Origin of the sequence: Nocardia vinacea (genome assembly GCF_035920345.1) — a bacterium.
GTDB classification, from domain to species: domain Bacteria; phylum Actinomycetota; class Actinomycetes; order Mycobacteriales; family Mycobacteriaceae; genus Nocardia; species Nocardia vinacea_A.
In genome coordinates, this window is record NZ_CP109149.1 from 1,715,117 (window position 1) to 1,830,089 (window position 114,973).

Genomic DNA, 114,973 nt, shown 5'->3' on the forward strand with positions numbered 1-114,973 from the left:
GCGCGAAGGCGACGAACAGATCCGCCACCGGAGCGTTGGTGATGAATCGCTTCTCGCCGTTGATGATCCAGTCCGCCCCGGCGCGGACTGCCGTACTCCGCAACGATGCCGGATTGGAGCCCGCCCCGGATTCGGTGAGTGCGAACGAGGCCACCACTTCTCCGGAGGCGATGCGCTCGAGCCACCCCGACTTCTGTTCCTCGGTGCCGAATCCGACCAGTACCTGGCCCGCGATCCCGTTATTGGTGCCGAACATCGACCGCAACGCGAGCGTGGTGTAGCCGAACTCCATCGCCAACTCGACGTCCTGCGCGAGATCGAGGCCGAGCCCACCCCATTGCTGGGGTATGGCGTAGCCGAAAAGCCCCATCGCCTTGGCCTGTTCGACGATCTCGTCGGGCATCCGGTTCTCTTCGGCGATCTCGCGCTCCCGCTGGACGACGACGGTCCGGACGAACTTCCTGGTCTGGGCCAGGATTTCGCGGAAATCCTCCGGTGCGACCGCATCGACGCCGGTGGAAGAACTCGTCATGACATGGCCTCCTGGTTGATCGCTCGGCTGGTGTATATACCATTACTGTAATACCAGCGGTATGTAATACGGTATTGTCTGGGATCCGGTCGCGCGGGCCGGGTGCCAGACCTTCGTTCTCGATGTGTGGGTGCTGCGATGAATGCTTATGACGTCGGTCTCTTACTACTGCGAGCCTGCCTCGGTTTGACCATGGCCGCACACGGATACGGCAAGATCTTCTCGGGCGGACGGCTCACCGGAACTGCTGCGTGGTTCGACAGCATCGGGATGAAACCGGGCACGCTGCACGCGCGGCTGGCGGCGGGCTGCGAGGTCGGCTTCGGTATCGCACTCGCGGTGGGCCTGCTCACCCCCGTCGCCGCGGCCGGATTCGTCGCGCTCATGGTGGTCGCGGCGTGGACCGTCCATCGGTCCAACGGATTCTTCATCGTGGGCAACGGCTGGGAGTACAACATGGTGCTCGCGGTGGCGGCGATATCCGTAGCGACACTCGGCGCCGGGCGGATCAGCATCGATCGGCTGCTCTTCGGCACCGATCAACCCGATGGCTGGATAGGTCTGGCGATCGCGGCCGGTCTCGGAGCGGTGTCCGGTATCGGGCAACTGGCGATCTTCTACCGGCCGCAGGCCACGACGGTCTCCTGATGTCGAATCGGATGACACCATCGGCTCGCGACGAAAATGGCGACGGCACTGCGGAATTCGCGAACCAATTAGCAGCCCGCCTAGCCGACTACGGCGATCGGCCGTGTATCGAGTTCGAGCAGCGGTGGTACACGGGCGAGGAGATCGTCGACAACATCCGTGCGATCGAACTGACACTTGTAACCGCCGATGTCTCGATATCCGAGCGGATCGCAATCGTTGTTCGCAACCGCGTACCCCATGCCGCGGCGGTGCTCGGATGCATCGCCCGGTCTCGCCCGATCGCGATGGTCAACTCCTATCAGTCCGCCGAGTCCATAGCCCGTGACATCGGGGAAGTACGGCCCAGCGCGGTCATCGCGGATCGTCAGGATTGGACCGCGCCGGTGCTCGCGGCATGTGAGCGAGTCGGCAGTGCCGGGGTGTCGCTTTCACTGGATCCGCCGCGGGTGGACACGGTGCTGCCACGCACTTGCGTCGCGGGCCGCAGCTCGGATCCAGTGGTAGAGGTACCCGGGTTGCACATCTTGACCAGCGGAACGACCGGACCGCCGAAACGAGTGCCGATCCCGATGGCCGCGCTCGAACATACGGTGCGGAGCATGACCGGCGGCGAAACCGCCGGATCCGACGATCCGCCGGAGTTGGTGTACTGGCCATTCGGCAGTGTGGGCATCTGCCAGTTGCTCGCCGGTCCGTTTCTCGGCAAGCGGATAGTGCTGCTGGAGAAGTTCAGCGTCGAAGAGTGGGTTCGCGCGGTCAAGACCTACCGGATCAAGCGGGCGGGGGTGCAGCCGACGATTCTGCGAATGATTCTGCAGGCCGATGTCCCACGCGAAGATCTGGCATCGCTGGAGTATCTGCCCGGTGGTTCCGGGCCACTGGAAGCCGAACTGCGTGCGGAATTCGAGCAGCGCTACGGTATTCCGCTGCTGTGGGCGTACGGGGCGACCGAGTTCGCGGGTTCGGTCTGTGCGTGGACACCTGAGCTGCACCGGCAATTCGGTGCCACCAAGGAGGGCAGTGTCGGCAGACCGCTGCCGGGTGTACAGGTCCGGGTCGTCGACGCGGCGACCGGATCCGAGGCGGATGTCGGCGCGCAGGGCTTGCTGGAAGCCAAAGTGGCTGTGCTCGGCCCGAATTGGGTGCGCACGACCGATCTCGCCTCGGTGGACGCCGACGGTTTCGTCACCGTGCACGGCCGGGGCGACGGCGCGATCAATCGCGGTGGATTCAAGATCCTGCCCGAGACCGTGCGCAAGGTACTGCTCGGACATCCGGCGGTCCGCGATGCCTGCGTGGTCGGTGTGCCCGATGCGCGGCTGGGGCAGGTGCCCTTCGCCGCGGTGGAGGTGCGGCGCGGTGTACCTACCCCGGCGGAGTCGGAACTGAAAGAACTCCTCCGGCAAGCACTTCCGAGCCACCACGTGCCGGTCGCGATCACGGTGGTCGAACGACTGCCGCGGAATGCGGCGTTGAAGGCGAAGCTGGACGAGGTGGCGGCGATGTACGGCCGCGGCTGACGGCACGGTCGATCGGCGCTGCCGCGGCACCGGCTCGACTGGGGGGCGCCGTAGTATCGGCCGAATTTCGGGCGGATATGGCGTAGTGGGCTGGTAGAGAGCAGTTTTCGCGTTTGTGGTGCGGGGTCGGGTGGTTGGTGCTCGGCTTGGCTGCCGATCAGGTTGATCGGTGTGCTGGAGGTTGGGGTTCGTGGCGACGAGGGTGTTCGCGGTTGGGCATCGCGATCGCGTTGTGCACGCTGCCGTGGCTGGGCTTCGGAATGGTATGTGCGGGAAGAGACCCTGCGCGCGGCGAATCTGGCGATCATCGACTACCACCAGCGGCTGCCGCTGACCACAGTGTTCGGTGCGGGCACGCTGTCCTCGAGCGACGGACAGCGGTTCCCGGTGCGCGGCAAGTCGACTTCGGCCCGGGAGATGGTCATCCATGGCGGCCGGGTGCTGTCGACCTACACGCACGTGACCGATCAGCACGCCACCTACGGCACGAAGATCATCGTCGCCACGAAGCGGGAAGCGCACTACGTGCTGGATGAAATCCTCGGCAACGCAACGGATCTGCCGAGCACCGAACACGCGACCGATACCCACGGCGTGACCCTGGTCAACTTCGGGCTGTTCGACCTGCTCGGCATGCAGCTCTCACCCCGGATCCGGGACCTGGGGAAGATCACCCTGTACCGGCCTGGTCCCCGCCGTGAGACCGAGGCCCGGTTCCCACATGCCGGACCGCTGATGACACGGCGGGCCAACCTCGAGCTGATCGCCGAGCACTGGGACGATCTGTTGCGGCTGGCGGGGTCGCTGAAGTTCGGGCACGCCACCGCCTCGCTGCTGGTCGGCAAGCTGTCCGCGTCCGGACGGCAGAACACCCTCGCCACCGCGCTCGAGGAGTACGGGGCCCTGCGGCGCATCGTCTACGCCGTCCGCTATTTGTCGGATCCGGACTACCGGCGCAAGATCTCCCGCCAACTCAACAAGGGCGAGTCCCTGCACGCGCTACGGCGGGACCTGTTGTATGCGCACGAGGGCACGATCCGTGCCCGCCAGCTCGAAGACCAAACCGAGCAGGCCTGGTGCCTGACCCTCGCGACGAACGCCGTGATCGCTTGGACCACAGAGTATTACGGTCTCGCGGTCGAGCAGATGCGCCGGGCAGGGCGACGCATCGAGGACGAGGTCTTGGCGCACATCAGCCCGGCGCACAGCGAGAACATCAATTTCTTCGGTGCCATCGAGGTAGACATCGACGCCGAACTCGCCCAGCTCGGACCGACCGGCTACCGGCCGCTACGGGTCCGCGACACCTTGTTTCGACTTTCGGCCACGCTGCTGCGAATCGCCCAACGAGCAGTGGCAGAAGCGGCTCACCGATGCCGACCGGCGGGCCAAATCTCCGCTGTTCTGGACCCATGTGAACCCCTACGGCCGGTTCGAGCTGGACATGAATTCCCACCTCGATCTCGCCGGTGCAGCGGCCATGCTGCCAGGCCCCCGCACCGCGCCCGACACGCAGGCTCCCGAACCGGCGGCGGAGGCTTCCACCCCGCCCGAAGCTCCCTGACGCTCGACTTTTGGGGGATGAGGAGGTCACGCCGGAGCTTCTTTACTGGGGGATGTCGACCAGTACACGGCCGCGACCGCCGGCGTCGATGCGGTCGTGAGCCTTGGCGATGTCGGCGAGCGGGAAGCGGTCGCCGACATCGACGGTGAGGGCGCCGACGGCGGCCGCGGCGGTGAGGTCGCGGGTGGCCTGGCGCCTGGCTTCGGCGGGGAAGTCGTCGCTGCCGAGCAAGCGCAGGGTGACGTTGTTGAACAGCAGGGTCCAGAACGGGATCTCGGTGCGGTCGTGGCGGGTGGCGTACGCGGCGATGACCGCGCCGTTCGCAGCGACGGCGTCGTCCAGGTCGGCGTTGTCGGACAGGGCGACCTCGATGATCCGGTCCACGCCGTCGGTTGCGTGGGCGCGGATTGCGGCGGCGGGGTCGCCTGAGTCGAGGGCGACGGCGTGGGAGACGACCTCGGGATCGATCCTGTCCAGTTCGGTGCTGCGTCGGACGGTGCCGATGACCGTGGCCCCGCCCCAGCGGGCGAGCTGGGCGGCCAGTGAGCCGACCCCGCCGAGCAGGCCGTTGACCAGCACCAGTTTGCCGTCGACGGGGCCGTCGGCGAAGACGGTGCGGTGCGCGGTGATGCCGGGGATGCCCAGGCTCGCGCCGAGGTCGTCGGACAGGTGGTCGGGCAGTGGGACGGCGAGGTCGCCGGGGACGACGGTGTACTGGGCGGCGGTGCCGAAGGGGCGGTAGGACTGGGCGCCGTACACCCACACGCGCGTCCCGACGTGGCGCGCGTCGACGCCGTCGCCAACGGCGTCGATGATGCCGGCGGCGTCGCTGTGCGGGATCACCCGCGGATAGGGCATGGCCGAGCCGGTCCAGCCGCGACGCTTCTTGGTGTCGCCGGGGTTGGCGCCGGAGACGGTGACGCGGACACGGACCTCACCGGGGCCAGGGGTGGGGTCGGGCAGCTCACCGAGCTGGAGCACTTCGGCGGCCGGGCCCTGCTGGTCGTACCAGGACGCAAGCATGTTCAGTCCTTCCGATCACGGGTGTGGGTCTGAGGGTGGGGCTGCTCGTCCGCTGCTCGGATGCCGTCGCCGTCCATGACCTCGTGGAGCCAGGCGCGTTCTGCGCGGCTGGTGGCGCGGGCGGTGAGCAGCATGCCGCGCCGGTAAGGGTCGGTGACCTGCTCGGCGCGCAGCGGGGTGTCACCGTCGTAGAAGAAGCTGGCGGGGGCCTCCAGGAAGTCCAGGCGGCGTCGCAGCACGGCGTGCTGCTCGGCGCTGTTGGGCAGCAGTGAGAGGAACGCCAGGATCACGAACCAGCGGGAGAAGTCGGTGATCTCGTGCTCGGCCGGTTCCCGCAGCCGCCGCAGCATGTCCGCGCGTCCTGCCGCGGTCAGGTTCAGCACGTACCGGCCGCCGCCCGCCTCGGGTGCGCGGCGCCGTTCGATCAGCTCGGCCTTCGTCAGCCGGTTGATCGCCGGGTAGAGGGTGCCGTCGCTGACCGGACGGCTGTAGCCGGTCAGGTGCGTGATGCGGCGGCGCAGCTCGTGCCCCGGCAGTGGGCCCTCGGTCAGGAAGCCGAGTATCGCGAGTTCAAGCATGACCCCAGGATCCTACATCGAAACGATGTGCACATCGTTTCGATGTTACGGTGACCAGCTCGAGGGCCACAGTGCCGATGGACTACCCGGCCCCAGCCGGGCCCTGAGCTCGGTCTCCGACACCGAGATCGGCGCAGCCCTGGAAACTCTGTGGGGCGCAGCGGCGGTCAACACCTGGAACGCGCGTCGCGCCACGGTAGCGAAATGGCTGTCCTGGTGCCGCGAGCAAGACCGGGACGCCCCGGCAGTCCCGGCGTCGGCCGGGCGGTCGACCCCGCCGGATTCGGAGACACCGGTGCGCTCGCGGACCGCGTCGATGAACTCGACTGCGCTCGGCTACGACTCTGTCGCGCCGGTGTTGAATTCGACCGTGGCGAAGTTGACGGTCGCGAGTGCGGCCAGCTCGTCACCCGGCATGCTCCGCACTTCGACCTGGACGACGATGGACCGCTTACCCGCATGCACGATCTTGGTCACGGCGCGCGCCGCGCCGTCGGTGATGGCGCGGAAATAGCGCACACTCAGATCCGAGGTGACGACGCCGCCGCCGTTCGGTCGTGTCGCCAACGCTGCTGTGCCCGCCGCGATATCGGCCAGTGTCGCGATGAGCCCGCCCTGTAGTCCGCCCGAGGTGTTGACCACGTGTGGAGCGACCGGAAGCTCCCAAACGGGCGAATCGTCCGCGCCGCCGTTTCGGCGGAATCCGATGTGGTCGAGGAGCCCACTGATCGCTTGCATCGCTGTCATTGTTTCCGCTCACCTTGTCGCGCATACACGGTATTCATTTACTGCCCTGGCGCGACAGCAGGTCGCGCAATGCCCTGATATCGACCTTGCCGGTTGATCCGCGTTGGATGCTCTCGTCGGACTTCAGCAGCAACCAGATCGTCGGCACCTTGAACGCGCTGAGCCGTTGCCGCGCGGCGGTGTGGAGCCGATCGATCGAGATATCACCCACCACGGCCGCGGCCACCTGATCGCCTTGCCCCTGAACGACATTGGTGACGAAGGCGTTCTCCACACCGTCGATACCGCGGAGGGCCTGCTCCACCTCACTGGGATAGACGGTGGCGCCGCTGACCTTGAACATGTCGTCGGAGCGGCCGTGATAGAACAGGTACCCGCCTTCGTCGAGATGGCCGAGATCCCCGGTGGGATAGAAGCCGTCGACGGTCAGCAGGTCTTCGCGACTGCGGCGGCAGATACCGCGCAGCATATGCGGTCCGCGGAGTTGGATCTCACCCACCGTGCCCACGCGTGCCGGGCTGCCGTCCGTCGGATCGACGATGCGCACCTCCATCCCGGCAAACGGTCGCCCGCAGCTGCCCGCCGCGGTCTCGGGCATATCGGTGTCGGCGCGGTAACCGCAGTAGGGGCCGAAGGATTCCGTCATGCCGAACAGGTTGGCGCGCACACCGGGTCGCGAGCGCTGCTCGGGCGGTAGCAATGCCTCGAGGCTACCCGGTCGCAGTGCCGAGAGGTCGGCGCCGACCGTATCCGCCTGGCGCGCAAGCGCTTCGGCCTGATCGGGCCAGCCGCGAAAGAGGGTGACCCGCTCGCGTTCCAACAGTCGCAATGTCGTCTCCGGTCGCGGTATCGCCTCGGTGACCAGGGTGGCGCCGGCCAGCAGCGCGGACAGGACACCACCGCCGAAGCCGCCCACCCAGAAAAAGGGCATCGGCAAGTACAGCCTGGTGTCGCCATCGATGCATCGGCTGGCGAGTCCGGAGCGCACGGCGCCGAATGCGTTGCCGTGCGAGTGGATCACGCCCTTCGGGAGACTTCGGCTTCCGGAAGTGAACATGATCGTCAGCGGATCGGCGGCGGCGACGGTGCGCGCCAACGCGGCGGCGACCTCGGTGGCTGTTGCGGAAACCGGCAGCCTATCCACTTGATCGACCGTCCACACCCGCCGTAGCGCGGGCAGCGCGGGGCGGTGGATCGGCGCGTCGTCGAGATCGGTTAGGGCCAAGTCGGATCGAAGGCCCTCGACGTAGCGGTGCCCGCGGAACTCCTCGATCGTGATCACGAATTCCACTGCGGCGACGCGCAATTGCGCGATCAGTTCCAGGGTCTTCAGCAAGGTGCTGAGCGGTACCAGCACGGCACCGATACGCGTGAGCGCGACCGCGAACTGCACCCAGCGGACGCTATTGGGCATGATCAACCCCACCCGGGTGCCCTTGCCGACACCGGCCTCGACGAATGCCGCGGCCAGCCGGTGTGTCGTCGCGTCGAGTTCGGCGTAGGTCAGGCGCGCGGTCGGATCGATGACCGCCGAGTCGGCTCCGTTGCGGTCGGCGCGCAGTCGTATCAATGCGTCGACGGTGCATACGGTCGACGCGACATCCTCAGGCATCGAACATCTTTCGGAGGCGTTGGACATCGACCTCCCCGGGGGAGACGTTCGCGCCTGCGGTTCTGATCGTCGAACCGTGCCTGCCGATGAAGTAGACGAAGCCGTCGCCGTCGAGGCGCACCAGATCACCGGTGTGGAACCAGCCGTCGGCATCGAAACTCTCCTCCCGGCTGCGCTTGTAGTAGCCCTGCATGACATAGGGCCCGCGAATGCACAGCTCGCCGGTCTCGACCTCGGCACCGGTGTCCGGGTCGACGATCCTGATGTCGAATCCGGGGGCGGGCTTGCCGAATGATCCGCGGCGCTGCTCCGGCTGATCGGATTCGTCGCCGCTGAGCAGCACGACACCGCCCGCCTCGGTCATACCGAGCATATTGTGGCGCAGCTCGGGATCGCGGGGGCGCACCTCCTCGGCCATGATCGAGTACAGGTTGCCTCGGCGCATACTGGACAGATCGCGATCGGCGAAGCTGGGATGCCGGGCCAGGTGGGCGATGGCCGCCACGAAACCATTTGTCATCGTCGGCTTCTCGGCCTCCAGCAGATCCAGCGTCGCACCGGCGTCGGTGGTGTTCGAGCACACCAGCGTCGATCCGGCGACCAGGGTCGCCAGCAGCCCGAAGGCGAATCCGCCGATCCAGAAGAACGGCGAGCTGCAGAACAAGGTGTCTGTCTCGGTGAGTCCGCGGATCTCGTTCAAGTTCTTCTGGTGGTCGAGTAGTGCGCGGTGCGTGTGCACGACTCCTTTGGGTGCGCCGGTGGAACCGGAGGTGTAGATGACGGCCAGCGGGTCCGAGCCGTCGACATCGTGCTCCATCGCGGTGAGCAGTGCGTCGTCGACAGACTCGGCGAAGTGGTCGAGGCCCTCGATACTGCGGACGCGGCGCGGGTCCGTGTCGTAGCTGATCGCGACATGGCGCAGCTGAGGGACCGTACTGCAGAACAACCTGCCCCCGGAGCCGAACTTCGAGCTGGTCAGCACCTCGGTCAGTCGCTGGACGTAATCGTGGGAGCGAAAGCCAGCGGCGGCCAGCAGAATTCGGATATCACCGTCGACCAACTGCCCGCGTATCTCCCCGGCGGTGGCGAACGTCGAGAACGGGACGGTCACCGCACCGATCCGAGCGGCCGCCAGTGCGCCGACGACGAAGTCGGCGCTGTTGGGATACAGCAACCCGATATGGGTGCCCTTACCGGCCCCGAGTGCGATCAGTCCGCGGGCGAGCCGGGCCGAGCGGCGCTGCGCTTCGCCATAGCCGAGACGCTCCTCGTCGCAGATCAACAGCGGATGATCAGGCCTGGTTCGCGCGTGCCGGTGCAGGAGCCGCGCCACAGTGGGGGAGTTAGTACCCATTGTCGCCTCGCACGGCAGCCGCGGGTTCGCTGAAATGACGCCGCACCGCGCTCAGATCCGCCTTACCGGACGGTGTTCGCGGAATGGCCTCGACAATGGCGATCTCGGTGGGAATCTCATAGGCCGCCAAGCGCGTTCGGAGGAACTGCACCAACTCGTCGGCGCCGGCGGTCGCGCCATCGCGCAGTTCCACCAATGCCACCGGCGTCTCCCCGAGGCGCTGGTCGGGCCGGGCCACCACCGCCGCCCCCAGCACGGCGGGATGGCCTTCCAGGGCGCTGCGCACATCGTCGGGCATGATCTTGAAGCCACCCCGGATGATCGCCTGATCGGCTCGCCCGAGGATCCACAGAAATCCGTCCGCATCGATGCGAGCGATATCGGTGGTGCGGATCCAGTCCGCCGACGGTCCCAGCTGTCCGGGGATGACCTCGAGCAGACCGGGCTGGTCGGCACCGAGGACCATACCTTCCTCGTCGACGACTCGCAGCCTGGCGCCGCCGCTCACGCGACCGACGCTGCCGCGCTTGACATTCCAGTATTGCTGGTGGTCGGCCATCGTCCAGCCCGTGACGCCGCCGCCGAATTCGGTTGCGGCATAGGACGTCAGGACGGGGATACCGAACTTCTCGTAGAAGGCGTCGGCGTCGGCGGCCGACAGCGGTGCTGTGCCGGAAGTGACGACACGGATACCCGCCAGATCGTCCTTGCCCAGATCCGAATGCAGCACCGTGCGCAACGCGGCGGGCACCAGCGATACCGCGGCCGGACGATGCGCGCGCACCGCCTTGGCCCAGCTGCTGAGTTCGAACCGTGGCAACAGCACGAACGGCCGGGCCTCGATGACGCACTGCAGTATTCGGAATATGCCGCCGATGTGGACCAGTGGCGCATTGACGATCGCGATACCGCGTCGCGGTTCGCTGAGGGGCGTCGCACGATTCGGGTCGGTTCCGAGCACGCTGCGCGCAAGCATGTCGTAGGTGATATCGACCCGCTTCGGGGGACCGGTCGTGCCGCTGGTCAGCATGCGCACCGCCACCCCTGGCTCGGCTGCACCGGAATCGTTCGAATGTCCGGCGGCGGCGGTCGAGTGCGGCCCTACGTCCAATTCCGAGATCGACACCGTCGCAGTGCCCGATTCGGGCGTGACCAGCGCCGCGAGATCGCTCGCACGGCCGATGACCAGCGGTAGCCGCAGCGCGGCGATATCGGCTCGGATCCGGTCGTCACCACGTGCCGGATTGATCACCACGACGCTGCCGCCACCCAGCAGGACGCCGAGAAATGCGGCCACATGCTCGGGCCGATTGCGCAGCAGAATGCCGACCTTTTGTGGCCTCGTGCCGGGCGCGGTGGTGTAGGAGCGGATGCGACGCGCCATATCGCCGAGCAGTCGCCACGAGAACCACCGATCGTCGTACTCGATCGCGGGCGCGTCCGGCCGTAGGTTGAGCACATCGGCGATGCGTCGAATCAGGGGATGGTTGTCGCTCGGATAATCGTTCATCACCGGATCCTCGGTTCGATCGGAACGCGGTGTGGCGTAGTGCCGTTGCGCTCGTCGGCCAGTTGGGCGGTACCGATCGGATTGCCGAGGCGCGTGTAGATGAGTCCATGGTCCAGCGCCGCACGATAGGGCTTATCGAGTGATTCCCAGATCGCTTTGACCGTGCCCTGTGTGGCCGCCGGTGGTTTGGCGGCGACGGTGGCGGCGATCTCGTGCGCGCGCGCCCAGAGTCGGTCGCGCTCGACCACTTCGGTGACCAGTCCGATACGCAACGCGGTCTCCGCGCCGACCCGTTCGTCATTGCCCATCAGCGCCATGCGCAAGGCGTCGCCGAGGCCGACTCGTCGCATCAGCCCGACGGGTTCCAATGCGGAGACCAGCCCCGCGGAGACATGCGAGTCGAAAAAGGTGGCCTCGGTCGAACAGATCACGATGTCGGCCTCGTTGACGAAATAGAATGCGCCCGCGGTGCACATGCCGTGCACGGCGCAGATCACCGGCTTCCACATCTTCTGCCACTTCGGACTGAGTGCTTCGCCGGGATCCTCGTGATGCCACACACTGGTGGGCTGCCCATAGGGTTTCTTGATATCCAAACCGGCGCTGAACGCCCGATCGCCCGCCGCACGCACCACGACGGCATTGACCGCATCGTCCAATTTGACGGTATGCCAGGCACGTTCGACTTCCTCGCACATGGTGCGATCGAAGGCGTTGAGGCGATCCGGCCGGTTCAGGGTGATGGTAGCGACCCGGTCGACCGGGTCCACCTCCAGAAGAATGGTCTCGAATTCGGTCATCGGCACTGCCAATCCGGGGTCCGCTTCTCGACGAAGGCCTTGGGCCCCTCGAGCGCGTCCTCGGTGCGGGTGACGCGCTCCCGGAACGATTCGGCGAGCATCTCCGCTTCGTGCAGCGGCACGTCCAGGCCCTTGACGATGGCCAGGCGAGTGCCCCGAACCGCAAGCGGCGCATTCGAATTGACGATGTCGGCAATCTCGTGTGCGCGTTCCAAGAGCCGGTCGTGCTCGACGACCTCGGTGATCATGCCCAACTCATAGGCGCGCTGGGCGCTCATCCGTTCGTGTTTACCCATCAGCGCCATACGCAGCGCGACCGTACGCGGCAGCACCCTGGCCAGGCGCACCACCTCGCGGCCCGCGACCAAACCGATGCTGACGTGCGGGTCGAAGAAGCTCGCGCGCTCCGAGGCGATGACGATATCTCCGGTGGTGACCCAGTCGAGTCCGGCGCCGCAACACAATCCGTTGATGGCGGCGAGGATCGGTTTGGTCATGGTGCGAAACGGCGGCGTGCCCTCCTGGGGTGCTTCCCACTGCTCATAGGTGGACAGATACGGCCGTTCGTTGATCACCTTGCCGTCGCCGGGAATTGCCTTCACATCCGCGCCGGTGCAGAAAGCCCGCCCGGTACCGGTGACGATGATCGACCAGACCTTGTCATCGCTCTCCGCCTCGTCGTATGCGGCCCGCAACTCGGTGATCATGTGCGGGCTGAGTGCGTTGAGGGCCTCCGGCCGGTTCAGTGTGACGGTGGCCGTATGCCCGTCGACGTCGTATCCGATGGTGTCGAACGGCATGGATTTCCTTCCTGGGCACGGCTGCGAGCGCGTACTACTGTTATAGATACAGTAGACAGTACCGTTAGGCTTCTGCAAAGGTAGCGGATACGCATCGACGACGAAAAGAGGTTCGATGGCCGAGCACGGGCAAATCCCTGAGATCGATGCGGCGACCGCCGCGGGATCGGCGATTCGTTTCGGGGAGCAGCCGCTGCCACAGACCATGGCCGCGGCCGCGGCGATCCGCAGGCTCAGCGGGTTACTGCTGTCGTTGGAACACCCCCATCCGACCGTCGATACCATGCTCGGGCAACTCGCCGAATGGGAGCGCGAACTGCGCCTGGCGATCCCGCCGGATCCGGCGCCGCGGGTCGGCGCCACCCAAAGTGCTTCGCAGCGGATCTATCTGGACCACGCATCGGATATCGGCGCATACAATCCCTGTTTCCCGGAATACCGATTCGACCACCTGAACGCGGCCGCGGCCGCGGGCCGGGTCACCTTTCCGCTGGTGCACGAGGGGCCGCCCGGGCTCGTGCACGGCGGCTTCCTCGCGGTCTTCTTCGACGCCGTCGTGCAGCACCAGAGCTGCGTGGTCGGCCTCACCGGCAAGACCCGCTCGCTGAATGTCACCTATCGCCGTCCGACGCCGATCCTCCTCGAGCTGCGATTCGAAATCCTTCGGTCGGTGGGGGAGACCGGCATCGAATCGACAGCGCGGCTGATTCTGGAAGACGAGGTGCTGTGCACGGCAGTCGTCCAGACGGTCGCCTTGCCGCCCGAGCGGCTCGCCGGGGCGCGATACGGAAAGCGATCCCCGAAAGAGAAGGAAGAGACACGCCGATGACCAGTTCGAGCGACGCCGAGGGCCGCGTGCTCTGCCATGTGGACCCCGCCAAGAGGATCGCCACGGTCACGCTGAACAATCCGAGTCGGCGCAACTCCTACGACGCGGCCATGCGCGACGGTCTGGCCCGATACCTGGACCAGATCGCCGAGGACGACGACATCACCGTCGTCCTGCTGCGCGGAGCGGGCGGTGTGTTCAGCACCGGCGCCGATATGAACAATGCCTACGGCTGGTACGGCGAGGGTGCCGGAAACGGCAAGCGGCCCACCAAGAGTCGGCCCAGCCAACGACGGCGGCTGACGGTGGACCGCAAATCGTTCGACTTCTACCACAATTTCCTCGGCTTTCCGAAGGTCACCGTCGGCGAGATCAGTGGTTACGCACTCGGCGGCGGATTCGAAATGGCGCTGATGACCGATATTTCGGTGATCGCGCGGGATACGAAAATCGGTATGCCCGCGACCCGTTTCCTCGGACCCGCGCTCGGCAGCCTGCATATGTTCTTCCACCGGCTCGGTCCGGTGCTCGCGCGCCGGCTGCTGTTGACCGGCGACATCATCGAGGCGGGCGGCATCGAACATCTCGGTGTCTTCACCGAAACATGCGATCCCGCAGCGGTGACCGCTCGGGCGCGGTACTGGGCCGAGAAGGCCGCGAAGATGCCTGCCGACGGTGTCGTCATCGCCAAGGAGGCGTTCCGGCTCGTCGAACAGAGCCAGGCCTATCAAGGCGAGGAAGTGGCAAGCTACCTCTTCCACGCATTCGGGACCAATCTGCAATTCGCCCCCGGTGAATTCAACTTCGTCAAGACACGCGCGGAGCACGGGACCAAGGAGGCATTCCGGCTGCGGGACGAACACTTCCATGTCCCGGAACCCGAGGTGTCGTAGCGAGTCAGCTCACGAAGGCCCCGGCGCGATTGTTCCTCGCCGGGCCTCGATCAGCCGACTCGCGTCATCGAGAATGCATTTCAGACCGTATTCGAAGTTCCGTTCATCGGGTGCGCCCGATTTCCGGCCCTTGGCCATCGCCTCGGCGAGCAGCGGAGTCGTCTCGTCTCGCGCATCATGTGCGCGTGCTTATTCAGCGTCTCGCGCCAATCGCTGGCCTCGAGAACGGCGTCGCGAAGACATACCGACTCAGCGCGCGGTCGGTCATCGCGTTCAGCAGGTCGTCCTTCTTGCGGAAATACCAGTAGATACTGGTGACTCCGACGTCGAGATGCTTACCGAGCAGCGGCATGCTCAGGCCGTCGATCGACACCTGTTCGGCGAGTTCGAACGCACCCTCGATGATGTCGGCCGCATTCAGCGAGCCGCGCTCACGCCTCGGCCGCTTCGCTGCGGCGCTCCTTTTCGTCATTCCAGCTTCCATCTCCGTATGAGAAATCGAAGCTAGCACAGCAAACCATACCGCTGTTATTACTGTTGTCACATTTGGGAGGAGGTTGCCGTCCGCGGTATCTTGCTATCGACCCTGGAAATCCGGCGGGCGACGCTGTTGGAAGGCGGCCAGGCCCTCCTTGAAATCTTTGGTGCGGCAGGCGAGTTCGAGGGCGAAGAGTTCGTGATTCAGTGCTTCGGGCAGGGTGGTGTGCTGATTGTGATGGATGGCCTGTTTGGTGAGTCCGAACGCGATGGTCGCCGCCGCGCTCAGGCGGGTGAGCAGTGCCTCGGTGTGCTGTTCGAGTTCGGCCGGTTCGGTGACCTGATGGATCAGACCCCAGTCGGCCGCGTCGGTGGCCTCGACCTTCTCGCCGAGCAGCAGTAATCGTTTGGCTCGGGTGAGGCCGACGAGGCGCGGCAAGAGCCAGGTGGATCCGGTGTCCGGACTGAATCCGCGAGCCAGGAAGGGCTCCCAGAACACGGCATCGGCGGCGGCGATGGTGAAGTCGGCCGCGAGCGCGAGGTTGCATCCCATACCCGCCGCCCAGCCGCGCACGGTGCAGACCACGGGCAGCTGAATGGTGTGCATGAGTTCGATGACGCGGTGCGCGGTATGCGGTATGCGCCGGACTAGGTCGCCGGTCCTTGCGCGGTTGTCGCCGCTGTTGGTAGCGACCCAGTCCACCCCGGAGCAGAAATCGTTGCCCGCGCCCTGGATGTGGATGACGCGCAGGGTGTCGTCGGTGGCGGCGGCGGTGAGCGCGCCGACCAGATCATCGATCATCGTGGGGCTGAGTGCATTACGCCGGGCGCGACGGTCCAGGGCCAGGCGCAGCAGGGGGCCGTCGCGATGGCTGTGCACCGTCCCGTCGGTGGTGTTGTCATCGCTCATTGTTGTATCCGTGTCTTCTCCGGCCGCTTACGGTTCGCATCATACTGTTAGATATACAGTATCTAATACTGTGCGAGCGAGGTGGCGATCGGTCAGCGATTTCGGATCGTGCGCTCGGCTGCCACGTGCGGTGCGCGATTAGCGGATGACCTGGCCTATGCCGAGTAGATTGCCCTCGCTGTCACGGAACCACGCGCCCCGCTCGGCACGACCCTTGCTCGGATAGTTGCCTTCGATGTCCATGATCCCGTTCACGGTGCCGTCGTATTCCTCGAACACCACGCCACGGGCACGCAGGCCCGCGACGGTTGCCTCGATGTCATCGACGTAGAAACCCATTTGGGTGAACGAGCCGTCGGACGCACCGGCGGAGGCGAACAGGCAGAAGACACCCGTCGCACCTTCATAGCGCAGGCCGCCCTCGCGTTCCTCGACCGGTTCGAGGCCGAGTTTCTCGGCGTACCATCGGCGGGCTCGCGCCAGATCCTTGGTGGGTATGCGGGCTTCGATGTGTGCGTTGCTCAGCATCCTCGTCATGGTAGCCAGCCGCACGCACGGTATCGGCCAGATCGCCGTCGGCTCGGATTTCCCTGCCGGCGAGCGTGCGTGCTGGAAGACTCGTGGATCGAAACGGTCACCGTGACTGAGGGAGTTTGCGACGTGGAGGTCGTGTACAACATCGTCGTCGTCGCCCATCTGCTGGGCATGTCGGCGGTTATCGGCGGGTATGTCGCCGGACAGCCGGGCGTATCCGAGCTGATGGTGTGGGGTGCGCGGGCACAGCTCGTCACCGGTCTGATCCTGGTCGGTATGGCCGATTCGATCGATTCGCTCGGCAAGGATCCGAATATGGCGAAGATCGGCACCAAGTTGGTCATCTCCGTGCTGGTTGCCGCGTTCGCGGAGATCGGTCGTGCGGATGCCAAGAAGGGGAAGCCGGCGCCGTGGATGACGCACGCGTCCGGCGGTTTGGCGATCGTCAATGTATTCGTCGCGGTGCTGTGGACCTGATCTGCCAGTGCGCACGGCCTTCGACATCGCGCCACCCGCGCCGTACCTTCGTTACAGGACGGAAGTAACGGAGGGCATCGGATGCGGGTCGATATCGAATTCACCAGCGGCGCAGTGACATTGCGGGGCTGGCTCTACAGGCCGGACGTGGTACCGGGCCCGGTCCCGCTGGTGGTGATGACACACGGCTTCGCGGGCGTCAAGGAATGGGTTGCCCCGTTCGCCGAGGTGTTCAGCAAAGCGGGCCTGGCTTGTCTGGTGTACGACCACCCTGGATTCGGAACCTCCGATGGCGAACCGCGTTATGAGGTCGATCCCGTCGCCCAGATCGAGGGCTACCGCGATGCGATCACCTTCGCGCAGACCCTGGAGGGCATCGATCCGGAACGCATCGGTGTCTGGGGAACCAGTTTCGCGGGTGGCCACGTGTTGGTCGTCGCGGCGACCGATCGACGCGTGCGCGCGGTGGTGTCGCAGGTGCCACTCACCAATGGCTGGGCCAACTTCCGCAGTCTGGTCCCCTCCATCATGCTGCCCGCGGTCCATGCGGCCATCGCCGCCGACCGGCAAGCCCGTGCCTCGGGCAAACCGCATCAGATGATCAAGGCGGCCTCCGACGATCCCACCGAACTCGTCGCCATGCCCGGTATCGAGGTCTACAACTGGTTGATGGCCAACGGCCCGCAGATCCCCACTTGGCGCAACGAGGTCACCCTCTCCAGCGTCGACAAATTCCAGTCCTACGCCCCGGAAGCCTTCCTGCGGCGCGTCTCTCCGACGCCACTGCTGATGGTGATCGCCGATCAAGACACTCTGACGCCCAGCGATATCGCCCTGCAAAGCTACGCCGAGGCCCTGGAACCCAAACAACTGGCGCTGGTCCCAGGTCCGCACTTCGCCGTCTACGAGGAGCAGTTCGAACTCGCGTCCAGCGTCGCCCGCGACTTTCTGCTTGCCGAGCTGAACGGATGACGCCTTCAGAGGAATACAGGTAGCAGTTCGGCCCGCTGGGGAGCGATACTCGTGCCCGACGAGCGGCCTCGAAGGCGGCGGCCGACCCAGGGGAGCATGTGATTTGTCATCCAATGCAATTCTGCGGTGAGTGCCTGGGCGAAGGCGCGCTCGAGTGGTGGCAGTGGGTCGCGCCAGCTGTCGTCGGACCCGGAAACGGCGACGACGCGGGCGACCAGCGTGTGGCCGAGGGGCTGAGGTGAAGTCGGTCCTCGGCCCATACGCGCGGATGTGTGGTGGCGGCGATGCGTTCGAAGCCGATCAGGGTAACGCCGTATCCAGTGGACAGTCGGCGCATTTCAGCATCGAGTGCACGAACGGGCAGGCCGGAATCGGAGCCGTGATCTCAGAGCGGCCGGAACCCGGCACCGACCCCACCCGACCGATCCACCTCACGCAGGATTAGGCCGATGTCGATCGCCACGGCCGGATCGTGCACCGGCGCCGCGCCGCAGGCGATGTCGAAGACGATCACGCCGAGCACCATGATCCCGATGTGCCCGATATTCATCCCGACCAGTCGGTCGCCGAGGGTGACCGGCCCGCCCGAATCGCCCGGCCTGGAGCAGAGCTGGCTCCGGAACCACCAATCGTGCGTATCCCACACCACACCACAGTCGAAGCCGGAGGTCCGGCCGTTCTTGCAGACGATATCGCCTGGTCGCGGCGGTGCACCGATGCCACCGATGAAGGTCTGCGCCACCTGGCGAACCGGCGTGACCTTGGTGCGGTCGAATTCGATAACGGCGAAGTCGTTGCTGCTGTGGTCGACCGCGGCGACGGTGCCGATGACGCCCGCCTGCTGTGTCTCGGCCTGGACGGAGTTACCGATCTCGGCGCAGTGTCCGGCGGTGAGCCCGACCATCCGGTCGGCGCTGTCGTAGCCGACCGTGGTGAGCGTGCATACCGCTCGGCCCTCGATCAGGATGCCCGATCCGCCGCCCAGTGTCGCCGTCTGTGCGGCCGTCACGTCACCGGGGAGCCCCGAGGGGGCGATGACCGCGATGACCGCGGCCACGAGCACGCGTATCCCGATCCTGCCCATGGCAACCATGTAGCTAACTGTCCGCCGTGGTCGCAGCTTCTCGTGTTCGCTTTCGTTGCAGGTGGGAAACAGTTTGATGTCGCCGGCTCCGCCGTCCTGCTCGAGCGCGACCTGCGGTGCACACGGAATCTCCACAATTGACGCGGGTTCTCTCCACAGCGGGTGGCTAGGGTTTCGGTTCATGGAACAGCACGCGGCGGGCAATGGGCAGGCGGCGCGACGGATTCTGGTGGTCGACGACGAGGTGACCATCGCGGAATCGGTGGCGGTACGCCTGCGAGCCGAGGGATTCACCGTCGATCTGGCGCATGACGGTCCGGGAGCGGTCGCGACGGTCGAGGCAGTGGTGCCCGATCTGGTCGTGCTGGATGTGATGCTGCCCGGCTTCGACGGTCTCGAGGTATGTCGCCGCATTCAGTCCGCGCGCCCGATTCCGGTTCTCATGCTCACCGCGCGTACCGATGAAACCGATCAGCTCATCGGCCTCGGTGTCGGGGCGGACGACTACTTGACCAAGCCGTTCTCGCTTCGTGTCCTCACCGCTCGCGTGCACGCCCTGCTGCGCCGGGTGGATCGCGTCGCCGAGCGTGACGGCGCCACGATCATCGTCGGTGACCTACGCATCGATGTGGACCAGCGTCGCGTGTGGCGCGCCGATATCGAAGCGCAACTCACCCCGCTCGAATTCGACCTGCTAGCTCGGCTGGCACGACGTCCCCGCGTAGTGCTGGCCCGGGAACGATTGCTCGAAGAGGTGTGGGACTGGGCCGACGCCGCGGGCACCCGGGCGGTCGACAGCCATATCAAGGCATTGCGCCGCAAGCTCGGCGCGGACGTGATTCGCACGGTGCACGGCGTCGGCTATGCGTTGGATGCGCGATGAGCGATCACGCCACCGACGATGTCGTGCACGCGGGGAGGCGGTGGCGCGCAACTGCTTCGCGGAAACTGCGCGGCATATCGGACGCGGTAGCGGAAGTGGTACCGCGACCGTTGGATCCGGTGAAATCGATCAAGCTGAAGTTCGCGATTCTGATGCTCGGGTCGGCCGGGGTGGCGTTCGGGTTCTTCCGATTGCGGATCGGCTGGCTGCCGCCGAAGACGACGATCGCGGCGACGGTGATCGCACTGATCACCTCGCAGATCCTCGCGCACGGCACCACTCGACCGCTGCGCGAGATGACCGCGGCGGCCAAGCGGATGGCGCAGGGCGACTACACCCGCCGGGTACGGGCCAGCTCCCGCGACGAGGTCGGGCAGCTGGCGGTGGCGTTCAATCAGATGGCCGCCGACCTGGCCGCCGCCGACCAACAGCGCCGCGACCTGATCGCCAATGTCTCCCACGAACTGCGCACCCCGATCACCGCGCTGAATGCGGTGCTGGAGAACATGGTCGACGGTGTCTCCGAACCCGACGACAAAACCCTGCGCACCGCACTCGCGCAAACCGAACGGCTCGGCCGACTCGTCTCCGAACTGCTCGACCTGTCCACCATCGAATCCGGCGCCCGCGCCCTCGACCGCGAAGAACTCAGCGTCACACCGCTGTTGGCCTCGGTCATCGCCGAGGCCGACGTGGCCGCGGCAGCGCTCGGGCGCGGCGTGCGCTTCCGCACCGATGTGCAACCAAGCAGCGCAAGCGTTTTCGCAGACCGTGCACGTTTGCATCAGGTGCTGCTCAACCTGCTCGACAACGCCGCCCGCCACGGACCCGCCGGCGGGGAAGTCCGCATCGAGGCCCGCGTCGACCGCGGCGCTCTCGTCATCGACGTCCAAGACCAGGGCCCCGGCATCCCGATCGCCGAGCGCGCCACCATCTTCGACCGCTTCACCCGCGGCGAGCGCACCGATGGCGGCGGTACCGGCCTGGGCTTAGCCATCTCCCGCTGGATAGTCGATCTACACGGCGGCACCATAGCCGTCGCCGATCCGGGCTCCCGGATCCGTGTGGTACTTCCGGCCCCTTAACGCATCCCAATGTTCCGCAGCCCGGACCTCGCAGGTTCCGGGACGATCTCGCACACCCGTAGGAGGGATACCTATGCCAGACCAATCCGATCCATCGCAACCCGAATCACCCACCCAACCCGCAGCGATATCGGAGCCGAAGGCACGAGCCGAAGCGGCAGCCGACGCACCGAACGCCGCCGACTCTTCGGCCGAAACGAGGACACCGTCCGAGTCCGAGACCCTGTCCACGTCCGAATACGTGGGTGATGCGCCCACCTCAGCCGAGTCCAGGGGTGATTCGGTTCCGGGGGCTGTCGAGGCGTCGGCTGCGTCGTCCGCTGAACAGGCGTCGGACACATCGGATTCGACGAGCGAGGGTGTGGTGCAGCCGGAATCGGGCGAACCCACTGGCACGTCGACGGCGGATCGGGGAGTGCCGTCGAGTGGTACGGCGGACACGTCATCAGGAATGGCGTCGAATGCCCCGGCGAGCTCGCCGAGCGTGTGGTCGAGCCCGCCGAGTATGTGGTCGAATCCGTCGAGCGTGCCGATGAGCCCGGCATCGAGTGCACCGCCGCCCATGATGCCGCCGGTTCCGCCGCCGAGCTCCGCATTGCCCGCGCCGCGACCCTGGCCTGTACAAGTACCGAGATGGCGGCGCATCGCCTGCCCATCAGGCGTATTGCCCGCAGCGGGCATCGCAGGCCTCGCGGGCGCGGTGTTCATCCCATTGGACCGCCCCGGAATCGGCTGGGTACTCGCTGGTTCGGTGGCGGCGGCCGCGGTTTTCACGGTGGACCGTCGCGCACGACACATGGCAGAAGCAACCCACGGTGCCGTGCCGGCAATGCGTTCGGCCGCCTCCACAGCGACGGAGCCCGGCCCAGGCCGCTCGACTCCTGAAGTACCTGGTGGTCGGACGTCGGTCAAAGGTGCCGGCGCGCAGTTCGATCGGTCTGATATGAGTAGCGGCGGTTCGGTGCGCGACGATGCAACGCCCACGTCGAACACAGGTGAGCGTGAGCCGGGGCAGGCGGTTCCCGTGGCTGACGGTGCTCGGACGCTCCTGAAAGGTGCTGGCGTGGAGCCGGATCGGGCTGATTCGGACAGTCGCGACAGGGCGGGCGAGAAGATGTCGTCGAGACCGGATTCGTGCGAATCGGTTCATTCGCCAGCATCGGGGGCGGCGGAGCATGCTGAGGGAAGCTCGGATCCGGTCGGTACCGGCGGTCGGACGAGGCTGGAAGACCGTAGTGCGGAAGCTGATCCGGCCGGATCGGGATTCGGTGTTCGCGCTGTGAATTGGGGGCGGGTGTGGTGGACGACCCTGGCGTTGGCGCTGCTGGCGGTTGGGGCGGTGCGGGCTGCGGGGTGGCTGTTCGCACTGTGTGTTGTGGGGGCTGGGGTGGCCGGGTCGTTGGCTGTTGTCGGGCGGCGGTCGGTGTATGGCGCGTGGTACGACGTGATCGCGGTGCCGATCGAGTCGATTGCGGGTATTCCGTGGGTGTATTCGGCGTTCGGGCAGATCGGTGACGGTCCGGCGCGCCGGTCGTGGCGAGCCGGGATGTCGGTTGCGGTGACGCTGGCATTGTTGGCGGTTTTCGTGCCGTTGCTGGGTGGCGCCGATGCGACATTCGCGAAATTGCTCGACGCGGTGACACCGGAGATCGACGTGCCATCGGTTGTGCAGTGGATCGTGCTGTTCGCGGTACTCGGTCTGGGCAGCGTCGGCGCCATGTATCTGCTTGCGGGTCCGCGAGCCGCGGCGACGGGTGCACCGACCGGCCGAGGCCTGCGACGGTTGGAGTGGGCACTGCCGGTGGGTGCGCTGACCATCCTGTTCGCGGTCTTCGTCGCCGCCCAGTTCGTCGCGCTGTTCGGCGGTGACGACTATGTGCAGCGCACAGCGAATCTCACCTACGCCGAATACGCGCGCAGCGGATTCTGGCAGCTTTCGATCGTCACCATCCTCACCCTCGCCGTAATCGCCGTCGTATTGCGTTGGGCTGCAAGGGAATCTGCTGCCGACCGAGCCTGGCTGCGGATACTGCTGTGCGCGATCGGCGTGCTGACGCTGATCATCGTGGCCTCCGCTCTCGGCCGCATGTGGACCTACCAGCAGGCATACGGCTTCACCGTCATGCGCCTGCTGGTCGAGGTATGCGAACTCTGGCTGGGGCTGGTGTACCTGTTGATGATCGCCGCTGTCCTTCGCTTGGACGGCACCTGGCTCCCGCGCGCCGCCATCGGCACCGCGATGTCGACGCTGTTCGCGCTGGCCGTGCTCAACCCGGAAGGTCTTGTCGCGGACCGGAATATCGACCGCTGGGAGCACGGCAAGAACCTCGACACGCTCTACCTCGGCAGGCTCTCACCCGATATCGCCCCCGCCGTCGAGCGGCTTCCCGAACCGCAGCGCAGCGCAGTGCTCTCCGCGATCCGCCGCGATCTCGACGAAGACACGTGGCAGGGGTGGAACCTGTCGCGCGCGAACGCTCGTTAGGTCGGGTGCAGGGCGGTGTTGGCGCGATGGCCGCCGGTGCGGATACCGGTTCAACTGATTGATATCTGTCGGGTGCCGGGGGATCCGGGGCAACTATGCCTACTCGATGCCGAAGTCCTTGATCCTGCGGTAGATGGTCGCCCGCGATATCCCTAGTGCCGCGGCGGCTTCGGCCTTGTTGCCGCTGTTCTCCTGCAGGCTGCGCACGATCGCGTCGCGTTCCAGTGCCTCGATCCGGCTCAGTCTGCGCCGGGTCAGCGAACGGCATTGTGGTGGCAGGCTGTCGATGTGGATCAGACCGGATCGTTGCTGAGAAATGGTCTCGGCTAGCACCCGGCGTAGTTGGGCGACGTTGCCTGGCCACGATAGCTTGCTGAGCTGGCGCATGGCGTCCGGGGCAAGCCGGACTTCGGCGCCGTTGGTCAGCTCGCGCAGCAGGAAGGGGACCAGCTCTTCGAGGTCTTCGATGCGGTGCCGGAGTGCGGGCACGCCGACGGTCTGGCTGAACAGTGGCAGCAGCGAATCGAGAGCCGTAGCGGGCGTCGCTGAATGCATTGTTGCCGCGATCCATCCGCGACCGGCGCAGGTCTGGAGTATGTCCGCGATCGGCTCGATCGCCTCGGTCGGCAGGCGGTCGATATCTTTGATGACAACGTTGAAATTGCTGTTGCCGGTTTCGGTGCGCAGCGCGGTCAGCAGTCCCTCGGTGTCGGCGAAGTCGGCCGTCCGCAGCACCCGGGCGATCTTGCCGGGGCTGACGTGCGCGACGACAGATTTCGCGAGTTTTGTTCGTCCGGAACCCTTTTCGCCATCGATGACCACCCATTCGCGATCCCGGCAGCAGCGTTCGATCTGCTGGCAGCTGCGCCGCCACGAGCTGCTCCTTCCGGCGATGCCGGGCAATGCGAGCGTGCCGTGTGCGATCGGGTGGTCCGCGGCGCGGTCGATGAGCAGCTGAACGTGCAGGACCATGTTGAAGCTGTTGCCACGTATCGAAATACGTTCGACTGCTGTCACTTTCGCGGTCTGACCGCTCGGCAGCGGGGCCAGGAGGGTGCCGACGGCCCCGGGACCAACCAGGTCGGTCGAATATTGCAGCAACGCTCCTTGGTCGTGTGGGTCAAGAGCCTGGCGCAGGTAGTGGTTCATCAGCACCACGTCGCCACCGATCGCGAGCACGCCGAGCGGATACTGGCGGCATTGGCGCAGATACGTCTCCAGCAGCGCGGTCTCGGTTTCGCTGGCGAGATCGCGGAGCCGGTCCTGGATCTGGCTGCTCGCGCTGTTGGCGAGGGCGAGCAGCAGCGGATCTGATCTGCTGGCCCAGCAGGTGAGATCGATGACGCCCAGCATCGAGCGCGTCAGCGGGTGGCGAATGGGCGAGCCTGCACACGCGAGCCCGCCGAGGGTGCCGAGATAGTGTTCGCCGCCGCGAATGAACGTCGGGGTGGCTGTTTCCAGGGTGGTACCGATTCCGTTGGTGCCGACGAAGTCCTCGGCATAGCTGTAGCCGGGAGCGAGTTGCACACCGTCGAGTGTGCGCATGATTGTGGCATCGGCGGCGTAGCGCTCGAGCAAGAGTCCATCCGACGAGGTCAGGATGACGCTGACAGCCTGGTCGGCCAGGTCGCTCGCGAGCCGACGCAGCACCGGCGCAGCGGCGCTCACCAGCGGGGAGTCGAGATTCGGGTCCCGCACATAAGGCAGCTCCACACGGTCGGGATGGATCTGCAGCGCGCGCGATCGGCACCACGAATCGAGCACAGTGTCGCGCACCGGCGGGAAATCGAGCGAACCCACGGTGAGGAATTGTTCGCGCGCCTTCTCTGGGCTCACGGCGACGTCGGCTCGAGGATCCGGCATCTGCTCATACCTCGGTGCTTGTTGCTCAACCCATGGTGGCGGCCGTCTCAATGGATGACGCGTCTCAGATTGAGACCGTCAGTCTATCGCTTCCGCTGTGTTATGGGCACAAGGAGATGTGCTTCGCCCAGCAAAACCAGGAGGAAGACGTTTGAGCCCCCAGAGCCTCAGCAAGGCCCATCGAAAGATCACCGACCTATCGGGGGAGCCGGCCTTCGCAGAGATCCGATCCCGCGCCGAGCTGCCGGATGAGTTCTTCGCACTGTTCCTCGACCCGACCCTGACCCATAGTTGTGCGTTCTGGCCCCGCCCGGACGACACCTTGGAACGAGCCCAGTTGGCGAAGATCGACCTCGCTCTGGCCCAGTGCGATCTGCGGCCGGGGATGACCTTGTTGGATGTCGGTTGTGGCTGGGGCTCGACCATGTTGCGCGCTATGGACACCTACGGGGTGAATGTGATCGGGCTGACTCCCAGCCGTAACCAGTACCGGTATGTGCGGAATCTGCTGGTCGACCGGGTGATCCGAGGGCGCCCCTATGGTGGGGTGCGGCTGCAAGGCTGGGAGGAATTCGACCGCCGCGCTGACCGGATCGTGTGTATCGGCGCGTTCGAACACTTCGAACGAGACCGCTACGGCGAGTTCTTCGAATTCGCCTACCGCACAATGCCCGCCGATGGAGTGCTGCTGTTGCAGGCAATCGTCGGCGACAACCGCGACGAACTGCGTGGACACGGAATTCAGCACACCAGCATCGATGACGCGTTCATGCGGTTCCTCACCGAAGCCATCCTCGGCGGCGGCCCGCTGCTGCCCCCGAGCGGACGCGATCCCAAGGGTGTCACCGCATACGCCGAAGACGCCGGATTCACTGTTAGCGGCATGCAGTCGATGGGACCGCACTACGCGACCGCCCTCGACCATTGGGTCGATGCATTGCACGAGCACCGCGACCGGGCCGTCGAGTTCGCCGGACCCGATACCTACAACGCCTACATCCGGTACCTGACTGGATGCGCCGACTACGCTCGCTGTGGCCGCATCGACGTCATGCAATTCACCTGCACCAAACCCGGTACACCGCAGTGAACCAGGCACATGACCAGCGACGACAGATCGTCACATCGGTGGTTCTTGCTGCCGCAGACCCAATACCAGTGCGGCGCAGATCAAAGGAACGTGCCGAATCTCCCCATGCGATGCAGTGGGTGCCAGCGTTGAGAGAGGAGTTCGGCGTTGGTGAGGCCGCTGTCATCGCAGAGTGCGTATCCGCGGCCGATCGCCGCATAACGGCCGCAGGGCTTTCAGCGCTGAGGCGAGGAAGAGTTTCTCGAGTTCTGCTTCGGTCATGGGTTCGGAACCGTCGGCGGCGTCGCCGGTGAGGCATTCGCGCAGCCCGGTGGCGACGATTTTGAATCCGGCGCGGTCCATGGCGCGGGAGACTGCTGCGAGCGCAGACAGCCGGCCGAAATCGCCGCCTCAGGCCCGGAAGGCGGCCCACGCCAGACCTTCCGGCGAACGGTCCAATGTTGCCGGGGTGCCGAGTGACGTGGGTGCGCTGAAGGTTTCGGGGCTAGGTCAGAGCGCGGTGGACAGCGTCGGCGGGGTCGATGGCGAGTTGTGCTGCGGGGATGGGATTTCCGGTGGTGTCCTGGACTTGCCAACCGCCGAGCGAGATGACGGGGATGGTGCCGCGGTGGCAGGCGAAAGCGAGTTCGGAGAGGGTGCCCCAGGAACCACCGATCACGATGACGGCGTCAGCGGAATGAATGAGGATGGCGTTTCGGGCCTCGCCCATACCGGTGTACAAGACGGCGGACAGACCGCGACAGGCAGCAGACCGGTCGGTATCGGGGCGCACGCCGATGACGAGACCGCCCACGCCGGAGGCTCCCTCGGCGACCGCCGCCATAACGCCGCTACCGCCGCCGCACAGAACAGTGGCACCGGCAGCCGCGAGCAGTCGTCCCACCTCCGCAGCCCATTCGGCCTCGGTGGTTGTGCAATCACGCGGTCCGCACACCGCGACCTGTAGGGGTATGTCGCGAGCCATGGAGTCGACGATAGTTGGAGGAATCTCGCTCAGCCGCATGCTCTCGGCAGGTCGCGGCGCATCCCACCGCACGGCCCAACCCTGTACGCCCCGCAGCCCGGCTCAGTCCCAGCGCGCTTTCCTTCTCTGCTCGACTGCTCGACTGCTCGACTGGTCGGCCGAGTGCTTGGCGGATTTATGGCCCAGCACCAACGGCGTTGTCGGGTGAGCGTCGATGGCAATGACAGCCCACCATGATGTGGCCGCGCGTCGGTGATCGGTGACCAGGCTTCGGCCGCGCGGCGTGCATCTGACGGATCGCGAGACACCCCGGTTCGGGTCATCCGGCCTCGGCGACCGAGCGTCAACGAGATCTGCTTATGCGCGCTTGGCGAGCAACGTGTCGAGCTGAGTGGCGAAATCCTCAGTGGCGCTTAGGTATCCGATGTGGTCGCCCGCGAATTCCACGATGTCGAGTCCGAGGCGATCGCCGAGTACCGAATTGGGCAGCGCCGGGAAGGTTTCCTTCGAATCGTGTCCGATGACGAGCACGAGCTTCTCGGCGACGCGTTGCAGGGCGTCGAATTCCGGTGTGTAGCGGACGTACTGTCGCATCTCGTGCTCCATCCAGAACAGCATGTTCTGCTGGATGCGCGCGCTGATTGCGGCGGCTTCGGGCGTGGGCTCTTCGGTGTCGGGCTGTTGCCGGCGCAGCCCGACACCCTCGGCGAATTGGGATATGGCGGCGACGAAGCCCTCGGACTCGCTGGTCCGGTAGACGTCGTCCAAAAAGGTGAGCCACTTGTCGGCATCGGGCAGTACGGTCGCCAGCGGCGGTTCGTGCGCGATGAGCGTGTGCACGAGTTCCGGTCGCGTCGTGAGCAATTCGAGCGCGACGATGGCGCCGGAACTGCTGCCGAGCACGGCGGCGGGCTGGTCGCCGAGGTGAGTGAGCAGCGCGGCGGCATCGGCGCCGTCGAGTTGGACGTTGTGGTCCTGCCCTGGGCTGCGGGAGAAGCCGCGCCGATCGTAGGAAACCACCGTATAGCGATCCGCCAGTCGCTCCGCGATCTGGTCGAAGCTGCCCGCGTCGCCATTGCCGCCAGGGATGAGCAGCAGCAGCGGACCGGTGCCGCGGATCTCGTAGTACAGCGTCGCTCCGGGCACGGCGAGGGTGTGGTTGGTGGGGACGTCCATGGGAAAGGCTCCTGGTAGATAGGACAGTTGCCGCAACGCTTCCCGGATGACGGGCAGTGCCGCGATGGGCGGGTTCGCATCGACCCAGCGGTCGATGGCGACCTGCAGTGCCGTCGCGATCGCGCCTGCCATGATCCGCGGGAACATATCGGTGTGCAGGTCGCGGCCAGTGCGTTCGGCGATGGCCGTCGCGATGGCCTCCTGGATGACGGCCTGCGCCTTGAGATATTCACCCTGCAGCGCGGGCTCGGTGGTGATCAGCCGGATGCCGCGGGTCCATGCCGGATCGGGCAGTTCGTCATCGCGGAATTCGGCGAGTACCGCGTGGATTACCGCGGGCCACAGCGCTTCGGCCGTCGGACGATCGTGCAGTCCGTTCGCGATCCGCCGGGCCCGGTCGACCGCCACCGAGCACACGGCCTCGTACTTACTGGCGAAGTAGTTGTTGAACGTACGTGGCGAAACACCCACCGCCGCAGCGATGTCCTCGACCAGCACTGTGTGGAGCCCACGCTCGACCGCCAGCCGCAGCGCCGCGAATCCGAGCGCCTCCCGAGTCGCGAGCTTCTTGCGTTCCCGCAACCCGAGTACGAATGCCACGCCCTTCACGATACGCAAACTTGCGTGCCCCGCAAGATTGCGCGATCAGAAAGTTTTTGCGCCACAACGAGATCGAAACATCGCAACCGCAGTTGTTCGAGATCAGCAGGGCAGCGCCCTATCTCGGGGAATTGCTCGCGAAAACACTCACCGGGGGCTGCGGCGTGCACCGTTGTGTCAGCACTCGCGCTGGGCGGACTTGGCCGATCGCCACGGTTCCCGCGTGGTGGTCCGGAGACTACGCGGACTTGCGCAGCATGGAGACACGTCCCACACTCCACGCGACCACGACCGCGGCCAGGAATGACAGCAGTGACGCGCTCATCCACGCCTGCTTGGTGAAGTGCAGCTTCTCCTGCGCGTCCACCCAGAAGTCGGTCCACACTCCAGCGGCGCCCGGGTTGATCAGCTGGTAGACCGAAAGTCCCACCAGCCAGGCGAAAACCATGCCCCAACGCGACGGCGCGTCCGCCGAGGTATCCCACTGGTCGCGCGCCCGCAGGAAGAAGTCCGCGACGAGCACGCCGAGCAGCGGCACGAAGACCGACCCGATCAGGCCGAGGAAGCCGAAGTAGTTCGCCATGTTCAGCCGCAGCGCGAGCAGTGTGATCAGTAGGCCGAGACCGATCGAGAGCACGCGGCGGTCGACTCGCGGCGCGAGATTCTGGATCGAGACGGCCGTCGAGTACACATTCGCGAACGACTGGTCGGCTTCACGGAATACGAAGATGAAGAAGAACACCGCTCCGAGGGTGACGGTCAGGAACGGTGAGTACACCCCGCCGTCGCCGGATGCGAGCGCCAGCGCGAACAGTCCGAGCACATACGCGATGATCTGGGTGAACGCATACGCCCCACTGGCCGCGCCGAATGCCGCGCCGGTGCCGCGGGAGTGCCGGGTGTAGTCGGCCGCCACCGGCACCCACGAGATCGAAACCGCAAGTGCCGCATCGGTAGCGACCCAGAAGAGATTCCAATCCACGCCGAACGGCCCGCCGCCCTCGGTGCCCGGGTTGGTGGTGAGATCCGGCAGGCCCGCGCGGACGAACTGGATGTAGAACCAGATCAACGCGATCACCACGCCGACGGTCACGAACCGCCGCAGCATTCGCACCGAACCCAGGGGCCAGATCGTCAGCACCGTCGTCAGCACACCCGCGGCGACCACGTAAACCCAGTGCGGCCCACCGTCGAACAACTCTTCGGCCGCATCGCCGATGACGATCAATTCGAAGGTGCCCCAACCGATCAGTTGGGCGATATTGAGCACCGTCGGCAGGTAGCTGAGCTTCGCACCGAACAGTCCGCGCAGCAACATCATCGCGGGCTTACCGGTCTTGGCTCCGGGCACCGCGGCCAGGCCGAGCATGAGCCCGCCGACCACCGTGCCGATGATCATCGCGAGAATGCCCGCGGCGATGGAGATCTGCGCGCCGCCATCGGAATTCGGCGCGAGCACCGTGTACGCGCCGGAGAATGCGAACAGGCTGACCCCGAGGTTCGCCCAGAACGCGCTCTGGTCCCAGAACGAAAGGACCTTCGGTGCAGGCTGGTCCAGGGTCAGCGGTGCTTCGCGCCGCTCGGATCGATCAATGGTGGGTGCAGACATCCCGGTACCGCTCTCCCTACGCCGGCATTACCCGGACAGGTTCATGCGGTCGGCGAAACGTGGGGTCCGCCCTCTCAGCCCGGCCGTGCCCGAGCTCCCGCGCTGGGTTATTCGGGCGAAATGCTACACCCGTGCACCGGCGCGCCGGGCCGCGCCTTCGGACATTCCAGACAGGTTCCGCCGAGACGGCCCGAAAATCACGGCCGCCGTCCATACTGTCCGGTACCGACCTGGTTATTGCTCGGTTATCTGCCGCTCATCGCCCGCCTCGACCTGGAATGAGTACGCGCCCATGATGCTGATTACCTTGCACGAGACCGTCCTCGCCCAACTCGGGGATCCGACGCCCGAGGCGCCGCCCAATGCGGAGAAGATCCTGCAGATGGTCCGTTACCTGACTTGGTTTGTCCTGCTGTCGGGTGTCTGCGGAATCACCTACGCGGGTGGCAGATTCGCCTGGGAGAAGTGGAGTGGTGGCACCCTGGACTCGCCGAAGATGCTCGCCGGTGCGATGGCCGGTGGTGTCATCGCGACCAGTGCGGGCACCATAATGAACGCTATCGTCGGCTGAAATCCGTTGCGGGTGTTCGACTGACGGTGGCCCCGGCCGTGGCGGCGGCGCGCGCGAAGACGACCGCGTCGCGGACCGCCGCACCGCCGGGATCATTGTTGAAGTAGACGTACACCTGCTCGCGATCCGACCACGTGTCGGCCAGCCGTCGCGCCCAACTGGTGAGTGCCGTGCGTCCGTAGCGCGGTGCGGGTGTCGCACGTCCGGAATGCAGTCGCAGATAGCCCCAGTCCGTTGTGCGCCACAGCGGCGCGACCGGCCGGGACTGGACATCGGCCCAACACAGCGTTGCGCCGCATTCCGTCAGCACGGCACGGACTTCGGGAATCCACCAGGAATCGTGCCTGGGTTCGACCGCGATCTGGACGTCGGGCGGAAAGCGGCGTAGGCAGGCGTCGAGCAGTGCCGGATCGACCCGCAGCGTGGGCGGAAGCTGCAACAGCACCGGCCCCAGCTTGTCGCCCAGCGCGCGGGCGTGCTCCATCAAACGTCCGACCGGTTCTTCGGGTTCGCGCAGCCGCTTGATGTGGGTGAGGAAGCGGCTGGCCTTGACCGCGAAACAGAAGTCCGGCGGTGTCCGGTCCCGCCATGCCGCAAAGGTCTCGCTGCTGGGCAGTCGATAGAAGGCATTGTTGCTCTCGACCGTCGCGAAGCCCGCGGCGTAGGTTTCGAGCCACACACGCTGCGGAACGTTCGCCGGATACAGCACGTCGCGCCAGTCCCGGTACTGCCAACCCGATGTGCCGACGAGTAGGGGCATTCCTCCATCGAAGCACTTTCCGATGACCGCCATCTCAACTACGCTGTGTAGTAGATACGGTCAGGGAGGGCGTGATGAGCGAACAATCGGTGGTCGAGCGGCGAATCGACTGGACGCGGTGGAGTTTTCTGCAGTGGGCCGTCCTCGTGATCGGTGTGGTCCATATTGTGTGGGCGATCGCGGGGTGGATCGCCGAGCCCAGTTTCGAACTCGGCGAACACGCACCCGCGACACCGGTACTCGGCATGGACTACAACGGCTGGCATGCGGTGGCCGGGCTACTGCTGTTCGGCCCCGCGCTGATCGTCGCGACCCGCAAGTCGTGGTCGGCCTGGTACTGCGTGCTCGCCGGAGTGGGCGGGGGATTCGCGGTCGGGGTGTGGGCGCTGTTCTCACACCATGTGCTGATCTTCAGCTTCCCGAGTCACATCACCGACGCGATCGAGCACATGGTGACCGGTGCGACGCTGCTGGCGATCGTCGCCGTACAGGTCGTCCGGGACGGCGGCGTGCGTCCGGTATTCGGCCTGTCCGGTCAGTAGCACCCTTCGAGGGTGGCGCCGGCGACCACATCGATGACGTCGCTGACATCGTCGTGCGCGCGCATTGCGGTGCGTTGTCGCCGGGCGCCGTTACCACGCACAAGAACCGCTTTGACGGTATCGGCGACGAACTGCTGGTCACCCGACCGCTCGAGCGCGGGGGTGAGGTAGTCCACGAGCCCGGCGAGCAGGGTGTGGGCGGGAAGGGCGCGACCGCTGATCGTGTCGAGCCCGTCTCCGTCCAGGCCGGATCGGGCGGCCTTCCAATACGCGGCCCGCAAAACCTCCGCGGGCACCGGGGGCGGTGGCAGCCCGTCGTGTATCGCCGTCTGCGCCATGACGACGGCGGCGCGAATCAGCGTGGCCAACAACGCCGTTTCCTCCACCGTCGCCGGCACATCACTGACGCGCACCTCGACGGTCGGGTACGAGACCGAGGGCCGCACATCCCAATACACCATCGCCGTATCGAGAATGCTGCCGCTGGCCAACATCATCCGCACCATATCGTCGTAATCCGCGACCGAATCGAAGAACGGTGGGGGACCGGCACTCGGCCACCGCCGCCACATAATACTGCGCCAGCTGGCGTATCCGGTATCGGTGGCGCGGTAGACCGCGGAATTGGCCGTCAACGACAACAACACCGGTAACCAGGGCCGCAAATAATTCCCGACCCGCACCGCGATATCACGTGAAGGCACCCCGACATGGACATGGCAGCCGCACAAACCCTGCTCATGGGCGAGCAACCCGAAATGGTGTTCGATGAGTCGATAGCGTGGGGTATCGGTTACCGGATACGCATCCGGCACCGTGGGCGGCACCGCCACCGCCAGCAACCGGGCACCGTTTTTCTCCGCGCAACTCGCCACGCTGCGGCGCAGTCGGCGCAGGTCATCCAGTAATTCGGGGGTCCGGGTATGCACCGCGGTATTGATCTCGACCTGACAGCGCGTCAACTCCAGCTGCAGATCGATGCCGACGTCGGCAGCCGCCGCCGCGACTTCGACATTCCGCGGACTCGGCGCACCCGTGATCGGATCCGCCAGAAGGAATTCCTCTTCCACGCCGACAGTGGGCAGGGCCGCGGCCATTACTGGAGTTTACTGCGCAAATCGCCGATCCGGACGGGTGCCGGAATCGTTTGAGCGCCCCCCGCCGGGGTAGGCCGACCGTAGTGAAGGATCGGCGAGAAAGGGGCCCGGTATGTCCGAGGAATTGCGCGGTGTGCGCGCATTGGTCATCACCGCGAATACCGGCGTCGAACACGACGAGCTGATGATGCCGCTGGACTGGTTGCGCGAACACGGCGCCGTCGCCGTGCACGCGACCCCCGAACGCGGCGAGGTACAGACTTTTCGACACGATGTCGACAAGGATGAGGTCGTGCAGCCGGATGCGGCGCTCAACGATCTCGAGGTCGACGATTTCGACCTGCTCGTCGTGCCGGGCGGAACTGTGAACGTGGACAAATTGCGCGTCTGTGATCGCGCCGTGGAAGTCGCACAACAGTTCGTGCGTGCGGGCAAGCCCGTCGCGGCGATCTGCCACGGCCCATGGCTGCTCGTGGAGGCCGACGTCGTCGCGGGCAAGACCTTGACGTCCTATCACTCGCTGCGCACCGATGTCGTCAATGCCGAGGGGCGCTGGATCGATCGCGCTGTGGTGCGTTCCGACGAGAACGGCTGGCCGCTGATCACCTCCCGCAGTCCCGGCGACCTCACCGAATTCACCGACGCGATCGGCGCCGAGCTCACCGCGGCCCAGTCCGCCCAGGCCTTCGCCGGCGATGAAATCTTCTGACACCGGTGAGTTCCCCGGACACGGAGCGTCCTACTGATATGGACACAATCAACCTCGCCGACCGCTACGAGCTGCCGCCGATCGACTGGGACAGCATTCGCAAACGACTCGACGCGGGCATCGAACAAGCCCCCGGCACCGGCGGACTCGACCGGCACACCTGCTGGCTGACCACGATCAATCCCGACGGCAGCCCGCACGTCACCGCCGTCGGCGCGCTCTGGGTGGACGGCGCCTTCTGGTTCACCACCGGCGCCCGAAGCCGCAAGGGCCGCAACCTGGCTCGCGATCCGCGCTGCTCGATGAGCGTGGCCACCCACGAATTCGATCTGGTCGTGGATGGCACCGCGACCAGGATCGCCGATCCCGCCGCCGTCGCCGATATGGCCCGGCGCTGGGCCGACGGCGGCTGGCCCTGTCGCATCGACGACACCGGCGAGGCGCTCACCGCTGAATACAGCGCCCCCTCCGCGGGCCCGCCGCCTTGGCACGTGTACCGCCTGACCGCGCTCACCGCCACGGCGCTGTCCACTGTGGAACCCGGCGGCGCGACCCGCTGGCGGTTCTGAGTCGCCGCACGTCCATTACCCGTCAGGTAATCGTGCCGGAGCCGCAGGCTTCGTAGGATCGGCAGGGTGAGTACGCAGACAGCCGGTGACCTGTTGCGCCACTGGCGGCTCGAGCGCAGGCTCAGCCAGCTGGAATTGGCCGGGCGCGCCGAAACCTCCGCGCGGCATCTGAGCTTCATCGAAACGGGTCGCGCGAATCCCAGCCGCACCATGCTCGTGCACCTGTGCGAGCAGTTGGAGATCCCATTGCGGGAACGCAATCGGCTGCTCCTCGCGGCCGGATTCGCACCCGCCTACGCCGAACCATCCCTCGATACGCCCGCGATGGATGCGGTGCGCGGTGCGATACGCCAAATCCTCGCGGGCCACGACCCCTATCCCGCGCTGGCCATCGACCAGAGCTGGAATATGATCGACGCCAATTCCGGTGTGGCACTGCTGTTGACGGGCATCGACCCGAAACTGCTCACCGCGCCGGTCAATGCCCTGCACCTGAGCCTGCACCCCGACGGTATGGCCGACCGCATCATCAATCTCGCCGAATGGCGCGGCCATATCTTCGAACGCCTGTCCCGGCAGATCGAAGTCACCGGTTCGCCCGAGCTGATCGAGCTCCGCGAGGAACTGCGCGAATATCCCGGCGGCACAGTCGATCTCACCCTCCCCGAACCGGACCAGGCCGTGGTGCCGCTCCGCCTGCGCCACGAAGACCACGAACTGTCGTTCATCAGCGTCACCACAGTCTTCGGCACACCGATGAACGTGACTGTCGCCGAACTCGCCATCGAATCGTTCTTCCCGGCCGATGACGAGACGAAGAAGCGCCTCAACGCCGCATCGTGACGAGCAGGCGTCGCGCCGTGTGCGTGATCGATGCCGGTGACAGGCTGATTGCTCCGGCATCCGGCATGGCCGAGCCGAGTGCGCCTGCGCTGGACCGAGCGCACGGCTGCGATGCGCGCTGTTGCCTCCGGAGACTTCCCGGCATGATCGAAGCGGAACCGACGAATCGACGCTGCACGTCAGCGCGAGCAGGCCGGACCAATTGCTGCGAACAACACACGGGCGCAGCGCATTCGGGTCGCGGCAGCCTGCGGGAGCTCGGCTCGGTGATCTCGGACGCGGGCAACTCGGCGTGGACCGACGGACTCTCTTCGCTGAAGTGGGCGCCGGGCGGGGTAGGTTCGGGAGCGTGGGCAGGGGATCGAAGTGACGGGCGCGGCGAATCTCGCGGCACTGGTCGGCGTGAGGGTGGATTCGATCACCGATCTGGGATCACATCATTCGTGGACGTTGCATCGGGCAGTACTCGGCGACGGTCGCGAGGTCTTCGTGAAGGCCGCGCACGACCAGGCGCCGGTATTCGCGGCGGAGGCGGCGGGGCTGCGGTGGCTCGCCGCGCTCGCGCCGGAGTTGGTGCCCGAGGTGCTGGCTGTCGATGACGGGATGCTGGTGCTGCCCTGGGTTTCGGCGGCCGCGCCGACCGCATCGGCCGCGGAGCGTTTCGGGCGCGAACTTGCTGCGCTGCACGCGGTTTCGGCGGGATCCTTCGGTGCGCCGTGGTCGGGTTGGATTGCCGATCTGCCGCTGGACAACACCCAGATCGACGGTTCATGGGCGCGCTGGTACGCCGACTATCGCCTCGCGCCCTACCTACCGCGTGCAGCCGCCGATCTCGGTCGCGACGGAATTCGGTTGCTGGAAAGCGTGATCGAAAACATCGAAACCCTCGCGGGCCCACCCGAACCACCCAGCCGCATCCACGGCGATCTGTGGTCCGGCAATGTCCTGTGGACCGCCGACCGCGCGCTCGTCATCGACCCCGCCGCCCACGGCGGTCATCGTGAAACCGACCTCGCCATGCTCGCCCTCTTCGGCGCCCCACACCTGGACCGAATCCGCGCCGCCTACCACGAAACCCACCCGCTTGCCGATGGCTGGCGCAACCGCATCCCGCTGCACCAGCTGCACCCACTCCTCGTGCACGTCGTCCTCTTCGGCGGCTCCTACCGATCCCAAACCCTCGCTGCCGCCTCGGCCGCCCTCGCCGCATCGCACCCGTAAAACGAAAATCGAGGACGATCTCCGAGACCAAGTATCTGCGCCGTGGCCACCAGATGTCGTCCTCGGGCCGCATCGCGCGCACGACCTCGTGCCGAGCGCGCCGACCGTGATGCACGCATGCGGCTCAGTGGTGGCGTTGTGCGCTGAATGATCACAAGATGCGGATGGCCGCACCCTTTGGGACTCAGCGGCGCAAGGCGCTCTCCTGTTGCATATGCGAGAGCTTTTCGGGGTTGCGAACGGAGTAGATGCCGGTGATGAGGCCGTCGTCGATGCGCACCGCCATGACCGTATCGAGCTCGTCGTCGAGCCGTATAACCAGTGCCGGGTAGCCATTGACCTCGGCCGGTCGCAGCGACAAGGCAGCAGTGATTCTGCCTGGGAAGGCGGCCAGCAGGCGTGCCACTTTCTCGGCTCCCGTGACGGGCCGCGGCAGGGCTTGTTTGATTCCGCCACCATCACCCAGGAGCACGACATCGGGCGCGAGCATATCGAGCAGACCCTGTATGTCGCCGTTTTCGACCGCCCGCTGGAACGCCGCGAGCACGTCTCGGGTTTGGGCCGCCGAAACCGGCCCGCGAGGTCGGCGCGCGGCCACATGTGCTCGGGCACGGTGGCCGATCTGACGGACCGCGGCCGGGGTTTTATCGACGGCTTCGGCGATCTCGTCGTAGGGCAGATCGAACACCTCGCGCAGTACGAATACCGCGCGCTCGGTCGGGGCGAGTGTCTCGAGTACCAGCAGCATCGCCATGGAGACGTTCTCGGCGAGTTCGACATCATCGGCGACGTCGGGTGTGGTCAGCAGTGGTTCGGGCAGCCAGGGGCCGATGTAGGACTCTTTGCGGCGTCCGAGTGTGCGCAGCCGGTCGAGCGACTGGCGTGTCGTGATCCGGACCAGGTAGGCCCGGTGGTCCTGCACGGTGTCGAGGTCGACGCCAGCCCAGCGTAGCCAGGTTTCCTGCAGGACGTCTTCGGCGTCGGCGGCCGAGCCGAGCATTTCGTAGGCGACGGTGAAGAGCAGGTTGCGGTGGGTGACGAAGACTTCGGTGGCAGGATCCACGCTCACGACTGTGCCCCCGGCATCCGGAAGTGTGTGGCCATGGGTGGCTCCTGTCTCTTGGATCTCGACTGCGTCATTCTGTGACACCAGGCTCTTGTGACGGGCCTCACCCCGGTTCAGCTCGTCTTCGCGATGACCTTCTCCGCGAACCGGGACAGGTGCGCGATCTTGGTGTCCAGCGATTCGGTATCGGGTTCGGTGGTGTAGGGGTAGCGGAAGCCGACGATCACGTCGGTGACGCCCTTGTCCTCCAACCGCTTCACACCATCGACGGTGAACCCGTCCAGTGAGATGACATGGATCTCGAAATCCTTGCGGGTGCCGTATTCGGCACGCAGTACGTCGAGTTTCGCGAGCAGCCGGTCGAGTTCGGCCGGATCGCCGCCGGCATGCATCCAGCCATCACCGCGCTGAGCTGCGCGCCGCAATGCCGGGCCGCTGTGTCCGCCGATGAGGATGGGAATCGGCTCGGTAGGCACCGGGCTGATCTTGATGGGCGGCAGATCGTAGAACTCCCCGTGGTATTCGAAATAGCCACCCGCGGTGAGCCCGCGCACGATATCGATGCACTCGTCCATGCGCGCGCCGCGGCGTTCGAACGGCACACCCATGATTTCGAAATCATCCGGCCATGGACTGATGCCGACGCCGAACCCGAACCGGTTCCCGCTCAGTGCCGCGATCGAGGCGGCCTGCTTGGCCACCAGCACCGGTGGGCGGATGGGCAGCTTCACCACGAAGGGCGTCAGCCGCAGCCTCGTCGTGGCCGCCGCGATGGCCGCCGACAGTACGAAGGCCTCGATGAACGGTTTGTCCTCCAGGAACTCGCGATTGCCGTCGGGGGTGTACGGATAGGTGGCGTCGGATTCCTTCGGATAGGCCACACTGTCGGCGATCGTCATCGACGTGTACCCGGCTGCCTCCGCAGCCTGTGCCAGCGGAACATAGAAGGTCGGGTCCGTCATCGTCTCGGCATAGGTGAATCGCATCTCAATCGCCTTCCATACTTTCGGCGCCGTGCGCCCTGTTCGATGCGGCGGATAGGCCCGCCGCGTGTGCACCCGCGCGTCGCCCGAAGTAGGAGGCCTCGCCCGCCTCCGCGGTCACATCCCACTCGACCGGTTCGGTAATGAGCTGGGGGAGTTCGGTTTCTACGTCCATGGGTTCGAAAACCCTTCCGGAATCAGATAATCGAACATCTTCTGCATATCCGCCGACAGCCGCATGAGCTCGACGGCGGAACCGAGTGTGCCGCCGTCGAGATAGGCGAACTCCATCCCGACGCCCTCGAACGCACCGCGCGCCAGGATCTCGGCTCCGCTCGCCTTCGCCTCGGCCAGCGCCGTGTCATAGTCCTCGGGCACCCACCCGACGTGGTGCAGTCCGGGCCCGACTCTGTCCAGATGTTCGGAATACAAACTGGTCCCGGTCTTGGGCTCGATCAACTCCAACTGCTGCCCGCCCGCATACCCCAATGCCACCGTGATCGTGTAGTCGGCGGGTGCGCCACGCAATTCGCACAACCGCGGCCCGAAGTGCACGTCCGGGATGGTGAACCACTTCGCGACGCCGTACCGCTCGGTGAACTCGCGCTGGGCCGCCTCGATATCGCGCACCACCCAGCACAGCTGGAAGATCGGGCCCCGCGCAATGGTCATCGGATCACCTCGGCTCTGCTGCACAAAGGCCGCCGCGCCTTCGCTTCGTACCGCCCAATTAAGCACTTACGCTTAATGTAGTCAACACTCGGGTTTAGTACAGTGCTGAAATGGCCACCGAGGATCCGCGTGCCGCACTGCTCGACGCGGGTGAACGACTCATCGCCGAACGCGGCGTGGACGTTCCGCTCCGCGATATCGCCGCGGCCGCGGGCCAGCGCAACAACTCCGCGGTGCACTACTACTTCGACTCCCGTAGCGGTCTACTCGAGGCCATCGTCGACCGCCGCATGAACTGGCTCGAAGACCGCCGAATGGGACTGCTCGCCCAATACGAGGACGAGGGCACCGCACATGAGATCCGCACGCTGGTCGCGATGCTCGCCGCCCCCATCCTCGAACTCATCTACACGGCACAGGTCACCCACTACGGCCGCTTCCTCGAAGTGGTGCGCGCCCATCCCGTGATCGCCGACGCCCGACGCCTCGCCGGCGCCGACCGCGCCGCCGTCCGGATCATCGCCACCCGCCTGGACGCGGACCTCCCGCAACTCCCACCCCGTCGACGCCGACAGCGCCTGGAAACCATGGCGACCGTCCTGTTCGCCCTGATCGCCGACTACGAACGCGCACTGGAGGCGGGCGTGCGCACTCCGGACCCCGACAACGACACCGCCGAGATCATCGACATGATCGTCGCCATGCTCACCGTTCCGGTGCGCAAAGCGACATCGGGTGGTGCGTAAGGCGATCCGGGCGAGCTCGGCCACCCACGCGTTTTACGCTGCGGGGCAGTGAATCTGCGTTCATCGGCACGTAATGTGTACTGGGCCGAAAGAGCGAGCGCCGGTGGCCCACACTGTTCCGGTAGGTGCATGACGCCACGGTCGACCAACCTCGGAGGTCCCATGAGGGAGCCAGCCCGCTTGTTACCGGCATTGCACAACCAGGACGAAAGGCGTTGTGGTGGTAGCTGATTCATGACCGTACTGGCATTGGATATCGGCCCTGCGGAATTTGCCGCGAGCCCGGTGGGCGTCGGCGCACTGGATATCCAGCGAATCCCGATACCGGCGAATGCGGCGTGGGACGGCTGCCGGGATCTGCTGCTCGATGTCGCCGGAGACGACGAGATCATCGCGGTCGGTATTGCCTGCCCGGGGCCGATCGACAAGTCGGCCGGGATGATCGCCCCAGCGGGAATCCCGCAGTGGCACAGTGGATTCGATATCGTGACAGCGGTGCGGGGGTTATTCCCGGTCGCGGCCGTCGAGGTGGCGACCGACGGCCTGTGCGTGACCCTGACCGAACGAAACCTCGGTGGAGCTCACCACTCGGAGGCAATACTGGCCGGCGCCGGGATTCTCGCCCTGCTCGCAGCGGAACGGGTGGCCCGCAACACACCACCCGGCTTCGGTGCCGAACAAGTCACCGGGCACTTCCACGGCCGAGCAGCCTATCGCCCGGCCGGCCGGACGATTTGTGGTCGCCACCGGCCGCAGTGAGCAAATTCCCGATCCCGCAAGTGCATCGATGCACCTTTACCTTTCAGCGGCGTGATGCACACCGCCGTTGACCTCAGCGAAACCGATGGTCTGATAATGAAATTCCCTTTCGACGAGCTGACTCCCAACCAGCTGTCGTTCGCCGAACGCGACGAGCGATATCGGGAGCTGCACGACTGGCCCGAACCCACCTATCGACACAACTCCGGCTTGCGGATGGTCTGGCGCTACGACGACGTGCGGGAGTTGATGGAAGCGGCTCGCCCCGGCATCTCGAACGCGAAATCGCTGGAGCCGCTCGTCGGTTTCGGGCGCATCGCGGCCAACCCCCGCGCCGTCGGCCATCTCTGCCGGCATCTGGTCCCGCTGCCGGCGAAGGCGACCGCGGATCTCACCGACGATGTCCTGCACAAACGGGTGTGGGACACCTTGGCCGGCCCGGCGGGACATTTCACCGTTCCGCGGGCACAACGCCCGCAACGGATCGAGGACCTGACCGAGCATTTCCACCACGCGCTGCGCACCGAACGTGACACCAGCGATCAGACCCTCGATGTGACGTCCCTGTCGATCGATTACGCGGCCCGGATCGTCGGCGCAGCGGTCGGCTTGCCGCCTGCGGACTGGCCGCATGTGGCGACATGGAGCGGTGCCCAGTCCGGGCTGCTGGGTCGGCGCATGCGCGGGCGCGAATTGGCCGAGGCGGTCGGCGGCCTCGGTCGGCTGTTCACGGTGAGCGCCGCCGCCATCGCATCCGGCGGACGGGATCGGACGGATGGATTGCCCGACCGTCTGCGCGCTGCCCGCATTCCCCGCCGAGTCGCCGTCTCCGCTGTGGCCAACTCGCTGGCCGCGGGCGTGCATACCGTCAGTGGCAGTATTCAGCAGGGCCTGCAGCGCCTACTGAGCGATCCGGACCGGCAGTGGTGGCACCTGCTCGCCGACCAGACATCGGCCACACACGTAGCGGCCAAGGTACTTCAGCTCGACCCGGGTCTGGTGGCGTGGAAGCGGCACGTCGTGAGCGCGCTGACGCTGCGCAGCGGCACCGTGCTCTCGACCGGGCCGGTCCTGGTGATCTGCGCCGCCGCCAACCGGGATCCGCGGGCCTTCCCGAACCCCTGGGATCTGCACGGCGCCGGCAAAGTTCCGCTGACCTTCGGATTCGGTAAACACATCTGCCCCGGTAAGCAATTGGCACAGCTCGCAGTCGAGGTGTTCCTGCGGGAATTGCGCGCTCTCGCACCGGCCGCACGTCTGGTACCGGCGCGGCAGCCGTCTCGAGCACGCCCGTCCGACTTGCTGTTCAGCGGAGCCGACATCGTCATTGTTACTGGCTGAACCGTTCGGGGTGTCGCAATGGAGTACTACGAGCTGGACATCGCGGATGTCGACGAATGGACCGAAACCTCCAACAGTTTCGTCCCGATGGATCATCGCTACCGCGAACCCGAGCGCTGGCAGGTGGCCATGACCGTGCAGCAGACGACCACGTACCGCCTGCTGCGCTGGGATCAGCCCGGCGACCGGCTGGCTTTCCGCACCCCGTCGAACATCCGTCGTGTTTCGGCCGAGGACTTCTACTGGGTAGTCGTCCCACAGCGGGGAGAATTCGCCGCGGCCGATGAGCGCGGAGTCACTCGAATCTCACCGGGGCAGGCGGCGGTGCTGGCGCTGGATCGGCAGTGCCGGCTGCATATCCCCGGCTCGGTGGCCTACGGCTTCCAGGTACCACGCGCAGAGTTCGCGCGACCCGGCCTACGACAGCCGGTGCTCGACCTCGGCTCGGGTCTCGGCCGGATCGCCGCGGGCATGATCCGTGATCTGCATGCCGAACGATCCGCGTTGACGAGCCGGGAGTTCAACGCGGTCGGTGACCGGATCGCCGAGCTGCTCTGCATGATGAGCGCGGGTGATACCGGCCCGCAGCAGACTCATCTGACAGAGCTCGCCGAGACCGTCCGACAGCACGTGCGCCGACACATCGGAGTTGCCGATCTCCGGCTGCCCGAGGTGGCGCGGGCATTGGGCTGGTCGCCGCGACAGCTGCGCACCGCACTGCATCAGGCGGGCACCACGTATCGGGAAGTGCGTCAGGACGAAGCACTGCGAGCGGCTCGGACCATGCTCGAAAACCCCGACACGACAGCAACAATCGGAGAGGTCGCCGTGCGCAGCGGCTTCACCCTCACCTGGTTCTCCGCTGCCTTCAAGGCACGATACGGTGAGACACCGAGTGAGTTTCGCAAACGCCGGTTGGCCGAGTCGGTCCGGCCCACAACAACTCTCGGCCGAGTACCACCGCAATAGTGAGCACTACCCGGTCACCTGCTCCATGAGCTCCGTGAGCAACCGTAATACCCGACCCATCTCGGCTTCGGTCATCCGAGCGATGCCGCAGGATGTGCTCAGGCCCCGAATGGGCAGCTGTAGTACTGACGGGCGTGCGTCAGTGCCGTGACGATTCGTTCCGCATCGGGTTTCTCGTGGACAATACCGGCGTATATCGGCACATCAGTGGTCAGCTGTTCCAGTTGCCGATACATGTCCGGGGCGTCGACGAGTGGCAGTACATCGGCGTCCGCAAGCGGAGTGTGAATTCCTTTCCAATGACCTGCATCGCTGCCCGGCTTTGTTTTTTGTGCCGTCGAATTCTGTTGCGAGGCAGGAGCCGTGGGTTCGCGTGGCTAGGCGTGCGTCAGCCGTCGACACTGACCTGGCACAGCTCGCCCCAGCCGTTCGATCAGCAACCGACCAGGTCAGGCAAGTCCGCGCCGGCACTTCCGCACGGTCGCGGCCGGTCGGCGATCAGCGAAGATCGGAGTACATCGTGGCAGATCTCTTGCCGTTCGTGATCGCCGGAATTGTATCCGGCTCGGTTTATGGGCTGGCCGCAACGGGTTTGGTGCTCACCTATAAGACGTCGGGAGTGTTCAACTTCGCCCACGGCGCCATGGCCACTGTGTCGGCGTACGCGTTCTACACCTTGCACGTAATCGATGGTGTCGTATGGCAGCTGGCCCTGGCGATTTGTGTGCTCGGGATCGGTCCGGCCATGGGCGTGGCACTGGAATTGCTGGCCCGCGTTGTCGACCGGGCGAGTTTGGAAATGCGGATCGCCGCGACGGTCGGCATTCTGCTGGTTGTCCAGGCGGCGACGAGTCTGTACTACGGGCAGAGGACGCCCAGGATCGTTCCGATCTTCCTGCCCCAGGGCGGATTCGCCGCCTTCGGTGTGCGGGTGCAGTGGTCGGATGTAGCAACGTTCGGCGTCGCCGTGCTGGCGACTACCGCGTTATCGGCCGCGTTGCGGTTCACCCGAGGTGGCATCGCGATGCGCGCGGTCGTCGGGAATGCGGCATTGCTGGATCTGGCCGGGACGAGCTCGGTGCGCACGCGACGATCGGCATGGTGTGTCGGCACTGGTTTGGCATCGCTGTCCGGGGTGCTGTTCGCGCCGTTGATTCCGCTCGATCCCATGCAGTTGACGTTGCTGGTCGTCCAGGCGTTCGGAGCGGCGGCCATCGGCCGATTCACCAGTTTGCCTTGGAGTTTCGGCGGCGGACTGTTCATCGGGGTGCTCGCCGCGTTGGCTACGCACTATTTCACCACCGGGCCGGCCGCAGGAGTCTCCACCGCATTGCCGTTTTTGGCGTTGTTCCTTGTGCTGCTGATCATGCCGCGTCGCTACCTGGTGGACCGGGACCGGGCGGTCCGGCAAATCCGGTCCGGTTGGACTGCTCCACCGGCGTTGCAATCCGCGGGTGGAGCCGTGGTGTTGATGGTGCTCGCGCTGGTTCCGTTGTTTGCGGGCATCCACTTGACGGATTGGACTGTGGCGCTGGCAATGACGCTGGTCTTTCTGTCGCTCGGTCTGTTGGTCCGCACGTCCGGTCAAGTCTCGCTGTGCCATATGGCTTTCACCGCGATCGGAGCCTGCGCGTTCTCGCACCTGGCTGTCGATCGGCAGTGGCCGTGGCCGCTCGCGTTCATCGGCTGCGGACTGGTGGTCCTTCCGATCGGTGCGGTGTTGTCTATTCCGGCCATTCGGCTCAGCGGCCTGCATCTGGCATTGGCGACCTTCGGATTCGGCGTCGTAGTGCAGATGATGTTCTACAGCGAGCCCTATATGTTCGGCACCAGTGGTCTGGGCCTGAAAATGCCACGCCCCAGCGTATTCGGACTCGACTCCGACCCGTCGTTCTACCGTTTCGTGCTGGTGCTGGCAACGGTAGGCACGCTGATTGTCGTGGCGTTGGACAAGACCAGGCTCGGACGATTGCTCCGGGGGCTGGCCGAGTCGCCAACCGCGCTGCGGACCAACGGTGTCACGATCGAAGTCACCCGCGTTCTCGTCTTCTGCGTTTCGGCATTTCTTGCCGCATTGGGTGGCGCACTCGCCGGAATGGCCCAGACCACCGCCTCGGCGGCGAATTACCAGCCGCTGCTATCGGTTACTTATTTCGCGGTCATCGTCGTCGTGGTGGGCCGGGAGCCTTGGTATCCGCTGCTGGCCGCGATGGCGCTCATCCTGGTGCCGTCCTATGTCCAAGTCGCCGGCATGTCGCTGTGGCTCCAAGTCCTGTTCGGCATCCTGGTTGTGCTGCGTGCCGCCACCTCGAGCCGCCTCGAGCTTCCCGGCCCGATTCGATCCTGGCTGGACAACGCGTCTCGCCGCCACCGGTCCTCGGCGGTCTTCGCGGCGGAACCCGCCATCGAGCAGCCCACAACGGTGCTGGACGTCCACGAACTTTCGGTTCGCTTCGGGGGCGTGGTGGCAGTCGACGGCCTCTCGTTCGAGGCGTGCACCGGGCGGATCATCGGACTCATCGGCCCTAACGGGGCGGGCAAGACCACCACCTTCGATGCCTGCACAGGTCTCGTCCAGGCCCACGCCGGCGAGGTGCGACTGCGGGACCTGGTGATCAGCCGAGCCTCGACCGCGCGCCGGGCGCGGTTGGGCATCGGGCGAACCTTTCAGCAGACCGAACTGTTCGACTCCCTTACTGTCGCCGAAAACGTCGCGATGGGCGCCGAAGGTCCACTCGCCGGCGCAAACCCGCTGGCCCAACTGGTCTCAGCCCACGGACAGGCCCGGCGGGTGCGCACCGCGACGGCCTCCGCTATCGCGTTGTGCGGTATCGAATCCATCGCGGACTCTCGCGTCGGTGCACTGTCCACCGGGCAACGCAGACTGGTCGAGCTCGCCAGATGTCTTGCCGGGCCGTACCGGATCCTGTTGCTCGACGAGCCGAGCGCGGGCCTCGATCGCTCGGAAACCGCGCGTTTCGGGCAGATCCTGCGGCAGGTCGTCGCCGCGCGTGGCGTCGGAATCGTTCTGGTAGAGCACGATATGTCGCTGGTGCTCGAGATCTGTGAGGAGATCTTCGTACTCGACTTCGGTCGCCTGATATTCCGGGGCTCACCCGCGCAGGTCCGCGCTTCGGATGTGGTGCAGCACGCCTACCTCGGCGAGCCGGTCACCGACGAACGCCGGATGACGGAGCCCGTCGCATGACCGACACCGACTACGCACTCGAATTGCGCTCGATCACCGCGGGATACGGCACCACGATCGTGCTGCACGACGTCGACCTCGCGGTTGCACCTCGGTCCGTCGTGGCGCTGCTCGGGCCGAACGGCGCCGGAAAGTCGACGCTGCTGCGGGTGGCCTCCGGTCTGCTTCCGGCGCGATCGGGGACGGTGTCTATCGGCGGGGCCGATCTGACCCGCGCTCGCCCCGTGCGCCGCGCCCGCGCGGGCCTGTGCCTGATCCCCGAAGGCCGAGGTGTATTCGCGGATTTGACGGTCCGGGAGAACCTGCGCCTCCTCACGCCGCCGTGGCGCCGAGGTAGCACCGACGACGTGCTCGATATCTTCCCCGCGCTGCGGGCGAAGCTAGATCAACGGGCCGGCTCGCTGTCCGGTGGCCAGCAGCAGATGCTGGCACTGGGGCGCGCCTGGCTGGCAGATCCATCGGTTGTCCTGCTCGACGAGGTGTCCATGGGCCTGGCTCCGCTGGTCGTAAACGAGATCTTCACGGCGATCGGCGAATTGCGCACCACCGGCTCGGCGATTGTGCTGGTCGAGCAGTACGTCGACCACGCCACGACGATGGCCGATCACGTGGTGTTGCTCAGCCGCGGCACCGTCGCGTTCGCCGGGCCCGCCGCAGATATCGACCGAGGTGCCGTGCTGCAGAACTATCTCGGCATCGACGGCGGCCACACAGACTTGCCGGCGTTGCCGGCAGGACACCCACCCGGAACCGCGGCCGGGCGATGGGCGTAGCGAATCGAATGCTCGGTATCCGTACAGGAGTGGAGTAATGAAGAAAACAAGGTTTCTGTGGTGGGCCGCGCCGGTGCTGGCGGCGGCGCTCGCGCTCACGTCGTGTTCTGCCGACTCGACCAGCGGTGGGCCCGAATCCGTTGGCCCGGTGAAGATTTCCGACGGCGGGCTGCAGGGCGATCCGATCCTCATAGGATCGATCTGCAGCTGCACCGGCCCGGCCGCGGCGTCGGTGGGACACGCCACCGATGTGCTGCAGGCCTGGGCGTCGTGGGTCAACGATCGCGGCGGAATCAATGGGCACCCGGTCAAGCTCATCGCATACGACGACGAGCAGAATCCGACAACAGCGCTGGCCGTCGCGAAGAAACTGGTCGAACAGGACAAGGTGCTCGTAATCGTCGGGCAGACCAGCCTGGTCAGTTCGAGTTGGCAGAACTACGTCGACAGCAAGGGCATACCGGTCATCGGCGGACAGCCGGTCGATGCCCCGTTTATCACCGACCCGAACTTCTTCGCCTCCGGAACCACGCTGCCGGTGCTGATGCTGGGTGAGGTGGCCCAAGCCAAACAAGCGGGCGCGAAGACCCTCGGCGTCTACTATTGTGCCGAAATCCCGGTCTGCGAGCAGCTTCCGCAGATGCTGAAACCGATGGCCGAACAGGCCGGTCTGGGATTCTCAGCGGAGAAAGTCGCGATTGCCGCGCCGAACTACATCGCTCCCTGTCTCGAATTCAAGGACAAGGGTGTCGACGCCGTATTCCCCGGCGTCTCGGTCGAGGCGATTTCGCGCATCGCGGCATCGTGTGCGCAGCAGGGTTACAAACCGATTCAGGCTCCTACCGGCGTGAGCCTGCAGAGAGCGTGGGCCACGGACCCGAACTTCGAGGGCAGCATCTTCGCGGGCTCGAACGCGCTGTACACCGATGACTCGATTCCGGCCATCAAGGACTTCGGCGACGCCCTCGACAAATACATTCCCGGCCTCCGGGGCAGCGGGGACTTCAGCGCGCCGCTGCTGTGGCCGTGGGCAGGTGGGCAGCTGTTCCTGGCGGCGGCCAAAGCAGCCAATCTCTCCCCGTCTTCGACGAGCGCGGATGCGATCAAGGGACTGCGCGCACTGCGCGAGGAGACCCTCGACGGTCTCGCTCCGCCGCTGACCTTCCCCGAAGGCCAACCGGGGTTCCCGCTGTGCTACTTCACCGGCAACACCAAAGGCGGTGTGTTCCACTCCGCCAACGGCGGTAAGCCGACGTGCATCGACCAGGCAACTGCCGCTGCGCTGATGAAGGCACTCACGCCGTCGTAACCATCCGAACCGGTATTCGGCGAGGCGGTGGTGTTACGCCGCCTCGCCGACGAGGACGGCGAGGATCACCGACACGATCGTCGCCATGCTCACTGCGCCGGTGCCCGAAGCGACATCGGGGGTTGGGTCAGGAGCTGATCGGTAGGTCGAGGCTGGCCAGCAGGTCGATCACACGTCGCCGGATATCGTCGCGGATCGGCCGCACGTCGGCCACCGGTAGTCCGGCCGGGTCGTCCACGCCCCAATCTTCGTACCGGATGCCGGGCACCAGTGGGCACACGTCGCCGCACCCCATGGTGATGATGACGTCGGCGGCCAGGATGATCTCGTCGGTCCAGGTCTTGGGGAACTCGTGGGAGATGTCGATGCCCACCTCGGCCATGGCCGCGACCGCTGCCGCGTTGAGCGCGCCGCTCGGCTCGGACCCACCGGACCAGGCCAATACCCGACCCCGTGCGTAGTGCTCGAAGAAGCCCAGCGCCATCTGCGAACGTCCGGCATTGAAGGTGCACAGGAACAGCACCACCGGGACCGCGTGCTCGACGCGCCCCTCCACCTTGGCCCGAGCGTGCAGCTGCTGCCGGGCGAAGCGCTCGGCCAGCAGCGGCACGTACAGCTTCACCGGCGCGCGTGCCGTGATCTGCGCGTAGGAGTCGTGCAGGAAATGGTGAATCGTGTTGGCGTCGAACAAGATCGTGAACTCGCGGTGCAGCCGCCGCTCGGCACGGGCGAGCGCCGTGCCGTGCACTATGTCGAGGAGTCGGTACGCCGGGGTGATCTCGGCATATCCGGCCCCGTTCGTCCGCTCGGGCGTAGACACAGTAGTGAGGGTGACACCGATGCCCTTGCGCGGCAACCAAACTGGGGATGAACCGTATCGTACCTGCAGGCCACAATGCGGCGTATCGCCGCAGAAACCCCCTCGATACAGCGGGCGTCGCGAAAACCGTTAGCGCAGAGAACCTTCCATCGGGTCGGTGGGCATGGGTGCAAGGCAACGACCACCCGGGCGAATTCGTCGAGGGGTGCATCGCTCGATTCGCCCTCACGTCCACGCCCGCGGCGACCCGTCCGCCGCACCGTGACCGCTGATGTTCCGGCGGGGCTGGAGATCCTGATCGGACTAGGGGATCAGGTCCAGCACGGTGGTGGATTTCACCTGCATGATCGCGGTGTTGATCGCCACCGCAGACGCAAGGACAAGGCCGGCCATCGGCTCGCGCAACGGCTTGTCGATCACCAGCGCGTAGGTCTCGGCCGACACGATCGCCCGTTGCAGGCTGGCTGTGGTTCTGATGATCCGGGCGATTTCCGCGTCGGCGTGATCGACGATTGTGAACTTTCGAGGTTGGAACAGCCGGTCTGCGTGGATAGTCCCGATCCGGGTGTCGTCGGCAAGCAGCGCGAAACGCTTTTTGCCCATCCAGTTCTCCTGGACAATCCGACCGATCGGCTGTCCTGCGGGCCCGTCGACGATGACCTTCGACTTGAACACCTTTCGCGGCCGCGTCACCGTGAGTGCAGGATTGTCCAAGGCATCTCGCATTTCGAGCCGGTGGGTGAAGAAATTACTGAAGTCACCGAAAAAGCGAGCGGCCTTCTTGAGTCGACTCTGACCGACCTCCACTACGGACCCGAGCCGCTGGCCGTTCTCGCCCAGCACCGCATACTCGGTGGACATCTCGATCAGCTTCGGCTTCTGATCGATCACCAGCACCGGCTCGGTGTAAAGCGTTCCACCACAACGTCGTCCGGCGCTGGTGAGTTGTTCGGAAGTTGCCATTGCTTTCCTCTTCGATGGGGTCCGGGGAATCCGGCTATGAATAGGCTCCGCGACCGGCGGCACCCCAACAAGGCACCCAAGGGTGCGGTCAGCGCCCCCCGCTGCCCCCTGTGACAACGTGGACGGCCGGTTTGGAGAGGCCCTTCGGGGTGGGCGATGTCCACCCCATGGGTGGCTATCGCCAACTGCGCACCTGACCGAATCTATTCATGCAAGCCGACGAAATCTCACACGAGGAAAGACACGCATCCTGTGCATCTCATCGCCGTCATTGTGCTGACTGCAGGCATCGCCGGGCTCCTGCGCCGGTTGGTGATACTGCGATCCACCTCCAATGGCGGTTCGCGCACGGAGTCCTCGACCATATGGCCCACACTGCGGGTAGGTGAATCATGGTCGTGGCCATCATCGTGCTGATGCTCGTAGTATCTCGTCCTGCACCGCCGCCACGAATACCCGAGCTGTCGGAATCACGTTCCGATGCTGCGGGCCACTCCTGAGCCTTATTCCCCTCGGCGACCAGGTATCCCGCGGTACTCGCGCCGACCACGAGCAGGGACAGGCTCGGGATGAGCGCGATCGCCAGAATCCGCGTCCGGACCCCGAGTCTCACTCTGAGCATCGGCTCGAGGTAGTACGGGCCGGATCGAATTGATTGTCCTCTTTCCGTGCGGTGGAAACTGTCTGAAGCGGTACGTGCGACAGACCGCCCCAGCAGAGGGCGACGGTGATTTCGACGGCTTGTTCCTTCGGCATGGGCCGCGACGCTGAGAGCCAGTAGCGCGAGGTGAACTGGCTCGCGCCGACAAGCCCGACCGCGAATGCCCACGCGCGCTGTGGACCGAGGCCGGAGTCTCGGATGAGTAGATCGTGTACCGCACCGACGCAGGCCGCAGTGGCCTGCCCTATCCGCCACTGCACGGACGGCTCGGTCGGCACCTCCGACTCGAAGACCAGCCGGAATCCGTCGGGATCATCGTCGACGAAGTCGAAATAGGCGTGCACCGCTGCCGATAGCCGCCCATGACTGTCGTCGGTCGAATGCAGGGCGTCGTGCACAGTGGACACGAGTCTGTCGAGATGCTGTTGCAATACCGCCAGGTACAGCTCCAATTTGCTCGGAAAGTACTGGTACAGGCTGGGTTTGCTGATGCCTGATCGCCTTGCGATCTGATCCATGCTGGTCCCGTGGTAGCCGCGTGTCGCGAAAACTTCGCCTGCGCTTGCGACGATCTGGCGGCCTCGTGCGGCACGAGCCGATCTGGCCGCATGTGCCCTGGCCGTCATCGTCTCGGGCGCCCCGTGCTGTGACATGTGGTCAGCGAGATCAGTCATGTGAAGCTCCCATCGGTGTCCGCGAGATACGCCGGTGAGACGGCTGTGCGGCGCTGCCGTCTGCGGTATGCACCGCCAGCACGGGCGGCGATTCGGAGCGCGTTCGACTCGCCGCCCGTGCTGGTCGCCGCCCGTGCTGGATGGCACCGATATGAGTATACTGTTATACCGTCGGCTTGCGGCCGGGCAGGCGACGCGAGGTAAGTGAGCACGCGTACCGAGGCTCTCCGTGACTACGAGAGAACCTCAGCTCACAATCCTGCGATCCCTGAAGGAGGTCGGCGACGTTCAGTTCGTCTCGACGACGGCGAATGGACTTGCACCTCGATCACGAACGATTCGGCTTCTATCGACTTGAACCCGCCGTGGTTCCCGGCAGCCGGAACACGGCCGGAATGCGCCATCAGCCCTCGCGCGAACGCCGCGTCAATTCAACTGTCGCCGCGCGCAATTCGCCCGCCGAATCGATCGGCGTCGCGTAGCCGACACGTGTCCGTGACACTCCGCGGGGTGTAACCACTCGCAGATCCAGCCCGTACCGGTCGGCGCGTTCGCAACTCGCCTCGGTCGCATCCGGATATCCGCCCAATACCTGCGCCATCGACAACAGCGCATCCGCGTGATCGTCATTGAGGTGAGTGATCGCCCGCGCCGCCACCGAAACGACCGGATCCGGCGCGGCCGCCAGATACTGCTCGGCCGTCGCCGAATCCATCCGCCCGTACCCGCCGACCCATCGAACGCGCCGCACCCGCAACACCCACAGCGAAAAATCGCTGTAATCCACGTAGTACTTCGCCGCGGGCACCGCCGCCAGATGCGCCGCACGCGCCGCCGCAGCCTCATCGCCGACCGGACGCTCCGCCACACCGGCCAGCGTGATGCGGGTACCGGCCAGCGGATCGGCCGGAACATCGGGCGACACCACCGACAGGCTGGCCCGCGGATCCGCCGCGAGATTGCGCCCATGTTCGGCCATCCGCGATACGCACAGCACCGGCTGACCCTCCAGCAGCCCGTAAGTGACGAACGACGCCCACGGACCACCGTCCTCACTCAAACTCGCCAAGGTCGCGATATTCGTCGCCGCCGCAACGGTTCTGGCCTCCTCGGCCGCCGAGGGGCGAGCGGGATTCACCACCGGCGCGGTCGGCTGTGGAATCGAAGGCGCGTCGCCCGGATCACCGTGATCGAGAGTCATACCGTCCATCCTCGCAGGTATCCACTGCCATCCAGCGCGGTATCCCGACCAGAACGCGGTAGCGCAGCGGAACCACCAAGGACGCGGAACCGCTGACATCGGACACTCGAAACGCCGACGACCGGATATCGAAGCGATCGATCGCGCGCACAACCGCCGCGGATCGGCAAGACTGGCGTGCGTGACCAGATACGCATTCGACGCCGACCGCAACGCCCTTGTCGCCATCTGGGCGACCGGACGCGGCGATCTCTCGACCACGGTGGCCGAGCTGCCACCGATAAACCATGACCAGGCAACGAGTTTGGCGTCGAATCTGACCATCCTGTCCCGGTTCCAGTGGCGCACCTATACGCATCCGGCAAGTGCCGCAGGCGATCCCGACGTTCCTAATAGCGAGGCCTGGCGGCGCGCGGAAGAGCGCCGCAACTTCAAGGAGGTCGAGGCCGGAATCCGCACCCCGAACCTGCCGACCGACCACGGCCTCGTCGTTTCCTACAGCGGCGTGGTCGAATCCGCGCACCGCGTCGGGCGCACCTTGCACGCCATCGACGACTCCGCCCTTCGTGACACCATCGCCGGCGAGGTCCGCACCGAACAGGCCGCCATCGAGTCCGCCGAACTCGGCGATCTGTCCGGGCGCGCACGCCAAGCGGTCGAACTCTCACGCCCGGATGTCTCACCGGCCCAGGTCCAGGCCGCCGACGACCTGCTGCGCGCCGACCCCCTCGGCACCGTGGAACTGTTCACCGAACTCGACCCCGCCTCCGCATCCGTCGCGGCCGCGCACTGGCTCTACGCCGCCGCCGAAGTCGCGGGCGAACTCACGGGCGTGCCGACCGCCGATGTGGTCGTCGAAGCCGACGATATCGAAGCACTGCAGGTCGAAACCCCCACCCTGGTGCTGGAGCGACTGACCAGCGGTGAGACACCGACCGAGATCGTCGTCGACCTCATCGCCGAGGCCATGGCCGTGTCCGAAGGACACGTGCCCGCACCATGGGCGGTGGTGGCCCGCGTCGCCGAAATCGAAGAGCAGGCACGCAAATTCGATCTCGACAGCGCCTCCCGCGCCGCCCTCCTCGATGAGTTCCGGATCAGCCGCCTCGACCCCACCCGTCCGGCCCTCGACCTCCTGGAAGATCTCCTCGACGGCATCCGCGGCTGCCTACTGCTCTACTCGGCCCACACCGCGGGCGACGACGCGGAAGTCGAAGCCCAGTTCGCCGCCGACGTCAGAGGGGAAGCCGACACCCACCCCGATCAACTGTTCTGAGCCGGGCGCCGCTGATCAACCACAGCGCACAGACATCTGACGCGCATCGGCGGCCAGCCAGCGGAGCAGCGCGTCGTAAACGGCGTCGTGGTTGAGCAGGGTGAAATGGTTGGCACCGAGGATATGCAGACCGTTGGCATCATCGAAACCGATGCGGCGGGCCCGATTTCGGCCGGCACCGCTGGCGGGAAGGACCAAGCCGTCGCCGATGATCCGGCCGAGCGGATGGCGCGGGCTGTGGGTTACCGAGGCGGTGACGAAGTAGTGGTCGGCGCAATCGAGCAGCGGTACCTCGCGAATGACTCTGCGGCGCAGAGCATCCGCGTCCATGTCATGCCAATCCTCATCGACGAGCGAACCCTGGCGCAGGTCGCGAATGCCCGCGCTGCGGCGGCGCAGCAGCCGACCGAAGGGCCGGGTCTCCGGTATTTTCACCAATCCGGCGGAGGCATAGTGGACGAACTGCTCCAACGGTGCACCCAAATGCGGTGATCCGAGGCAGACGATCTGCCGCACCCGGCGCACCCACGGCAGGTCGGCCTGATCGGCGTCGTAGCAGGCGCCGCGCGCGATCAGGCCGCCCATGGAATGTCCGACGAGTGCGATCTGCTCGACCTGCACCGGCCAGTTCTCGACCAACCGCTGCAGCATGCCGTTCAGTAGACGGGCGTTCTCCGGGATGTGCAGCCCGCTGTTGTATCGAACCATCAGCGCCGTGCAGTCGAGATCGGCTTCGAGCCGCTCGGCATAGCTGGGCCGCCCGCCGAGTCGCCAAGCGTGTTCGGTCTCCACCAGACCGTGCAGAAAAACCACGATGCGCGGGCGCGGATTCGACACCACATCGCCGACCCACCCCGGCGCGACCGGTTCCCCATTGATCCGAAATGTCATCGGCCCGGCCAGAATCGGCAGCTCATCCTCGAGACTGTCTCCGATCAAACCCTGCAATACCGCCAGGAATCCGGACCCGTAGACCGTGCGTGAGGGCACCGGAGCGCCGGGTAAGTCCACGGTGCGCTCCGCCAGGGCTCCCGCAGCGACTGCGGTTCCGCCGACCAGCCGATACACCCCATCGGCAATCGCATCGTGCACCACCTTGACCGGCTGCGCAGCCGGTCCGACACCCAGTCGCACCGCCGCGAACACCCGGTCCGAGATGGCTCGATGCACCGCGGCGATCCCCGCGATCGCACCACCCAGTTCATCGCCCGCCAACCGTGCGAGCGCCTGTATCTCCGCCTGTCGTTGCCGCTCGGGCTCATTCATGCATTCAGTGTACAATTGTTCACTGAGATTTTCGTGTCGGAAGTGGCGGCCTAGGGCGGAATGTGGCTGACTCCGATCGCGGTTTCGGTGAGACTGCCGAGGTAGAGAGTGCCGTCGTGTTCGACAACTCCGGTGACCATCGCGTAGTCGGTGCCCTCGGCCTGTAGGTCGTGCACGACCTTGCCGTCGAAGTCGACGGCCATCACCCAGACCGTGCGCGGCGGTTTGGGCTGTACCCATTGCGGTAGCGCCCAGACGATCCGGCGCAGGATGCCGGGCAGGGGAAGTAGACGGTCCAGCAATGGATTTCGTGGTGACGGCAGGGTAATCCACACCAGGCCGTCGCTGCCGAGAGCCATATTGTCCGGGAAGCCGGGCAGGTTCTCGATCAGGCGCTCGTAGGTGCCCGCCTTCTGCCCGGTGAGCCAGTAGCGGGTCACGCGGTAGGCGCCGGTCTCCGCGACGAGCACGCTGGAGCCGTCGGGGGAGAGGACCACGCCGTTGGCGAATTGCAATCCGTCGATGAGGGTTTCGAGCTTGCCGGACGGATCGAGGCGGAACAGGCGGCCGGTGCCGGAATGCTCCAGCAGGTCGCCCATCCACTCGTCCAGCGGATAACGACGTGACGACGAGGAGAAGTAGATGGTGCCGTCCGTGGCGCGAACCACATTGCTGGCGAAGGGGAGTGGTTCGCCGTCGACCTCGTCCACGAGCACCTCGATCTCGCCCGCGCTGTCCAGCCGCAGCAGGCCGCGATGGAAATCGCAGATCAGCAGCGACCCATCGACATCGGCATGCATACCGAGCGGACGGCCGCCGGTATTCCCCAGCAGGCTCACCGTGCCGGCCGCGGGATCGGTGCTGTAGACCGAACCGTCATCGACTCCCGCAATGATTCGCCCCTCGGCGGTGCGCACCACATCCTCGGGTGCCGCACCGGGCAGTTCCAATCGCGTGATCTGGGGAAGTGGTGTGGCACTACGCATTTCGCGAGCCCGGGGTGGGGCAGGCGGGGGCGTCCAGCGCTGCGGCTGCATTGTCGATCCGGCGACCATGGCTCACCTTATCCCGGGGCCGACAACCGGCCGTCTCTTACATGCCAATACGTAGATATGCGCATCTAAACATGTATGCTCCCCTCGAATGGAGCGGCAACAACATGCGTCCGGCTTCGCCGAACGCAGCACGGACGACGAGGAAGGGGCTTCCTTCGATTAACGGAGGGGACGAGTCGGAGGAGCGGGCAAGGGCATACCCGATACAGAGTGGGTGGCGCACGCATGGGGGAGCGGGGAGGGCTGGGCTCGACACCGTGGTTTCGGGAGCAGGTGCTTCCCCGTCGCGTCAGCGGTGCAGGGCGGTCTCGTGCTGCAAACGCGACAGTTTCTGGGGATTGCGCACGGAGTAGATCCCGGTAATGAGGCCGTCGTCGACACGCGCTGCTACGACGGCATCGATCTCGCCGTCGAGTCGCAGGATCAGCGCCGGGTGGCCGTTGACGAGCGCGGGCTCCGCCGACCTCGCGGTGAGGTTACCGAGCGCGGCGGAGAGGAAGCCGGCTACCGTGTCGGCGCCGACGATGGGCACCAGCGCGGCCTGTGCGAGTCCGCCACCGTCACCGAGGAAGACGACATCCGGTGCGAGAATGTCGAGCAGACTCTGGAGTTCGCCGGTTTCGACGGCTCGCTGGAATGCCGCGAGCGCGTCTCGGGTTTCGGTCGCGGAGACCACCTCGCGTGGTCGGCGCGCGGCGACGTGTGACCGAGCCCGGTACGCGAGCTGGCGGACCGCGGCCGGGCTCTTGTCGACCGCCTCGGCGATCTCGTCATACTCCAGATCGAATACTTCGCGCAGCACGAACACCGCCCGCTCGACGGGCGTGAGGGTCTCCAGTACCAACAGCATCGCCATCGAGACGCTGTCGGCGAGTTCGATGTCCTCGGCGACGTCGGGTGCGGTCAGCAGCGGTTCGGGCAGCCAGGGGCCGACGTAGGACTCTTTGCGGCGCCCGAGCGCGCGCAGCCGGTCGAGCGACTGGCGGGTGGCGATTCGGACCAGGTACGCGCGTTGATCCTGCACCGTGTCGAGGTCGACGCCAGCCCACCGCAGCCAGGTTTCCTGGAGGACGTCTTCGGCGTCGGCGGCCGAGCCGAGCATTTCGTAGGCGACGGTGAACAGCAAGTTGCGGTGCGCGACGAATGCTTTTGTCGCGGGATCCGGACGGTCGCTGCTGCTTTCGCCGTGGTCGGCGGGCGTGGTCTGCGACATGCCGGGCATGGGCGGCTCCTGTTCACTCTCGACTGTGTCACCCATCAGACGTCCGATCCTGCCGTTTCGTAACAGCGGGGCGGTGGTGGTGTGCGTCACATCGAAGTGCTGTTACGTGAATCGGGGCGCCGCCGTCTCATGGTCGTTCGAATCAGCACCACGAGTGAGGACCGAAGTCATGGAACCCCGTTTCAACCTGAACGACAACGAGCTCGGCGCCAAGATCGGCAAGCGATTCGCCAACACGAGCCTGGCGATCATGCAGTCGTCGCTGCCGAAGTCCACGGTGGAGTTGGTGGAGTTGCGCGCCAGCCAGATCAACGGCTGTGGTTACTGCGTCGACGCCCACGCCAAAGAGCTGGCGGCCGCCGGCGAACCCGCGGTTCGGATCAACCTGGTCGCGGCTTGGCGCGAGTCCACCGTATTCAGTGAGGCTGAGCAGGCCGTGCTGGCGTTCGCGGAGGAGGGCACTCGACTCGCAGACGCGAATCGCGGTGTGTCCGACGAGACCTGGGCTCAGGTGCGTAAGCACTACGACGATGACCAGATCGCCGCGCTCGTCTACCTGGTCGCCATGATCAACGCCGCCAACCGGCTCCTGGTGATTACGCAGACCAAGGGCGGCTCGTACGTCCCCGGCACGTTCGAGAGCGTGGCGAGCTGATCCATGCGCGGATCCCGGCCCAGGATCGCTCGGGGTCGGGATCCGCGCTTGGGGGAGCGCATAGACCAGCAGCAGCGCCCCTGGACGACGTCGCGGGAGCCGAAATCGGTTCACGAGGAACGTATCCGGTGGAACTACAATCTCCAGTGCGCTTGAAAAATACATCTGAGTATGTAGATATGCGTATTGAACTATGTAACTCCTATCTCACGAAATCCGGACAACCCAAAAGACTGCACAGACCAGGGGAGTCTCCAGTCGCTGCGCCCGCCGATGATGCTTCGGCGGGCGCAGCGACTGGTCCTAAGGATTGACCGAGAAGACGTGCCAGAGCACAGCAAGCGTGGCCAGCGTGAAAAGCGGTGAGAGAATCCAGGTTTCGACCTTGTTCCCGGTCCGTTCGATCACCGGCACGCAGGTACGCAGCGGGAACGGCCAGAACAGCCGGCAGCCCTTATCGGTGAGGCAATCACCGGCGAGGTGGGCCAGCGCCCCGAGTCCGACAGCGAACGGCAACCACGCCGGTTTATCGGTGATCCAGTGATCCATCGCGAATGTCCCTGCCGCGGCGAGGATTATGACCGTGCCCCACGCCTCGATCCCCTCGCCGGCGGGGCACAGATGCAGTGCCCGCACCGCCAGTGCGAGCAGGAAGAACACCAAACCGAGTGTGAAATATCTTCCGAGCCAATGCTCACCCGCCCAGGTCCCGTAGGCGACGGCGATCACGAAGGCGAACGAGTGTGTGGCGTGCCGATGTCCACCGGAGATCCAGGAAATCAAGCGGCACAGGTGATAGGAGATCGGGCCGAGCACATGCGCGATGGTGCCGTTCGGATGGTCCGCATCGGGCAGCAGCGCGGCCCCTGCCGTCAGGAAGGTGCCGAGCAATACCTCGACGGCACCGAGATGCGCGTCGCCAGTCGGCAATACCGGATAGACCAACGCCGAGATGGGCAGCGTGGCCGCTGCCACCGACCAGGCGAAAGCGCCACTGGTCGCATGTGAATGTCCTAGCACTACATGAAGGTTAGTTGACCACAATCCATTTCAAACAAACGAGACTAGCCAGCTGGTGAAAACGTATCGGGGGGAGGGGATTTCACCGAGAGTGGCCAGACGCGATCGGTGTGCCCGTTGTGCATGGAACAGCGGGCGAACGGTCCGTTGGGGTCGAACAGCACGTCCATATGACTGTCGGCGTGGTCCAGAAACCATAGCGACAGGCCCAATTCGGCGTTGAGCCGATAGAGTTCCCAGGATTGCCAGAGCGCCTCCAGCCGCGCCACGGCTTCGGTGTGCCGCCACCATTCCGGACACCAGGCCAGACCGTTGTCGGCCACTTTGCGCCGATAGACCTGGGCCAGGTAGTTCTCGACGAACTCCACGACCGATCCATAGACCTGTGTCCGCTGCTCTTTCATGGCGCCCCCGAGGACAGTGGCATTCCAAACAGCTTCGAGAGTAGTCACGAAATCTACTGAGGTCCTTGGGGAAACCTTTGCAATAGCTATGCGGAGCGCCGCGAACGCGGATTTACAATGCGATCGAGGGCGTGCAGATCCGATTCCAATGCGTAGAACACGCGCAGCGCGCCGACGAATGCGAAAAGGCTGACCACGCACAGGATCACGATGGGGCCGATTACCGTCTGCTGCTGTGCCGCGTCCAGGTAGACCAGACCGCCCGCCACGCCGATGAGGGGTACGGAGGCAGCGATGCCGAGATAGATCCGGCTGCGTCGGGCGAGCTGCCGCAATCGGATGGCGTCATCGGAGGAGCTTTGTCCGCTGCCGAGCAAACCCGGGTAGTACCAGCGCAGTACGAAGAAGGTGACCGGAAAGTACGAGTACACCACCGCGACCGCGGCCGCTACCAGATGGGATGCGATGAGGTTGATGGTGAATCCGAGGGACAGGTCCGCGGTGTAATGCAGCTGTGTCAGGAAGATCACCAGGGATAACGCCCACCCGGCGAACCCGACCACCGCGATGCGGTCGCCACATGCGAGAGTGTCGGCGCGTGCCCGCGCCAGCGTCTCCTCGTCGTAATGCTTACCGCGCCGCAGTCCGTCGGGAACCAGGAACACCAGACGGCACCAATACAGCAGGGCGAGAATCCCGATCGGGTAGCCGATCGCGCCGAGTAGTGTTGCGAGGCGTTGGAGTTGGACGCTCGCGTCTGCGGTGAGTTGCGCATCGAGCAGGCGCGTGTTGTGCGCTGAAAGATAGAGCACGCCGAGGAATTGCCCCAGCATGCTGGACAGCGTCACCACCGGCATCGGCCGCATCCGCAGTTTGGCGCGGATGCTGTGCACCGGCGGGTCGACGAGATCGCGGGCGGTGCGGTCCAGGGTGAGATCGAGCTGACTGGCGAGTTCGGCGCCGGTGGCGAAGCGGTCGGCGGGATCGGGGGACAGGCAGGTGAGCAGGGCATGCTGCAGTACCGGTGGGCAGTCCGGCGGAATATCGGCGGCGAAGCGGTCGGGGACCGGCTGGCGACGCAGTTCGATCATCCGTTCCAGTGAGGTATCCGATTCGCCCGCGCTGCGTTCGTCGTCGAAGGGGAGTCGGCTGGTGAGCAGTTCCCACAGCACGACCGCGAGTGCGTACAGGTCGCTGCGCGTGTCGAGGTCGGCGGCGGTGGTCGCCATGGTCGGATGGCAGGCCTCGAGCTGCTCGGGGGACATGTAGGCGAGTGAGCCGCCGAAGTAGGCGGCGGGGCTGGCGCCGGGGATGTGACGGCTGAAGCTGATATTGAAGTCGGCGAGTTTGGGTTGCCCGTCGACTGTGAGCAGTACGTTGGCGGGTTTGATATCGCGGTGCAGCACACCGGCATGGTTGGCGTAGTCCAACGCGGAGGCGAGTCGACTGCCCAGCCACGCAACGGTTTCCGGCCAGCTCAGCCGTGCGACCTCGGTGCGGGTGGCGGATGGTTGCGGTTCCAGCACCCCGCCGCTGGCGGCCGCCTCGTCGACGGCGTCGAGCAGCAGTCGACCGGTCTTTCCCTCGAGGCCAGTGCGGCGCAGCAGCCGCAGTACGCCGAGCAGGGTGCCGCCCGGAACGTACTGCATGTACATCAGTTTCAAGTGCTGATCGGCGATCTGGCGCTGATCGAAGACGCGCACGATGTTTTCGTGATCGAGCCGGGCCAGCGTCTGACCCTCACTGCCGCGATCATGGGAGATCTTGACCGCGACGAGCCGCTGCATCGAGCGCTGTCGTGCCAGAAAGACCCGGCCGAACGCACCCTGGCCGAGCAGGATCAACATATCGAAATCGTCAACGGTCGCACCGGGATTGATGGAGTCGAGCGTTGCGAGCGCGGCCGGATCGGTCAGGACGGTGGTCCGGAAGTGATCGCCATCGAGGCGGTCGGCGATCCGCGCCATCTGCTGCGAATACCGCTGCTCGTATTCGGTGAGATCCAGATCCTGATCGAACTGGCGGCGCGCGGTGATCTCCTCGTAGATCAGGTCCGGAGGCAGTGGGGCGGTGTGGAGTTCGGGAAATTCGGCCAGGTACTCGTCGAGGCGCTTTTCGGCCGTTTTGCGGATCGACCGGTGATGCAGATCCACCTTGATCAACTCGATCAGCGCCGACCGCCGCAGTGCGGTTTCGGTGGGCAGATGCGGGGTCAGCTCGGGTGGTTCGCCCGCGGCCTCCCACTCACCCGCGAAATCGGCGACCGCTCTGGCCAATACGGCCTGAGCAGCCATCGCGCGATCCCCACCGTGCTCCGGTGGTACCGCGCCGAGCTGGGTATTCATCGTCGGCTCACTCGATCAAGGTTGGTGTCCCGGACAGAACCGAGAATATTCGATTATCGTCGTCCGCTGCTGATCTTCGCCACCGATGTGGGTCGCCGGGCTGGTCCCGGCGCTCGATTCGTAGTTGAGTGATCGTGCGGACCAGCGCCTTTCGACCAGTAGGAGGAGACCGTCATGAGCACGCTGTCGGATCGACCGAATGCCGCCTTGATCGTGATCGACGTGCAGAACGGTGTCGTGGGTGAGGCGTATCAGCGGGACAGGGTGGTCGCGAATATCGGCACGCTCGTCGAGAAGGCCCGGCAGGACGGTGTTCCGATCATCTGGGTGCAGCACTCGAGCGAGGAGCTCGTGCCGGGGACCGTTGCGTGGGAATACGTCCCGGAGTTGGTGTGTGCGGAGTCGGAACCGTTGGTACACAAGCGGTTCGGCGATTCGTTCGAGGATACCGAGCTTGCGGAGGTGCTGGCACGGGCCGGGGTCGGGCATCTCGTGGTGACCGGTGCGGAGACCGATGCCTGCATCCGGTCCACGATCCATGGCGCCTTCGTTCGAGGATACGATGTGACACTTGTCAGCGACGGGCACACCACATTCGACAAGAGCGAATGGGGCGCGCCAGCCCCGGAGCAGGTCATCGCGCACACGAATCTGTACTGGCGTTACCAGAGCGCACCGGGACGGACGGCCGCTGTCGCCGAGACGAAGGACGTGCGCTTCGAATGACGGTGCCCCCGCGAACCATAGGAGTTCGCGGGGGCACCGCACGGGGGATGATCTTCCGAATAGATCGGTCATCCCTCCTTCATCACACCAGGTCGAACCGGTCCAGGTTCGACACCTTGACCCACGCGGCGATGAAGTCGTTGACGAACTTCTCCTTCGAGTCGTCGGTCGCATAGACCTCCGCGAGGGCGCGCAGCTGCGAGTTCGACCCGAAGACCAGGTCGGCGCGGCTGCCGGTCCACTTGACCGCACCGGTAGCGCGATCGGTGCCCTCGTAGGTTCCGTCATCGGCGGCCGACGGCTCCCACTTCGTGCCCAGATCGAGCAGGTTCACGAAGAAGTCGTTGGTCAACGATCCCGGGTTCGCGGTGAATACGCCCAGCGGCGACTGCTTGTGGTTCGCGCCGAGGACGCGCAGACCACCGATGAGGACGGTCAACTCGGGGCCGCTGAGGGTGAGCAGGTTCGCCCGGTCGATCAGCAGGTACTCGGCCGGGAGCCGGTTACCCTTCCCGAGGAAATTGCGGAAACCGTCCGCGCTGGGCTCGAGCGCGGAGAAGGATTCCACATCGGTCTGTTCCTGGGTGGCGTCCGTGCGACCCGGGGTGAACGGCACCTCGACGTCGTAGCCGGCGTTCTTGGCTGCCTGCTCGACGGCCGCGGCGCCGCCGAGCACGACGAGGTCGGCGAAGGACACCCGGGTGTTCCCGGTCTGGGCGGAGTTGAAGGACTCCTGGATGCCCTCGAGAACGCGCACCACCTGGGCGAGTTCGTCGGGCTCGTTGACCTCCCAGCCGGCCTGCGGCTGCAGGCGGATGCGTCCGCCGTTGGCGCCACCGCGCCTGTCACTGCCGCGGAACGACGCCGCTGCCGCCCACGTGGTCGAAACAAGCTGTGCGACAGTCAGACCCGAAGCCAGGATCTGGCTCTTGAGTGCGGCGACATCGGCGGCCCCGATGAGGTCGTAGTCGGCGGCCGGGACGGGGTCCTGCCAGAGCAGCGTTTCTTCCGGCACCTCCGACCCGAGGTAGAGGACCTTCGGGCCCATATCGCGGTGGGTCAGCTTGTACCAGGCCTTGCCGAACTCCTCGGTGAGCTCCTCGGGGTGCTCGAGCCAGCGACGGGTGATCTGCTCGTAGATCGGGTCGATCCGGAGCGAGAGGTCCGTCGTCAGCATGACCGGGGTGTGGGACTTCGACGGGTCGTGGGCATCGACCACGGTGCCCGCCCCCGCGCCGTCCTTGGGGATCCACTGGTTCGCACCGGCGGGGCTCTTGGTCAGCTCCCATTCGTACCCGTACAGGGTCTCGAGGAAGCTGTTGTCCCACTTGGTCGGGGTGGGCGTCCAGGTGCCCTCCAGGCCGGAGGTGATCGCGTCCTTGCCGACGCCGGTGCCGAAGGCGCTCTTCCAACCCAGGCCCTGCTCCTCGAGCGGGGCGGCTTCGGGCTCGGGACCGACGAGCTCGGCATCGCCGGCGCCGTGGGTCTTGCCGAAGGTGTGGCCACCGACGATCAGCGCTGCCGTCTCGATATCGTTCATGGCCATGCGGCGGAACGTCTCACGGATGTCGACTGCCGCGGCGAGCGGATCCGGATTGCCGTTGGGGCCTTCGGGGTTGACATAGATCAGACCCATTTGGACTGCGGCCAAGGGGTTTTCGAGATCGCGGGTGCCGGTGTAGCGGTCGTCGCCGAGCCAGGTCTGCTCGGGACCCCAGTACACGTCCTCCTCGGGCTCCCACTGGTCGACGCGGCCGCCACCGAAACCAAAGGTCGGAAAGCCCATGTCTTCGAGCGCGACGTTGCCCGCGTAGACCATGAGGTCGGCCCAGGAGAGCTTCTTGCCGTACTTCTTCTTGACCGGCCACAGCAGGCGTCGGGCCTTGTCGAGGTTTCCGTTGTCGGGCCAGCTGTTGAGCGGGGCGAACCGCTGCATACCGGCGCCGGCTCCGCCGCGGCCGTCGCTGATCCGGTAGGTCCCCGCGGCATGCCAGGCCATCCGGATGAAGAACGGTCCGTAGTGACCGAAGTCGGCGGGCCACCACTCCTGCGAGGTGGTCATGACCTCGACGATGTCGGCCTTCACGGCAGCCAGATCGAGGGTTTTGAATTCCGCGGCGTAGTCGAAGTCCGGGTCCATGGGGTTGGCTACGGCCGGATTCTTCTGCAGGATCTTGAGATTGAGCTGGTTCGGCCACCAGTCACGGTTGCTTCCGCCCTCGGCTGGGGACTTGAGGCGACCGGACGTCACGGGGCAACCACCGGCGGCGGGTTCCGTATTGGCCTCTCCGATGGGCGGATGTTCCTCAGGCACGGCAATTCCTTTCGGGGGAGTGAGTGAATCGGGCTGTGATCACGGGTGTGATCCGGACATTTGTGCTGCCGAGCAGTCGGGGCACAGGCCCCAATAGATGACCTCGGCCTCATCGAGTACGAATCCGTTGTCGTGTGATGCGGTCAGGCAGGGCGCATCGCCGACGGCGCAGTCGACATCGGCGATGACTCCGCACGAGCGGCACACCACATGGTGATGGTTATCGCCGACTCGCGTTTCGTAGCGCGCGACGGATCCCATCGGCTGGATGCGCCGCAGCAGACCGGCGGCCGTCAGCGCGCGCAACACGTCGTATACCGCCTGATGGGATACCGCACCGAGCGTCGCGCGCACATGACCGAGGATCGAGTCCGTATCGGAGTGCGGATGCTCGTGCACGGCAGTCAGCACGGCAATCCGCGGCGCCGTGACGCGCAGCGACACCCCGCGCAACATGCGCTCGAATTCCGAATTCGTGGACACATTCAAGAGTATGACTTATTCAAGTCTCCATCGGGAGGGTTTTGCGAAATCTCGAGACGATCCCACAATCCGCGTTGCTCTCCGGGCTCGATCGCGTCTGATGAACCCACAAGATCCGGAGTCAGGTGAGTCGCGAGATAGACGATCGCAGCCTGCAGACGATCCGGTTCATCGCCGAATGCGCCAAGTCCGGCATTGCATGGTGGGCACAAGAGGCCACGCACCGCACCGGTTTTGTGATCATGATCGACAGCGAGGGGGACCTTGAAGAGGGTCTGGCCATCCTTTCGGGGACGGCCACCAACCTTGGACAGGTCGATATCGACCTCATGGACACCGCAGATGCCGCAGCGGAATTCCTGCTCGGCTCGCAAGCGGTCGTACTGCTCCGGTGTTATCCGGTATTTCGCCCACAGGTTGGCGCGTCGAATCTCTGCCGGACCTTGGCGTTGTCGTCGAGTTCGTTGATAGCACGCCATGCATAGCGGGTTAGTCGGATTTAACCGGGCCATCTGTTTCGAGGGTTTGAGCTGACCGCACCCATTGGGGGGAGAGCAGCGGATCAACTCCGGATCAGGAGTTGGGATCACATTGCGGATTCTGTCAGCAACCACCGACAGAGCCATTACTTGACATAGTGTTGATTATCGGCGTTACAACGGACGGGCTGGAAGTGGGCGGCTCTTGTTGTATGACGTTGTCATGTAAGGGATTTCGGGACTCTGCCTGCTGATCGGCTGGCTGGCTACCGGCGACCCTGTGTGCGGAACGTGTGCTGTGGATGCGTGGTGTCCCCTTGTTCCCCGATTCTGTCGATGTAAATATTCCGGTTGATCCTGGATTTTGGCGGAGAAACGTCGGATCCACTCGAAGCCTCGGATCTCGACCGTTGGAGCTCGACTCCCCTCTGCATCTGCTGCAACCCTTAAATCGTCACTGTGACGATTTAAGGGTTGCAGCAGGTCTGGCGAGTTGGATTGGTTCCTGGGTTATGAGGCCAGTGCTTGTTGATTGGATCTGTTTCGGGGGTCCAGTTGGCGGCAGGCTGGGGTGATGTTGGTTCGGCGGCTGGTGGCGCTTTATGTCGGGTTGTGGTTGTACGGGTTTTCGATGGCGGTGATGATTCGGGCCGGGCTCGGGTTGGATCCGTGGGATGTGTTTCATCAAGGGGTGGCCGCGCATGTGCCGATCAGTTTCGGGGCGGTGACGGCTCTTATCGGAGTCGCGGTGTTGTTGGCGTGGATTCCGTTGCGGCAGTGGCCGGGTCTCGGCACCGTGAGCAATGTCGTGGTGATCGGTGTTTCGGTCGATGTCGGGTTGTGGATGTTGCCGGACTGGGATGTGGTGGCGGTGCGGGTCGGCGCGATGGGTGCCGCGGTGGTTTTGAATGCGGTGGCTACGGTGCTGTATATCGGGGCGGGTATGGGTCCCGGGCCGCGGGATGGACTGATGACTGGACTGGTACGCCGGACCGGATGGTCGGTGCGATTGGTGCGTACCGGGATCGAAGTATCGGTATTGATGACCGGCTGGCTATTGGGTGGCAGCGTCGGCATCGGCACGGTGGTCTATGCGTTCGGCATCGGTCCGCTGATTCAGGTGTTGATTCCGTTCGCGAATCGGTATCTGCCGGGATTTCATGTGGATCGGAAGGCAGAGCCCGATGTTGTCCCGGTGGTGCCTTGATCGCAGTCGGTCGACTCGGTGCCGCTTCGACGCCAGCGGCCGATGGTCGAATTGCCCTGGGTGGCAAGAAGATACCGCCGAACCACTCCCCCTTTTGCCTCTCCCTGCTACCCCGCCGTAAATCGTCACTGTGACGAACGAGGTCATCGAGCGATGGCCGAAAATGTTGATTTCCTGGCCGCGGCGCTCTCTCGGCAACTGTGTCACCGTTCATACAGTTGTCGACATGACTAGCACTCCGTCCGTGCTCATCGTCGGCGCCGGATTCGGCGGCCTCGCGGCCGCGCTGGAGCTCGAGCGCCGCGGCCATGACGCGTTCACCATTATCGATAAGGCCGACGGGCTCGGCGGGGTCTGGCGGGACAATACATACCCGGGCGCCGCCTGTGACGCGCCGTCGGATCTGTACTCGTTCTCCTTCGCCCCCAATGCGCACTGGCCGAAGCGTTTCGCCGAGCAGCCTGACATCCTCGCCTACATGCATGAGGTGGCCAGGCGCCACGACCTCGACAAGCACATGCGGTTCGGTGTGGAGGTCGACTCGGCGGACTTCGATGCCGACCGTGGCATCTGGCAGGTGCGCACGACCGCGGGTGAGCTGCTCGAGGCGGATGTCTTCGTGCCCGCAGTGGGTCAGCTGTCGCGCCCGGTGTGGCCGAATATTTCGGGCATGGATTCGTTCACCGGAGATGCGTTCCATTCGGCGCGCTGGGAACACGATGTCGAGCTGTCCGGTAAGCGGGTCGCGATCATCGGCACCGGTGCGAGCGCGATTCAAATCATTCCGGCGATTCAGCCGAAGGTCGGGCAGTTGACGGTGTTCCAGCGGTCGGCGCCGTGGATCATTCCGAAGATCGAAAGCTATTACGCGCCACCGAAACTCAATGCGTTGGACAAGTTGTCGATCGTGACGAAGTTCCCGCTGATCCAGCGCGCGGAGCGGTTCGGCTGGTATTCGTTCTACGAGTTGGTCACCTCGGGGCTGGAAGGCAATGGCCGAATCGCCGAGGTGATCTCCGGGTGGGCGCACCGGCATCGGGCCTCGCAGATCTCCGATCCCGAACTGCTGGCCAAGATGACCCCGGATTATGAGGCGGGCTGTAAGCGCGGGCTGATGGCGAGTAATTACTACCCGGCGGTGTCGCAGCAGAATGTGCACATCGAGACCTCGCATATCGCCGAGATCACGCCGACCGGTGTGCGCACCGAGGACGGCACGCTGCACGAGGTCGATGTGATCGTGTACTGCACCGGATTCAAGGCCACGGAGTTCTTGGCGCCCATGAGGATTCGCGGGATCGGTGGCAAGGAGCTGCACGAGGTGTGGTCGGGCGGTGCGCGTGCCTACAAGGGCCTCACGGTGCCGCATTTTCCGAATATGTTCATCATGTACGGGCCGAATACCAACCTCGGCGCGGGTTCGATCATCTACATGCACGAAAGGCAGGCGCGCTATCTGCGCCAAGCGGTCGAGCATCTGCGCGAGGTCGGTGGTTACCTGTCGGTGAAGCCGGAGGTGGAGGCGCGGTTCGACGAGGAGATCCAGGGGCGGCTCGAACATACGGTGTGGACCAAGTGCACCAGCTGGTACCGGGAGGCCAGCGGTCGGGTGACGGCGAACTGGCCGGGTCGGATGAGTGAATACGACAAACGGACGCATTTCGATGTCCGCGACTACGAGCTTGTTCGCACCGGAAGGTAACCCCATGACGCACTATGACGTGCTGGTGATCGGTTCGGGTTTCGGTGGCAGCGTCACCGCGCTGCGGTTGACCGAGAAAGGCTACCGGGTCGGTGTCCTGGAGACGGGGCGGCGGTTCGCCGACCACGAATTCGCTGAGAACTCCTGGCATCTGCGGGAGTACCTGTGGGCGCCGAAATTGGGCTGCTTCGGTATTCAGCGGATGACGCTGTTGAACGACACCTTCATCATGAGCGGTTCCGGTGTCGGTGGTGGTTCGCTGGTTTACGCGAACACGCTGTACGAGGCGCCGGACACCTTCTACGGCGATAAGCAGTGGTCGCATATCACCGATTGGAAGTCCGAGCTGGCACCGCATTACGACCAGGCCAAGCGCATGCTGGGGGTGACGACCAATCCGGCGACGACACCGTCGGATCGGGTGCTGCGGGAGGTCGCCGAGGATATGGGTATCGGCGACACCTACCGTCGCACGCCGGTCGGAGTGTTGTTCGCGGATAAGGAGACTCGGCCCGGAGCTGCGGTCGCGGATCCGTTCTTCGGCGGTGTCGGACCCGAGCGGCGCTCGTGTACGCACTGTGGTGAGTGCATGACCGGGTGTCGGCACGGTGCGAAGAACACCCTGGTGAAGAACTATCTGTATCTGGCGGAGCGGGCGGGTGCGACCGTGCATCCGCTGACGACCGCGGTGTCGGTGCGGCCACTGTCCGGTGGCGGATATGCGGTCGAGACCGTGCGCACCGGGCGCTGGGTTCGCAAGGCGAAGCAGACCTTCACCGCCGATCAGGTGGTGTTCTCCGCGGCTGCGCTCGGCACTCAGCAGCTGCTGCACAGTTTGCGGGATCGCGGTGTACTGCCGAATATTTCGCCGCGCCTGGGTCATCTGGCGCGCACGAATTCCGAGGCGGTGCTGGCGGCGCGAACGCGCGATAGGGATTCGGATTTCACCAAGGGTGTCGCTATCACCTCGTCGATCCATCCGAACTCCTACACCCATGTGGAGCCGGTGCGTTATGGCAAGGGCAGCAATTTCATGGGTCTGTTGACGACGGTGCTGGTCGACGGGCAGGAGGGTAAGCGTCGCTGGGTGCTCGGTCTGCGGGAGATGGTGCGGTTTCGGCGGGATCTGCTGCGCATGCACAATCCGGCGCACTGGTCCGAGCGGATGATCGGGCTGCTGGTCATGCAGAATGTCGACAATTCGATCATCACCTATAACAAGCGCGGTCTGTTCGGTAAGCGGATGACTACCAAACCCGGTGCGGGACAAGCGCCTCCGGCGTGGATTCCGGAGGGGAACGAGGTCACGCGGCGGGTCGCCGAGAAGATCAACGGTATTCCGCAGGGCTCGTGGACCGAGATGGCCAATATCCCGATCACTGGCCACTTCATCGGCGGCTGCGCGATCGGCGACTCTCCCGATACCGGTGTGGTCGACCCTTATCAGCGGCTCTATGGCTACGAGGGTCTGCACATCGTGGACGGTTCGACGATCTCGGCGAATCTCGGGGTGAACCCGTCGCTGACTATCACCGCGCAGGCCGAGCGCGCGATGTCGTTGTGGCCGAACAAGGGTGAACAGGATCAGCGTCCGCGGCTGGGGGCGCCGTATCGGCGGATCGATGCGATCGCGCCGAAGAATCCGGTGGTGCCGGAGTCGGCGCCGGGCGCGCTTCGGTTGCCGATTACTCCGGTCTGACGATCAGGGCCGTACCGGGCGCTCGCGGCGACGAACGTAGTCTCCACGCGACCGTCGCGACTCCAGCGTTCCATGTTGTGATCAGATCCGTGACCACGTCCTGAATGCTGCGTCGAGACGCGATGCGGCTGTCGGCGCTGTGTATTCCTCCAAAGTAGACTCGGACTGTGACGCCCGCCCAGCTTCGGGCCTATTCGACCGTGGTGCGGCTCGGCTCCGTCTATGCGGCGGCCAGCGAGCTGGGGATGTCCGGCGCCGGTCTCGCGACGCACATCGCCCGGCTGCACAAGGAGTTCGACGCCTCGCTGTTCACCCGCGCGGCGGCGGGTCCGGCTTTCCCGCCCGGCGGGCTGCGCTGGGCTGGCCGGGCGGATTCTCGGACCGCAGCGCCGGACAGCCATCGAGGTGACCGAGGCGGCGCACGGCCGACGTGCACGTGACGTTGTGGAGTTGAGCCCAGCAGAGGAGCAACACATGGACGACATCGAACGCACGCCGCTGCTCACGGCGTTCCCGCGCATCGACGACTACGGTTTCATCTCCGACTGCGAGGTCACCGCACTTATCGCCCCCAGCGGAACCGTCGAATGGATGTGTCTACCTCGCATGGACTCCCCTAGTGTCTTCGCAGCCGTACTCGATCGTTCCGCGGGTTCGTTTCGGTTCGCCCCCGCCGACTTCATGGTGCCCACCGATCGCCGCTATGTCCCCGGCACGATGGTGATGGAGACGAGTTGGCGCAGTGGCGAAGGGTGGGCGACGGTCCGCGATGTGCTGCTGGTCGGGCCCTGGCGACACCAGGTACCCGGCCGCAGCGCCCATCGTCGAACCCCGACCGACTACGACGCCGAGCACATTCTGCTGCGGACGGTGCACTGCGAGACCGGGCAAATCCAGTTTGTGCTCGATTGCCAGCCGGCCTTCGACTACGGCAGGCATCGCGCGCATTGGGAGTACCTCGACAGTTACTACACCGCGCAGGCCGGCGCCGACGGGATCGATTTGCAGCTGACGCTGAGCACCGACATGCGATTGGGGCTGGAAGGTACGCATGCGCTGGCCCGCACCCTGCTGAAGGCGGGCGACACACGCTTTTGCGCGCTCTCGTGGGGTAGTCGCGACGCGCCTCGCGCCGTTGACGAGGCCGATGCACGGATGCTGCGGACAATCCATCATTGGCGGCACTGGCTGGCCGGTGGGCGGTTTCCGGACCATCCGTGGGCTGCCCAGCTCACCCGCAGTGCGCTGACCCTCAAGGGGCTGACCTTCGCACCCACCGGCGCCATCAGCGCCGCCGCCACCACATCATTACCCGAAACGCCAGGTGGACAACGCAATTGGGACTACCGCTACTCGTGGATACGCGACTCCGCTTTCGCGCTGTGGGGCCTGTACACACTGGGCTTCAGCTGGGAGGCGAACGACTTCTTCTCCTACATCATCAGCTTGACCGAAGACGTCCGGGATATGCAGATCGTCTACGGCATCGGTGGCGAAAGCGACCTCACCGAGCAGACCCTCACCCACCTGCGCGGGTACGAAAATGCGCGCCCCGTGCGCATCGGCAACGGCGCATACCGGCAGCGTCAGCACGATGTGTGGGGTGCTGCGCTGGACGCGGTCTATCTCTACGCGCGCAATCAGGACCGAATCGACGCACGAGCTTGGTTGGTGCTGAGCCGGGCGGTCAAAAGCGCCCTCACCTATTGGCGCGAGCCCGACCATGGCATCTGGGAAGTACGCGGGGAGCTCCAGCACTTCACCTCCAGCAAGGTGATGTGTTGGGTTGCCGCCGATCGCGGCGCCCGGCTGGCTCGCATCCATCAGGACTTCGAACGGGCGCATCGTTGGCAACAGGCCGCGGACGAAATCCGCGCCGATATCTGCACTAATGCGGTCGATTCCCGGCAGGTGTTCACCCAGTACTACGGCAGTACGGCGCTGGATGCTTCGACACTGCTGATCCCGTTGGTTCGTTTCCTGCCACCAGACGACGACCGGGTACGCAACACGGTGTTGGCCATCGCGGACGAACTGACCGAAGACGGCCTCGTATTGCGGTACCGCGTCGGTGAAACCGATGATGGCTGTGCAGGGGAAGAGGGTGCCTTCACGATCTGCTCGTTCTGGCTGGTCTCGGCGCTGTCGGAGATCGGCGAGAAGACACGAGCCAAACAGCTGTGCGAGAAACTGCTCGCCTATGCCAGCCCTCTCGGCCTCTACGCGGAGGAAATCGATCCCCGAACCGGCCGACACTGGGGCAACTTCCCCCAGGCGTTCACCCACCTCGCCCTGATCAACGCCGTAATGCACGTCATCCAGGATGAACAAGCCGTCTTGCGGGAGGCGCTCGGCGGGGAATCGATCGCCCCACGACTCGACGATGCATCATTCACGCTGGGATATATGCACCGCTGACCGTGATGCTGCGGCCGGGTTTCGCGTGACGATCGCCCTCGAAATGCCGCCAGTCGCAACGCCGCTGGTCCAGAGTGCGGTGGAGGGCTCGGCTTGCAGTCCGACCTCGGCACGAAATCTATTCGTGCATAACAACTTCCGAAGATTTCGATCGATACCGTTCGGTGTCGGGGACCGGCGGGGCCGTGATCGACGCCTGCGGCAACCGATCCCGCGCGCACGGCCGAATCCGCGGGCCGGGCTCGATCGGAACCGTATACCCGAAACGGTAGACGCCGCTACGATGAGACGGTAACTCTCTCAATGGTGTGGAGGAACACGGGATGGGTGCTACCACCGTCGCTCGGCAATGCACGTTGTGTGAGGCGCACTGCGGGATTCTGGTGACCGTCGAGGATGATCAGGTCACCCGGATCGAGGGCAATCCGGATGATGTGCTGTCGCAGGGGTACATCTGCCCGAAGGCGACGGCGATGGGTGGGCTGCACCATGATCCGGATCGGTTGCGCACGCCGGTGCGCCGGGTCGGTGACCGGTTCGAGCCGATCGGGTGGGACGAGGCGTTCACCGAGATCGGGCGGCGGCTGCGGCAGGTGCGCCACGCGCACGGGGTCAGCGCGATCGGAATGTATTTGGGAAATCCGGCGGCACACAGCTCGTCGGTGATCTACGGCGCGCTGTTGCGCACGGTGCTGATGACGCGGAACTTCTTTTCGGCGTCCTCGATCGACCAGTTTCCGCAGGAGTTCGTGGCGTGGCGGATGTTCGGATCGAATGTATTGATGCCGGTGGCCGATATCGATCGCACCGATCGACTCGTGATCATGGGCGCCAATCCGGCGGTATCGAACGGATCGGTGACCACCATGCCCAATGCGAAGCAGCGCATTCGAGACGTGCGCAAGCGCGGGAAAGTGGTCGTCATCGATCCGCGGCGGACCGAGACCGCGCGCCTGGCCGACGAGCATGTGGCCATCGCACCCGGTGGTGATGTGTATCTGCTGCTGGCGATGCTGCAGGTGCTGGTCAGCGAAAACCTGTGTGCGGAAAGCAGGATTCGCGCGCAGTGCACCGGCTGGGAGGAGTTGCGGGTGCTGGTCGCCGAGGTGACACCGGAGCTCGCCGCGCCGCTCACGGGTGTCGATGCCGAGACGATTCGGCGGCTGGCGCGCGAGCATGCGGCAGCGGATTCGGCATTGCTGTATGCCCGGATCGGGATATGCCACCAGGTGACCGGCACGCTGACACATTGGTTGGTCAACACCATCAACGCGGTCACCGGGAATCTGGATCGGCCGGGCGGGCAGATGTTCGCGACGCCGCCGATCGATGCGCCGCGGTTCGGGAAATATCTGCCGGTGGGCTACGGGGCGTGGACGGACCGCTCCGGCACTTACAAATCGTTTCGCTCGGAACTGCCGGTCGCGGTGCTGGCCGATGAGATCCTCACCGAGGGCGCTGGGCAGATCCGCGCGATGATCACCTACGCTGGTAATCCGGTGCTGTCGACACCGCAGCGCGGCAAACTCGACGCCGCGCTGGACTCGCTGGATTTCTATGTCGCCGTGGATATGTACGTGACCGAGACGACCCGGCATGCGGACATCATCCTGCCGCCGATCTCCCCGCTGGAGCGCGAGGATGTGAACATTCTGTTCCCGGTGTTCAGTGTGCGGAACAATCTGCGTTACGACGCCCGCGTTTTCGAACCTCCGGCCGACGGACTCGAGGATTGGCAGATCATGGCGCGGTTGATCGCCGAGCTCGTGCCGCTGCCTGCGCGTCGGTTCACCACACGGGCGGTCAATGCGCTTCTGGAGCAGTTCAGTCCGATGCGGTTGACGACCGTTGGGGTGGCCGCAGGCCCGTACGGGGTGCTGCGGCGCGGCCGCAAGGGGTTGTCCGTGGCGAAGGTGCGCGCCGCGGCCGGGGGGATCGATCTCGGTCCGCTGCAGCCGCGATTGCGCGCATTGATCGGGACGAAGGATCGCAAAGTCCATCTCGCGGCCGCCGATTTCGTTGCGGCCGCACGGGAATTGCTCGACGACGCGCGCCGTGGCAATGCGCTGACCGCGCCCGCCGACGGCTACGACCTCAAACTCATCGGCCGCCGCCACCTGCGCAGCAACAACTCCTGGCTGCACAATGTCCCGTCCATGGTGAAGGGCCGCGACCGTTGCACCGCCCTCATGCATCCCGCCGACGCCGCCGAACGCGCCCTCATCGACGGCATACCCGTCGCGGTCACCTCCCGCACCGGCTCGATCGTGGTCACCCTCGAGGTCAGCGACGATATCCGCCGCGGCACCATCGCCATCCCGCACGGCTGGGGGCACCGTGAACCCGGCGTCGGCTGGCAAGTGGCGGCATCTCTCCCTGGTGCGAATGTCAATCTGCTGCACGATCCGTCGCTCACCGACACCTTCTCCGGGAATGCGGCGGTCAACAACACGTGGGTGACAGTGACTCCGGCGTCCCCCGCGCCGACGGCAGCGGATGTCGATCGCGAGCCTGCGCCGACTTCGTAGGAGTGCACTGCCCGTGGAATGCGCGCCGGGTGCTGCCGTTGCCCGGCGGTCCCGGCCAGGAAGTCTGCCGATCACGTGGGCCCACGGCCATTCAATGTCACGGGTTGACCGGCGCGCGGATCGGTCGATGCGGTCGCACCTCGGTGCACGCCGTCGTGCCGATCAGGGCGTTTGAGCCGTGACGCGGTAGCCGAGGCGGAGTTCTCTGGCGGGGTGGGCGGCGGCGGTGAGGTGGAGCCAGCGGTGCAGGCCGGCGCGTGGGTCGGGGACGTAGGCGGCCTGGGTGTGGGTGATGCCGAAGGGGAAGTTTCCGGATGCCGCGGCCGCGGTGGCGGTCATCAGATGCATTTCCGCCCACAGGTTCGGTTCGGGTGCGTCCTCGGGCAGGGGGCGGGTGTTCGGGAGGAAGAAGCCGAACGGTTCGGCGGGGGCTCCGGAGGTGTGGATGAGTGTGCCGGTGACGAATAGTCGCACCGTTCCGGTGTACACCACGCAGTTGGGGGTCAGGTGCAGGGGTGGGGCAGGTTGCAGCTCGAGCCGGAAAACCATGGGCCGACTGTACGGTGTCGCCATGTGCGCGAAAAGCAGTGGAGCGTCACGAAGTTCGGTTGCTCACATACCCGGCGTTGCGTCGGTCGAAATCAGCGCCGACGCGGGCGTCGTATTTGTCCGATCTGGGCGAAAAGCTACACGTCGCGCAGCGGTTCGATGCGGGCCGGAACATGCTTGTGCCACGGCGTTCCGGCAATCGCATCGCGCCAACCGGCATCGGTGAGCTCATTCGCGGCCACACCGGTGCGGGTGCCATCGGGCAAGTCGAGGCCCAACCCGTTGGGTAGCGAGGCGTGCCCGGGCCGCATGCGGTCGTTGATTTCGACCGCGGCCACGGCGCTGCCTCGCCGGGTGGTGATGCGGGCGCGCTCGCCGGTGGTGAGACCGAGGGCGGTGGCATCGTCGGGACTGAGGCGCAACGCGCCCTCCGGATCGCGGCGACGCCAGCTGTTGTCGCGGAAGATGGTGTTGGCCGTGAAGGAACGTCGCTCCCCGGCCGACAGGACGAAGGGGAATTCGGGACTGGTGTGCGTGGCGGGCGTGGTCGAGAGTTCGCGCAGCGTGTGCAGCAATTCCGGGATTGCCAACGGGATGCGCGGGTGCGGCACATAGTCCCAGGCGTGCGGATAGTCGTCGACGGTGAAGGTGACGCCGGAGCGGCCCGCGAGGATGGCGTCGAACAGTGCATCGGCATTGGGATGACCCGCTCGACGCATAGCGGCGGGGTGCACCTTCGCGACGCGCTGCGCAAGCGCCCACAGCACAGCGGCCGAACGCGCACCATCGGGCAGCGTCGGGCCCAGGGTTTCATAGAGCAGGTAGGGGGCGAGTCCGCCGATCTTCTTGTTCACAGCCAACAGTGCGGCGAAGGCCAATGCGTAGGGGCGGCGGCCGAGTTTCGCGGCGGTCCGCAGTACCGTCAGCTCGGCACGCCCGACGACACCGAGTTCACGGAGCAGGCGCGCGTAGATCTCGGGTTCGGGCAATGTGCCGGGTAGCGGTTCGAGTACCGGCGCGCGCAGATGGAAGGTGTTGTGCGGGAATTCCAGATTGAAGAAGGTGGCCTCCCACTTCTCGAACTGGCTGGCCGCTGGCAGCACATAGTCGGCGTGGCGTGCGGTTTCGGTGAGCGCGACGTCGATGACCACCACCAGATCCAGTGCGCCCAGTGCGGCACGGAAGGCGGCCGAATCGGCGAGTGAGTGTGCCGGATTCGCGGATTCGATGATCATTGCCCGGAACCGGTCGGGGTGATCGGTGCAAATTTCCTCGGCGATCGAATTGCACGGCAGCATGCCGCCGAGGATCGGTGCGCCGGTCACCGGGCTGCGTTTGATGTCACGGCTATAGCTCGCCAATGGCGCCATCCACGAATGTGGTTGCATGGCACCGGGTTTGGCGAAGTTTCCGGTGAGCAGCCAGAGCAGCTTGTTCAAATAGGAGATCAGGGTGCTGTTGGGGCTCTGCTGGACGCCCAGGTCCTCGTAGGTGGCGACACTGCTCGCGGTGCCGATTCGATGGGCGGCGGTGCGTAGCAATGCCACCGGCACACCGCAGGTTTCGGCATAGGACGCGATATCGATATCGCGCAGCACCGCGGTGACGGCGTCGACCTGGTCGGCGTGTTCGGTAAGGAATGCGTGATCGAGTAGATCGTCTTGCACCAGCACGGCGAGCATCGCGGCCAGGCACCACGCGTCGGTTCCGGGGCGGACCTGCAGATGGATATCGGCGAGATCGGCGGTTTCGGTGCGCACCGGATCGAGCACGATCATGGTGCGGGCCGGGTCCTTGGCGATCTGCTGCAGGACGGTGCGCGCGCGCGGCACACCGTGCGATTGCCAGGGGTTCTTGCCGAGGAAGACCGAGACCTCGGCGTGTTCGAAATCGCCGGTGGTGTGGCCGCCGGTCAAATGCGCGTCGACCCAGCCCTCGCCGGTCTTCTCCTGGGCGAGCGCGGTGGAGCGGTAGCGACTGCCCAGCGCCCGGCGTAGGGCGCCGCTGTAGGCGCCGCCGAGGTGGTTGCCCTGTCCCCCGCCGCCGTAGAAGAAGATCTTGTCGCCGCCGTATGTGTTCTTGACTTCGCCGAGGCGCGCGGCGACCTCGGAAATCGCGGTGTCCCAGTCGATTTCGGTGAAACTGCCGTCGGTCTCGCGGCGCAGCGGGGAGCTCAGGCGGGTGCCGCCGTTCTGGTAGTGGTCCAGGCGCAGCGCCTTGTTGCAGGTGTATCCGGCCGAGGCGACGTGGTCCTTGTCGCCGCGGATCTTGGCGAAGCTGCGGCCGTCGAGTTGGATCAGCAGGCCGCAGTTGTTCTCACACAGGATGCAGGCGGTCTTATGCCATTCCTGTTGCGCCGCAGCACCATTGCGTCTAGGCCGCGCACTGTTGTCGGCTCGGCCACCTTGCTGCGCGGCGGTACTCATCGATGCTCCTCTGAGTTGTCGTTGATCGAGAGCGGAAGCGAAACCGCCTGTCGAAATATGGATGCGGGATCAACTGGTCTGGTCGACGCGAGTGCCGTCGATCCACGCCTTCGGCTCGGCCAGGAACGGTGTGTCGCCGAGCCGGTCGAGATCGTCGAAGAAAGCATCCTGGGTGCGTGTGGCGGCCTTACTGCTGCCGGTGGACAGGAACGCGGCGAGTTCGTGATTCAGGCTGCGCGACAACGACCTGTCGGTGCCGAAATAGATGGCGCGCTTGAGCTCCTTGATGACGACCGGATTGCGCGCGGCCAGACGCGCCGCGGTGGCCTCGGTTTCGGCGAGCAACTCGTCCTCGGCGGTGAGCCGGTGCACCAGGCCCAAGCGCAGGCCCTCCCGTGCGCTGAGCGGTCCACCTTCGAGAGTCAGTTCGATCGCCTTGGCCGCGCCGATCAGCCGCGGCAGGCGCTGGGTTCCGCCGCCGCCCGGAATGAGATTGGCGATCGATTCGATCTGACCGAGTTCGACGTGCTCGGCGTCGGCGGCATACCGGATATCGCAGGCGAGGGCGATCTCGTGGCCGCCGCCGAGGGCGGGACCATTGATGGCGGCCAGATAGACCACGCGAGATCGGTTCATCCGCAGGGTCGTTCGCTTCCAGCGGTAGCCCCACACCATGCCGGTGCCGAGACCGCCACCGAACCGCTCCAGCATCTGCGCCGCACCCGGTACCCGCAGGCTCGTATTGAGCATCGGGATCAGCGGCGCCACCGCGCGGGCCGGGATGAACGGATGCGGCATCGCGAGCATGCCGGTGAGCGCGCTCGGATCCGCGTGGGTGAGGAACCGCCCTGGCAGGCCGCCCGTGAGTACGATCGCGCCGACCGTGTCATCGGTATCGGCCGCCGTGGTCAGCAGGTCCAGATCCCGTACGACGGCGGGGGTGACGAAGTTCAGTGGCGGGGCGAGGATGGTCGCGGTGAGCACTCTCCCGTTCCGGGCCAGGTCGATCGTCTCCAGGTCGAGCTCGGCTGCTCGCGACATCGGCGTCTCCTCGGGTCCGTGGTGGGCGCGGTGGAACCTGCACCCGACGCTGATTATGGTCTCCACCATAATCGGGATGTCAAGGGGCACGTCCTGTCGAAACGTTCCGCCGTGGCCGGAAGAACGGCTCCGAGCGTGCCTTCTTCGCGGGGTTGAACTGCCGAATGTGGCCGGAAAAGACCCACCTCACGGGTCGATCAGGCGCTACTCGGAAGCGCTGAGGACGGTCGTCAGATGAGCTTGCAATTCGCGGACGGTGTCCTCGAGCGGCGTGGTGGCCCGCTCGACGCGACACAGCGCGATCGCCCCCTCGACAGCGGCGACGGTGAGAGTGGCCATGCGCCGCGAGCGCACCGGGTCGAGGCCGTGATGGCTGAGCAGATCGGTGAGTGCGGTATTCCAGCGGGCGAAGATCGCGGCGGCAGATGCCGCGAATTCCGGTGCGTCGTCGTTGGTTTCGACGGCGACTGCGAAGATCGGGCAGCCCGCGCGGTAGTCGCTGTCGACGAGGGTCCGTCGCCACAGCGCGACGAACATATCCAGTGCGGTGGTCGGATCGTTCTCGCGGGTGATCGTTTCGATGAAATCCGACATCGAACCACCGGCCGCGCTCAGCGCGTCGGTGATCAGCTGGGTGCGACCGCCGGGAAAGTGGTGATAGACCGACCCGCGGGGCGCACCGGTATCAGCCAGCACCCGGTCCACGCTGGTGGCGCTCGCACCGTGAATGCGCAGGGATTCGATGGTGCCCTCGATCATCCGCCGGCGCGCGTCACGCTGCCGCGGGCGCGCCGGAGCCTCCTTATTCGATCGGCGTGTCGCTGCCATGTAGCCATAGTATGGGACACCCCATAACCCTGGGGTGTCCGTCTATCGCACACGGCTGGTATGGAAATCCAGCACCGCGGCCAAGGTCTCCCCAGGGGCTTCGAGCTGGGGGTAGTGCCCGACCTTCGGCAACTCGACCACATCCGGATCCGCAATCAGCTCCCGATAGCGGCGCACCATGTGCGCACCCGATGCCGGGTCGAGCAGACCGTCGATCAGCCGGACCGGAACCTGCGTGTCGACCAGCGCGCCCACCCAGCGCTCCCGATTCGCCCTGCGCTCACCCATGTAGCGAATCAGCTTGTGCCCGTTGCTCTTCCCGTGCTTACTGCACCACAGGATCCAGTACTGATCGAGCTCGTGGATACTCGGGCGGGTATCGGGACCGAAGACCCCGGCGAGGCTGCGACGGAAGACCCGCTCGGTACCCAGCACCCCGAACAGCGGTCCCAGCGGACTCGCCAGCAACTTCTGCGCCGGGCGTGCACGGTGGGTCTCGGGGAACAGTCCGCCGTTGAGCAGGCATACCGATTCGATCACCAGGGATTCGTCGCCGTCGGCGCGGCGCTGTGCGTCGCGGGCCAGCAACTCCTGGGCGACGGTGTCGCCGTAATCGTGGGCCAGGATGTGCGTGCGGGAAATCCCCTGCTCACGCAGCAGATTCTCGTGGATATCGGCCTGATCGGCGATCCGGTACTCGTAATTGCGGGGTTTGGCCGACCAGCCGAAGCCGATCATATCCGGGGCGATCAGCCGCGCGAACCGCTCGCGCAGACCCGGCCATACCGCATGCCAGTCCCAGGACGCGGTGGGGAAACCGTGGATACAGAGCAGATTTCCGGCACCGTCACCGGTGCTGTCCTGCCAGAAGATCTGATGGCCGCGGTGGGTGTGCCGCCGACCCATCGCCCGCCAGGACGCAAACTCTTCCATGTCTACCTCCTTCGTGCCGACAACTATTGCGCGCGAACGCTACCGCCACAGCCATTCGGGGGAAGCGAACCACACTGTCCGTGTCACGTACCGCATGGTCTTTTCGAGCCAGGTGTTTGCTCTGCGAGAATGCCATTGTGCATGTCGCGATCGGCCTCGTTGTTCTAGTCGCGTCGGCGGCGTCGCTCGCGGCGCTCGCGCGACGGTTCGGGATATCCGAACCGCTGGTGTTGACGCTGGCCGGGGTGGTCGCGTCGTATTTGCCGCACGTTCCCGAGGTCCACCCGGATCCCGAAGTCATCCTGCTGGGTTTCCTGCCGCCGCTGCTCTACACCTCGGCGATTCGCACCTCGCTGGTCGACTTCCGGGCCAATGCGCGCACCATCGCGCTGCTGTCGGTGGGTCTGGTGCTGTTCAGCACGTTCGCGGTCGCGGCGGTGGTGTGGTGGCTGCTGCCGGTGCCGTTCGCGCTAGCGGTGGCCCTGGGCGCAGTGGTCGCACCGACGGATGCGGTGGCCGCGACCGGGATCGCGCGGCGCATCGGCATGCCGCGCCGGATCGTCACCATCCTCGAAGACGAGTCGATGTTCAACGACGCGACCGCACTGGTGACGGTGCGCACCGCGATCGCGGCGGCCGCGGGCACGGTGTCGGTATGGAAGGCCGGGGGTGACTTCCTGCTCGCCGCCGGCGGTGGTGCGGCGGTGGGCATCGTGGTCGCCTATCTGCTGGCGATGCTGCGCCGGCGGATCACCGATCCGGTGCTGGACACCACGCTGTCGTTCCTGGCGCCATTCGTCGCCTATCTGCCCGCCGAGGGGATCGAAGCCTCCGGTGTGATCGCCGTAGTGACCTGCGGCATGGTCCTGGGTCACGGTGCGCCGGTGTGGCAGAGCGCCGCCTCCCGGATCGCCGAACGCACCAATTGGCGCACCATCCAATTCATTCTCGAGAGCGTCGTCTTCCTGATGATCGGGCTGCAGATGCGCGCCATCATCGAGGGCGCGTGGAACAGCGGCCTCGACCACGGAACCCTGATCGTGGCGGCGGTGGCAGTCATGTTGGCGGCGATGCTGTCGCGGCCGCTGTGGGTGTTCCCGGTCGCGTTGCTCTCGCGCAAGCTCGGATTGTCGAATGCCGATGTGCCGCTGAGTCATCCGGTGGTGGTGTCGTGGGCCGGCATGCGCGGCGTGGTCACTCTGGCTGCGGTACTGCTGCTGCCCGACAACCCGCAACTGCCGGTGCTCAAACTGCTCGCGCTCGTCGTGGTCGCGGGAACGCTACTACTGCAAGGTACTTCGCTGCCGTGGGTGGTGCGGCGGCTACATGTGCGCGGCCCGAGTCGCGCGGAAAACGCACTGCAGAAGGCGAATCTGCTGCAGCAGGCGACCGCGGCCGGATTGGCCGAACTGGACAAGCACATCACCCCTGATACGCCGCCGGGTGTCGTCGAACAACTGCGCGATCGGGTCACCTGGAAGACCAACGCGGCCTGGGAACGCCTGGGCCGCTCGGAATCGGAACTGGCGACACCGACCGCCGAATATCGGCGACTGCGGCTGGAAATGCTGCGCGCGGAACGGGAAACGGTACTGCGCGTGCGGGATTCGGGCGGCGCGGACTACGAGATCCTGCAGTACGTGCTGTCGCGGCTCGATCTCGAGGAATCGATGATCGACCGCTTCGACGAAACCGAAGAGGAACGCGTCGAACCGCTCGCTGCCCCGGCGGCGGCCGACAGCTGCGCGCATCTGGAGTCCGCGCCGTTGGTGCGTGAGCCCACCGAACCCGACGAGTGCAAGGAATGCATCGCTGAGGGATACACCTGGGTGCATCTGCGAATGTGCCTGTCCTGCGGGCACATTGCCTGCTGCGACTCCTCGGTGGGCAATCACGCCACCAAACACTATGCCGGCACTGGCCACCCCGTCATGCGCAGCGTCGAACCCGGCGAGGCCTGGCGCTGGTGCTACATCGACGAACTCCTGGGCTGACCGCCGATGGTAATCATTCGGCGGTCTCCGAACCCACCAACTGCCACCATTCGACTACCCTCGCCGACCGTTTCCTGCTCGCACGAGCGGCGGGGTGGTCAGCGGCGGGTGTGGGAGTAGATCAACCGGGCGTACTGGGCCAGCAGCTGGTCCAGTGAAATGTCCTCCCCGCCCGCGGCGATCTGCTGGTAGCCGATCAGCATCGACATGCCGAGCGCGGTGACCACCGCGGTGGTCTCCTCATCGCCCACAACGCCTTTGATCGCCTTGTGCACGGTGCGGCGGCGCGATTCGTCGACCCGCTTGAGTGCCAGATTCACCGATTCGTCATTGCCGGCCCAGGCACGGATCGCGGCCTCGGCGGCGTGGTGCAGGCCTGCGGCGAGGTCGGACATGGCGCGGATGTCGTCGTCGGGATTGCCCTGGTTGAAGTTCAGCGTGCGCAGAATGATGACCTGGCGGTTCTCCCAATGCTCGAGCAGCGCGTCCACGAAGCCCTGCCAGCTACCGAAATGGTGGTAGAACGAGCCGCTGGTGACACCGAGGCGGCGGCACAGCACGCCGATATTGAGGCCCTTGAAGCCGAGTTCGGCCAAGACCTCCAGAGCGGTGTCGAAGTACTGCTCCTTGGTGACCACTCGTGACATTCGCAGGCGCCGTTTCTGTTCGTGCGGGCAGGGTGGACCGGACAGTACCTCATCGTATCTCCGTCGCGCGGAAACGTAACGAAGTCCACGCATCGGCGTCGCCGCGCCGCGAAAGTACCCGTGACCGGGCGAAACGTGCAGTGGCATAGCGGAAGAGGGTTTGCCAGGGTGCTGCCGATTCATTACAGAGCAATTGCTCTGTTATAGTCGTGGCATGCCGCGCCCACGGACCCATGACCCCGACACCGTGCTCGATGCCGCGGAGTCGCTGGCGGTGCGCTCGGGTCCGGCAGCGGTCACCATCCGCGCCGTCGCGGCGGCCACCGGCGTGTCCAACGGCGCGATCTATCACACCTTCGGCTCGCGCGCGGAACTGCTCGGGCGCAGCTGGTTACGGGCGGCTGGGCGGTTTCTGCGGATGCAGACCGAATCGGTCGAGGCGCATCTCGCCGCGAACGACGACACCCCATACGCGCTCGAGGCGGTCGTGGCCGCCGCCGAGACGCCGGTGGAGTTCGCGCGGCGATACCCGGACTCCTCGAAACTGCTGCTGACCGTCTCACGTGACGAACTGCTCGGCGACGAACTGCCCGAACAGGTCGTCGCCGAACTCGCCGGAACCGATGACGCGCTGGTGCGACTGCTCATCCGGCTGTCACGTGCCCTGTGGGGCCGCGGCGACGCCGCCGCGGTCGACGTGATCACCACCTGCGTCGTCGATCTGCCGACCGGCATCCTGCTGCGCCGCGACCGGATCACGAAACCCATTGCCCGCGAACACCTTCGCGCCGCCGTGCGCGCGGTGCTCGCGGTCGGCCCACCTGAATAACACCTGGAGCAAGGAACAATATGAGCACACTGAGCTACCACGAAAAGATCGCCGTTCTCGACCTCGGCGACGACGAAAACCGTTTCACCCCGGACTTTCTCGACGCGGTCAACGCCCACCTCGACACCGCACTCGCCGAGGATGCACACGGTCTGGTGACCACCGCGAGCGGCAAGTTCTACTCCAACGGCCTCGACCTGGACTGGCTGGTCGCCAACGGTGACCGCACCCAGTGGTACATCGGCCGGGTACAGGCCCTGTTCGCCCGCGTGCTCACCCTGCCCATTCCCACCGCCGCCGCACTGCCCGGGCACGCCTTCGGCGCCGGCGCCATGCTCGCCCTCGCCCACGACTATCGGGTGATGCGTGCCGACCGCGGCTTCTTCTGTCTGCCCGAGGTCGATGTCCACATTCCGTTCACCGCGGGCATGGCCGCGCTGATCCAGTCCAAATTGACACCCAAGGCCGCCGTGGCCTCGATGACCACCGGTCGCCGCTTCGGCGGCATCGATGCCTCGGACCTGGATATCGTCGACGCCACCGCGGGCGAAGGCGCGGTCGCCACCGCCGCTCTCGCGATGCTCGCTCCGCTCGGCGGTAAGGATCCCGCGACACTGGGCGCGATCAAGAACACCATGTTCGGTCCGGTCGTCGCCGAGCTGACCGAATCCGGCTCGTAAGAAGGTAGGTTCGGCACACATCAACAGAGGAGCCCGACATGACCGAGGCCGCCATCCTGCAACGCCAGGGCCATATCGCGATCATCACGCTGAACCGGCCCGAGGCGATGAACGCGGTGAACTCCGCGCTCTCGATCGCCGTCGGCGCGGCACTCGAGGAGTTGGCGGCCGATCGGGACCTGCGGGCCGGGGTGATCACCGGTGCCGGTCGCGCATTCTGCGCGGGCGCGGACCTCAAGGAACTGGCTCGCGGTAACGGAATCCACGACCCGCAGCATCCGGAGTACGGATTCGCCGGGCTGGTCCAGCATTTCATCGACAAACCGCTCATCGCCGCGGTCAACGGATTCGCCCTCGGCGGCGGTACCGAGATCGTATTGGCCTGCGATCTCGCGGTGATGAGCGCCGAAGCCGAACTCGGACTGCCCGAGGTCACCCGTGGGCTGTTCGCCGCCGCGGGCGGTGTGCTGCGGCTGCCGCGTCAGATCCCGCCCAAGATCGCCCACGAGATGGTGCTGACCGGAGCGCCCATCGATGCCGCGGCGGCCGCGCACTGGGGGTTGGTCAACCGGGTCATCCCGGCCGATCAGGTGCTGCCCACCGCGATAGCGCTCGCCGAGACGATCGCCGCCAACGCGCCGCTGTCGGTGCGCGCGTCCAAGCGAATCATGCACCGCAGCAACGAATTCGGCTCCGATTGGGATGCGCCGATGTGGGAGATGAGTTTCCGGGAGGCGGGACCGATCTTCGCGAGCAAGGACGCGCTGGAAGGGCCGCGCGCGTTTGCGGAGAAGCGTGCGCCGCGGTGGCACGGGCAATGATGGCCGAGGTTTTCGCCGGAAGTCATCTCCGGCGGTAGGGATACGCTCCGAAGCATGCGGCAGTCGTGGTGGGCCCAGGGTGTGGCTCGTCCCGAGGCCGGCGGCCGCGCTACTCGGATCCGCTGGCCGGAGTGTCCGTCAGGTGCTTGTCGAAGAAGGCGAAGATCCGGCGCCAGGCATCGCGGGTGGCCTCGGCGTCGTAGCCCAGACCGGCGACCCGCAGGACCGGGTCGATGCCGAAGACGTTCGCGAAGCCGTGCATCGTGCCCGGGTAGGTCTTGATGTCGTGCTCGACGTCGAGATCGGTCAGCACACGATCGAGCTTGCGGCCCGCGCCCAGGAGCGAGGGATCGAGCTGGGCGTAGCTGGCAACCACCGGGCACGCGCCCTCGAGTTGGGCGCGGTAGTCGCCGTAGAGGCCCGGATAGAACGGTGCGGCCGCGTCGAAACCCATTGGCGCGGTGAGCAATGCGAAGCCGCCGCCCATGCAGAAGCCGATGACCGCGGTTTTGCCGGTGCAGCCGGGATCGGCGACCAGGCGGTCGCGGGCGGCGAGTATCTCCCGGATCGCGGGGCTGGCGCCGGTGAAGATCAGCGACCGCATCACCGCGCGGATGCAGCGCACCCGGCCATTGGCGAACAGGTTCGGGGCGATCGTGAGATAGCCGTAGTCGGCCAACATTTCGACATTGCTGCGGATATCCGGGCCGAAGCCCACACCGTCGTGGAGCACCACGACACCGGGCCACGGACCGTCCCCGGTCGGGCGGGCCAGGATCGCCTCGAGAGCGCCGTCCGGTGCGTCGAGCTCGATGGTGTTCATGCCAGCAATGTAAGCCACTGTCCCAGACATGTACAGCTATGGCGCGCCCTTTCGCGCGACGCGAATTTCGGTGTTGATCGTGAAATCCGCGGTGTCGCGGCCCCGGTTGGTTTAACCTCTGCCGACGCGGTGTCCCCGGTCAGCGCGTTGTTCGAGCGAAAGGCGAATTGTTCATGTTTCGGCTGCCGTGGCGCGCCCTCTCCGTCGCGACCACCCTGGCGCTCACCATGTTCGCGGCCTCGCCCCTGGTCGCGGCCGACAGCGGTGACTACGCGAAATTCGATCCCGACCCGACCGGCGACGCCTACCTCGATCAGCATTTCAATACCGACGCTCTGCCCAACGGCGCGATCCTGTCGTCGCGATCGGTGCAGATTCTGCCGCCGCTGGCCGCCACCAACGACTTCGCCGCCTGGCAGGTGTGGTTCAAATCCACTGCCGCCGACGGCACTTCGATCGCGGCGCTCACCACGATCATGAAACCGAAGACCTGGAACGGGCGCGTCGTCAGCAATGACTACGCGATCGACAGCGTCGGACTCCAATGCAATCCGTCCTACCAACTGACCCACTCGGTCTCCATCGAGGCGCCCGATATCACCCGCCAACTGCTCGGGCACGGTTACGCGGTCGTGATGACCGACTACCAAGGCCCCAAGATGGCCTACGCACACGGACCCACCCAGGCTCGCGAAGTGCTCGACGGAATCCGTGCCGCACTACAGTTTCCGGCAGCCGCACTGGCCGGCAGCCCCACCACGATGATCGGCTACAGCGGCGGCGCGATCGCCACCGTATGGGCCGCACAGCTGCAACCCACATATGCCCCCGAACTGCGGATCCTCGGCGCCGCCGCCGGTGGCACACCCGCCGACCTGAGCCTGCTGCGCAAAACGATGGACGGGAAACCGCCCGCCGCGGCGCTGTATCTGATGGCGGCGCTCGGGGTGGCCCGAGCCACACCCGAGGCGTTCGACCTGCTCAACGACACCGGGGTGCGGACCGCCCAGGAGAGCAAGAACCTCTGCTCCAGCGCCGCCCTCCTCGGCGCCGCGCCGGTGGCGGTGCGCACGCTGACCAAAGTCGACCCGTACCCGACCGAAGTCGTCCAGCGGATCTACCGCGAAACCAAGGTCGGCGGACTGACCCCGACGATGCCGATCTACCTGTGGCACGGCCTCTTCGACGAATGGATTCCCGCCGCAGGCGCGCAAGCACTCCAGCAACAGTGGAAAAGCGCCGGTGTGGACGTGTCACTGACCCTGCTGCCGTGCGACCACATCACCTGCGCGTTCACACCCGGGGCAATCGATCAGATCGACAAATGGATGGGCGTCGCCTGACCGCATTCGGCCGACGTTCCCGGCACCCGAGACCAGATTCGACGTCGGTTGCGCTTTCATCGAAATCGATTCAGCTGTCGAGAATTTCGTCCGCAGGCCAGCCATTGCGAGCGGCGAACGCAGATGTGCTCGGACGTGAGTCCCCACTCGGTCCCGCACCGAGCGGGAGGAACTGGAGCCGAGGCGGGCGACCTATTGGGAAGCTTTGCGGCGGAAGGCGATTCGGTACATGTGCAGTGCCGACGCGACGGGTCAGGTCACTGCCAAGATGCGGCCGCCTCGGGTTCACAACACCGATACTGATCGGGGGTTGCGGCGAAGAAATACCTCGTGATGAGCCCTTGTTCGGACCCGGTGCGTGGTGGCAGCGGCTCGTGTGCGATTCTCGAGACGTCGACTCAGGGAAAGGGCTGCTCATGATGCTCGGTATGGTCCTCGGCGACTTCGGTGCTCGCGCTTCGACGCGGGACCGCTAGTCCGTCCTGACAGCTCCGGCTGACTCAGGCCGTTCTCCCGCTCCTCGTCGAAGTGCTCGCCGTGTCAACGCACGTCCGATCACGAGGAGCACCCCATGTCGACCATTCACTGGACCGAAGCAGATACCGACCACAGCGCACAGTGGCATTCCGAAAGCGCGGCGGCAGCGCCCGCGCAGGTCACCGTCGCCGATGACCGTATGCGTGCCGATACCGCCTATCGCCTGGCCTGCCAGGGGACAGCGCTGCTCTGGCGCGGCGATTTTCACAACGCTCGTCAACTGTTGCGGGCACTGAGCCGCCGGATCGATCGCAAACCCGTACCGGCGGGCGAGGGACCGGCCGAATCCTTTCACCTCTATCGGCGGGCTCGTGGGCAGCGGGCACGGGTGCTGGGCAGGCTGATCGTGCAGTTGGAGCCGGACCATTCGTTGGCATTGCGGCGCGCGCCCGACGTTCGCCAGGCATGCACCGAGGCGTATGGGTCCGCGCATGAGCCGATGGTGATCGCCTTGACCGAACTACTCGGCGCGATCGGGGCGCACGAGTGGCGCGAAAACGGTGTCCTGGTACCGGCCCTCGGCGCGCGGATCCACCCGCACTACGGGGTGTTCTCTCCCGTGCGCGGGGAATACGTCGATCTGGTCGCCACGGCACCGTTACCGGTCCAGCACCACACCGCATTCGACCTCGGAACCGGAACCGGCGTGCTGGCGGCGGTGCTGGCCCGCCGCGGCGTCGACCATATCGTCGCCACCGATATCAATCCGCGCGCACTCGACTGCGCCCGCGACAATATCGACCGCCTCGGGCTCACGACCCGCATCGATGTCCAGGGTCCAGGCCTGTATCCCGACGGCCGCGCACACCTGATCGTCTGCAACCCGCCATGGCTGCCGGTCCGTCCGACGTCCACCGTCGAACAAGGCGTCTACGACACGAACAGTGCCATGCTGCGCGCCTTCCTGACCGACCTGCCCGCTCACCTCGAACCCGGCGGCGAGGGCTGGCTGGTCCTATCCGATCTGGCCGAACGCCTCGGCCTGCGCACCCGCACCGAACTCCTCACCGCCATCGACTCGGCAGGCCTGCACATCATCGACCGGATCGACACCCGACCCCACCACTCCCGACCCCGCGACACCACAGACCCGTTGCACGCAGCCCGAGCCGCGGAAGTGACCTCCCTCTGGCGCTTGGCCACCCGGATACCGTGCCGGCACCCGGGATTCATCAAGGGCACCGGCTGATCCCGGTCGCTCCCGGTAGATCCTCGGCCCGCTTCGCGCCGGAACCTGCCACGACGCCAACCTTCGCCAGCCGCGACCGCGGAAGGCATACGGGCAAGGCGGAATCGGGTGAAAACGGCACGCAAGGGTTGGGTGGCAACTTACGGTCGGGAAGAAAATGTGGCCGTAGTGATTGTGGTGTGCGATGACCGAACCGAATACCTCCTGTGCCGCCTTCCAGCGGGTGGCGGCGATCGATCCCGACGCGATCGCGGTGCGCTCTATCGGTGGCGGGCACACGTTGACCTGGCGGGAGTACGCCGAGCAGGTCCGGCATATCGCGGCGGGATTGCATGCGCTCGGGATCGGGCACGGGGATACGGTCGCGCTGATGATGGCCAATCGGGTGGAGTTCTATCCGATCGAGGTGGGCGCACAGCACACCGGTGCGACCTCGTTCTCGGTGTACAACACCCTCGCGCCTGAGCAGCTGAACTATGTGTTCGGCAACGCGGGCAATCGGGTGGTGATCTGCGAGGAACAGTACGTCGAGCGGGTCCGCACCTGCGGGGCGCAGATCGAGACCATCGTGTGCATGGATGCCGAGCACGCGGGAACGATCAGTCTCGCGGAGCTGAAGGCCAAGGGCCGCAACGATTTCGACTTCGAGGTGACATGGCGTTCGGTGCGGCCGGACGATATCGCGACGCTGGTGTACACCTCCGGTACCACCGGAAATCCGAAGGGCGTCGAGATCACCCATGCCAATCTGACCGCCGAGGCGCACGCGTTCAACGCCGTTCTTCCCGTGGAATTCGGCGACCGGCAGACCTCCTACCTGCCGACCGCGCATATGGCCGACCGGTTCACCGCGCTGTACCTGCAGGAGTACTACGGCATTCAGATCACCGTCGTGCCCGACCGCAACCAGCTGCCCGCGGCGCTATTGGATGCGCGCCCGTCGATTTGGGGTGCGGTGCCACGGGTGTGGGAGAAGTTCAAGGCCGCGGTCGAGTTCTCGGTCGCCAATGAGCCCGACGAAACCACGAGGGCTGCGCTGCAATGGGCGCTCGGTGTGGCCGCACGCAAGGCTGCGGTGCTACTGGAGGGCGGAACCGTCGATGCGGAGCTGGCCGCTGAATGGGCCGAGGCCGACAACTCGGTGCTGTCGAAGCTGCGCGCCAAACTCGGCCTGGACCAGGTCAAGTGGGCGATGTCGGGCGCCGCGCCGATCCCGCCGGAGACCCTCGGTTTCTTCTGCGGTCTCGGCGTCCCCATCTCCGAGATCTGGGGTATGTCCGAGCTGACCTGTGTGGCCAGCGCCAGCCCACCCGCCGAGGCGCGCCTGGGCACCGTCGGTCGCATGCTGCCCGGTTCGGAAGCCAAAATCGCCGACGACGGCGAATTCCTGGTCCGCGGACCGCTCGTGATGAAGCGCTACCGCAAGGAGCCGGGCAAGACCGCCGATGCGATCGACACCGACGGCTGGCTGCACACCGGCGATATCCTGACCCGCGACGCCGACGGCTACCTACGCGTGGTCGACCGCAAAAAGGAACTCATCATCAACGCGGCCGGAAAGAATATGTCCCCGGCCAATATCGAGAACACCATCAAGGCCGCCACCCCGCTGGTCGGCTCGATCGTCACCATCGGCGACGCCCGCCCTTACAACACCGCCCTTATCGTGCTCGACGCCGAATCCGCGACACCCTATGCGACTCAACGCGGTCTGCCCGACGCCTCCGCCCCCGCCTTGGCCGCCGACCCGGGCGTCATCGCTGAAATCGCCCAGGGCATCGCCGCAGGCAACGCGAAACTGTCCAGAGTGGAACAGATCAAACGGTTCACCATTCTGCCCACCTTCTGGGAGCCCGGCGGCGACGAAATCACCCTCACCATGAAACTGCGCCGCAAGCCCATCGCGGCCAAATACGCCACCGAAATCGAAACCCTCTACACCCCGACACAATCCGCCACCACCCACGAACCAGCCACCCAAATCCCCTCCGAGGTCTGACCCAGCGCCCGGACAAGCGATCACCGGATAACGGCGGCGGCAAACGTCGAGAGCGCCCCGCCACCAGTACATTCTCACTCGGCGCGGAGCGCCTCGACGGGGCAGGTGTCGATGGCGAGTTGGGCATCGGGGTGGTCGGGGGTGGGGATGGGGTCGGTGAGGACGCGGACTTTGCCGGAGTTGTCGACCTGGAAGATGTGCGCGAGTAAGGCTTCGCACATGCCGTGGCCCTGGCAGCGGGTTCGGTCAGCGGTAATTCTCATGCGGGCCGCCGGGTTTCGACGCGTGCGGCTTGCAGCTGGATCGGGAGGCCGTCGAGTGGGATGGGGCCGGTCGCCCAGCCCATCGGCGGCACATATCCGGCGGGCACCGACCACCGGTAGCGCAACAGCATGCGATGCATGATCGCCTTGACGGTCATACCGCCGAAGTACAGGCCGATGCACTTGTGCGCGCCGCCGCCGAAGGGCGCCCAGACGTAGCGGTGGGACTTGTCCTCTTGGCGTTCGGCGGTGAAACGCTCCGGATCGAAGACATCAGGGTCGTGCCACCAGCGATCGATACGCATCGCCGAATGCGAGCCGATGACGACAATGGTGCCCGCGGGTAGGAAGTGGCCCTGGATCGCGGTGTCGCGCACCGTCTCCCGGATCTGCTGACCGACCGGGGAGTACATCCGCAGGATCTCCTTGAACACCAGATCCAGGGCGGGCAGCCGGTCGAGGTCATCGTAATCGAGCGAATCCTTACCCAGCGCTTGCGATTCGGCGCGCAGCCGGTCCTGCCACTCCGGATGCAGACCGAGTTGATAGCCCATCATCGCCAGCGCGATGGTGCTGGTGTCGTGCGCGGCCATCAGCACGAAGATCAGATGGTCGACGATGTCCTGATCGGTGAACGTATGGCCCTCATCGCTGGCGGTGTGGCACAGCACGCTGAAGAGGTCGTCACCGGTGCCCGCGCGTCGGGCGGGCATTTCCCGGCGGCAGTAGTCCTCGAGCACCTTGCGCCCGCGCAAGCCCTTCGCCCACACACCGCCGGGCAGATTGGTGCGCACCAGCGCCTGCCCGCCGCGCACCGCATCGATGAACGCACGCTCGAGGCGCGCCGCCTCGGGACCGAGGCGTGCGCCCATGAACACCTCCGACGCCATGCGCAGCAGCAGATGTTTCGTCGCCGGGAAAAGCTGAAAGTCAGTGGCGGGCAACCAGTCATCCATACCGCGGGCGATCGCCGGTGTGGTGATGTCGAGATAGCCGACCAGTCGCGGCCGGGTGAAGGCCTGCTGCAGAATGCGCCGGTGGTATCGGTGCTCGTCGAAATCGCGCAGCAGGATGCCGCCACGAAAGAACGGTCCGATGAAGAAGTCGTAGCCGCGCTTGGCGGAATACACCTTGTCCCGGTCCGCGAGCACCTCTTCGATCGCCTCCGGGCTCACCACCATCACGACCTGCCGCCCGAGCAGTCCGGACCACTGCACGGGACCGTATTTCTCGACGCGCCGCCGCGCGAAATCGAGGTTGTCCGTCATGGCTGGGAGGGCGTGCCCGATCACCGGTAAGCCGTAATCGCCTAGTATCGGCCGCAATTCGCTATCGGCGGGTGGTTCGGCGAGGGCTCGGGTCCGCGACGGATAACGCTCGGCCAGCACGGATGCGGCGTACTTTGCCCGTCGGCCCATCGTCGACATCATGGTCGTCCTCTCGCATCCTTGCGAAAATCGTGTGATCCACACCATACAGGAATCAATGGTTTCCGTAAACGGTTGTTTCCTGATTTGCCTGCGGCATACTGAGCCTGTGACACGGGCAGCGACCGGGATCTACCGCGGCACCTCCGCCGAGCAGCGGCGCGAGGAACGCCGCCGTCGCCTGATGGATGCGGGCCTGGAGATCATCGGCACCCAGGGCTGGGCGACGACCACCGTGCGTGGAATCTGTGAACAGGCCAAAGTCGGCCCACGCTTCTTCTACGAGAGCTTCCGGGACCTCGACGCCCTTGCCGCCGCCGTGCACGACGAGATCATCGATACCGCAATCCACAGCTCGCTCGAGGCCCTCGCCGCGGCACCCGAAGGCATTCCGGCCAAAATGCGTGCGGCCGTTACCGCCATCGTGACCTCGGTTATCGACGACCCGCGCCGGGCCCGCATCGCCTTCGCCGAGGCCCACGGCAGCGAAACCCTGATGCGCCGCCGCGCCGCCGCCATGCGCACCATCGCCGACGTCGTCGCCGATCAAGAACGCGCCCTGCTCGACCCACCACCGGGCAGCGACACCCTCGTGCGCGCGGTCTCGCTGATGATCACCGGCGGCGCCGCCGAACTGGTCCTCGCCTGGCTCGACGGCAGCATCGACCTCACCCGCGACGAACTCATCGACCTCTGCGTCGAATTCGTCCTCACCTTCGCCGACAACCTGGCCACCATGGCCGCCCGCCTCCCACCCAGACCAGCCCCCTGAACGGTGTTGCCGTCCGGATGCCTGGGCGAAGCAAAAGGTGCGCGGGTTGTCAGGTGTCGTGGGAGTTGCGGTTACAGCGGGAACGTCAGGCGCTGGGGGCTGATGTAGTCGACCGGGTCGTGGAGGGGGCGCAGGTCCGGGCGGTGGTCGGTAGGGATGCGGGCCAGTTCGCCGCGCAGTGGAATGTCGTAGGTGGCGGCGGAGGCGGTGAGGCCCGGGAGCCAGTTGTCGTGGTGGGTTGGGACGAAGAGTTTGGGGCGGATGGCCTCGATGTAGCGGCGGGGGTCGCGTAGACCATTGGTGATCTGGTTGAAGCCCTGAACCGCGCCGATCTGGAGATCGGTGGGTGGCAGGTCAGCGAAGACGTCGAAGACCCGCGGGGCCCGCTCGGTGAGCGGACCCGCCGAATCGTGCCAGACCAGCGAGAACCCGGGGACGCGGAACTGGTAGAGCAGAGTGCCGCCCTCCGGATCCTTGAGACGCGGCACACTCTGCAGGACACCGGCCAGCGTGGGTGGATGCCGCACCAGAGCGCGCAGTTCCGGTAGCGGGAAGAACGGCGCGGACCCACCGGGCCGTTCGCGAGCGGTGGGCGCGGAGTGCACGTGACGGACCGCGGTGACCTCGACCGGTCCCACGGTGAACTCGTGCCGCTCGCCGGGCAGCGAAGCCCCGTCCCCGAGCGCGACCGTCCGGAATGTCGAATCGGCCACCTGCGCACGGATATTCACGCCGTGATCGGCGGTTCCATAGACGACCGCCCCGGACGCTTCGGCGATCCGACCCGCATCGGCGGCGTGATCGAAATGCCCGTGACCGATGAATATCGCTTCCGGCGCCAGATCCGCCAGATCCTGTGCCGTCGCGGGCACATAACCTGTGCTCGTCAGTCGCGGCACCCACGCATCCAGCAGAAACACCGACCCGGCCATAGCGAACGCGTAGGTCGTGCACCCCACCCAGGACAACACCACCCGATCCGCACGCACCGCACCCGTATCCGGATCCACGACGTCGGCCCCGAAGAACCGCACCCGCGCCGCCACAGTCCGCGGATCCGCGGGTGCCGCCGAGGCCTGCAACCGACCCGCGGCCCCAGCGCCGATCACATCACCGAGCGCGGACCACCGCCCCACCAAGCCCCGAGGATGAACGCCGCACACCTATGTACAACACCACGGATCAACTCCCCGAACAACACGCACCCCGATCCCAACGTGCTTTCGGCGCTGCCGTCGAGCCGATATTGCCCAGCACGCAAGCATTTTCGCCGTCACACGCCCGATCGCGGAACCGATCGAGTATCTCAGCCGCGAGACTACAGCTGCACGCCCAGCAGGCCGTCTACGGCGGTCGCGATCAATGCCGGGGCGGCCGGGTCGCGGCCTCCGTAGTTCAGGGCTTGGTTGGCCCAGTTGTCCACGGCGGCAAGGGCTTTCGGGGTGTCGAGGTCGTCGGCGAGGTGTTGGCGCAGGCGGGCGACGGTGTCTTCGGCGGCGGGGCCGGAGGTGTGGTTGGTCGCTCGACGCCACAGGTCCAGGCGGGCAGTGGCGTCGGCGAGGACGGTATCGGTCCACATGCGGTCTCGGCGGTAGTGGCCGGCGAGCAGGCCCAGGCGGATCGCGGCAGGGTCGACGCCCGCGGCGCGCAGCTTGGAGACAAGCACCAAATTGCCGCGCGATTTGGACATCTTCTCGCCGTCGAGGCCGATGAGACCGGCGTGCACGTAATGGCGGGCGAAGCGGCGGCCCGCGATCAGTGCCTCGGCGTGTGCGGCGGAGTATTCGTGATGCGGGTAGATCAGGTCGCTGCCGCCGCCTTGGATATCGAATTCGGGGCCGACGCGGTTGAGCGCGATCGCCGCACACTCGATATGCCAACCGGGTCGCCCGGCACCGAACGGCGCCGGCCACGACGGCTCGTCGGGCCGCGCGGCGCGCCACAGCAGCGCGTCGATGGTGTCGCGCTTGCCGGGACGGTCGGGATCGCCGCCGCGTTCGGCGAACAGCCGTTCCATGGTTGCGCGGTCGTAGCCGGATTCGTAGCCGAACTGTTCGGTGGCATCGGCGCGGAAGTAGATGTCCGGATATTCGGCATCCTCGACCGTGTATGCCGCGCCCGAGGCCAGCAGCTTCTGCACGAATTCGATGACCTCGTCGACGGACTCCACGGCGCCGATGTAGTCGCGCGGCGGCACGATGCGCAGGGCGGACATGTCCTCACGGAACAGATTGATCTCGCGGGTGCCCAGATCGCGCCAGTCCACACCGTCGCGGGCGGCGCGCTCGAACAGCGGGTCGTCGACGTCGGTGACGTTCTGCACGTAGTGCACCTCGTGGCCCGCATCGCGCCACAACCGGTTGACCAGGTCGAAGGTCAGGTAGGTGGCGGCATGCCCGAGATGGGTGGCGTCATAGGGGGTGATCCCGCAGACGTACATGGTGGCCGTAGGGCCCGGGGTCACCGGGCGAACCTGCCGGTCGGCGGTGTCGTACAACCGCAACGGTGGCCCTGCTCCGGGAATAGTCGGTAGGGCGGTATCGGACCAGGACTGCATGATTCGAGGGTAGAGGTGTGGTGGCGGCCATTGCGCCGCACCCTGCTCCGAACGGTAGGTTGTATGGCAACGACCCCGGATCTGACCTGCCCCGATGTCGCGAAAGCCGGATGTCAATGGTTGCCGTCTGGTGGATCGAATTGCCGCGAGTGGCGCAGGTCACTGTCGCTGAGTTTGCTGTGAGCGCCGAGCACCCGAATTCAGCCGGGGCCGAGTGGGATCGCGCTAGGTTGGACGGGTGACTGTTCTCGGTGCGGTGTCGATGCCCCAGGTTTCCCCGGAACGTTTGCTCGCGGTGGCGGCCGCAGCCGAGGCCAGCGGTCTCGAAGAACTGTGGTTGTGGGAGGACTGCTTCTGGGCCGGCGGGATCGCCACTGCCGCAACGGTGTTGGCGAGGACCGAGCGGGTGCGCGTCGGGATCGGGGTGATGCCGGTGCCGTTGCGGAATGTCGCGCTCACCGCCATGGAGGTGGCGGCGCTGCTGCGGCTGCATCCGGGCCGGGTGATTCCGGGTTTCGGGCACGGTGTGCAGGACTGGATGGGACAGATCGGTGCGCGGGTCGAATCGCCGATGACGCTGCTGCGGGAACAGTTGAGTGCGCTGCGCGGCCTGCTGAACGGTGAGAAGATCAGTGCCGCAGGCCGATACGTGCGCCTCGACAATGTCGCCCTGGATTGGCCGCCCACCACACCCCCACCGATCACCGCCGCCGCGACAGGTCCACAGACACTGCGCCTGTCCGGCGAACTCGCCGACGCCACCATCCTCACCTCGCGAACCACCCCCGACGGCGTCCGCGCCGCCCGCGCACGCATCGAGGAAGGCCGCGTGAAAGCCGCACGCACCGCACCACATCGGGTCATCGTCAACCTGCTCACGGCCACCGGCCCGGACGCGGCCGAACGCCTGACAGCCGCCCAGCAACGTAACTCCGGCGAGCATCCGCCCGAGGCAGGTGTCGCGGGCGACGCACAGGCCATCGCGGACGCCGTCCGCCGCTACGCCGAGGCAGGTGCCGACACCGTAGTCCTCGAACCCACCGACGACGATCCCGATCTGATCGAATTCGTCCGCTTCGCCGGGGCCGAGGTCCGCCCGCTGATGAGCTGAGCGCGGTACGAGCCGGGGTCGGCTTACCGGCGCCGGAAGATGCCCTTCGGACTTCCGGCGATACCGGCAGGTGTAGACCAGCGTCGCGATATCGTCCGGCCGCACCGACCCCACGTCGCCCCGCCACCGCGATCTGATCGGTGCGAATGATCGCGGAGATGATGCCAGCTGCCATCGTGCCGGGCTCATCGCGCGAGCCCGACAATGGCCCCGTCGCCACGATGGGTGGACGTCAGTGCCCCACGCAGCCACCGCATCGGCAGCCCGTGCGCCTTGGCATTCGATGCAACATGGCACCGTCCGCTATCGCGGGCAACGCACGACTCAGAACGCGGGCCACGGGATCGGCCGCGAGGTCCTCGGCATCGGCATCACCGGATTGTCCAGCAACTCCTGCGCGCGGTCGGCGAGCGCATCGATCTCGGCATCGGTGATATGCGGTGCGAGCGCATCGGCGAGCGCACCGGGTAGCGCCTTCGCGAAGGCGGCGATATCGGCCATCAGCGCGTCACAGATGGGTTTACCCACCCATCCCCACAGCACCGTGCGCAACTTGTGCTCACTGTGCAGGCAGATGCCGTGGTCGACGCCGTAGACCTGCCCGTCGACACCTTCCAACGCGTGCCCGCCCTTGCGGTCGGCATTGTTGAGCAGCACATCGAGCACCGCCATCCGCTGCAGTCGCGGATCGTCGGCGTGGATCAGCGACACCTCGTTACCCGCCGGATCCTGGGCGCGCAGCACCTCACAGAACCCGTCCGGCACCGCACCCAACGGCACCAGATCCACCAGATCGAGCCGGTCGCCCTGATCGGTGTGGTTGTCCACCGACTCCACCCACCGCTGCACCATCCCCGGCCCGTAGGGGCCATCGCGCAGGATCGTCTCCGGAATGACAGCCCACCCGAGCGCATCCGAGACCCGGTAGGAGGCCACCTCACGCCCGGCCAGGGTGCCGTCCGGGAAATCCCACAGCGGCCGCTCCCCGCGCACCGGCTTGTAGACCACGCGAACGCCGTCCGTATCGCAGACGAGGGTGACGTTGCTCGCGGTCGTCACCCGACCTATCACCGTCAATTCCGCGGTGTGCCACCGAGGCTCGGCCACGGACTACTCCTCTAGCTCGGCCGCGCCGAAAATATCCCCGCGCTTGTATCCGTTGGTTCGCACACACATATGCCCGCGCGACGAAAGCGGTTCCCCGCACAGCGGACACGGCGGCCGGCCCGCCGCGATCACCCGGGTGGAGCGCAACGCGAACTCCCGCGCCTGGATCGGGGTCAGGAACACCCGCACCGCGTCGGGACCCTCTTCGGTGTCATCGAGCACCACCGACTCGTCGACCTCGGTTTCGGTGATCGCCAGCAGTTCCACCACCACCGCGCCCGCATCCGCGTCCCAGCCCAGGCCCATGGTGCCCACCCGGAACTCGGCGTCGATCGGGGTCACCAGCGGGTCGCTGTCGGAGATGTCCTCGGCCTGCGGCGGCACCTCGGCGCCGAAGCGGCGCGCGACCTCGTCGAGCAGCAGGCCCATCCGGTCGGCGAGCACCTTCACCTGTTGCTTCTCCAGCGCCACGCTGACCACCCGTGGTTCCTGCACGGCCTGCAGGTAGAACGCGCGATCGCCCGGCTCACCGACGGTCCCGGCGACAAAACGATCGGGGGTGCGAAATACGTGGATTGCGCGAGACATCTGCACCTCCTGATACGTGACCTTGATCGACTACCCGCGGCGCTGGACACTGCAACACGCCACCTACTCGTTTACAAGGAATCTCGAAGCTCCGCATTCCCATTATCCGCACTCGGGGTACCACCCAACTCGCCACCGGGAACCGGACCGGCTTCGGTCTCTGCGGGCGACCCGGAAGCCGAGGCGGGCTGTTGCGGTTTGATTGCCAAACCGGACAGATCCGCCCCCGTGTCGTTGAGCCGAACCACATACGGCGCGGTCGGGGTGTAGCGCACGATACTGAGCGAGGCGGGTTCGACCACGATGCGCTGGAAACCGTCGAGATGCAGGCCGAGCGCGTCCGCGAGCACGGATTTGATCACGTCACCGTGCGTGCACGCCACCCACAGCACGTCGTGACCGGCCTTCTCGGCGAACCGTCGATCATGCTCGCGCACCGCGGCCACCGCACGGATCTGCACCTGCGCCAGACCTTCGCCACTGGGGAAGACCGCCCCCGAGGCGTGCCGCTGCACCACCTTCCACAGCGGTTCGGTCAGCAGATCCGCGATCGCCTTGCCGGTCCAGTCGCCGTAGTCGACCTCGATCAACCGATCGTCGTACTCCGGTTCCAGACCGAGCTTTTCCGCAAGCGGTGCGACCGTTCGCTGACAGCGCAGCAGCGGCGAATGCACGATGTGCTCGATCGGCAGCGAGGCCAGCCGTTCGGCGACGGCGCGGGCCTGGGTATCGCCGTGCTCGGTCAGATCGACGCCCGCACTGCGCCCGGCCAGGGTGCGGGCGGTGTTCGAGGTCGAAACACCGTGCCGCAGCAGGATCACCGTCATTGCTACAGCCTAACGATCATGTCGCCGGTACCACTCCGCCCGCGAGCAGGCCCATGACCGTCAGCCCGAGCACGATGCGGTAGCCGACGAACCAGTCCAGGGAATGTTTGCCGACGAACTTCAACAGCCACGCGACCGAGGCATACCCGACCACGAACGCCAGAATCGTCGCGACCAGCAGCTGCGGTCCGCTGGCATTGAGGCCCTCACCCGCCGGTTCGAACGCGTCGGGCAGGCTGAACAGTCCCGATGCCGTCACAGCGGGAATGGCGAGCAGGAACGAGAACCGCACGGCCGCTTCGCGCTCCAGCCCGAGGAACAAACCCGCCGTCGCGGTCGCACCGGAACGCGACACACCCGGGACCAGGGCCAGACATTGCGCGAAGCCCATGATCAAACCGTCGCGGGTGGTCAGCTGCTCGATCGGGCGGATCTTGCGTCCGTAGTACTCACCGGCCGCGATGACCAGCGCGAACGCGACCAGCATGAACGACACCAACCACAGATTGCGGGCGCCGGTGCGGATCTGATCCTTGAAAAGAAACCCGAGCACACCGATCGGGATCGTGGCGATGATCACATACCAGCCGATGCGGTAGTCGAGTTCACGCTGCGCCTGCTCGTCCAGGATGCGCTTGTGATCAGCGGTGATGACCGGGAGCCGCATGGTGGGCTGGTCGTGCAGCGGCAGCTCCGGCCGGCCACGCTCGGTCAGGCGATCGCGCAGGCCGGCGAACCACGCGACGATGATCCGCCAGATGTCCTTGGCGAAGAACACCAGCACCGCGGCCTCGGTGCCCAACTGGGTGACGGCGGTGAACGAGGCGCCCGCGTCATCGCCGAAGAACACCGCCGACACGATGCGCAGATGCGCGGAGGAAGAGATCGGCAGAAACTCCGTGAGGCCCTGCACCAGACCAAGTATCAAGGCCTGCACCCAGGTCATCGACTCGCCGACCACGAACCAGCCTCCACTTCCGCCCGAAAATTGTGTTCCTACTGGGCAATTGGTCCGGCGATCGATCGCATCACTGTGACCACCGCCGCAATCACGCAGCGACAGTACAGTGTCGAGATGGTGGCAGCATGCCCGGCTCGACGGCGCGACCCACGGTGCTGGTGGGCGTCGAGTTGCGTATCCACACTCTAGGCTTGGCGCCGTGACGATTGCGCGGGCACGGTGATGGAACAGCGGACGGTCGGCCGCAGCGGCCTACGGGTGTCCCGGATAGGACTTGCGACCCACACCTGGGGTGCGCATACCGATACCGACGATGCGGCGGTGCAGTTGGTGGCGTTCGCCGAGGCCGGCGGCACACTGGTCGATACCTCCCCCGCCTACGCCGGCGGCGCGGCACAACGGATTCTGGCCGAACTGCTCGGCGATCTGGTCTCCCGCGACGATCTGGTGCTCAGCGGCTGCGCGGGTGTCGCGCCGCAGATCACGCCCGCACCCGCAGGGCCGACCGTGCCCGAGCCGGAGCCGGTGCGTCCGGCCGTGGACACCTCGCGTCGCGCGCTGTTACGCCAGCTCGATCGGACACTGCTCGAACTGGGTACCGACTATCTCGATATCTGGCATGTCGCCGCGTGGGATCCGGCGACCCCGCTCGATGAGGTCGCCGCCACTCTCGAATTCGCGGTGCGCTCCGGGCGCGTCCGCTACGCGGGTGCGCGCGGATTCAATGCCTGGCAGGTCGCCAGCCTCGCCGCGGTCGCGCCCGTCACCGTCGCGCAGGCCCCGTACTCATTGCTGGTCCGTGACACCGAAACCGATTTCATTCCGGCTGCTCGACATCACGGTGTGGGGCTGATCGCCACCGCGCCGCTGGCCGGAGGCATTCTCACCGGCAAATACCGCGACGGGGTGCCCGCCGATTCGCGCGGTGCGGATGAGGCGACCGCCGCCGAGATCCGGCACCGGCTCGATGACCACGCGACCCGGGTGGTCGAGGCGCTGGTGACTGCCGCCGACGGGCTGGCCACCTCACCGTTGGCCGTTGCCCTCGCCTGGATCCGCGACCGTCCCGGCATCGCGAGCATGATCGTCGGCGCGCGCGATATCGGGCAGCTCACCGGGGTGCTGGCCGCCGAGACACTGGAACTGCCGCGTGCCATCGCGGCCGCGCTCGACGATGTCAGCGCACGCGCGGCAGGGTGAGTCGATGAGGGAGGCTAGCCTTACCTGCATGAGGTTTCTCGACCGTGTCCGATCCGGCGGGGTGCGTTCCCTCCTGGCCGTACTGGCATTGACCCTGCTGGTCGGTTCGGCCTGCGGAACCGACAGTGATGCCACCCTCAGCGGCGGCCGCGGGCCGGTCACCGCGAAACTGGAGAACCTCGATCCGGTGCCGATCGGGCCCGAACCCACACCCACGCTGCCCGCGTCCGTCCGATCCTTCGACGGGGCCGAAGTCACGGTCACCGATGCCAGCCGCATCATCGCCGCCGACCGCTTCGGCACCCTCGCGCAGACGGTCTGGGCGTTGGGCATGGGCGCCAAACTGGTCGGGCGCAGTACCGCGGCCGGGTTTCCCGCGGTCGCGAATCTGCCCATCGTGACCGGTGGCAGCGGTTCGCTGAACGTGGAATCCGTTCTGGCACTGCGTCCTTCGGTCTTTCTCACCGACAGCACCAGCGCCGCCCCGCAGGTGCGCGAGCAACTGCGCGCAGCCGGGGTGACGGTCGTCTACTTCGATCCGCAGCGCACCATGGACGGCGTGGTGCCGCAGATCGAGGCGGTCGCCGCCGCACTCGGCGTACCCGATCGCGGCCAGGCCCTGGCTCAGCGCACCCGTGACGAAATCGCCGCCGCCAGTGCCGCGGTGCCCAAGCAGGACAAACCCCTCACCATCGCCTTCCTCTACCTGCGCAGCACCGCCATCACCATGCTGGCCGGACCCGGCTCCGGCGCCGACGCCCTCATCGCCGCACTCGGCGCGCGCGACGCGGGCACCGAGGCCGGGTTGACCGAGCCGTTCGTCGCGATCACCAGTGAGGCCATGATCGCGGCCGCGCCGGATGTGCTGCTGGTGATGTCGGACGGGCTGAAGTCGGTCGGCGGCGTCGACGGCCTGGAAAAGGTGCCCGGCATCGCGCAGACACCCGCCGGGCGCAACAAGCGCGTGGTCGATATGGCCGACTCGGTGGTGTTGAGTTTCGGCCCGAACACCGGCCGGGTGATCGCCGCCCTCAGTGCGGCCGTGTACGGCACCGAGCCCGCATGAGCGGCGCGTCACGGTGCGGCGATCGGGCCGTGCTCGGGAACATCGGTCGAGTGCAGGCGGCACTTTGCGGATGTGCAGCCGGACATCGCAGCGGTGCCGTGACGCGCGAGCGGACCACGAGCGCACTTCGCGAACAGCGGAGCCGAGCGTCGGGGACTGTGAGCGTCAGCGAAATGACCACGGGGACAACCGTCTCGGCGATGCAGCGTAATCCGCATCCGATTGCGCCGAAGTCGCGAGTGCCCTCGGTCACCGCGATCGTGTTCGCAGCAGCGGTGGCCGCGCTGCCGGCGGCGATCGGGCAGGTGTGGGTGTGAACGAAAGGGCCACTGGGACAACCGCGACCGACTCGGCGATGCCACACAGTCCGCATCCGGTCGCGCCGAAGTCGCGGGGATGGTCGCGGACCGCGATCGTGTTCGCCGCGGCAGTAGCGGCGCTGGTGGTGTTGGCGCTGGCGTCGGCGGCGATCGGGCAGGTGCCGACGACGCCTGCCGAGGTCGCGGGCAGTGTGCTGCATCGGATCGGGTTGGACTGGGGGCCGATGCCCGCGCATCCGGCGGGTGAGGTGACGCTGTGGGAAGTGCGGTTTCCCCGCGTGGTACTCGCGATCCTGGTCGGGGCCGCATTGGCGACAGCGGGTGCATTGCTGCAGGGGGTGTTCGCGAATCCGCTCGCCGAACCCGGTGTGATCGGAGTGTCGGCAGGGGCGGCGGTCGGTGCGGGCACGGTGATCGTGGTGGGCGGTGCGTTCGTGGCGGCGTGGTCGGTGGCGGCGGCCGCATTCGCTGCGGGGCTGTTGACCACATTGCTGGTTTATCTGCTGTCGCGATCGAATGGGCGCACCGAGGTGGTCACGCTGGTGCTCACCGGTGTCGCGATCAATGCCTTCGCGGGTGGGTTGATCGCGTTCCTGCTGTTCATCGCGACCCCCGCCGCTCGCGATCAGATCGTGTTCTGGCAGTTGGGCAGTCTCAACGGAGCCACCTGGGACGCGGTGCACGTCGTCGCTCCATTGGCCGCTCTCGGCATTCTCGCCGCGGTCCTCATCGCACCCCGTCTGGACCTGCTCGCCCTCGGCGAATCCGCCGCGCGACATCTGGGCGTCGACGTGGAGCGCTTGCGGCGCAACGTCATTGTCGTGGTCGCCGTCCTCGCCACAGCGGGTGTCGCCTTCACCGGCATCGTGCTGTTCGTCGGACTGATCGTGCCGCATGTGGTCCGCATGCTCGTCGGCCCCGCCCACCGCCTCCTCATCCCGTTGAGCGCCATCGTCGGCGCGGTTGTGCTCCTCGCCGCCGACGTAGCCGCCCGCTCCCTGGTCCACAACGCCGACCTCCCCCTCGGCATGCTCACCTCCCTCATCGGCGGCCCCTTCTTCTTCTGGCTGCTGCGCCGCACCCGTGCTCGTGCGGGAGGTTGGGCATGAGACACGAAATCTCCTGGGGTACAACCGATCCACAAGCCGTCCGCGTGTGTCGTCGCGCTCCCTTGCCCCGAAGCATTCGTACTTTCTCCCAGGATCATCACCACTTGTGGTCACCGACAACAGATGCGGATCCAGATGAGGGGTGCGGGTCGTTCGGCGGCGTGGGAGTCAATCGGTGCCGCCGCGGCGACGTGACAGCTAGCGGGCTATCGGGATGCAGCTTGACGGCGGGTCAACCAGGCAGGTCGAGCGCAGATTCCTGGTGGCGTCGCGCGCCGACGCTGGGGTGCGGGCCGGGAGTCGACGGGCGGGCCGCACCGATCAGCCAACCGGCAGTGCACGGCGGGATGCCGAACCCGTCGGCGCTGCGAGGCAGCATTATCAGCGAAGGGGCGTGCAGGATCGTCGGCGTCGGCCGGGCGTACACCCCGGAGCCCGTGGGTGGGGCGCAGGTGTGAGCGGGGTGCTGGAGGGATTGAGTTCGGTGTTCGCGCGGACACATGAGTTGCCGGTGCCGCCGGCGCGGGGTGCGGTTACGCTTCGGGCCAGCGGAGTGAGCATCGACAGGCGTGGGGCTTCGGGGGCCCATACGCGCCGGGTCCTCGAAGCCGTCGACTTCGACGTTGTCGCCGGCGAGATCGTGGCGTTGGTGGGGCCGAACGGGGCGGGCAAGTCGACACTGTTGGCGGCGCTTGCGGGTGAGTTGGAGCCGAGCGAGGGCACGATCGAACTCGATGGGCGGGCGCTGGGCCACTGGTCGCATCTGGATATGGCGCGGCGCCGGGCGGTACTGCCGCAGAGTCACACCGTCGGATTCCCGTTCACCGCTCGTGAGGTCGTCGCCATGGGTCGCGCGCCGTGGGTGCGGACCGAGCGGCGCGACCTCGATGACGAACGGATCGCCGCCGCCATGACCGCCGCCGACGTGGAACACCTTGCCGCCCGGGCATTTCCGACGCTCTCCGGTGGTGAACGCGCCCGTGTCGCCCTGGCCCGCGTCCTGGCCCAGGACACCGGAACACTGCTACTGGACGAACCCACCGCCGCCCTCGACCTCGGCCACCAAGAAGCGGTGCTGCGCCTGGCCACCGCCCGAGCCGCCGCGGGCGCCGCAGTTGTCGTCGTCCTGCACGACCTCGGTATCGCTGCCGCCTACGCCGACCGAGTCGCGGTCCTGGAATCCGGCCGCATAGCCGCTGACGGCCCACCCCGCAAAATCCTCACCACCGAACTCCTCACCCGCGTCTACCAACACCCCGTCGAGGTCCTCAACCACCCGATAACCGGCGCTCAACTGGTCTTGCCCGTCCGCCGCTGACGCCGTCTGCTGAGCAGCCACTCAACGCCAGATCAGCTTCAGCACCGCGGGTGTCAACAGCATGCGGACCACGGACGCGTCCAGGACCAGCGCCGCGATCATGCCGTAGGCGATGTACTTCATCAACACCAGATCCGAGAAGCCGAACGCGCCGGTCACCACGATGAGAATCGCTGCGGCAGAAGTGATGACGCCGCCGGTATGGGCGATGCCGTAACGGATGGCTTCCGGCGGCGACGCGCCGTCCGCGCGCGCCTCGGCCATCCGCGACAGCAGGAACACCTCGTAGTCGGTGGACAGCCCGAACACCACCGTCACGATCAACGCGAGCACCGCGAACATCAGCGGTCCCGGCGTGAAGTCGAATATCCCGGCCCCGTGCCCCTCGACGAATACCCAGGTGAGCACGCCCAGTGTGGAGGCCAGACTCAATGCGCTCATCAAAACGGCCTTGAGTGCCAACACAATCGAACGAAATGCCAGATACAACATCACCAACGCCGCAGCCGCCAGCAGACCCACCAGCAACGGTAGTCGCACGAGCAACCCATTGATGCTGTCGCGCTCGAGCGCGGGCACCCCGGTCACCATGATGTCCACCCCGGAAGGTTCCGGAATCGCCCGCACCGCATCGATCACCGCGTCCGCATTGCGCTTGTCGGTGAGACCGGCGTTGAGCACATTGATCCCGTCCTTGGTCGGCGCGCTCGGCTCGAAACGACCGGTTAGACCGTGAATCCGGCTGGCTTCGTAGCGGATATCGCTGAGCTGCTGCGGATTCGCGCCCACCACCACCAGTTTGATCGGCTCGGTGCGAAAACTCGGGAACAACTCGTCGAACCGTTCCTGCGCGACCCGCGCCGGATTGTCCTCGGACAGATACCGTTCACTGATCCCGCCGAACTCGATATTGCGAATCGGAACGATCAGTGCGAGCAGCCCGAGCACGACCGGCACCACCACCGCCCACGGCCGCCGCATCGCCCGCGTCGCCAACCGTGAGAAGAATCCGGCGTCGATCTGCGCCTCGGTTTTGGTGCGCGAGAATCGATGCCAACCCCACAGGTCGATCCGCCGCCCGACAATGCTCAGCACCGCGGGCAGCGCCGTCACCGACAGCAGCGCGGCAAGCAGCACCGAACTGATGCCGCCATAGGGCACCGACCGCAACACCCCGTTCGGGAAGATGAACAACGCCGCCAAGCTGATCGCGATGATCGCGGCCGAGAACAGTACGGTGCGCCCGGCCGTGGCGACGGTGCGCGCCGTCGCATCCTCCACACTGTGCCCGGCGGCCAACTCCTCCCGGAACCGGGTCACGGTGAACAGCCCGTAGTCGATCGCCAACCCCAGACTCACCAAAGTGACCACCGCACTGGCGAAGACATTCACGTCGATGTGATCGGTGAGCATCCGGATGGTGCCCTGGGTGCCGAGCACCGTCATCCCGCCGATCAGCACCGGCAGCAATGCGCCGACGATCCCGCCGAAAACGAAATACAGCAGGATCGCCACGATCGGCAGCGCGATGATCTCGGCCCGGCGAATATCGTCCTGCATGCCCTGATTGATGCCCTCGACAATCGGCTGCAGCCCGGCCAACTGCACCGTGGTGCCGCCGGGTCCACCACCCGCGTGCCCGGCGCCCAGCTCATTCTTGATCGCGGTGTAGTTCTCGACTGTCGCGGTGCCTTCCCCGCGCAATCCGACGCTGGCGAAGGCGTGCGAGTGTGAAGCGTCGGTGGCCTGCGCGGCGAAGGGGCTGTCCCAGTAGCTGTCGATCTTCAGGACCCGGTCGGGGTGACGTGCCAGCAGTTGCTTCAGCGAATTCGTCACTGCCGCACGGACTGTCGGGTCGTCGACCGTCATCCCCTCGGGCGCGGTGTACAGCAGGATGATGTCGCTGTCGGTATCGCGACCGAAGGTGGCATCGGCGATCTTGGCGGCGGCCACTGATTCACTGCTCTCGTCGAACCAGCCCTCCTGGGTCAGCCGGTCCGCCAGATCCCGGCCGTACCAGCCCGAGAGCAGCACCACGACAATGGCGATGCCCAGCACCAGATAACGGTGGCGGTGGATGAGACGTCCCCACCGCAGTGAGCCGGATTCGATCATCTAGCCGCAGGCCGCGGTGCGGTAGTCGGCTGAGCGCAGGATGCCGCACAGGTCGGTGCGCGAGATCTTCCACTTGCCGTCGAGCAGCACGAAGTGCACGACGGTCGTGCGGACCGCGGCGCCGGTGCCGTCCTTGTCCAGCCGCATGGTCGCGGTAAGTGTGCCGTCGCGGTTGTCGAAGACCGGGTCGGTGACGCCGTAGATGGCGCGTGGATTGTCCTGCAGTGCCCTGTACATATCCGGGATGGCGTCGCGGAAGGCCGCGCCGTCCTCGATGAGGTCGGTGCGCTCGGAGTCGGGCAGCCCCGGATCCAGGGCGCGTTTGATCTGCGCGTCCAATTCGGCGGCCGTCGGCAGCGGCCGGTGCGCGGCGCTCGAGGAGGTCGCGATCGAGGACGACAGCGAGGCATTGGCCGAGGACCGCGCGGCATCGACCGAGGCCTCGTCCGGTCCGGTGCTGCACGCCGCAGCCACCGCGACGAGGGTGGCCGCGGTCAGCGCGGAACGGACGAATCGTGTGGTTGGCATCACCATCTACATACCATCTATGACTGCACTGATCCGGCCCAGCAGGGCCCGCACGGTTGTCATGTCACGATCCGGGACCGCCTCGACCGGTTCCGCGTCCGGAATCATGTCGCGCACCAGCGCCACGACACTGCGTTCGTCGTCGAGGTCGATATCGGTGGCGCGGGCCTGCGCGACGGCGACCACATCCTCCGGTCCCGGTACATCGCTGTCGAGGTCGGCCCGGTAGACCTCCAGTACCACGGTGGAGCGCACGGTACGGAAGGCGTAAGGCCTGCCATCGGCCGTGGTGCCGAACCCGTGAGCAAACGGACCAACGGTTATGTCATCGATGGCAAATCCCGATGGATGGTCGGCTTTCAACCGGATCTCCCTGAATTGGACATTGTTTCGAGTCAACCGTAACCCCGATCACCGACATTCTCCGCCAGCGCCGACCCCGGTAGGCCGGTCACGTGCGCCATCATGGTCAGATGGTGCGGTAGCGGATGATTCGTCGTAGTAAGGAGTTCGGTGGATGCGCCCACATGGTTCGCTGCCCGCAGCGCTCGCGGGTGTGGCGGTGCTGGCGCTGATCGCCGGATGTTCCTCCGATTCCGATAGCGGCAAGCTTCAGACGCGCCCCGCGGCCACCGCTGCGGTCGCACCCGAGCGTCGCACGCAACCCGTCGGGGATGTGTGGGGGCTCGACAACCCGGTCGGCGGACTGTTCGCCGAGGCGGGCACCGGACAACTGATTGCGCTCGAAGCAAGCCACGACGCCGGCACGATGTTGTTCGTCATCGACCCCGCGACGTTCACCCGCGTCGATCCCACCGGCGCGCCGGACGTGGAGATGCGTACCCTCCTGCTGCCCACCCACGGTGTCGGCTTGGCGCAGGGCAAGCCGGGGGAAGTGCTGATCCCCGGCGACCACCGGATCATGCGCCTCGACATCACCTCCGGCATCACCACCGAGGTGCCCGTCGACGGCGATGCCAGATCGGTGCGCTATCGCGACGACGGCACGATGTTCGTCGGCACCGCGGACGGCAAGGTGCGCGAACTCTCCCCCGACGGCACGGTCGCCGAAACCATTTCCGGGCTCGCCTCCGCCGACGCCCTCGCCCTCACCGGCGACCAGGTCTCGGTCCTGGACCGCCGCCAGACCTCGCTCACCCAGCTCGACCTCGGCAAAGACCGCCTCGGCCTGGCACTGCGCGCGGGTGACGGCGCAACCAATCTGATCACCGACCCGTTCGGCCGGATCATCGTCACCGACACTGCGGGTGACGAACTGCTGGTCTACACTGCCGGACCGCTCGTGCTGCGGCAGCGATTCCCGGTAGGATCGTCGCCTTACGCGCTTGCCTACGATCAGCGGTCCGACACCGTGTGGGTGACGTGTACCCAGAGCAACGAAGTCGTCGGATTCGACCTGTCGACGGGTATACCGAAAGAGGTGGGCCGTTATCCGACGGTTCGACAGCCGAACTCGGTGACCATCGACGAGCGCACCGGTGACCTGTTCGTCGGTTCCGCGACCGGAGACGGTCTGCAACGGATCCGCGCGGACCAGCGGAAGAAAGGGCAGTGATGGCGCCACAATCACGCGCAGCGCTACCGGCGAGCTGGGAAACCACCAGTGACGACTACGAATACGTGCCGCTGCGGCTCCCACCGGAGGTGAACCGGGTGACGGCGTCGATGCGGCTGGCCATCCAAGCCGAATTCGGCGGCTGGGAACTGTCGCGGGTGCGCGCCTACACCGACGGCAGCAGGCGGGTGCTGCTGCGGCGCCGTAAAACCGCACTACTACCCCAGCCCGAACCGGGAATGTGAGGCCATGTATTCACTGCTGCTGCGCCTGATGTTCCTGCTTCCGCCGGAACGCATCCACCATCTGGTGTTCACGGCCATGCGGCTGGCCGCCCGGTTCGCGCCCTCGCGCTGGGCGATGACCAGAGTGCTGACCACCGACGATCCCATCCTGCGCAACCATGCCTTCGGCATCGACTTCCCGGCGCCGCTCGGGCTGGCCGCCGGATTCGACAAGAACGCCGACGGTGTGAACGCCTGGGCGCCATTGGGGTTCGGATTCGCCGAAATCGGCACCGTCACCGCGCAGGCCCAGCCCGGCAATCCCGCACCGCGACTGTTCCGGCTGCCCGCCGACCGCGGTCTGATCAACCGGATGGGTTTCAACAACCACGGCGCCGCCGCCGCGGCCGAACATCTGCGCAACCGCCGCGGCGGGGTCCCGATCGGCGCGAATATCGGTAAGACGAAAATCGTCGAACCCGCCGACGCCGCCGCCGACTATGCGGTGAGCGCGTCGCTGCTCGGGCCGCTGGCCGACTTCGTCGTCGTCAATGTCAGCTCGCCCAACACCCCCGGCCTGCGGGATCTGCAGGCCGTCGAATCCCTGCGCCCGGTCCTGCAGGCCGTCCTCGACAGCGTCGAGGTCCCGGTGCTGGTGAAAATCGCCCCCGACCTGTCCGACGACGATGTCGACGCCGTCGCCGATCTCGCGGTCGAACTCGGCCTGGCCGGGATCGTCGCCACCAACACCACCATCCGCCGCGACGGCCTGCGCACCGATGCCGCCGAGGTCGCGGCCATGGGCGCGGGTGGCCTGTCCGGGCCTCCGGTCGCCGAGCGCTCCCTGGAAGTGCTGCGCCGGCTCTACCGCCGCGTCGGCGACCATCTGGTGCTGATCTCGGTCGGCGGCATCGAAACCGCCGACCAGGCGTGGGAGCGCATCCTCGCCGGCGCCACCCTGCTGCAGGGCTACACCGGTTTCATCTACGGCGGACCGTTCTGGATGCGCCACATCCACCGTGGTATCGCCCAGCGACTGCGCGAAGCCGGTTACCACTCCATCGCCGAGGCGGTCGGCGCGGACCACGTCGCGCGTACCTGATCCCGACCGGTCGTTTCGTGCGGCCGATGTATTGTTGCGGGACATGCTATTTCGCGCGTGCGCGGCCTAAGCTGGTGTGCGGCAAGTCGAGAGCACCTGAGGGGCGGCGCATGGTCACCGGTGCCGAACAGTGGCATCCGCACGGCGTGGTCACCGTGATCGGTGACGCGGTCATCGATCACATCTACCGCACGGACACCATGCCCTCCGAAGGCTCCGAGGCAAGCGGGACATTCGAGGCGCAAGTCGGCGGCAAGGGACTCAACTGGGCCGTCGCGGCGGCCCGCCTCGGCTTGCGAGTCCGCCTGGTCACCGTGATCGGAGACGACGACAGCGGCCGTCGCATCATCGAGTATCTGCGGCGCGAGAACGTCGACACCGGACTGGTCAAGGTTGTTCCCGGAACGACACCGGTTGCCGTCGTGATGGTCGATCGCAATGGCGCGGGGGCATTTATCGGCCGGGTCGACGGCGCCAAGCTCGGCATCGCGGATCTGCGCGGCGAGCAGGTTCGCGCGGCGATCGTGTCCTCGGATGCAGTGCTGCTGACATTCGAATTGCCGACCGAGGTCATCAACGAGGCACTATCGATGATCCGTGCCACGCCGCAGCGCCCACGCCTTGTGGTTCACCCCGCACCCCCTGTCGAGAATTTTCAGGACCTCGAACGTCACCTCGAGCCGATCGACTACCTGAACGGAAGTTCGTGGGAACTCGGCGAATTGGCCGGCGACAGCGATAACGTCGGCGGCGAGCACTTCGGCGACGACCATCGCGCCCGCGCTGCTGGCACGCGGTGCATACTGCGCCTGCGAGGTGGAGGGCCTCGCCTGCCGGGTCCGCTCGGGCACCCGTCAACTCGACATTCCGGCGCGTCCGGAGGCGGTATCGGAAACATCCCCCGCGGCCAGCGCGGCATTCGACGCGGCGCTGGCCTACCGACTCGCGCGGACCGGGCAGCCCGCGAACCGTGCGGATTTCGAGTGGGCGACCGCCGCGATGGCGGCAACCCGGACGACCAGCCCGCTCGCCGACGGTATGCCGACCATGCACGAGATCGATCGGATCGTCGCACCGACTCGCTGACGCAGCGTCCCGCCACGACGGCACCGGCCGCCTCCCCTCCCGGCGGCCGATGCCTCGCGGCGTCGCACGCTATCGGAAAACCCACGGTGTCCGGTCGGCGTGCAGCGACATGCGGGAGTGCCCCGCGGATTCGCAGTCCGCCGGGTCGTCCTGAATTCCATTGGGACGCTGGCGTAGTCGAGCCAGCATCCGCTTCGACAGCAGGACCACCGCCTGCTCCCAGATGATGCCGACCCGCCCGGCCAGAATGGCCGCATCGGCGTGGGCGTGCCGGTCGTGCACGATGTCCGGATCGCTGAGGATCTCGTCGAGTTCCATGCCCGCCAGCGCCTGTTCGCGGGTCAGCAGCCGATCCGGCAGCCAGCTCAGTCTCCAGACCGCGGCCCCCGACCCGGTCTGGCGGTATGCCGACTCGGGGGTGATATCGCTGATCATGGTCCAGTCGGTGGTGTCGACGGTCATGGGTGCCTCCGGTGTAGCAATTCGAGCACGATGAGCTCGAGGGGTATTCCGATCTGACCGGCGCAATAGAAGGCTCGTGCTCGAGCCGTCGAGTCTTGCCGGAAATCCTGGGTGCTGAAGATCTCCGCGAGATCCATCCCCGCCAAAGCTCGTTCCCGCGTCAGCAGCCGTTCGGGCAGCCAGCTCAGCCGCCACGACTTGGCCCACTTGTCCGCCAGCCGGTAGGCCGACTCCGCGGTGAGATCGCTGGTCATCGACCAGTGAGTTACGTAGATGGTCACGAATGCCTCCTGTCGAGCATCCGTTGGTGCAGCGTGTGCAGTGCCTGCTGCACGGTGATACCGAGTTGATCGGCCAATGCCCGCGCGTGCGCGTCGTGGTCCGATGCCGGGTCCGGGTGGCTCAGAATCTCCTGCAATTGCATTCCGGCCCAGGCCTGTTCGCGGGTCAGCTGGTCGGGTATCCAGCTCAATCGCCATGCCGGTTCTGCGCGCCCTGCCCGCCACGCCCATTCGTCGGGCGTGACGCTGCTGGTCATCGACCGGCTGCATTCGTAGATCGTCACGGCTGTCTCCAGGGGTGCCAGAGCTGTCGCCGACCGCATTTTGGGTGCACTGAGCCCCGGTCGACCGCTGCATCGCGGTCAGCCGGGGCTCGCTGCTGTCGGATGGACCAGGCGATGAAGTCGGCTTGATCGGGTGAAATGTCGTCCCGGCGAACTCGATTCGTTCGCCTAG

General features: G+C 66.0%; 106 protein-coding genes, 6 pseudogenes and 1 riboswitch (1 of these 113 only partly in view). Of the genes and pseudogenes, 53 read left to right on the top strand and 59 right to left on the bottom strand.

The window, feature by feature from the left end:
- A protein-coding gene (locus OIE68_RS08160; RefSeq protein ID WP_327098775.1) for an acyl-CoA dehydrogenase family protein crosses the window boundary here: on the bottom strand, positions 1–532 show its start. It extends 653 nt beyond the left edge of the window; 532 of the gene's 1,185 nt are visible here — the first part of the coding sequence; its start codon is at positions 530–532; its stop codon lies off the left edge, out of view.
- 138 nt (positions 533–670) lie between these two features.
- Between OIE68_RS08160 and OIE68_RS08165 the strand changes: the two genes are divergently transcribed.
- The 3 genes and pseudogenes from OIE68_RS08165 to OIE68_RS08175 all read left to right on the top strand — a co-directional run.
- The gene (locus OIE68_RS08165) at positions 671–1,180 is read left to right on the top strand and encodes a DoxX family protein (RefSeq protein ID WP_327098776.1); all 510 of its coding nucleotides are present in this window, start codon (positions 671–673) and stop codon (positions 1,178–1,180) included.
- Entirely contained in the window at positions 1,180–2,703 is a 1,524-nt protein-coding gene (locus OIE68_RS08170) for a fatty acid--CoA ligase family protein (protein ID WP_327098777.1), read from the top strand. The genes OIE68_RS08165 and OIE68_RS08170 overlap by 1 nt, the downstream gene beginning before the upstream one ends.
- A 249-nt stretch (positions 2,704–2,952) precedes the next feature.
- Positions 2,953–4,017, top strand: a pseudogene (locus OIE68_RS08175) (Tn3 family transposase); the annotation flags it as partial.
- A gap of 292 nt (positions 4,018–4,309) precedes the next feature.
- Here the strand turns inward: OIE68_RS08175 and OIE68_RS08180 are convergent.
- The 8 genes and pseudogenes from OIE68_RS08180 to OIE68_RS08215 form a co-directional block, all read right to left on the bottom strand.
- The gene (locus OIE68_RS08180) at positions 4,310–5,290 is read right to left on the bottom strand and encodes an NADPH:quinone reductase (RefSeq protein WP_327098778.1); all 981 of its coding nucleotides are present in this window, start codon (positions 5,288–5,290) and stop codon (positions 4,310–4,312) included.
- A gap of 2 nt (positions 5,291–5,292) precedes the next feature.
- Positions 5,293–5,868, bottom strand: a complete 576-nt coding sequence (locus OIE68_RS08185) for a PadR family transcriptional regulator (protein ID WP_327098779.1) — start codon at positions 5,866–5,868, stop codon at positions 5,293–5,295.
- Between the two features lie 336 nt (positions 5,869–6,204).
- Positions 6,205–6,615 carry a PaaI family thioesterase gene (locus tag OIE68_RS08190; RefSeq protein ID WP_327098780.1) on the bottom strand — a complete coding sequence of 137 codons (411 nt, stop codon included), beginning with the start codon at positions 6,613–6,615 and terminating at the stop codon, positions 6,205–6,207.
- A gap of 34 nt (positions 6,616–6,649) precedes the next feature.
- On the bottom strand, positions 6,650–8,227 hold the full coding sequence (locus OIE68_RS08195) for a long-chain fatty acid--CoA ligase (protein WP_327098781.1): 1,578 nt from the start codon (positions 8,225–8,227) through the stop codon (positions 6,650–6,652).
- A gap of 25 nt (positions 8,228–8,252) precedes the next feature.
- Positions 8,253–9,581 (bottom strand): annotated as a pseudogene (locus OIE68_RS08200) (class I adenylate-forming enzyme family protein); the annotation flags it as partial.
- Positions 9,571–11,091, bottom strand: coding sequence for a class I adenylate-forming enzyme family protein (locus tag OIE68_RS08205; RefSeq protein ID WP_327098782.1), 1,521 nt, complete (start codon positions 11,089–11,091; stop codon positions 9,571–9,573). The gene OIE68_RS08205 and the pseudogene OIE68_RS08200, both read right to left, overlap by 11 nt.
- Complete coding sequence (locus OIE68_RS08210) at positions 11,091–11,891, bottom strand: enoyl-CoA hydratase/isomerase family protein (RefSeq protein ID WP_419150687.1); 801 nt, start codon at positions 11,889–11,891, stop codon at positions 11,091–11,093. Before OIE68_RS08210 ends, OIE68_RS08205 begins: the two co-directional genes overlap by 1 nt.
- On the bottom strand, positions 11,888–12,691 hold the full coding sequence (locus tag OIE68_RS08215) for an enoyl-CoA hydratase/isomerase family protein (protein WP_327098784.1): 804 nt from the start codon (positions 12,689–12,691) through the stop codon (positions 11,888–11,890). The genes OIE68_RS08210 and OIE68_RS08215 overlap by 4 nt, the downstream gene beginning before the upstream one ends.
- A gap of 115 nt (positions 12,692–12,806) precedes the next feature.
- On the opposite strand from OIE68_RS08215, the gene OIE68_RS08220 reads away from it, so the two are divergent.
- Positions 12,807–13,520 (top strand): hypothetical protein, encoded by a 714-nt coding sequence (locus tag OIE68_RS08220; protein ID WP_327098785.1) that lies wholly within the window; start codon positions 12,807–12,809, stop codon positions 13,518–13,520.
- Positions 13,517–14,413: an enoyl-CoA hydratase/isomerase family protein gene (locus OIE68_RS08225; RefSeq protein WP_327098786.1), complete on the top strand. Its 897-nt coding sequence runs from the start codon at positions 13,517–13,519 to the stop codon at positions 14,411–14,413. The genes OIE68_RS08220 and OIE68_RS08225 overlap by 4 nt, the downstream gene beginning before the upstream one ends.
- Positions 14,414–14,422: 9 nt before the next feature.
- Here OIE68_RS08225 and OIE68_RS08230 read toward each other — a convergent pair.
- The 3 genes and pseudogenes from OIE68_RS08230 to OIE68_RS08240 form a co-directional block, all read right to left on the bottom strand.
- Positions 14,423–14,885 (bottom strand): annotated as a pseudogene (locus tag OIE68_RS08230) (helix-turn-helix domain-containing protein).
- 105 nt (positions 14,886–14,990) lie between these two features.
- Complete coding sequence (locus tag OIE68_RS08235) at positions 14,991–15,800, bottom strand: enoyl-CoA hydratase/isomerase family protein (protein ID WP_327098787.1); 810 nt, start codon at positions 15,798–15,800, stop codon at positions 14,991–14,993.
- Between the two features lie 138 nt (positions 15,801–15,938).
- Positions 15,939–16,328: a VOC family protein gene (locus tag OIE68_RS08240; RefSeq protein WP_327098788.1), complete on the bottom strand. Its 390-nt coding sequence runs from the start codon at positions 16,326–16,328 to the stop codon at positions 15,939–15,941.
- A gap of 132 nt (positions 16,329–16,460) precedes the next feature.
- Between OIE68_RS08240 and OIE68_RS08245 the strand changes: the two genes are divergently transcribed.
- Both OIE68_RS08245 and OIE68_RS08250 read left to right on the top strand, forming a co-directional pair.
- Positions 16,461–16,811, top strand: a complete 351-nt coding sequence (locus OIE68_RS08245) for a hypothetical protein (RefSeq protein ID WP_327098789.1) — start codon at positions 16,461–16,463, stop codon at positions 16,809–16,811.
- Positions 16,812–16,892: 81 nt separating this feature from the next.
- Positions 16,893–17,783, top strand: a complete 891-nt coding sequence (locus OIE68_RS08250; RefSeq protein ID WP_327098790.1) for an alpha/beta hydrolase — start codon at positions 16,893–16,895, stop codon at positions 17,781–17,783.
- Positions 17,784–18,168: 385 nt separating this feature from the next.
- Here the strand turns inward: OIE68_RS08250 and OIE68_RS08255 are convergent, their stop codons facing one another.
- On the bottom strand, positions 18,169–18,876 hold the full coding sequence (locus OIE68_RS08255; protein WP_327098791.1) for a S1 family peptidase: 708 nt from the start codon (positions 18,874–18,876) through the stop codon (positions 18,169–18,171).
- 172 nt (positions 18,877–19,048) lie between these two features.
- Here OIE68_RS08255 and OIE68_RS08260 point away from each other — a divergent pair, with 172 nt between their 5' ends.
- Positions 19,049–19,750, top strand: coding sequence for a response regulator transcription factor (locus OIE68_RS08260; RefSeq protein ID WP_327098792.1), 702 nt, complete (start codon positions 19,049–19,051; stop codon positions 19,748–19,750).
- Between the two features lie 152 nt (positions 19,751–19,902).
- Entirely contained in the window at positions 19,903–20,835 is a 933-nt protein-coding gene (locus tag OIE68_RS08265; RefSeq protein ID WP_419150752.1) for a HAMP domain-containing sensor histidine kinase, read from the top strand.
- Here OIE68_RS08265 and OIE68_RS08270 read toward each other — a convergent pair.
- Positions 20,767–21,609, bottom strand: a complete 843-nt coding sequence (locus OIE68_RS08270) for a hypothetical protein (RefSeq protein ID WP_327098794.1) — start codon at positions 21,607–21,609, stop codon at positions 20,767–20,769. The genes OIE68_RS08265 and OIE68_RS08270 overlap by 69 nt on opposite strands.
- 505 nt (positions 21,610–22,114) lie before the next feature.
- Here OIE68_RS08270 and OIE68_RS08275 point away from each other — a divergent pair.
- Complete coding sequence (locus OIE68_RS08275) at positions 22,115–23,320, top strand: DUF4173 domain-containing protein (protein ID WP_327098795.1); 1,206 nt, start codon at positions 22,115–22,117, stop codon at positions 23,318–23,320.
- 99 nt (positions 23,321–23,419) lie between these two features.
- On the opposite strand, the gene OIE68_RS08280 is transcribed toward OIE68_RS08275, so the two are convergent.
- Positions 23,420–25,183, bottom strand: a complete 1,764-nt coding sequence (locus OIE68_RS08280) for a sigma-54-dependent Fis family transcriptional regulator (protein ID WP_327098796.1) — start codon at positions 25,181–25,183, stop codon at positions 23,420–23,422.
- A 151-nt stretch (positions 25,184–25,334) separates the two neighbouring features.
- Between OIE68_RS08280 and OIE68_RS08285 the strand changes: the two genes are divergently transcribed.
- Entirely contained in the window at positions 25,335–26,273 is a 939-nt protein-coding gene (locus OIE68_RS08285; protein WP_327098797.1) for a class I SAM-dependent methyltransferase, read from the top strand.
- A gap of 162 nt (positions 26,274–26,435) precedes the next feature.
- On the opposite strand, the pseudogene OIE68_RS08290 reads toward OIE68_RS08285, so the two are convergent.
- The 4 genes and pseudogenes from OIE68_RS08290 to OIE68_RS08305 form a co-directional block, all read right to left on the bottom strand.
- Positions 26,436–26,645, bottom strand: a pseudogene (locus tag OIE68_RS08290) (hypothetical protein); the annotation flags it as partial.
- A gap of 112 nt (positions 26,646–26,757) precedes the next feature.
- Positions 26,758–27,237 (bottom strand): dethiobiotin synthetase, encoded by a 480-nt coding sequence (locus OIE68_RS08295; RefSeq protein WP_327098798.1) that lies wholly within the window; start codon positions 27,235–27,237, stop codon positions 26,758–26,760.
- 357 nt (positions 27,238–27,594) lie between these two features.
- Positions 27,595–29,013, bottom strand: coding sequence for an alpha/beta fold hydrolase (locus tag OIE68_RS08300; RefSeq protein ID WP_327098799.1), 1,419 nt, complete (start codon positions 29,011–29,013; stop codon positions 27,595–27,597).
- Between the two features lie 238 nt (positions 29,014–29,251).
- On the bottom strand, positions 29,252–30,622 hold the full coding sequence (locus OIE68_RS08305; RefSeq protein WP_327098800.1) for a purine-cytosine permease family protein: 1,371 nt from the start codon (positions 30,620–30,622) through the stop codon (positions 29,252–29,254).
- Positions 30,617–30,733, bottom strand: a riboswitch (TPP riboswitch). Its footprint overlaps the gene before it by 6 nt.
- Positions 30,734–30,914: 181 nt before the next feature.
- Here OIE68_RS08305 and OIE68_RS08310 point away from each other — a divergent pair.
- Positions 30,915–31,193 (top strand): hypothetical protein, encoded by a 279-nt coding sequence (locus OIE68_RS08310; protein ID WP_327098801.1) that lies wholly within the window; start codon positions 30,915–30,917, stop codon positions 31,191–31,193.
- Here OIE68_RS08310 and OIE68_RS08315 read toward each other — a convergent pair.
- Entirely contained in the window at positions 31,180–31,953 is a 774-nt protein-coding gene (locus OIE68_RS08315) for a DUF72 domain-containing protein (protein WP_327098802.1), read from the bottom strand. The genes OIE68_RS08310 and OIE68_RS08315 overlap by 14 nt on opposite strands.
- A 74-nt stretch (positions 31,954–32,027) precedes the next feature.
- On the opposite strand from OIE68_RS08315, the gene OIE68_RS08320 reads away from it, so the two are divergent.
- Positions 32,028–32,495 carry a DUF4383 domain-containing protein gene (locus OIE68_RS08320; RefSeq protein WP_327098803.1) on the top strand — a complete coding sequence of 156 codons (468 nt, stop codon included), beginning with the start codon at positions 32,028–32,030 and terminating at the stop codon, positions 32,493–32,495.
- Here OIE68_RS08320 and OIE68_RS08325 read toward each other — a convergent pair.
- The gene (locus tag OIE68_RS08325; RefSeq protein ID WP_327098804.1) at positions 32,489–33,592 is read right to left on the bottom strand and encodes a glutamate--cysteine ligase; all 1,104 of its coding nucleotides are present in this window, start codon (positions 33,590–33,592) and stop codon (positions 32,489–32,491) included. The two genes, OIE68_RS08320 and OIE68_RS08325, sit on opposite strands and share 7 nt — an antisense overlap.
- Positions 33,593–33,704: 112 nt before the next feature.
- Between OIE68_RS08325 and OIE68_RS08330 the strand changes: the two genes are divergently transcribed.
- The 4 genes from OIE68_RS08330 (at position 33,705) to OIE68_RS08345 (ending at position 36,934) form a co-directional block, all read left to right on the top strand.
- A complete protein-coding gene (locus OIE68_RS08330) occupies positions 33,705–34,301 on the top strand; it encodes a type 1 glutamine amidotransferase domain-containing protein (protein WP_327098805.1) in 597 nt (198 codons plus the stop codon).
- 38 nt (positions 34,302–34,339) lie between these two features.
- Positions 34,340–34,870, top strand: a complete 531-nt coding sequence (locus tag OIE68_RS08335; RefSeq protein WP_327098806.1) for a pyridoxamine 5'-phosphate oxidase family protein — start codon at positions 34,340–34,342, stop codon at positions 34,868–34,870.
- Positions 34,871–34,927: 57 nt separating this feature from the next.
- Positions 34,928–35,713: a helix-turn-helix domain-containing protein gene (locus OIE68_RS08340; protein ID WP_419150753.1), complete on the top strand. Its 786-nt coding sequence runs from the start codon at positions 34,928–34,930 to the stop codon at positions 35,711–35,713.
- A 366-nt stretch (positions 35,714–36,079) separates the two neighbouring features.
- The gene (locus OIE68_RS08345; RefSeq protein WP_327098808.1) at positions 36,080–36,934 is read left to right on the top strand and encodes a fructosamine kinase family protein; all 855 of its coding nucleotides are present in this window, start codon (positions 36,080–36,082) and stop codon (positions 36,932–36,934) included.
- A 184-nt stretch (positions 36,935–37,118) separates the two neighbouring features.
- Here OIE68_RS08345 and OIE68_RS08350 read toward each other — a convergent pair whose 3' ends face one another.
- From OIE68_RS08350 to OIE68_RS08365, 4 genes are all read right to left on the bottom strand, one after another.
- Complete coding sequence (locus OIE68_RS08350; RefSeq protein WP_327098809.1) at positions 37,119–38,003, bottom strand: RNA polymerase sigma-70 factor; 885 nt, start codon at positions 38,001–38,003, stop codon at positions 37,119–37,121.
- Positions 38,004–38,113: 110 nt separating this feature from the next.
- Positions 38,114–38,986, bottom strand: coding sequence for a TIGR03619 family F420-dependent LLM class oxidoreductase (locus OIE68_RS08355; protein ID WP_327098810.1), 873 nt, complete (start codon positions 38,984–38,986; stop codon positions 38,114–38,116).
- Between the two features lies 1 nt (position 38,987).
- Complete coding sequence (locus tag OIE68_RS08360) at positions 38,988–39,158, bottom strand: hypothetical protein (protein WP_327098811.1); 171 nt, start codon at positions 39,156–39,158, stop codon at positions 38,988–38,990.
- A complete protein-coding gene (locus OIE68_RS08365; protein ID WP_327098812.1) occupies positions 39,149–39,655 on the bottom strand; it encodes a VOC family protein in 507 nt (168 codons plus the stop codon). The genes OIE68_RS08360 and OIE68_RS08365 overlap by 10 nt, the downstream gene beginning before the upstream one ends.
- A 110-nt stretch (positions 39,656–39,765) precedes the next feature.
- Between OIE68_RS08365 and OIE68_RS08370 the strand changes: the two genes are divergently transcribed.
- The 7 genes from OIE68_RS08370 (at position 39,766) to OIE68_RS08400 (ending at position 48,760) form a co-directional block, all read left to right on the top strand.
- Entirely contained in the window at positions 39,766–40,401 is a 636-nt protein-coding gene (locus OIE68_RS08370; RefSeq protein WP_327098813.1) for a TetR/AcrR family transcriptional regulator, read from the top strand.
- Between the two features lie 234 nt (positions 40,402–40,635).
- Positions 40,636–41,160 carry a hypothetical protein gene (locus tag OIE68_RS08375; RefSeq protein ID WP_327098814.1) on the top strand — a complete coding sequence of 175 codons (525 nt, stop codon included), beginning with the start codon at positions 40,636–40,638 and terminating at the stop codon, positions 41,158–41,160.
- Between the two features lie 96 nt (positions 41,161–41,256).
- On the top strand, positions 41,257–42,501 hold the full coding sequence (locus OIE68_RS08380) for a hypothetical protein (protein ID WP_327098815.1): 1,245 nt from the start codon (positions 41,257–41,259) through the stop codon (positions 42,499–42,501).
- 18 nt (positions 42,502–42,519) lie between these two features.
- Positions 42,520–43,470 carry an AraC family transcriptional regulator gene (locus tag OIE68_RS08385; RefSeq protein ID WP_327098816.1) on the top strand — a complete coding sequence of 317 codons (951 nt, stop codon included), beginning with the start codon at positions 42,520–42,522 and terminating at the stop codon, positions 43,468–43,470.
- A gap of 520 nt (positions 43,471–43,990) precedes the next feature.
- On the top strand, positions 43,991–46,678 hold the full coding sequence (locus tag OIE68_RS08390; protein ID WP_327098817.1) for an ABC transporter permease subunit: 2,688 nt from the start codon (positions 43,991–43,993) through the stop codon (positions 46,676–46,678).
- A complete protein-coding gene (locus OIE68_RS08395) occupies positions 46,675–47,451 on the top strand; it encodes an ABC transporter ATP-binding protein (protein ID WP_327098818.1) in 777 nt (258 codons plus the stop codon). The genes OIE68_RS08390 and OIE68_RS08395 overlap by 4 nt, the downstream gene beginning before the upstream one ends.
- 37 nt (positions 47,452–47,488) lie before the next feature.
- On the top strand, positions 47,489–48,760 hold the full coding sequence (locus OIE68_RS08400; protein ID WP_327098819.1) for an ABC transporter substrate-binding protein: 1,272 nt from the start codon (positions 47,489–47,491) through the stop codon (positions 48,758–48,760).
- Positions 48,761–48,887: 127 nt separating this feature from the next.
- Here the strand turns inward: OIE68_RS08400 and OIE68_RS08405 are convergent, their stop codons facing one another.
- From OIE68_RS08405 to OIE68_RS08420, 4 genes are all read right to left on the bottom strand, one after another.
- Positions 48,888–49,538, bottom strand: coding sequence for a three-helix bundle dimerization domain-containing protein (locus tag OIE68_RS08405; protein ID WP_419150754.1), 651 nt, complete (start codon positions 49,536–49,538; stop codon positions 48,888–48,890).
- Positions 49,539–49,883: 345 nt separating this feature from the next.
- A complete protein-coding gene (locus tag OIE68_RS08410) occupies positions 49,884–50,606 on the bottom strand; it encodes a phospholipid scramblase-related protein (RefSeq protein ID WP_327098820.1) in 723 nt (240 codons plus the stop codon).
- Between the two features lie 546 nt (positions 50,607–51,152).
- The gene (locus tag OIE68_RS08415) at positions 51,153–51,878 is read right to left on the bottom strand and encodes a TetR/AcrR family transcriptional regulator (protein ID WP_419150688.1); all 726 of its coding nucleotides are present in this window, start codon (positions 51,876–51,878) and stop codon (positions 51,153–51,155) included.
- Between the two features lie 403 nt (positions 51,879–52,281).
- Positions 52,282–53,079 carry a HugZ family protein gene (locus OIE68_RS08420; RefSeq protein ID WP_327098821.1) on the bottom strand — a complete coding sequence of 266 codons (798 nt, stop codon included), beginning with the start codon at positions 53,077–53,079 and terminating at the stop codon, positions 52,282–52,284.
- Positions 53,080–53,260: 181 nt separating this feature from the next.
- On the opposite strand from OIE68_RS08420, the gene OIE68_RS08425 reads away from it, so the two are divergent.
- The gene (locus OIE68_RS08425; protein WP_327098822.1) at positions 53,261–54,355 is read left to right on the top strand and encodes a hypothetical protein; all 1,095 of its coding nucleotides are present in this window, start codon (positions 53,261–53,263) and stop codon (positions 54,353–54,355) included.
- 15 nt (positions 54,356–54,370) lie between these two features.
- On the opposite strand, the gene OIE68_RS08430 is transcribed toward OIE68_RS08425, so the two are convergent.
- The 3 genes from OIE68_RS08430 to OIE68_RS08440 form a co-directional block, all read right to left on the bottom strand.
- Positions 54,371–55,621 (bottom strand): alpha/beta hydrolase, encoded by a 1,251-nt coding sequence (locus OIE68_RS08430; RefSeq protein WP_327098823.1) that lies wholly within the window; start codon positions 55,619–55,621, stop codon positions 54,371–54,373.
- A gap of 50 nt (positions 55,622–55,671) precedes the next feature.
- Positions 55,672–56,676 (bottom strand): SMP-30/gluconolactonase/LRE family protein, encoded by a 1,005-nt coding sequence (locus tag OIE68_RS08435; RefSeq protein ID WP_327098824.1) that lies wholly within the window; start codon positions 56,674–56,676, stop codon positions 55,672–55,674.
- A gap of 289 nt (positions 56,677–56,965) precedes the next feature.
- Positions 56,966–57,898, bottom strand: coding sequence for an RNA polymerase sigma-70 factor (locus OIE68_RS08440; RefSeq protein ID WP_327101610.1), 933 nt, complete (start codon positions 57,896–57,898; stop codon positions 56,966–56,968).
- A 169-nt stretch (positions 57,899–58,067) separates the two neighbouring features.
- Between OIE68_RS08440 and OIE68_RS08445 the strand changes: the two genes are divergently transcribed.
- A complete protein-coding gene (locus OIE68_RS08445) occupies positions 58,068–58,553 on the top strand; it encodes a carboxymuconolactone decarboxylase family protein (protein WP_327098825.1) in 486 nt (161 codons plus the stop codon).
- A 303-nt stretch (positions 58,554–58,856) separates the two neighbouring features.
- Here the strand turns inward: OIE68_RS08445 and OIE68_RS08450 are convergent, their stop codons facing one another.
- The 3 genes from OIE68_RS08450 to OIE68_RS08460 form a co-directional block, all read right to left on the bottom strand.
- Positions 58,857–59,573: a metal-dependent hydrolase gene (locus OIE68_RS08450; protein ID WP_327098826.1), complete on the bottom strand. Its 717-nt coding sequence runs from the start codon at positions 59,571–59,573 to the stop codon at positions 58,857–58,859.
- A 44-nt stretch (positions 59,574–59,617) separates the two neighbouring features.
- Positions 59,618–59,941, bottom strand: coding sequence for a DUF4913 domain-containing protein (locus OIE68_RS08455; RefSeq protein ID WP_327098827.1), 324 nt, complete (start codon positions 59,939–59,941; stop codon positions 59,618–59,620).
- Positions 59,942–60,063: 122 nt separating this feature from the next.
- The gene (locus OIE68_RS08460) at positions 60,064–62,322 is read right to left on the bottom strand and encodes a serine/threonine-protein kinase (RefSeq protein ID WP_327098828.1); all 2,259 of its coding nucleotides are present in this window, start codon (positions 62,320–62,322) and stop codon (positions 60,064–60,066) included.
- Between the two features lie 174 nt (positions 62,323–62,496).
- Here OIE68_RS08460 and OIE68_RS08465 point away from each other — a divergent pair, with 174 nt between their 5' ends.
- Positions 62,497–63,048 carry a cysteine hydrolase family protein gene (locus tag OIE68_RS08465; RefSeq protein ID WP_327098829.1) on the top strand — a complete coding sequence of 184 codons (552 nt, stop codon included), beginning with the start codon at positions 62,497–62,499 and terminating at the stop codon, positions 63,046–63,048.
- Between the two features lie 82 nt (positions 63,049–63,130).
- On the opposite strand, the gene katG is transcribed toward OIE68_RS08465, so the two are convergent.
- Genes katG through OIE68_RS47000 form a run of 3 tightly spaced genes read right to left on the bottom strand, consistent with a single transcriptional unit; the run spans position 63,131 to position 66,069 of the window.
- On the bottom strand, positions 63,131–65,362 hold the full coding sequence (gene katG / locus OIE68_RS08470) for a catalase/peroxidase HPI (RefSeq protein ID WP_327098830.1): 2,232 nt from the start codon (positions 65,360–65,362) through the stop codon (positions 63,131–63,133).
- Between the two features lie 39 nt (positions 65,363–65,401).
- The gene (locus OIE68_RS08475; protein ID WP_327101611.1) at positions 65,402–65,818 is read right to left on the bottom strand and encodes a Fur family transcriptional regulator; all 417 of its coding nucleotides are present in this window, start codon (positions 65,816–65,818) and stop codon (positions 65,402–65,404) included.
- Positions 65,819–65,847: 29 nt separating this feature from the next.
- The gene (locus OIE68_RS47000; RefSeq protein ID WP_419150755.1) at positions 65,848–66,069 is read right to left on the bottom strand and encodes an endonuclease domain-containing protein; all 222 of its coding nucleotides are present in this window, start codon (positions 66,067–66,069) and stop codon (positions 65,848–65,850) included.
- On the opposite strand from OIE68_RS47000, the gene OIE68_RS08480 reads away from it, so the two are divergent.
- The 7 genes and pseudogenes from OIE68_RS08480 to OIE68_RS08510 all read left to right on the top strand — a co-directional run bounded on the left by OIE68_RS08480 (position 65,971) and on the right by OIE68_RS08510 (position 75,878).
- A complete protein-coding gene (locus OIE68_RS08480) occupies positions 65,971–66,330 on the top strand; it encodes a hypothetical protein (RefSeq protein ID WP_327098831.1) in 360 nt (119 codons plus the stop codon). The two genes, OIE68_RS47000 and OIE68_RS08480, sit on opposite strands and share 99 nt — an antisense overlap.
- Before the next feature lie 568 nt (positions 66,331–66,898).
- Complete coding sequence (locus OIE68_RS08485) at positions 66,899–67,531, top strand: hypothetical protein (protein ID WP_327098832.1); 633 nt, start codon at positions 66,899–66,901, stop codon at positions 67,529–67,531.
- Positions 67,532–67,757: 226 nt separating this feature from the next.
- Entirely contained in the window at positions 67,758–69,233 is a 1,476-nt protein-coding gene (locus OIE68_RS08490; RefSeq protein WP_327098833.1) for an NAD(P)/FAD-dependent oxidoreductase, read from the top strand.
- A 4-nt stretch (positions 69,234–69,237) separates the two neighbouring features.
- Entirely contained in the window at positions 69,238–70,932 is a 1,695-nt protein-coding gene (locus tag OIE68_RS08495; protein ID WP_327098834.1) for a GMC family oxidoreductase, read from the top strand.
- Positions 70,933–71,099: 167 nt separating this feature from the next.
- Positions 71,100–71,364: pseudogene (locus OIE68_RS08500) on the top strand (helix-turn-helix domain-containing protein); the annotation flags it as partial.
- A 42-nt stretch (positions 71,365–71,406) separates the two neighbouring features.
- Entirely contained in the window at positions 71,407–73,350 is a 1,944-nt protein-coding gene (locus OIE68_RS08505) for a glycoside hydrolase family 15 protein (RefSeq protein WP_327101612.1), read from the top strand.
- Between the two features lie 323 nt (positions 73,351–73,673).
- Positions 73,674–75,878 (top strand): molybdopterin oxidoreductase family protein, encoded by a 2,205-nt coding sequence (locus tag OIE68_RS08510; protein WP_327098835.1) that lies wholly within the window; start codon positions 73,674–73,676, stop codon positions 75,876–75,878.
- Between the two features lie 162 nt (positions 75,879–76,040).
- On the opposite strand, the gene OIE68_RS08515 is transcribed toward OIE68_RS08510, so the two are convergent.
- The 5 genes from OIE68_RS08515 to OIE68_RS08535 form a co-directional block, all read right to left on the bottom strand.
- Positions 76,041–76,427 carry a hypothetical protein gene (locus OIE68_RS08515; protein WP_327098836.1) on the bottom strand — a complete coding sequence of 129 codons (387 nt, stop codon included), beginning with the start codon at positions 76,425–76,427 and terminating at the stop codon, positions 76,041–76,043.
- Between the two features lie 137 nt (positions 76,428–76,564).
- Positions 76,565–78,853, bottom strand: a complete 2,289-nt coding sequence (locus OIE68_RS08520; RefSeq protein ID WP_327098837.1) for a molybdopterin-dependent oxidoreductase — start codon at positions 78,851–78,853, stop codon at positions 76,565–76,567.
- 69 nt (positions 78,854–78,922) lie between these two features.
- Positions 78,923–79,894, bottom strand: coding sequence for an enoyl-CoA hydratase/isomerase family protein (locus OIE68_RS08525; RefSeq protein WP_327098838.1), 972 nt, complete (start codon positions 79,892–79,894; stop codon positions 78,923–78,925).
- A gap of 204 nt (positions 79,895–80,098) precedes the next feature.
- Positions 80,099–80,722: a TetR/AcrR family transcriptional regulator gene (locus tag OIE68_RS08530; protein ID WP_327098839.1), complete on the bottom strand. Its 624-nt coding sequence runs from the start codon at positions 80,720–80,722 to the stop codon at positions 80,099–80,101.
- Positions 80,723–80,764: 42 nt separating this feature from the next.
- Entirely contained in the window at positions 80,765–81,655 is an 891-nt protein-coding gene (locus OIE68_RS08535; RefSeq protein ID WP_327098840.1) for an alpha/beta hydrolase, read from the bottom strand.
- 137 nt (positions 81,656–81,792) lie between these two features.
- On the opposite strand from OIE68_RS08535, the gene OIE68_RS08540 reads away from it, so the two are divergent.
- On the top strand, positions 81,793–83,649 hold the full coding sequence (locus OIE68_RS08540; RefSeq protein WP_327098841.1) for a Na+/H+ antiporter: 1,857 nt from the start codon (positions 81,793–81,795) through the stop codon (positions 83,647–83,649).
- 98 nt (positions 83,650–83,747) lie between these two features.
- Here the strand turns inward: OIE68_RS08540 and OIE68_RS08545 are convergent, their stop codons facing one another.
- Entirely contained in the window at positions 83,748–84,296 is a 549-nt protein-coding gene (locus OIE68_RS08545) for a TetR/AcrR family transcriptional regulator (protein ID WP_327098842.1), read from the bottom strand.
- 214 nt (positions 84,297–84,510) lie between these two features.
- Between OIE68_RS08545 and OIE68_RS08550 the strand changes: the two genes are divergently transcribed.
- Genes OIE68_RS08550 through OIE68_RS08560 form a run of 3 tightly spaced genes read left to right on the top strand, consistent with a single transcriptional unit; the run spans position 84,511 to position 86,626 of the window.
- Positions 84,511–85,125 carry a helix-turn-helix domain-containing protein gene (locus tag OIE68_RS08550; RefSeq protein ID WP_327098843.1) on the top strand — a complete coding sequence of 205 codons (615 nt, stop codon included), beginning with the start codon at positions 84,511–84,513 and terminating at the stop codon, positions 85,123–85,125.
- A 20-nt stretch (positions 85,126–85,145) separates the two neighbouring features.
- On the top strand, positions 85,146–85,805 hold the full coding sequence (locus OIE68_RS08555; protein ID WP_327098844.1) for an enoyl-CoA hydratase-related protein: 660 nt from the start codon (positions 85,146–85,148) through the stop codon (positions 85,803–85,805).
- Between the two features lie 38 nt (positions 85,806–85,843).
- Entirely contained in the window at positions 85,844–86,626 is a 783-nt protein-coding gene (locus tag OIE68_RS08560) for a crotonase/enoyl-CoA hydratase family protein (RefSeq protein WP_327098845.1), read from the top strand.
- Positions 86,627–86,735: 109 nt separating this feature from the next.
- On the opposite strand, the gene OIE68_RS08565 is transcribed toward OIE68_RS08560, so the two are convergent.
- Positions 86,736–87,449, bottom strand: coding sequence for a dienelactone hydrolase family protein (locus OIE68_RS08565; RefSeq protein WP_327098846.1), 714 nt, complete (start codon positions 87,447–87,449; stop codon positions 86,736–86,738).
- Positions 87,450–87,622: 173 nt separating this feature from the next.
- Between OIE68_RS08565 and OIE68_RS08570 the strand changes: the two genes are divergently transcribed.
- From OIE68_RS08570 to fadD11, 3 genes are all read left to right on the top strand, one after another.
- Positions 87,623–88,792, top strand: a complete 1,170-nt coding sequence (locus tag OIE68_RS08570) for a lipase family protein (RefSeq protein WP_327098847.1) — start codon at positions 87,623–87,625, stop codon at positions 88,790–88,792.
- A gap of 571 nt (positions 88,793–89,363) precedes the next feature.
- The gene (locus OIE68_RS08575) at positions 89,364–90,518 is read left to right on the top strand and encodes a class I SAM-dependent methyltransferase (RefSeq protein WP_327098848.1); all 1,155 of its coding nucleotides are present in this window, start codon (positions 89,364–89,366) and stop codon (positions 90,516–90,518) included.
- A gap of 184 nt (positions 90,519–90,702) precedes the next feature.
- Positions 90,703–92,517 carry a fatty acid--CoA ligase FadD11 gene (fadD11, locus tag OIE68_RS08580; RefSeq protein ID WP_327098849.1) on the top strand — a complete coding sequence of 605 codons (1,815 nt, stop codon included), beginning with the start codon at positions 90,703–90,705 and terminating at the stop codon, positions 92,515–92,517.
- A gap of 74 nt (positions 92,518–92,591) precedes the next feature.
- Here fadD11 and OIE68_RS08585 read toward each other — a convergent pair whose 3' ends face one another.
- Complete coding sequence (locus OIE68_RS08585; RefSeq protein ID WP_327098850.1) at positions 92,592–92,780, bottom strand: ferredoxin; 189 nt, start codon at positions 92,778–92,780, stop codon at positions 92,592–92,594.
- Positions 92,777–94,198, bottom strand: coding sequence for a cytochrome P450 (locus tag OIE68_RS08590; RefSeq protein ID WP_327098851.1), 1,422 nt, complete (start codon positions 94,196–94,198; stop codon positions 92,777–92,779). The genes OIE68_RS08585 and OIE68_RS08590 overlap by 4 nt, the downstream gene beginning before the upstream one ends.
- Before the next feature lie 118 nt (positions 94,199–94,316).
- Here OIE68_RS08590 and OIE68_RS08595 point away from each other — a divergent pair, with 118 nt between their 5' ends.
- The gene (locus tag OIE68_RS08595; protein WP_327098852.1) at positions 94,317–94,979 is read left to right on the top strand and encodes a TetR/AcrR family transcriptional regulator; all 663 of its coding nucleotides are present in this window, start codon (positions 94,317–94,319) and stop codon (positions 94,977–94,979) included.
- A 71-nt stretch (positions 94,980–95,050) separates the two neighbouring features.
- Here OIE68_RS08595 and OIE68_RS08600 read toward each other — a convergent pair whose 3' ends face one another.
- Both OIE68_RS08600 and mshC read right to left on the bottom strand, forming a co-directional pair.
- The gene (locus OIE68_RS08600) at positions 95,051–96,115 is read right to left on the bottom strand and encodes an MBL fold metallo-hydrolase (RefSeq protein ID WP_327098853.1); all 1,065 of its coding nucleotides are present in this window, start codon (positions 96,113–96,115) and stop codon (positions 95,051–95,053) included.
- Between the two features lie 182 nt (positions 96,116–96,297).
- Positions 96,298–97,536: a cysteine--1-D-myo-inosityl 2-amino-2-deoxy-alpha-D-glucopyranoside ligase gene (gene mshC, locus OIE68_RS08605; protein WP_327098854.1), complete on the bottom strand. Its 1,239-nt coding sequence runs from the start codon at positions 97,534–97,536 to the stop codon at positions 96,298–96,300.
- A 238-nt stretch (positions 97,537–97,774) separates the two neighbouring features.
- Here mshC and OIE68_RS08610 point away from each other — a divergent pair, with 238 nt between their 5' ends.
- Positions 97,775–98,647 (top strand): LLM class flavin-dependent oxidoreductase, encoded by an 873-nt coding sequence (locus tag OIE68_RS08610; RefSeq protein ID WP_419150689.1) that lies wholly within the window; start codon positions 97,775–97,777, stop codon positions 98,645–98,647.
- 324 nt (positions 98,648–98,971) lie between these two features.
- Here OIE68_RS08610 and OIE68_RS08615 read toward each other — a convergent pair whose 3' ends face one another.
- The 4 genes from OIE68_RS08615 to OIE68_RS08630 form a co-directional block, all read right to left on the bottom strand.
- Positions 98,972–99,754, bottom strand: a complete 783-nt coding sequence (locus tag OIE68_RS08615; RefSeq protein WP_327098855.1) for an SCO1664 family protein — start codon at positions 99,752–99,754, stop codon at positions 98,972–98,974.
- A gap of 3 nt (positions 99,755–99,757) precedes the next feature.
- Complete coding sequence (locus tag OIE68_RS08620) at positions 99,758–100,342, bottom strand: DUF3090 domain-containing protein (protein WP_327098856.1); 585 nt, start codon at positions 100,340–100,342, stop codon at positions 99,758–99,760.
- Between the two features lie 71 nt (positions 100,343–100,413).
- Positions 100,414–101,169 (bottom strand): histidine phosphatase family protein, encoded by a 756-nt coding sequence (locus OIE68_RS08625; protein WP_327098857.1) that lies wholly within the window; start codon positions 101,167–101,169, stop codon positions 100,414–100,416.
- Between the two features lie 16 nt (positions 101,170–101,185).
- On the bottom strand, positions 101,186–102,115 hold the full coding sequence (locus OIE68_RS08630) for an undecaprenyl-diphosphate phosphatase (RefSeq protein ID WP_327101614.1): 930 nt from the start codon (positions 102,113–102,115) through the stop codon (positions 101,186–101,188).
- A 237-nt stretch (positions 102,116–102,352) separates the two neighbouring features.
- Here OIE68_RS08630 and OIE68_RS08635 point away from each other — a divergent pair, with 237 nt between their 5' ends.
- The 5 genes from OIE68_RS08635 (at position 102,353) to OIE68_RS08655 (ending at position 107,143) form a co-directional block, all read left to right on the top strand.
- On the top strand, positions 102,353–103,330 hold the full coding sequence (locus OIE68_RS08635; RefSeq protein ID WP_327098858.1) for an aldo/keto reductase: 978 nt from the start codon (positions 102,353–102,355) through the stop codon (positions 103,328–103,330).
- A 28-nt stretch (positions 103,331–103,358) separates the two neighbouring features.
- Positions 103,359–104,396 (top strand): heme/hemin ABC transporter substrate-binding protein, encoded by a 1,038-nt coding sequence (locus OIE68_RS08640; protein WP_327098859.1) that lies wholly within the window; start codon positions 103,359–103,361, stop codon positions 104,394–104,396.
- A gap of 173 nt (positions 104,397–104,569) precedes the next feature.
- A complete protein-coding gene (locus OIE68_RS08645) occupies positions 104,570–104,713 on the top strand; it encodes a hypothetical protein (protein ID WP_327098860.1) in 144 nt (47 codons plus the stop codon).
- Positions 104,714–104,751: 38 nt separating this feature from the next.
- The gene (locus OIE68_RS08650) at positions 104,752–105,825 is read left to right on the top strand and encodes an iron ABC transporter permease (RefSeq protein ID WP_327101615.1); all 1,074 of its coding nucleotides are present in this window, start codon (positions 104,752–104,754) and stop codon (positions 105,823–105,825) included.
- Positions 105,826–106,279: 454 nt separating this feature from the next.
- Positions 106,280–107,143: a heme ABC transporter ATP-binding protein gene (locus OIE68_RS08655; RefSeq protein WP_419150690.1), complete on the top strand. Its 864-nt coding sequence runs from the start codon at positions 106,280–106,282 to the stop codon at positions 107,141–107,143.
- Positions 107,144–107,164: 21 nt separating this feature from the next.
- Here the strand turns inward: OIE68_RS08655 and OIE68_RS08660 are convergent, their stop codons facing one another.
- Genes OIE68_RS08660 through OIE68_RS08670 form a run of 3 tightly spaced genes read right to left on the bottom strand, consistent with a single transcriptional unit; the run spans position 107,165 to position 110,149 of the window.
- Complete coding sequence (locus OIE68_RS08660; RefSeq protein ID WP_327098861.1) at positions 107,165–109,258, bottom strand: MMPL family transporter; 2,094 nt, start codon at positions 109,256–109,258, stop codon at positions 107,165–107,167.
- A complete protein-coding gene (locus OIE68_RS08665) occupies positions 109,259–109,786 on the bottom strand; it encodes a hypothetical protein (RefSeq protein ID WP_327098862.1) in 528 nt (175 codons plus the stop codon). It abuts the gene before it with no gap.
- 6 nt (positions 109,787–109,792) lie between these two features.
- Positions 109,793–110,149: a hypothetical protein gene (locus tag OIE68_RS08670; protein ID WP_327098863.1), complete on the bottom strand. Its 357-nt coding sequence runs from the start codon at positions 110,147–110,149 to the stop codon at positions 109,793–109,795.
- A 154-nt stretch (positions 110,150–110,303) separates the two neighbouring features.
- Here OIE68_RS08670 and OIE68_RS08675 point away from each other — a divergent pair, with 154 nt between their 5' ends.
- The 5 genes and pseudogenes from OIE68_RS08675 to OIE68_RS08695 all read left to right on the top strand — a co-directional run bounded on the left by OIE68_RS08675 (position 110,304) and on the right by OIE68_RS08695 (position 113,774).
- Positions 110,304–111,362 (top strand): hypothetical protein, encoded by a 1,059-nt coding sequence (locus OIE68_RS08675; RefSeq protein WP_327098864.1) that lies wholly within the window; start codon positions 110,304–110,306, stop codon positions 111,360–111,362.
- Positions 111,362–111,607, top strand: coding sequence for a DUF5703 family protein (locus OIE68_RS08680; RefSeq protein ID WP_327098865.1), 246 nt, complete (start codon positions 111,362–111,364; stop codon positions 111,605–111,607). Before OIE68_RS08675 ends, OIE68_RS08680 begins: the two co-directional genes overlap by 1 nt.
- Positions 111,608–111,611: 4 nt before the next feature.
- The gene (locus OIE68_RS08685; RefSeq protein WP_327098866.1) at positions 111,612–112,688 is read left to right on the top strand and encodes a quinone-dependent dihydroorotate dehydrogenase; all 1,077 of its coding nucleotides are present in this window, start codon (positions 111,612–111,614) and stop codon (positions 112,686–112,688) included.
- A gap of 110 nt (positions 112,689–112,798) precedes the next feature.
- A pseudogene (locus OIE68_RS08690) lies at positions 112,799–113,416 on the top strand (PfkB family carbohydrate kinase); the annotation flags it as partial.
- An 88-nt stretch (positions 113,417–113,504) separates the two neighbouring features.
- Positions 113,505–113,774, top strand: a complete 270-nt coding sequence (locus OIE68_RS08695; protein ID WP_327102066.1) for a hypothetical protein — start codon at positions 113,505–113,507, stop codon at positions 113,772–113,774.
- Between the two features lie 69 nt (positions 113,775–113,843).
- Here OIE68_RS08695 and OIE68_RS08700 read toward each other — a convergent pair whose 3' ends face one another.
- The 3 genes from OIE68_RS08700 to OIE68_RS08710 are packed head-to-tail and all read right to left on the bottom strand — an operon-like array spanning position 113,844 to position 114,801.
- Positions 113,844–114,236 carry a hypothetical protein gene (locus tag OIE68_RS08700; RefSeq protein WP_327098867.1) on the bottom strand — a complete coding sequence of 131 codons (393 nt, stop codon included), beginning with the start codon at positions 114,234–114,236 and terminating at the stop codon, positions 113,844–113,846.
- Positions 114,233–114,517: a hypothetical protein gene (locus OIE68_RS08705; RefSeq protein WP_327098868.1), complete on the bottom strand. Its 285-nt coding sequence runs from the start codon at positions 114,515–114,517 to the stop codon at positions 114,233–114,235. The genes OIE68_RS08700 and OIE68_RS08705 overlap by 4 nt, the downstream gene beginning before the upstream one ends.
- Positions 114,514–114,801, bottom strand: coding sequence for a hypothetical protein (locus OIE68_RS08710; RefSeq protein ID WP_327098869.1), 288 nt, complete (start codon positions 114,799–114,801; stop codon positions 114,514–114,516). The genes OIE68_RS08705 and OIE68_RS08710 overlap by 4 nt, the downstream gene beginning before the upstream one ends.
- Positions 114,802–114,973: the final 172 nt, after the last annotated feature.

Coding starts and splice junctions, on each gene's coding strand:
- OIE68_RS08370 (WP_327098813.1), top strand. CDS start 39,766: ATGGCCACCGAGGATCCGCGTGCCGCACTGCTCGACGCGGGTGAACGA.
- OIE68_RS08310 (WP_327098801.1), top strand. CDS start 30,915: ATGATGCTGATTACCTTGCACGAGACCGTCCTCGCCCAACTCGGGGAT.
- OIE68_RS08190 (WP_327098780.1), bottom strand. CDS start 6,615: ATGACAGCGATGCAAGCGATCAGTGGGCTCCTCGACCACATCGGATTC.
- OIE68_RS08640 (WP_327098859.1), top strand. CDS start 103,359: ATGAGGTTTCTCGACCGTGTCCGATCCGGCGGGGTGCGTTCCCTCCTG.
- OIE68_RS08395 (WP_327098818.1), top strand. CDS start 46,675: ATGACCGACACCGACTACGCACTCGAATTGCGCTCGATCACCGCGGGA.
- OIE68_RS08545 (WP_327098842.1), bottom strand. CDS start 84,296: ATGTCACGAGTGGTCACCAAGGAGCAGTACTTCGACACCGCTCTGGAG.
- OIE68_RS08490 (WP_327098833.1), top strand. CDS start 67,758: ATGACTAGCACTCCGTCCGTGCTCATCGTCGGCGCCGGATTCGGCGGC.
- OIE68_RS08280 (WP_327098796.1), bottom strand. CDS start 25,183: ATGCCGGATCCTCGAGCCGACGTCGCCGTGAGCCCAGAGAAGGCGCGC.
- OIE68_RS08170 (WP_327098777.1), top strand. CDS start 1,180: ATGTCGAATCGGATGACACCATCGGCTCGCGACGAAAATGGCGACGGC.
- mshC (WP_327098854.1), bottom strand. CDS start 97,536: ATGCAGTCCTGGTCCGATACCGCCCTACCGACTATTCCCGGAGCAGGG.
- OIE68_RS08535 (WP_327098840.1), bottom strand. CDS start 81,655: ATGGAAGAGTTTGCGTCCTGGCGGGCGATGGGTCGGCGGCACACCCAC.
- OIE68_RS08260 (WP_327098792.1), top strand. CDS start 19,049: ATGGAACAGCACGCGGCGGGCAATGGGCAGGCGGCGCGACGGATTCTG.
- OIE68_RS08445 (WP_327098825.1), top strand. CDS start 58,068: ATGGAACCCCGTTTCAACCTGAACGACAACGAGCTCGGCGCCAAGATC.
- OIE68_RS08205 (WP_327098782.1), bottom strand. CDS start 11,091: ATGAACGATTATCCGAGCGACAACCATCCCCTGATTCGACGCATCGCC.
- OIE68_RS08570 (WP_327098847.1), top strand. CDS start 87,623: ATGTTTCGGCTGCCGTGGCGCGCCCTCTCCGTCGCGACCACCCTGGCG.
- OIE68_RS08505 (WP_327101612.1), top strand. CDS start 71,407: ATGGACGACATCGAACGCACGCCGCTGCTCACGGCGTTCCCGCGCATC.
- OIE68_RS08380 (WP_327098815.1), top strand. CDS start 41,257: ATGAAATTCCCTTTCGACGAGCTGACTCCCAACCAGCTGTCGTTCGCC.
- OIE68_RS08665 (WP_327098862.1), bottom strand. CDS start 109,786: ATGCCAACCACACGATTCGTCCGTTCCGCGCTGACCGCGGCCACCCTC.
- OIE68_RS08210 (WP_419150687.1), bottom strand. CDS start 11,891: ATGACCGAATTCGAGACCATTCTTCTGGAGGTGGACCCGGTCGACCGG.
- OIE68_RS08220 (WP_327098785.1), top strand. CDS start 12,807: ATGGCCGAGCACGGGCAAATCCCTGAGATCGATGCGGCGACCGCCGCG.
- OIE68_RS08375 (WP_327098814.1), top strand. CDS start 40,636: ATGACCGTACTGGCATTGGATATCGGCCCTGCGGAATTTGCCGCGAGC.
- OIE68_RS08585 (WP_327098850.1), bottom strand. CDS start 92,780: ATGAGAATTACCGCTGACCGAACCCGCTGCCAGGGCCACGGCATGTGC.
- OIE68_RS08330 (WP_327098805.1), top strand. CDS start 33,705: ATGTCCGAGGAATTGCGCGGTGTGCGCGCATTGGTCATCACCGCGAAT.
- fadD11 (WP_327098849.1), top strand. CDS start 90,703: ATGACCGAACCGAATACCTCCTGTGCCGCCTTCCAGCGGGTGGCGGCG.
- OIE68_RS08475 (WP_327101611.1), bottom strand. CDS start 65,818: ATGTTGCGCGGGGTGTCGCTGCGCGTCACGGCGCCGCGGATTGCCGTG.
- OIE68_RS08385 (WP_327098816.1), top strand. CDS start 42,520: ATGGAGTACTACGAGCTGGACATCGCGGATGTCGACGAATGGACCGAA.
- OIE68_RS08560 (WP_327098845.1), top strand. CDS start 85,844: ATGACCGAGGCCGCCATCCTGCAACGCCAGGGCCATATCGCGATCATC.
- OIE68_RS08525 (WP_327098838.1), bottom strand. CDS start 79,894: ATGTCGCGAGCAGCCGAGCTCGACCTGGAGACGATCGACCTGGCCCGG.
- OIE68_RS08240 (WP_327098788.1), bottom strand. CDS start 16,328: ATGCTGAGCAACGCACACATCGAAGCCCGCATACCCACCAAGGATCTG.
- OIE68_RS08685 (WP_327098866.1), top strand. CDS start 111,612: ATGTATTCACTGCTGCTGCGCCTGATGTTCCTGCTTCCGCCGGAACGC.
- OIE68_RS08400 (WP_327098819.1), top strand. CDS start 47,489: ATGAAGAAAACAAGGTTTCTGTGGTGGGCCGCGCCGGTGCTGGCGGCG.
- OIE68_RS08315 (WP_327098802.1), bottom strand. CDS start 31,953: ATGCCCCTACTCGTCGGCACATCGGGTTGGCAGTACCGGGACTGGCGC.
- OIE68_RS08365 (WP_327098812.1), bottom strand. CDS start 39,655: ATGACCATTGCGCGGGGCCCGATCTTCCAGCTGTGCTGGGTGGTGCGC.
- OIE68_RS08415 (WP_419150688.1), bottom strand. CDS start 51,878: ATGACTGATCTCGCTGACCACATGTCACAGCACGGGGCGCCCGAGACG.
- OIE68_RS08430 (WP_327098823.1), bottom strand. CDS start 55,621: ATGAATGAGCCCGAGCGGCAACGACAGGCGGAGATACAGGCGCTCGCA.
- OIE68_RS08575 (WP_327098848.1), top strand. CDS start 89,364: ATGTCGACCATTCACTGGACCGAAGCAGATACCGACCACAGCGCACAG.
- OIE68_RS08360 (WP_327098811.1), bottom strand. CDS start 39,158: ATGGACGTAGAAACCGAACTCCCCCAGCTCATTACCGAACCGGTCGAG.
- OIE68_RS08625 (WP_327098857.1), bottom strand. CDS start 101,169: ATGACGGTGATCCTGCTGCGGCACGGTGTTTCGACCTCGAACACCGCC.
- OIE68_RS08530 (WP_327098839.1), bottom strand. CDS start 80,722: ATGGCAGCGACACGCCGATCGAATAAGGAGGCTCCGGCGCGCCCGCGG.
- OIE68_RS08215 (WP_327098784.1), bottom strand. CDS start 12,691: ATGCCGTTCGACACCATCGGATACGACGTCGACGGGCATACGGCCACC.
- OIE68_RS08235 (WP_327098787.1), bottom strand. CDS start 15,800: ATGAGCGATGACAACACCACCGACGGGACGGTGCACAGCCATCGCGAC.
- OIE68_RS08620 (WP_327098856.1), bottom strand. CDS start 100,342: ATGTCTCGCGCAATCCACGTATTTCGCACCCCCGATCGTTTTGTCGCC.
- OIE68_RS08645 (WP_327098860.1), top strand. CDS start 104,570: ATGACCACGGGGACAACCGTCTCGGCGATGCAGCGTAATCCGCATCCG.
- OIE68_RS08555 (WP_327098844.1), top strand. CDS start 85,146: ATGAGCACACTGAGCTACCACGAAAAGATCGCCGTTCTCGACCTCGGC.
- OIE68_RS08420 (WP_327098821.1), bottom strand. CDS start 53,079: ATGACTCTCGATCACGGTGATCCGGGCGACGCGCCTTCGATTCCACAG.
- OIE68_RS08165 (WP_327098776.1), top strand. CDS start 671: ATGAATGCTTATGACGTCGGTCTCTTACTACTGCGAGCCTGCCTCGGT.
- OIE68_RS08520 (WP_327098837.1), bottom strand. CDS start 78,853: ATGAGTACCGCCGCGCAGCAAGGTGGCCGAGCCGACAACAGTGCGCGG.
- OIE68_RS08250 (WP_327098790.1), top strand. CDS start 16,893: ATGCGGGTCGATATCGAATTCACCAGCGGCGCAGTGACATTGCGGGGC.
- OIE68_RS08185 (WP_327098779.1), bottom strand. CDS start 5,868: ATGCTTGAACTCGCGATACTCGGCTTCCTGACCGAGGGCCCACTGCCG.
- OIE68_RS08650 (WP_327101615.1), top strand. CDS start 104,752: ATGCCACACAGTCCGCATCCGGTCGCGCCGAAGTCGCGGGGATGGTCG.
- OIE68_RS08680 (WP_327098865.1), top strand. CDS start 111,362: ATGGCGCCACAATCACGCGCAGCGCTACCGGCGAGCTGGGAAACCACC.
- OIE68_RS08355 (WP_327098810.1), bottom strand. CDS start 38,986: ATGCGATTCACCTATGCCGAGACGATGACGGACCCGACCTTCTATGTT.
- OIE68_RS08630 (WP_327101614.1), bottom strand. CDS start 102,115: ATGACCTGGGTGCAGGCCTTGATACTTGGTCTGGTGCAGGGCCTCACG.
- OIE68_RS08635 (WP_327098858.1), top strand. CDS start 102,353: ATGGAACAGCGGACGGTCGGCCGCAGCGGCCTACGGGTGTCCCGGATA.
- OIE68_RS08590 (WP_327098851.1), bottom strand. CDS start 94,198: ATGGGCCGACGGGCAAAGTACGCCGCATCCGTGCTGGCCGAGCGTTAT.
- OIE68_RS08565 (WP_327098846.1), bottom strand. CDS start 87,449: ATGAACACCATCGAGCTCGACGCACCGGACGGCGCTCTCGAGGCGATC.
- OIE68_RS08675 (WP_327098864.1), top strand. CDS start 110,304: ATGCGCCCACATGGTTCGCTGCCCGCAGCGCTCGCGGGTGTGGCGGTG.
- OIE68_RS08305 (WP_327098800.1), bottom strand. CDS start 30,622: ATGTCTGCACCCACCATTGATCGATCCGAGCGGCGCGAAGCACCGCTG.
- OIE68_RS08335 (WP_327098806.1), top strand. CDS start 34,340: ATGGACACAATCAACCTCGCCGACCGCTACGAGCTGCCGCCGATCGAC.
- OIE68_RS08515 (WP_327098836.1), bottom strand. CDS start 76,427: ATGGTTTTCCGGCTCGAGCTGCAACCTGCCCCACCCCTGCACCTGACC.
- OIE68_RS08180 (WP_327098778.1), bottom strand. CDS start 5,290: ATGCTTGCGTCCTGGTACGACCAGCAGGGCCCGGCCGCCGAAGTGCTC.
- OIE68_RS08440 (WP_327101610.1), bottom strand. CDS start 57,898: ATGCCCGGCATGTCGCAGACCACGCCCGCCGACCACGGCGAAAGCAGC.
- OIE68_RS08460 (WP_327098828.1), bottom strand. CDS start 62,322: ATGAATACCCAGCTCGGCGCGGTACCACCGGAGCACGGTGGGGATCGC.
- OIE68_RS08195 (WP_327098781.1), bottom strand. CDS start 8,227: ATGCCTGAGGATGTCGCGTCGACCGTATGCACCGTCGACGCATTGATA.
- OIE68_RS08660 (WP_327098861.1), bottom strand. CDS start 109,258: ATGATCGAATCCGGCTCACTGCGGTGGGGACGTCTCATCCACCGCCAC.
- OIE68_RS08465 (WP_327098829.1), top strand. CDS start 62,497: ATGAGCACGCTGTCGGATCGACCGAATGCCGCCTTGATCGTGATCGAC.
- OIE68_RS08550 (WP_327098843.1), top strand. CDS start 84,511: ATGCCGCGCCCACGGACCCATGACCCCGACACCGTGCTCGATGCCGCG.
- OIE68_RS08510 (WP_327098835.1), top strand. CDS start 73,674: ATGGGTGCTACCACCGTCGCTCGGCAATGCACGTTGTGTGAGGCGCAC.
- OIE68_RS08255 (WP_327098791.1), bottom strand. CDS start 18,876: ATGGTTGCCATGGGCAGGATCGGGATACGCGTGCTCGTGGCCGCGGTC.
- OIE68_RS08700 (WP_327098867.1), bottom strand. CDS start 114,236: ATGACCGTCGACACCACCGACTGGACCATGATCAGCGATATCACCCCC.
- OIE68_RS08495 (WP_327098834.1), top strand. CDS start 69,238: ATGACGCACTATGACGTGCTGGTGATCGGTTCGGGTTTCGGTGGCAGC.
- OIE68_RS08320 (WP_327098803.1), top strand. CDS start 32,028: ATGAGCGAACAATCGGTGGTCGAGCGGCGAATCGACTGGACGCGGTGG.
- OIE68_RS08435 (WP_327098824.1), bottom strand. CDS start 56,676: ATGGTCGCCGGATCGACAATGCAGCCGCAGCGCTGGACGCCCCCGCCT.
- OIE68_RS08225 (WP_327098786.1), top strand. CDS start 13,517: ATGACCAGTTCGAGCGACGCCGAGGGCCGCGTGCTCTGCCATGTGGAC.
- OIE68_RS08265 (WP_419150752.1), top strand. CDS start 19,903: ATGCTCGGGTCGGCCGGGGTGGCGTTCGGGTTCTTCCGATTGCGGATC.
- OIE68_RS08485 (WP_327098832.1), top strand. CDS start 66,899: ATGTTGGTTCGGCGGCTGGTGGCGCTTTATGTCGGGTTGTGGTTGTAC.
- OIE68_RS08295 (WP_327098798.1), bottom strand. CDS start 27,237: ATGGCTCGCGACATACCCCTACAGGTCGCGGTGTGCGGACCGCGTGAT.
- OIE68_RS08325 (WP_327098804.1), bottom strand. CDS start 33,592: ATGGCCGCGGCCCTGCCCACTGTCGGCGTGGAAGAGGAATTCCTTCTG.